Annotated in this window: 83 protein-coding genes and 1 pseudogene (1 of these 84 running past the window's edge); 40 read left to right on the top strand and 44 right to left on the bottom strand. The window is 67.0% G+C overall.

Annotated features, from left to right (window positions below; all coding sequences use genetic code 11):
- Nucleotides 1-362 (top strand): IS30 family transposase (locus tag EWE75_RS06785; protein ID WP_130155898.1); only part of this gene is annotated, 362 nt, incomplete at its 5' end.
- 30 nt (nucleotides 363-392) lie between these two features.
- Here the strand turns inward: EWE75_RS06785 and EWE75_RS06780 are convergent.
- From EWE75_RS06780 to EWE75_RS06760, 5 genes are all read right to left on the bottom strand, one after another.
- A complete protein-coding gene (locus EWE75_RS06780; protein ID WP_130155897.1) occupies nucleotides 393-2048 on the bottom strand; it encodes an ATP-binding protein in 1656 nt (551 codons plus the stop codon).
- Between the two features lie 74 nt (nucleotides 2049-2122).
- Complete coding sequence (locus EWE75_RS06775) at nucleotides 2123-2890, bottom strand: TIGR02186 family protein (protein ID WP_130155917.1); 768 nt, start codon at nucleotides 2888-2890, stop codon at nucleotides 2123-2125.
- A gap of 92 nt (nucleotides 2891-2982) precedes the next feature.
- Nucleotides 2983-3897 (bottom strand): sulfite exporter TauE/SafE family protein, encoded by a 915-nt coding sequence (locus EWE75_RS06770; protein ID WP_130155896.1) that lies wholly within the window; start codon nucleotides 3895-3897, stop codon nucleotides 2983-2985.
- 78 nt (nucleotides 3898-3975) lie between these two features.
- The gene (locus EWE75_RS25480) at nucleotides 3976-4998 is read right to left on the bottom strand and encodes a hypothetical protein (protein ID WP_231708248.1); all 1023 of its coding nucleotides are present in this window, start codon (nucleotides 4996-4998) and stop codon (nucleotides 3976-3978) included.
- Nucleotides 4995-6401 carry a glycosyl transferase family protein gene (locus EWE75_RS06760; RefSeq protein WP_130155895.1) on the bottom strand — a complete coding sequence of 469 codons (1407 nt, stop codon included), beginning with the start codon at nucleotides 6399-6401 and terminating at the stop codon, nucleotides 4995-4997. The genes EWE75_RS25480 and EWE75_RS06760 overlap by 4 nt, the downstream gene beginning before the upstream one ends.
- A gap of 139 nt (nucleotides 6402-6540) precedes the next feature.
- Here EWE75_RS06760 and EWE75_RS06755 point away from each other — a divergent pair, with 139 nt between their 5' ends.
- Both EWE75_RS06755 and pbpC read left to right on the top strand, forming a co-directional pair.
- Nucleotides 6541-12339 carry an alpha-2-macroglobulin family protein gene (locus EWE75_RS06755; RefSeq protein WP_206364702.1) on the top strand — a complete coding sequence of 1933 codons (5799 nt, stop codon included), beginning with the start codon at nucleotides 6541-6543 and terminating at the stop codon, nucleotides 12337-12339.
- 266 nt (nucleotides 12340-12605) lie between these two features.
- Nucleotides 12606-14702, top strand: coding sequence for a penicillin-binding protein 1C (gene pbpC, locus EWE75_RS06750; RefSeq protein ID WP_130155914.1), 2097 nt, complete (start codon nucleotides 12606-12608; stop codon nucleotides 14700-14702).
- A 144-nt stretch (nucleotides 14703-14846) separates the two neighbouring features.
- Here pbpC and EWE75_RS06745 read toward each other — a convergent pair whose 3' ends face one another.
- Together EWE75_RS06745 and EWE75_RS06740 are read right to left on the bottom strand one after the other, a co-directional pair.
- Nucleotides 14847-15353: an RcnB family protein gene (locus EWE75_RS06745; protein ID WP_130155894.1), complete on the bottom strand. Its 507-nt coding sequence runs from the start codon at nucleotides 15351-15353 to the stop codon at nucleotides 14847-14849.
- 130 nt (nucleotides 15354-15483) lie between these two features.
- Nucleotides 15484-15975 carry an outer membrane protein assembly factor BamE gene (locus tag EWE75_RS06740; RefSeq protein WP_130155893.1) on the bottom strand — a complete coding sequence of 164 codons (492 nt, stop codon included), beginning with the start codon at nucleotides 15973-15975 and terminating at the stop codon, nucleotides 15484-15486.
- 154 nt (nucleotides 15976-16129) lie between these two features.
- Between EWE75_RS06740 and EWE75_RS06735 the strand changes: the two genes are divergently transcribed.
- Both EWE75_RS06735 and EWE75_RS06730 read left to right on the top strand, forming a co-directional pair.
- Nucleotides 16130-16618: a ubiquinol-cytochrome C chaperone family protein gene (locus EWE75_RS06735; RefSeq protein WP_130155892.1), complete on the top strand. Its 489-nt coding sequence runs from the start codon at nucleotides 16130-16132 to the stop codon at nucleotides 16616-16618.
- On the top strand, nucleotides 16615-17160 hold the full coding sequence (locus EWE75_RS06730; protein WP_130155891.1) for a YceD family protein: 546 nt from the start codon (nucleotides 16615-16617) through the stop codon (nucleotides 17158-17160). Before EWE75_RS06735 ends, EWE75_RS06730 begins: the two co-directional genes overlap by 4 nt.
- 81 nt (nucleotides 17161-17241) lie before the next feature.
- On the opposite strand, the gene EWE75_RS06725 is transcribed toward EWE75_RS06730, so the two are convergent.
- The 9 genes from EWE75_RS06725 to EWE75_RS06690 form a co-directional block, all read right to left on the bottom strand.
- Nucleotides 17242-17781: a SixA phosphatase family protein gene (locus EWE75_RS06725; protein WP_130155890.1), complete on the bottom strand. Its 540-nt coding sequence runs from the start codon at nucleotides 17779-17781 to the stop codon at nucleotides 17242-17244.
- Nucleotides 17782-17795: 14 nt separating this feature from the next.
- Nucleotides 17796-20504 carry an ATP-dependent DNA helicase gene (locus EWE75_RS06720; RefSeq protein WP_130155889.1) on the bottom strand — a complete coding sequence of 903 codons (2709 nt, stop codon included), beginning with the start codon at nucleotides 20502-20504 and terminating at the stop codon, nucleotides 17796-17798.
- Nucleotides 20505-20597: 93 nt separating this feature from the next.
- A complete protein-coding gene (locus EWE75_RS06715; protein ID WP_130155888.1) occupies nucleotides 20598-20894 on the bottom strand; it encodes a glycine zipper 2TM domain-containing protein in 297 nt (98 codons plus the stop codon).
- 94 nt (nucleotides 20895-20988) lie between these two features.
- Entirely contained in the window at nucleotides 20989-21744 is a 756-nt protein-coding gene (locus EWE75_RS06710; protein WP_130155887.1) for a hypothetical protein, read from the bottom strand.
- Nucleotides 21741-21902, bottom strand: a complete 162-nt coding sequence (locus EWE75_RS24920) for a hypothetical protein (protein WP_165388278.1) — start codon at nucleotides 21900-21902, stop codon at nucleotides 21741-21743. The genes EWE75_RS06710 and EWE75_RS24920 overlap by 4 nt, the downstream gene beginning before the upstream one ends.
- Before the next feature lie 70 nt (nucleotides 21903-21972).
- Nucleotides 21973-22707, bottom strand: coding sequence for a class I SAM-dependent methyltransferase (locus EWE75_RS06705; RefSeq protein WP_130155886.1), 735 nt, complete (start codon nucleotides 22705-22707; stop codon nucleotides 21973-21975).
- A gap of 62 nt (nucleotides 22708-22769) precedes the next feature.
- A complete protein-coding gene (gene gyrB / locus EWE75_RS06700) occupies nucleotides 22770-25298 on the bottom strand; it encodes a DNA topoisomerase (ATP-hydrolyzing) subunit B (protein WP_130155885.1) in 2529 nt (842 codons plus the stop codon).
- Nucleotides 25299-25359: 61 nt separating this feature from the next.
- Nucleotides 25360-26022 (bottom strand): HAD family hydrolase, encoded by a 663-nt coding sequence (locus EWE75_RS06695; RefSeq protein ID WP_130155884.1) that lies wholly within the window; start codon nucleotides 26020-26022, stop codon nucleotides 25360-25362.
- Entirely contained in the window at nucleotides 26019-26687 is a 669-nt protein-coding gene (locus tag EWE75_RS06690) for a YggS family pyridoxal phosphate-dependent enzyme (protein ID WP_130155883.1), read from the bottom strand. Before EWE75_RS06690 ends, EWE75_RS06695 begins: the two co-directional genes overlap by 4 nt.
- Before the next feature lie 58 nt (nucleotides 26688-26745).
- On the opposite strand from EWE75_RS06690, the gene EWE75_RS06685 reads away from it, so the two are divergent.
- Nucleotides 26746-27279, top strand: coding sequence for a thiamine phosphate synthase (locus EWE75_RS06685; RefSeq protein WP_231708247.1), 534 nt, complete (start codon nucleotides 26746-26748; stop codon nucleotides 27277-27279).
- A 26-nt stretch (nucleotides 27280-27305) separates the two neighbouring features.
- Here EWE75_RS06685 and EWE75_RS06680 read toward each other — a convergent pair whose 3' ends face one another.
- Nucleotides 27306-28028: a hypothetical protein gene (locus EWE75_RS06680; protein WP_345789374.1), complete on the bottom strand. Its 723-nt coding sequence runs from the start codon at nucleotides 28026-28028 to the stop codon at nucleotides 27306-27308.
- A 223-nt stretch (nucleotides 28029-28251) separates the two neighbouring features.
- Between EWE75_RS06680 and EWE75_RS06675 the strand changes: the two genes are divergently transcribed.
- Genes EWE75_RS06675 through holA form a run of 4 tightly spaced genes read left to right on the top strand, consistent with a single transcriptional unit; the run spans nucleotide 28252 to nucleotide 32760 of the window.
- Complete coding sequence (locus EWE75_RS06675) at nucleotides 28252-28689, top strand: DUF3576 domain-containing protein (protein ID WP_130155881.1); 438 nt, start codon at nucleotides 28252-28254, stop codon at nucleotides 28687-28689.
- 35 nt (nucleotides 28690-28724) lie between these two features.
- Nucleotides 28725-31256, top strand: a complete 2532-nt coding sequence (gene leuS, locus EWE75_RS06670) for a leucine--tRNA ligase (protein ID WP_130155880.1) — start codon at nucleotides 28725-28727, stop codon at nucleotides 31254-31256.
- Complete coding sequence (gene lptE, locus EWE75_RS06665) at nucleotides 31253-31750, top strand: LPS assembly lipoprotein LptE (RefSeq protein ID WP_130155879.1); 498 nt, start codon at nucleotides 31253-31255, stop codon at nucleotides 31748-31750. The genes leuS and lptE overlap by 4 nt, the downstream gene beginning before the upstream one ends.
- On the top strand, nucleotides 31747-32760 hold the full coding sequence (gene holA / locus EWE75_RS06660) for a DNA polymerase III subunit delta (RefSeq protein WP_130155878.1): 1014 nt from the start codon (nucleotides 31747-31749) through the stop codon (nucleotides 32758-32760). Before lptE ends, holA begins: the two co-directional genes overlap by 4 nt.
- Nucleotides 32761-32763: 3 nt before the next feature.
- Here holA and EWE75_RS06655 read toward each other — a convergent pair whose 3' ends face one another.
- The 6 genes from EWE75_RS06655 to EWE75_RS06630 are packed head-to-tail and all read right to left on the bottom strand — an operon-like array spanning nucleotide 32764 to nucleotide 38480.
- Nucleotides 32764-33666 carry a ParB/RepB/Spo0J family partition protein gene (locus EWE75_RS06655; RefSeq protein ID WP_130155877.1) on the bottom strand — a complete coding sequence of 301 codons (903 nt, stop codon included), beginning with the start codon at nucleotides 33664-33666 and terminating at the stop codon, nucleotides 32764-32766.
- On the bottom strand, nucleotides 33663-34460 hold the full coding sequence (locus tag EWE75_RS06650; RefSeq protein WP_130155876.1) for a ParA family protein: 798 nt from the start codon (nucleotides 34458-34460) through the stop codon (nucleotides 33663-33665). The genes EWE75_RS06655 and EWE75_RS06650 overlap by 4 nt, the downstream gene beginning before the upstream one ends.
- Nucleotides 34448-35074 carry a 16S rRNA (guanine(527)-N(7))-methyltransferase RsmG gene (gene rsmG, locus EWE75_RS06645; protein ID WP_130155875.1) on the bottom strand — a complete coding sequence of 209 codons (627 nt, stop codon included), beginning with the start codon at nucleotides 35072-35074 and terminating at the stop codon, nucleotides 34448-34450. The genes EWE75_RS06650 and rsmG overlap by 13 nt, the downstream gene beginning before the upstream one ends.
- Nucleotides 35071-36912, bottom strand: a complete 1842-nt coding sequence (gene mnmG / locus EWE75_RS06640) for a tRNA uridine-5-carboxymethylaminomethyl(34) synthesis enzyme MnmG (RefSeq protein WP_130155874.1) — start codon at nucleotides 36910-36912, stop codon at nucleotides 35071-35073. Before mnmG ends, rsmG begins: the two co-directional genes overlap by 4 nt.
- 54 nt (nucleotides 36913-36966) lie before the next feature.
- Complete coding sequence (gene mnmE, locus EWE75_RS06635) at nucleotides 36967-38250, bottom strand: tRNA uridine-5-carboxymethylaminomethyl(34) synthesis GTPase MnmE (RefSeq protein ID WP_130155873.1); 1284 nt, start codon at nucleotides 38248-38250, stop codon at nucleotides 36967-36969.
- 2 nt (nucleotides 38251-38252) lie between these two features.
- Nucleotides 38253-38480 carry a DUF6489 family protein gene (locus EWE75_RS06630; RefSeq protein ID WP_130155872.1) on the bottom strand — a complete coding sequence of 76 codons (228 nt, stop codon included), beginning with the start codon at nucleotides 38478-38480 and terminating at the stop codon, nucleotides 38253-38255.
- 50 nt (nucleotides 38481-38530) lie between these two features.
- Between EWE75_RS06630 and EWE75_RS06625 the strand changes: the two genes are divergently transcribed.
- Nucleotides 38531-38998, top strand: coding sequence for a methylated-DNA--[protein]-cysteine S-methyltransferase (locus EWE75_RS06625; protein WP_130155871.1), 468 nt, complete (start codon nucleotides 38531-38533; stop codon nucleotides 38996-38998).
- Between the two features lie 98 nt (nucleotides 38999-39096).
- Here the strand turns inward: EWE75_RS06625 and rho are convergent, their stop codons facing one another.
- The 3 genes from rho to hemE all read right to left on the bottom strand — a co-directional run bounded on the left by rho (nucleotide 39097) and on the right by hemE (nucleotide 42018).
- Nucleotides 39097-40353, bottom strand: coding sequence for a transcription termination factor Rho (gene rho / locus EWE75_RS06620; RefSeq protein ID WP_130155870.1), 1257 nt, complete (start codon nucleotides 40351-40353; stop codon nucleotides 39097-39099).
- A 157-nt stretch (nucleotides 40354-40510) separates the two neighbouring features.
- On the bottom strand, nucleotides 40511-40963 hold the full coding sequence (locus tag EWE75_RS06615) for a CopD family protein (protein ID WP_130155869.1): 453 nt from the start codon (nucleotides 40961-40963) through the stop codon (nucleotides 40511-40513).
- Nucleotides 40960-42018, bottom strand: a complete 1059-nt coding sequence (hemE, locus tag EWE75_RS06610) for a uroporphyrinogen decarboxylase (protein ID WP_130155868.1) — start codon at nucleotides 42016-42018, stop codon at nucleotides 40960-40962. Before hemE ends, EWE75_RS06615 begins: the two co-directional genes overlap by 4 nt.
- A 286-nt stretch (nucleotides 42019-42304) precedes the next feature.
- Between hemE and EWE75_RS06605 the strand changes: the two genes are divergently transcribed.
- The 11 genes from EWE75_RS06605 to EWE75_RS06555 all read left to right on the top strand — a co-directional run bounded on the left by EWE75_RS06605 (nucleotide 42305) and on the right by EWE75_RS06555 (nucleotide 49133).
- Nucleotides 42305-43114 (top strand): pyruvate, water dikinase regulatory protein, encoded by an 810-nt coding sequence (locus tag EWE75_RS06605; protein ID WP_130155867.1) that lies wholly within the window; start codon nucleotides 42305-42307, stop codon nucleotides 43112-43114.
- On the top strand, nucleotides 43111-43707 hold the full coding sequence (locus EWE75_RS06600) for a Maf family protein (RefSeq protein WP_130155866.1): 597 nt from the start codon (nucleotides 43111-43113) through the stop codon (nucleotides 43705-43707). The genes EWE75_RS06605 and EWE75_RS06600 overlap by 4 nt, the downstream gene beginning before the upstream one ends.
- Nucleotides 43704-44513, top strand: coding sequence for a shikimate dehydrogenase family protein (locus tag EWE75_RS06595; protein ID WP_130155865.1), 810 nt, complete (start codon nucleotides 43704-43706; stop codon nucleotides 44511-44513). Before EWE75_RS06600 ends, EWE75_RS06595 begins: the two co-directional genes overlap by 4 nt.
- Complete coding sequence (gene coaE / locus EWE75_RS06590; RefSeq protein WP_130155864.1) at nucleotides 44510-45103, top strand: dephospho-CoA kinase; 594 nt, start codon at nucleotides 44510-44512, stop codon at nucleotides 45101-45103. Before EWE75_RS06595 ends, coaE begins: the two co-directional genes overlap by 4 nt.
- A gap of 7 nt (nucleotides 45104-45110) precedes the next feature.
- Nucleotides 45111-45803, top strand: a complete 693-nt coding sequence (gene dnaQ, locus EWE75_RS06585; protein ID WP_130155863.1) for a DNA polymerase III subunit epsilon — start codon at nucleotides 45111-45113, stop codon at nucleotides 45801-45803.
- A 55-nt stretch (nucleotides 45804-45858) separates the two neighbouring features.
- Nucleotides 45859-46464, top strand: a complete 606-nt coding sequence (gene hpf / locus EWE75_RS06580) for a ribosome hibernation-promoting factor, HPF/YfiA family (protein ID WP_130155862.1) — start codon at nucleotides 45859-45861, stop codon at nucleotides 46462-46464.
- Between the two features lie 71 nt (nucleotides 46465-46535).
- Nucleotides 46536-47003, top strand: a complete 468-nt coding sequence (locus tag EWE75_RS06575) for a PTS sugar transporter subunit IIA (RefSeq protein ID WP_130155861.1) — start codon at nucleotides 46536-46538, stop codon at nucleotides 47001-47003.
- Complete coding sequence (locus tag EWE75_RS06570) at nucleotides 46954-47457, top strand: PaaI family thioesterase (RefSeq protein ID WP_130155860.1); 504 nt, start codon at nucleotides 46954-46956, stop codon at nucleotides 47455-47457. The genes EWE75_RS06575 and EWE75_RS06570 overlap by 50 nt, the downstream gene beginning before the upstream one ends.
- The gene (locus EWE75_RS06565) at nucleotides 47454-47795 is read left to right on the top strand and encodes a DUF1491 family protein (RefSeq protein ID WP_130155859.1); all 342 of its coding nucleotides are present in this window, start codon (nucleotides 47454-47456) and stop codon (nucleotides 47793-47795) included. The genes EWE75_RS06570 and EWE75_RS06565 overlap by 4 nt, the downstream gene beginning before the upstream one ends.
- A gap of 299 nt (nucleotides 47796-48094) precedes the next feature.
- Nucleotides 48095-48589, top strand: coding sequence for a cell wall hydrolase (locus EWE75_RS06560; RefSeq protein ID WP_345789373.1), 495 nt, complete (start codon nucleotides 48095-48097; stop codon nucleotides 48587-48589).
- 58 nt (nucleotides 48590-48647) lie between these two features.
- On the top strand, nucleotides 48648-49133 hold the full coding sequence (locus tag EWE75_RS06555) for an MmcB family DNA repair protein (RefSeq protein WP_130155857.1): 486 nt from the start codon (nucleotides 48648-48650) through the stop codon (nucleotides 49131-49133).
- A gap of 9 nt (nucleotides 49134-49142) precedes the next feature.
- Here the strand turns inward: EWE75_RS06555 and EWE75_RS06550 are convergent, their stop codons facing one another.
- Nucleotides 49143-49751 (bottom strand): ankyrin repeat domain-containing protein, encoded by a 609-nt coding sequence (locus EWE75_RS06550; protein ID WP_130155856.1) that lies wholly within the window; start codon nucleotides 49749-49751, stop codon nucleotides 49143-49145.
- Between the two features lie 73 nt (nucleotides 49752-49824).
- On the opposite strand from EWE75_RS06550, the gene EWE75_RS06545 reads away from it, so the two are divergent.
- The 3 genes from EWE75_RS06545 to EWE75_RS06535 are packed head-to-tail and all read left to right on the top strand — an operon-like array spanning nucleotide 49825 to nucleotide 51535.
- Nucleotides 49825-50430: an SCO family protein gene (locus EWE75_RS06545; protein WP_130155855.1), complete on the top strand. Its 606-nt coding sequence runs from the start codon at nucleotides 49825-49827 to the stop codon at nucleotides 50428-50430.
- Entirely contained in the window at nucleotides 50427-50861 is a 435-nt protein-coding gene (locus EWE75_RS06540) for a YcgN family cysteine cluster protein (protein ID WP_130155854.1), read from the top strand. Before EWE75_RS06545 ends, EWE75_RS06540 begins: the two co-directional genes overlap by 4 nt.
- On the top strand, nucleotides 50858-51535 hold the full coding sequence (locus EWE75_RS06535) for a M48 family metallopeptidase (protein WP_130155853.1): 678 nt from the start codon (nucleotides 50858-50860) through the stop codon (nucleotides 51533-51535). The genes EWE75_RS06540 and EWE75_RS06535 overlap by 4 nt, the downstream gene beginning before the upstream one ends.
- On the opposite strand, the gene EWE75_RS06530 is transcribed toward EWE75_RS06535, so the two are convergent.
- Both EWE75_RS06530 and rpoZ read right to left on the bottom strand, forming a co-directional pair.
- A complete protein-coding gene (locus tag EWE75_RS06530; RefSeq protein ID WP_130155852.1) occupies nucleotides 51508-53694 on the bottom strand; it encodes a transglycosylase domain-containing protein in 2187 nt (728 codons plus the stop codon). The genes EWE75_RS06535 and EWE75_RS06530 overlap by 28 nt on opposite strands.
- A 145-nt stretch (nucleotides 53695-53839) precedes the next feature.
- Entirely contained in the window at nucleotides 53840-54184 is a 345-nt protein-coding gene (rpoZ, locus tag EWE75_RS06525) for a DNA-directed RNA polymerase subunit omega (protein ID WP_130155851.1), read from the bottom strand.
- A gap of 179 nt (nucleotides 54185-54363) precedes the next feature.
- Between rpoZ and EWE75_RS06520 the strand changes: the two genes are divergently transcribed.
- Complete coding sequence (locus EWE75_RS06520; RefSeq protein ID WP_130155912.1) at nucleotides 54364-55542, top strand: phospholipase D-like domain-containing protein; 1179 nt, start codon at nucleotides 54364-54366, stop codon at nucleotides 55540-55542.
- A 61-nt stretch (nucleotides 55543-55603) separates the two neighbouring features.
- Nucleotides 55604-56866, top strand: coding sequence for a Na+/H+ antiporter NhaA (nhaA, locus tag EWE75_RS06515; protein WP_206364700.1), 1263 nt, complete (start codon nucleotides 55604-55606; stop codon nucleotides 56864-56866).
- On the opposite strand, the gene EWE75_RS06510 is transcribed toward nhaA, so the two are convergent.
- Nucleotides 56767-57966 (bottom strand): MFS transporter, encoded by a 1200-nt coding sequence (locus EWE75_RS06510; protein ID WP_206364699.1) that lies wholly within the window; start codon nucleotides 57964-57966, stop codon nucleotides 56767-56769. The two genes, nhaA and EWE75_RS06510, sit on opposite strands and share 100 nt — an antisense overlap.
- A 118-nt stretch (nucleotides 57967-58084) precedes the next feature.
- Between EWE75_RS06510 and EWE75_RS06505 the strand changes: the two genes are divergently transcribed.
- Complete coding sequence (locus EWE75_RS06505; RefSeq protein ID WP_130155850.1) at nucleotides 58085-58981, top strand: DMT family transporter; 897 nt, start codon at nucleotides 58085-58087, stop codon at nucleotides 58979-58981.
- Between the two features lie 6 nt (nucleotides 58982-58987).
- On the opposite strand, the gene EWE75_RS06500 is transcribed toward EWE75_RS06505, so the two are convergent.
- The 7 genes from EWE75_RS06500 to EWE75_RS06470 all read right to left on the bottom strand — a co-directional run bounded on the left by EWE75_RS06500 (nucleotide 58988) and on the right by EWE75_RS06470 (nucleotide 65292).
- Nucleotides 58988-60028, bottom strand: coding sequence for a sensor histidine kinase (locus EWE75_RS06500; protein ID WP_130155849.1), 1041 nt, complete (start codon nucleotides 60026-60028; stop codon nucleotides 58988-58990).
- A complete protein-coding gene (locus tag EWE75_RS06495; RefSeq protein WP_130155848.1) occupies nucleotides 60028-60471 on the bottom strand; it encodes a response regulator in 444 nt (147 codons plus the stop codon). Before EWE75_RS06495 ends, EWE75_RS06500 begins: the two co-directional genes overlap by 1 nt.
- Nucleotides 60468-61928: a sensor histidine kinase gene (locus tag EWE75_RS06490; protein ID WP_345789372.1), complete on the bottom strand. Its 1461-nt coding sequence runs from the start codon at nucleotides 61926-61928 to the stop codon at nucleotides 60468-60470. The genes EWE75_RS06495 and EWE75_RS06490 overlap by 4 nt, the downstream gene beginning before the upstream one ends.
- 143 nt (nucleotides 61929-62071) lie before the next feature.
- Nucleotides 62072-62812: an exonuclease domain-containing protein gene (locus tag EWE75_RS06485; RefSeq protein ID WP_231708246.1), complete on the bottom strand. Its 741-nt coding sequence runs from the start codon at nucleotides 62810-62812 to the stop codon at nucleotides 62072-62074.
- Between the two features lie 64 nt (nucleotides 62813-62876).
- Nucleotides 62877-64247 carry a phosphoglucomutase/phosphomannomutase PgmG gene (gene pgmG / locus EWE75_RS06480; protein WP_130155845.1) on the bottom strand — a complete coding sequence of 457 codons (1371 nt, stop codon included), beginning with the start codon at nucleotides 64245-64247 and terminating at the stop codon, nucleotides 62877-62879.
- Complete coding sequence (locus EWE75_RS06475) at nucleotides 64244-64498, bottom strand: J domain-containing protein (RefSeq protein WP_130155844.1); 255 nt, start codon at nucleotides 64496-64498, stop codon at nucleotides 64244-64246. Before EWE75_RS06475 ends, pgmG begins: the two co-directional genes overlap by 4 nt.
- Nucleotides 64498-65292, bottom strand: a complete 795-nt coding sequence (locus EWE75_RS06470; protein WP_130155843.1) for a division plane positioning ATPase MipZ — start codon at nucleotides 65290-65292, stop codon at nucleotides 64498-64500. The genes EWE75_RS06475 and EWE75_RS06470 overlap by 1 nt, the downstream gene beginning before the upstream one ends.
- 79 nt (nucleotides 65293-65371) lie before the next feature.
- On the opposite strand from EWE75_RS06470, the gene panC reads away from it, so the two are divergent.
- Complete coding sequence (gene panC, locus EWE75_RS06465; RefSeq protein ID WP_130155842.1) at nucleotides 65372-66223, top strand: pantoate--beta-alanine ligase; 852 nt, start codon at nucleotides 65372-65374, stop codon at nucleotides 66221-66223.
- 91 nt (nucleotides 66224-66314) lie between these two features.
- Entirely contained in the window at nucleotides 66315-66611 is a 297-nt protein-coding gene (locus EWE75_RS06460; protein WP_130155841.1) for an SEL1-like repeat protein, read from the top strand.
- A 6-nt stretch (nucleotides 66612-66617) separates the two neighbouring features.
- On the opposite strand, the gene topA is transcribed toward EWE75_RS06460, so the two are convergent.
- Entirely contained in the window at nucleotides 66618-69194 is a 2577-nt protein-coding gene (gene topA, locus EWE75_RS06455) for a type I DNA topoisomerase (RefSeq protein ID WP_130155840.1), read from the bottom strand.
- Nucleotides 69195-69472: 278 nt separating this feature from the next.
- On the opposite strand from topA, the gene rpsD reads away from it, so the two are divergent.
- Nucleotides 69473-70087 (top strand): 30S ribosomal protein S4, encoded by a 615-nt coding sequence (rpsD, locus tag EWE75_RS06450; RefSeq protein ID WP_069204020.1) that lies wholly within the window; start codon nucleotides 69473-69475, stop codon nucleotides 70085-70087.
- A 235-nt stretch (nucleotides 70088-70322) separates the two neighbouring features.
- On the opposite strand, the gene EWE75_RS06445 is transcribed toward rpsD, so the two are convergent.
- A complete protein-coding gene (locus EWE75_RS06445; protein ID WP_427915774.1) occupies nucleotides 70323-71462 on the bottom strand; it encodes an aldose epimerase family protein in 1140 nt (379 codons plus the stop codon).
- Between the two features lie 83 nt (nucleotides 71463-71545).
- Complete coding sequence (locus EWE75_RS06440) at nucleotides 71546-72322, bottom strand: FadR/GntR family transcriptional regulator (RefSeq protein ID WP_130155838.1); 777 nt, start codon at nucleotides 72320-72322, stop codon at nucleotides 71546-71548.
- A 233-nt stretch (nucleotides 72323-72555) separates the two neighbouring features.
- Here EWE75_RS06440 and EWE75_RS06435 point away from each other — a divergent pair, with 233 nt between their 5' ends.
- The 7 genes and pseudogenes from EWE75_RS06435 to EWE75_RS06405 all read left to right on the top strand — a co-directional run bounded on the left by EWE75_RS06435 (nucleotide 72556) and on the right by EWE75_RS06405 (nucleotide 82256).
- Nucleotides 72556-73485: a Gfo/Idh/MocA family protein gene (locus EWE75_RS06435; protein ID WP_130155837.1), complete on the top strand. Its 930-nt coding sequence runs from the start codon at nucleotides 72556-72558 to the stop codon at nucleotides 73483-73485.
- Nucleotides 73486-73498: 13 nt separating this feature from the next.
- Complete coding sequence (locus EWE75_RS06430) at nucleotides 73499-75064, top strand: alpha-N-arabinofuranosidase (RefSeq protein WP_130155836.1); 1566 nt, start codon at nucleotides 73499-73501, stop codon at nucleotides 75062-75064.
- A gap of 91 nt (nucleotides 75065-75155) precedes the next feature.
- Nucleotides 75156-76184, top strand: a pseudogene (locus tag EWE75_RS06425) (glycoside hydrolase family 43 protein); the annotation flags it as partial.
- A gap of 5 nt (nucleotides 76185-76189) precedes the next feature.
- Nucleotides 76190-77533, top strand: a complete 1344-nt coding sequence (locus EWE75_RS06420) for a glycoside hydrolase family 27 protein (RefSeq protein ID WP_427915773.1) — start codon at nucleotides 76190-76192, stop codon at nucleotides 77531-77533.
- Nucleotides 77534-77537: 4 nt separating this feature from the next.
- Nucleotides 77538-79583 (top strand): MGH1-like glycoside hydrolase domain-containing protein, encoded by a 2046-nt coding sequence (locus EWE75_RS06415; RefSeq protein WP_231708245.1) that lies wholly within the window; start codon nucleotides 77538-77540, stop codon nucleotides 79581-79583.
- Between the two features lie 66 nt (nucleotides 79584-79649).
- Nucleotides 79650-81275 (top strand): M28 family metallopeptidase, encoded by a 1626-nt coding sequence (locus tag EWE75_RS06410; RefSeq protein ID WP_130155834.1) that lies wholly within the window; start codon nucleotides 79650-79652, stop codon nucleotides 81273-81275.
- Between the two features lie 9 nt (nucleotides 81276-81284).
- A complete protein-coding gene (locus EWE75_RS06405; RefSeq protein ID WP_130155833.1) occupies nucleotides 81285-82256 on the top strand; it encodes an agmatine deiminase family protein in 972 nt (323 codons plus the stop codon).
- 132 nt (nucleotides 82257-82388) lie between these two features.
- On the opposite strand, the gene EWE75_RS06400 is transcribed toward EWE75_RS06405, so the two are convergent.
- Both EWE75_RS06400 and EWE75_RS06395 read right to left on the bottom strand, forming a co-directional pair.
- Nucleotides 82389-83162, bottom strand: coding sequence for an OmpA family protein (locus EWE75_RS06400; protein ID WP_130155832.1), 774 nt, complete (start codon nucleotides 83160-83162; stop codon nucleotides 82389-82391).
- An 84-nt stretch (nucleotides 83163-83246) separates the two neighbouring features.
- Nucleotides 83247-84416 carry a DNA replication/repair protein RecF gene (locus tag EWE75_RS06395; RefSeq protein ID WP_130155831.1) on the bottom strand — a complete coding sequence of 390 codons (1170 nt, stop codon included), beginning with the start codon at nucleotides 84414-84416 and terminating at the stop codon, nucleotides 83247-83249.
- A gap of 99 nt (nucleotides 84417-84515) precedes the next feature.
- On the opposite strand from EWE75_RS06395, the gene EWE75_RS06390 reads away from it, so the two are divergent.
- Nucleotides 84516-85082 carry a carboxymuconolactone decarboxylase family protein gene (locus EWE75_RS06390; RefSeq protein ID WP_130155830.1) on the top strand — a complete coding sequence of 189 codons (567 nt, stop codon included), beginning with the start codon at nucleotides 84516-84518 and terminating at the stop codon, nucleotides 85080-85082.
- A 173-nt stretch (nucleotides 85083-85255) separates the two neighbouring features.
- Nucleotides 85256-86017, top strand: a complete 762-nt coding sequence (locus EWE75_RS06385) for a hypothetical protein (RefSeq protein WP_231708244.1) — start codon at nucleotides 85256-85258, stop codon at nucleotides 86015-86017.
- A gap of 7 nt (nucleotides 86018-86024) precedes the next feature.
- Here the strand turns inward: EWE75_RS06385 and EWE75_RS06380 are convergent, their stop codons facing one another.
- Together EWE75_RS06380 and mutS are read right to left on the bottom strand one after the other, a co-directional pair.
- Complete coding sequence (locus EWE75_RS06380) at nucleotides 86025-88778, bottom strand: [protein-PII] uridylyltransferase (RefSeq protein WP_130155829.1); 2754 nt, start codon at nucleotides 88776-88778, stop codon at nucleotides 86025-86027.
- 141 nt (nucleotides 88779-88919) lie between these two features.
- Nucleotides 88920-89446, bottom strand: the final stretch of a protein-coding gene (gene mutS, locus EWE75_RS06375; RefSeq protein ID WP_130155906.1) for a DNA mismatch repair protein MutS. The gene runs 2044 nt beyond the window's last position; only the last 527 of its 2571 coding nucleotides appear in the window; the start codon falls outside the window, past its right edge — the gene reads right to left on this strand; it ends in the stop codon at nucleotides 88920-88922.

The raw sequence follows: 89446 nt of genomic DNA, 5'->3' as shown, positions 1-89446 counted from the left end.
GCAAAGCCGAACTCACCGCACAGCGGATCGCATATCGGCTCCGTCTCATCCCCGACACCCTGCGAAAAACCATCAGCTTCGATAACGGCACCGAGTTCGCCGAGCATCACCAGCTCCACCAAAGCCTGGGGATCCAGACCTTTTTCTGCGATACCCACAGCCCTTGGCAAAAGGGCGGCGTTGAGAACACCATCGGTCGCCTCAGGCGCTTGCTTCCCCGCAAAACCAACCTCGACACCGTCAGCCACAGGAAACTGCGCGCCTATGCCGACCGTCTCAACAACACCCCGCGGAAATGCCTCGACTTCCTGACCCCCGCCGAGGCATTCTCGCAAATCTCAAACGGTGCACTTCAAACGTGAATCCACACCCCGGCCTTCGCCGGGGCGACGTTAGCGGCCCTGTGCGCGCCACCGCTTGATCGTGCGCGCGATGATCGCGTCTTCGTCGCCGGTTTCGGTCCACAGGTCGGAGAACAAAGGATCGTCCGACGCCGGGCGCTTCGCGTCCTCCAGATCGTCGAACGCCACGCGGATCGGGATCGCGACGCCCTCGCCGGTGATGATGCATTCGCGGTTGCGAAGCGCCGGGATCGCATCGAGGAAGCCGCGTGCGCCCTCTGGCATCGCGGCGCGCACGAACGCCTGGTCGCGATCGTTGTTGAGCCGCATCGCGATGATCGTGCCGCATTGTGACAGCACGCCTTCCGCCAGATCGGACGGGCGCTGGGCGATGAGGCCGAGCGAGACGCCGTATTTGCGGCCTTCCTTGGCGATCCGGCTGAGGATGCGGCCGACCGACGAGGCATCGGCGTTGCGTTCGTTGGGGATGTAGCGGTGCGCTTCTTCGCAGACGAGCAGGATCGGGCGCTGCGGCTCGTTGCGCGACCAGATCGCGAAATCGAACACCATCCGGCTCAGCACCGCCACCACCACCGACGTGATCTCGGACGGTACGCCGGACACGTCGATGATCGAGATCGGCTTGCCGCCGCCGGGCAGGCGGAAGATGCGCTCGATGAACCCGGCCATCGTGTCCGCGACCAATAGCCCCGAGAACATGAAGCCGTAGCGCGGATCGGCCTTGATCTCCTCGATCTTGGTCTTGAGGCGCATATACGGCGCGGTGTCGCCGGCGCGGTCGAGCTTGCCCATCTCCGCTTGAAGGAAGGTGATGAGGTCGCTGAGCAGATAGGGTATCGGCGCGTCTACGGTCAGCTTGGCGATCTCCTGCCCCAGCCGGCTCTTGCCGCGCGCGAGCAGCAGGCATTTGGCGAGGATGTCGGCATCCATCTGCCGCGACGATCCGGTCGAGGTGAGGAACACCTCGCAATGTTCCGCGAAGTTCATCAGCCAATAGGGCATCTGCAGGTTGGAAACGTCGAAGATCGCGCCGTTGGCGGTGAACGCGGCGGCATATTCGCCGTGCGGGTCGATCATCAGGATATGGCCCTGCGGCGCGAGATCGCAGATGCGGTGCAGGATCAGCGCGGCAGCGGTCGACTTGCCGGTGCCGGTGCTGCCCAGCAGCGCGAAATGCTTGCCGAGCAGCGCATCGACATAGAGCGCGGCGCGGATATCGCGGGTCGGATGGACGGTGCCGATCTCGATATGGGCGCGGGCCTCGGTCGCGTAGATCTGGCGCAGATCGGCGGTGGCGACCGGATAGACGTAGCAACCGGGCATCGGATAGCGCGTGACGCCACGGCGGAAGCGGGTGAGTACGCCGGTTTCCGGGGTTTCATCGCCTTCGCCGAGGAAGTCGATCATGGCGGCGATCCGCTCGCCATCGTCGGCCAGTTTGAGCGAGCGCACGTTGGCGATCAGCCAGATGCCGCCGACACGCAGCTTGATCTGGCTGCCGACCGAACCGGCGGCGGCGATGATCGGATCGTCACGCCCGCCGATCGCGGCGAGCCGGTCGGGATCGAACACGATCTGGCCGCCCGATCCGGCGATCTCGATGACCATGCCGATCGGCTCGTGCGGGGTGCCGGCGCGTGTCGTGGCAGCGGTGGCGAAGGCGTGGCCGCCCGGCATTTCGGTCATTCGCGGGTCGTCCCAAGTCGAGGACGATGTGCTTAACGGCTGAGTCGTAAAGATTGGGTTCGGGGCTTTCGCGTTTAGAACCGCCGCGCGATGAGGCCCGCGCCCCAGCCGAACGCGACCGACAGTACGACCGCGACCAGACCGTAGAGCACGGCGTTGCGCTCGGCCGAGCGCGCGACGAAGCGTTCGAAACCGGACTTGCGAATCTCGATGTCGCGTGTTGCCACCGCGAGGACGTGGCCGTCGCGGACCAGGAACGTCTCGGCGGTGAAGCGCCCGACCGGCACGCGCGCTGGGATCGTCACCACCGCGCGGTACAGCACGCCATCGGTGATCTCGACCGCGCCGGGCTTCTCGACATACAGGCCGGCGCGGCGTTTGAGATCGACGAGGCCATGCGCGAACCGATCCTGCCGGTCGTCGAGCGCGCTGGTGGCGGGCGAGAGTTGCAGGCTGTCGAGCCCGAGTTCGTAGATCGCACGGGTGCGCTCGTCGAGCAGGCTGGCGATCGGCCGGGACGAGGCGACCGCGTAGAAGCTCGGTGCCGAGCGATAGCGCAGCCGCGCGGCGTTGACCCAGATCAGCCCGCCGAGCTTCTCCTTCTCGCGCACCAGGATCGATTGCGTCGGCCCCTTCACCACCACGACGATGTCTGTCGGCTTGTCGTCATCGGGCAACCGCCCGCCGGGATAGAGGATCGCGCCGAACAGCAGCAGATCGGCGCCGGTGAAGCTGTAGACGATCTCGACATTGCGCTGCGAGACGTCGGGGACGAGCACCGGCTTGCTCTCCGCCGCGATCAGCAGTGGCGCGAGCAGGAGCGCCAGTCCCGCCTTCCCCAACACCGTTCGTCCCGAGCGAAGTCGAGGGACAAGCCCAAAGCGTGGCAGGGGGTGTCTCGACTTCGCTCGACACGAACGGGTTCGGGGGACATTCACGACGCTTCGACCGAATAGATTTCGGCGGGCCGCCAGCCCAGCCCGATCGCGATCCACACCGCGAGCGACAGCACGATGATCGCCAGCGCCAGCCGCAGATATTCGGGCTTGGCCTTCGCCGCGAAGCGCGCACCGACCTGCGCGCCCGCGACCGAGCCGAGCAGCAGCAGCGCCGCCAGCACGATATCGACCGCCTTGGTGGTGGTGGCATGGACCATCGTCGCCATCGCGGTGACGAACAACGTCTGGAACAGCGAGGTGCCGACCACGACCTGAGTCGTCATGCCGAGCAGATAGAGCATCGCCGGCACGAGGATGAAGCCGCCACCGACGCCGAGCAGGATCGTCAGGATGCCGATGAAGAACCCCAGCAGCAGCGGGGCGAGCGGCGAAATGTACAGCCCCGATCGGTAGAAGCGCGTGCGGAACGGCAGCGCCGCGACCAGCGGGTGATGCCGCCGCTTGCGCGCGCGTGGCGCCGCCGCACCGCGCGACACGCGGATCGCACCGATCGCCTCGCGCCCCATCATCGACCCGATAAAGCCGAGCAGCAGCACGTAGATAATCGCGATCACCGTATCGATCTGCCCGGTCGCCTGAAGCAGCCGGAAGACCTGCCCGCCGGCGAGACTGCCGAGCAGCCCGCCCGCGACCAGCACGCCGCCCATCTTGGTATCGACGCCGTCGCGGCGGAAATGCGCGAACACCCCCGACACGCTCGCCCCCGTAACCTGGCTGGCGGCGGAGGCGGCGGCGACGGTCGGCGGAATGCCATAGACGATCAGCAGCGGCGTGGTCAGGAACCCGCCGCCAACGCCCAACATGCCCGACAACAGCCCGACCCCGCCGCCAAGCAGCACGATCACCAGCGCGTTGACCGACAGATTGGCGATGGGCAGGTAGATGTCCATTGCCTCAAGGCGATAGCCGGTTGCGGGCGCGAGGCAAAGCGTGGGCGGAGCTTCGGGTGAAAAAGGCGGGAAAGCGCCTCAGAAATCCGCGCCCAGCGTCAGCGCCACCCCCGAACCCGGCCGCGCCGCGCCGGCGATGCGCTGGCGCCAGTCGAGCGAGACGCGCAGGCGCTGGCTGGCGATCGGCAGACTCGCGGTGAGCGACGGGCCGATGTCGAGCCGCTCGGCGCCGCGTTGCGCGCCGCCCCACAGGCCGGCGCCGAGGTCGATCGGGATCGCGCCGAGCGTGGCGACCGGGTGCGACAGGTGCGCCGCGCCATCGACGAAGCCTTCGGTGCGATCGCGGTGGATCGCACCAGCCTGCGCATAGCTTTCGAGACGGAAGCCAGCGCCGATTGGCAGCGCGCCGAAGCCGCCGACCAGTTCGATGGCGGGGCCACCCTTGCCGCCGTCGATTGCGATGCGCTGCTCGGCGACGATCCGCACCGGCAATCGCGTCGGCTGCCATTCGAGGCCGATCGCCGCTTCCCGCAAGCCCGACCCGAGCGGGCTGGTGACGCGCACCATCGCGGCGACGCGGTGCTTGCGATCGAGCAGATACGCCAGCCGTACCCCCGCCTGCGATCCGCCGAGTTGCCCGCCGAGCGGCGCGTTGGTGACGCCGCCGCCGTTCCGCGTGACCAGCCAAAAGCTGCCCGACAGCCGCGACGCATTGGCGGTGCCGGCCACCGCAGCGACCGGCACGAAGCGCGGCAGGCCCGCGCTGGGCGGTGGCGGCGCTTGCGGACCATCCGACGTACCAACCGGCGCGGCGAATGGCGGCGGTGGCTGACTCGGCTGCACCGCACCGCCATGCACCGCAACAGCGGGCGCAGCGCGCCACACCGACGCGAGCTGGATCGGCTCGCCCGGTGCCGGAACCGAATGCGGTAGGGCGGCGACCGCCCGTGTTGCAGCCGGCGCCTGCGCCACCGCAACGCCACCGCGCACCCGATCGGGCACCGCCTCGGCATGCGGCCACAGCATCACCGTGCGCAGGCCGATCCAGCCCGCGACCAGCACGACGATGAAGCGCAGCGGGCGGCCCCGCCCCGAGATCATGGCTCGATCGCCACGTCGTCAGGGAAGACATGCGCGGTCTTGTCCCAGCGTATGTGCGCGCCGCGCAACATCGCAGCGTAGCGCCAGAGCGCGCGCCGCACCGCGAGCAGCGCGATGAGATTGCCGACCAGCATGCGTGGCAGCGACCACAGCCCTTCGCGCCAGCCGTAATCGCGCGTCGTGAACGCCACGCGCGCGACGATCCGCCACAGCAGCACCGCCGCGTTGACGCGCAGCAACAGCGCGGTCGCGGGGCCGACGTGCGGGATCGGCGTGCCGGCCAGCCAGTGCGCGAGGTTCGACGCGCCCCAGCCGAGCAGCGCGACATATGCAACGCCCAGTACCAGCATCGCCAGCGGCGCGCGGCGATCACGCATCCGCATCCAATGTTCGGACCAATGCCGCACCCGTCCCCAGCCGAGCCGATCCCAGCCGGCGAGCGCGATTCCGATCATCCAGCGCGTCTTCTGCCGTACCGCCGTCTCGAGCGTCGCGGGGAAATAGGCGCGCACCGCGACCAGCGGCGTGCCGGCGCCCTCCCGGATGCGCGCGACCACGCCGGTGGCACCGCGCTGGCTCAGCATCAGGCCGAGTTCGTAATCCTCGGTCAGACTGCCCCCGTCGAACGGATCGCCGCCGCGCGCCACCGCGACCGCCGCCAGCGCGTCACAGGCGATCGCGCAGCCGACCCCGGCGAGCGGCAGCCCCGCACCGAGCGCCTGCCGCACGACGAGGTTCTTGGTATGCGCTTCGGAGAATTCGTCGGCATAATGGCCCGAAACCAGCCGCGCGCGCCGGTCGATCAGCGGCAGCACCGGCAGTTGCACGACCGCGTAGCGATCGAGCAGCGCGTCATAGATGCGCAATTCGTGGGCGTCGACGACATCCTCGGCATCGTGCAGCACGATCGCGGCGGCGCGTGGGCCGTCCGCCTCGTCGCGCTGCAACGCATGCCAGAGCGTGTTGAGGCAATCGGCCTTGGTGGTCGGCCCGGCGACGCCGCCGATCACCAGCCGAACGCGCGCGTCCTGCTCCGCTATGGCGGCGACCGCATCGATCGTCGCGCGGTCGTTCGGGTAGGCGCCGACGTAGATGCGATAGTCCGCCGCGCCGAACCGCGCGAGCGTGGTGCGCAGCATCGCGCCGATCACCGCCGCTTCGTCCCAGGCGGGCACGAACACCGCGAAACGGCGGGGGATGGCGCGTACCGGATATTCGGCGAGTGTACCGTCGCCGTCGCCGATGCTGGCCGGACTCAGCCGCCGCCGCGCCCACACCGTCAGGAACACGAGATCGACCGCGAGATCGTCGAGTCCGCCGATCAGGAACCCGATCGCGGCGAACAACATGGTTTCGCGCGCAGCCACGTCGAGCGCGACAAGGACGATGCCCCCAACCCCCAAACGCCTCACTCCCCCGAATCAGCGTTATCTATTCGTCGCTAGTGTTTCGCAGATGCAAAATGCAATCAAGCTATAATCAAGGCTTTACGCTCGCCGTGCCGCCGCCTAGCGTCCCCGCGCTCCTGGGGAGGACCGTGTAATGAAGTTCGCAGGCCGTATCGCGCTGTTGATGGTGGCGCTCGCTCCGGTCGCCGCGCTTGGCGATGCCTCTCCGCAAGTCGTGCTCGCGACGCCGGGCATCGGCGACGGCGCGATCGAGCGTTTCACCACCCGATTCAGCCAGCCGATGGTCGCGCTGGGCGATCCGCGCGCGGCCTCGCCCTATGACGTGACGTGCGCGGTCGGCGGCACCGGCCGCTGGGTCGATCCCCAGACCTATGTCTATGAATTCGCCAACGGCCTGCCCGGCGGCACGACCTGTTCGTTCACGATCCACGACAAGCTCAAGAGCGTGTCGGGCTATGAAGTGACCGGCCAGCGCGTGTTCAAGGTCGATGCCGGCGGTCCGGTCGCGCGCGCGGTGCTGCCGGCGCAATATGACGGCGAGATCGAGGAGGACCAGACCTTCCTCGTCGCCGCCAACCTGCCTGCCACGCCCGCCTCGATCGCCGCCAACGCCTATTGCGCGGTCGATGGCATCGGCGAGAAGATTCCGGTCGATGTGCTGCCCGCCGATCTGCCCGGCAAATTGCTCGGCGAGATGGGGACGAGCAACTGGAACGTGCGCAGCTTCCTCGACAATGGCGGGCTGCCGGCAGCGGTGCCCGCGAGCGCGGCCGATCGCCAGAAAGCCTATGCCGGCGTGACCGCGCTGAAATGCCGGCGCCCGCTGCCGCCGGGCCGCGACATGGCGCTGGTGTGGGGTGCCAACATCGCGAGCGCGGGCGGCAAGACCGCCGGTGCGGACCAGCGCTTCGACTATACGGTGCGCAAACCCTTCAGCGCGCGGTTCGAATGCAGCCGGGTCAATGCACAGGCGGGCTGTTCGCCGGTCGAGAAGGCCTATGTGCGCTTCACCGCGCCGATCGCGATGTCGGCGGCGCAGCAAATCCGCATCACCACCGCCGATGGCAAGGCGATCTCGCCCAAGTTCGACAAGGACGACGCCAAGAAGGCGACGATCAGCGACATCACCTTCGCGGCCCCCCTGCCCGCCGCGACCACCGCCAAGGTGACGCTCCCCGCCGGCCTCAAGGACGAGAGCGGCCGCGTGCTGTCGAATGCCGAGCGCTTCCCGCTCGACGTGAAGTTCGACGAGGCGCCGCCGCTCATCAAGTTCGCAGCCCCGTTCGGTATTCTCGAAGCCCAGCAGGGTGGCGTGTTGCCCGTCACCGTACGCAACGTCGAGCCGGCGTTGCAGGGGCAGAGCATGGCGATGCCCGGCCAGAGCTTGCGCGTCTCGGGTTCGGACGGCGAAGTCGCACAATGGCTGCGCACCGTCGCCAAGGCGGACGACGAGAAGAGCCATGTCGTCAAGCGCGGCGGCAAGGACGTGCGGATCAACGACACCGGATCGGCGCCCATCCTCGGCGCAGGCCAGGGCAAGGCGCTTTCGCTCGGCCTGCCCGGCAAGGGCAAGGATTTCGAGGTGTTCGGGATTCCGCTCGGCAAGCCCGGCTTCTACGTGGTCGAACTCGCCAGCCCGGTGCTGGGGCAGGCTTTGCTCGGGCGCAACGCACCGCGCTATGTCGCGTCGGCCGCGCTCGTCACCAATCTGGCGGTGCATTTCAAATGGGGCCGCGAGCGCAGCCTTGCCTGGGTGACTCAACTCGACACCGGCAAACCCGCCGCCAATGCCGAGGTGCGCGTTACCGATAGCTGCACCGGCGCTTTGCTCGCACGCGGGGTCACCGACAAAGCAGGCGGGCTGTACGTGCCCAAGGGCCTGCCCGAACCGGAAACCTATGCGAGCTGCGAGGAAAGCAGCAGCGCGCACGCGCTGATGGTGTCGGCACGGCTCGGCGACGATTTCAGCTTCACCCTCACCGATTGGGGCGAGGGCATCCGCCCGTATAACTTCGACTTGCCCTATGGCTATTCGGCGGCGGGCGACCTGCTCCATACCGTGTTCGACCGCGCGCTCGTCCGCCAGGGCGAGACGATCCACATGAAGCACATCCTGCGCCAGCAGATCGGCACGGGCTTCGGCCTTGCCCCGGCGACGTCAGGTACGCTCAAGCTGTCGCATCGCGGATCGGACACGGTGTTCGAACTGCCCGTGACGATCGACGCCAATGGCATCGGCGAATCGGAATGGACCGCGCCGCAGGGCGCACCGATGGGCGATTACGACATCAGCATCGAAGCGGGCGGCAAGACGCTCTCCTCGGGCCAGTCGTTCAAGGTCGACGAATACAAATTGCCGACGATGCGCGCGACCGTCACCGGCCCGAAGGACGCACAGGTCCGCCCCAAGACTTTGCCGCTCGATCTGTTCGTCGGCTATCTCTCGGGCGGCGGCGCGCCCAACCTGCCGGTCGATCTGCGCATCGGCTATTTCGGCCGCACCGCGACGCCCGAGGGGTACGAGAACTACACCTTCGGCGGCGCGAACGTGACCGAAGGCACCAAGCCGCTCGACGGCGACGGCGAGGAAGAGAAGACCCCGCTGCCGCCGACGCAGACCTTGCCCGCCAAGCTCGGCGGCGACGGCACCACCAAGACGACGGTCGAGGTGCCGCAAAGCCTCGACGCAGCCACCGACATGCTCGTCGAGATGGATTATCAGGACGCCAATGGCGAGGTGCTGACCGCCTCCAAACGCGTCCCGATCTTCCCGAGCGCGGTGCAGCTCGGCATCAAGACCGACGGCTGGCTGATGAAGCAGGACGATCTGCGCCTGCGCTTCGTCGCGCTGACCACCGAGGGCAAGCCGATCGCCAACCAGAAGGTCTCGGTCGCGCTCTATTCGCGGAAAATCCTGACCGCGCGGCGGCGCCTGATCGGCGGATTCTACGCTTACGACAACCAGATGACGACGACCAAGCTGTCGGCGGATTGCACCGCGACCACCGACGCGCAAGGGTTGGCACAGTGCAAGATCGACCCCGGCACCTCGGGCGAAATCTATGCCGTCGCCACCACAGCCGACGCCAACGGCAATGTCGCACGCGCCACCGCGTCGGTATGGCTGGCGGGTGACGAGGATTGGTGGTTCGGCGGCGACAATGGTGACCGCATGGACGTGGTCCCCGAGAAGCTCAGCTACAAAGCGGGCGAAACCGGCCGCTTCCAGGTCCGCATGCCGTTCCGCAGCGCGACCGCGCTCGTCACGGTCGAACGCGAGGGTGTGCTGTCGAGCTTCGTCACACAGCTTTCGGGCAAGGACCCGGTCGTCGAGGTGCCGATGCCGGGGGCTTACGCGCCCGACGTGTTCGTCTCGGTGATGGTGGTGCGCGGCCGAGTCGAGAGCGGCTTCTGGAGCTGGCTGCACGGCATCGCCCGCTCGCTCGGCCTCGAATCCGGCCCGCCCGAGGGGCAGGAACCGACCGCTTTGGTCGATCTCGCCAAGCCAAGCTACCGGCTCGGCATCGCCAAGGTGAAGGTCGGCTGGGAGGCGCACACGCTTGGCGTCGCGGTCAAGGCCGATCGCCAGCGCTATGCCGCGCGCGATGTCGCTCAAGTCGACGTGTCGGTGAAGACGCCAGACGGCAAGCCGGCGCGCGAGGCCGATGTCGCCTTTGCCGCAGTCGATGAGGCGCTGCTCCAGCTCGCCCCCAACGAAAGCTGGGACGTGCTGACCGCGATGATGGGCGAACGCCCGCTCTCGGTGCTGACCTCGACCGCGCAGACGCAGGTGGTCGGCAAGCGCCATTACGGCAAGAAAGCGGTCGAGGCGGGCGGCGGCGGCGGTGCCGATTCGTCAGGGCTCAACCGCGAGAATTTCCAGCCGGTGCTGCTGTGGAAGGGGCATGTCGCGCTCGACGGCAATGGCCATGCGCGGATCGCCGTGCCGATGTCGGATGCGCTGTCGTCGTTCAAGCTGGTCGCGATCGCGACGCAGGGCGCGCAGCTTTACGGCACCGGATCGACCGCTGTCCGCACCGCGCAGGATCTGTCGATCTACGCGGCGATGCCGCCGCTGGTGCGCTCTGGCGATTATTACGCGGCGGGCTTCACGCTCAGGAACGGCTCGGACAAGCCGATGACCGTCACCGCGAGCGTGGATCTCACCCCGCGCGTCGCGCAGGGTAAACCGTTGACGGTCGAGATTCCGGCGGGCGGCGCAGTCCCGATCGCCTGGAACCTGACCGCGCCCGAGAATGTCGCCAACCTGCGCTGGCACGTCACCGCCAAGAGCGCGGACGGCAAGGCCGGCGACCAGCTCACCGTCAATCAGGATGTCGTGCCGGCGTTCCCGGTCGAGGTGTGGGCGGCGACGCTCGCGCACGTCGGCGATGCCACCACGATCCCGATCGCGCCGCCCACCGGCGCACTCGCCGGGCGCGGCACGGTCGACATCCGGCTCGACGACAGCCTCGCACCGCCGCTTGCCGGCGTGCGCGCGTTCATGGCGGCCTATCCGTACACCTGCTTCGAACAGCGGCTGTCGCGCGCGGTCGCACTCGGCGATGCCAGCGCGTGGACATCGCTCGCGAGCGATATCCCGACCTATCAGGCGAGCGACGGGCTGCTGCGCTACTGGCCGTCCGACACGCTCAACGGATCGGAAGCGCTCACCGCTTATGTGCTGTCGATGACCTCGGAAGCCGGCCTGCCGATCCCCGATGCGCCGCGCACGCGGATGATCGAAGGGCTGAAGGCGGTGCTCGACGGGCGCGTGCGCCACGAAACCTATGGTGATCCCCGCCCGCAAAAGATCGCAGCGTTCGCGGCGCTCGCCCGCGCCGGCGCGGCGACTCCGGCGATGCTCGGCCAGATCGCGATGACGCCCAAGGAAATGCCGAGCGCCAGCCTCGCCGACTATCTGATCGCGCTCGATCACGTCCCCGGCCTCGCCAACGCTGCCGCGCTCAAGGCCAATGCCGAGGCCGAGTTGCGCACGCGGCTGGTGTATGAAGGCACGCGGCTCGATCTGTCCGACAAGGGCAACAGCCTGTGGTGGCTGATGTCCTCGACCGACGAAGCCTCGATCAAGTCGGTGATCGCCACGCTCGGCCGGCCCGGCTGGCAGGACGAAGCGGCGAAGATGATGGTCGGCGTCGCGCTGCGCCAGCTCCACGGCCATTGGGACACCACGACCGCCAACGCCTGGGGCACGATCGCCGCGCGCAAGTTCGGCGCGCTGTATCCGGCGAGCGCGATCTCCGGCGCGACCACGCTGACGCTCGGCGCCAAGACACTCAGCAAAAGCTGGCCGCTCGCCACCGACCAGCGGCTCGCCAGCTTCGCGCTGCCGACGTCGCAAACGCCGCTGGTGCTGCGTCAGGCCGGCGGCGCCGGGCCGTGGGCGAGCGTCTCGGTGTCGGCGGCGGTGCCGCTCAAGCAGCCGCTGTTCGCGGGCTATCGGATGGTGCGCTCGGTCGAGGTGGTGCAACGCCGCACGCCGGGCAAGCTGACGCGCGGCGACGTGCTGAAGATCACCATCGGCGTCGAGGCGAGTGCGGAGCGCAATTGGGTGGTCATCAACGATCCGATCCCGGCGGGCGCGACGATCATCGGCGATCTCGGCGGGCAATCGCAGATGCTGGCCGACAAGGGGCAAGCCGGCGACGGCACGCGCTTCAACATCCGCGATGCCGATGGCAAATTGTGGGATGTGCAGGCGGGGGTTTCGGCGGCCTATGTCGAGCGCCGCAACGATAGCTGGCGGGCCTATTTCGACTGGGTGCCGCGCGGGAAATTCGCCGCGTCGTATCTGATCCGCCTGAACGGCGCGGGTCGCTTCCAACTCCCGCCGAGCCGGGTCGAGGCGATGTATTCCCCCGCAATCCGCGCGCAGGTGCCGCTCGCGCCGATGGTGGTGGAGCAGCGGTGATGTCAGCGGTTCTTCCAACCCGTTCGCCCTGAGCCTGTCGAAGGGCGTGCCCCAAACGCTTCAATCCGGGGCGCGTGCTTCGACACGCTCAGCACGAACGGGTTGGGGCGCGCCTCTTTTTCCCCTTCCCCGACGAAAGCCGGGGTCCAGTTACGGACCGTCGCGTGATTGACCGCAGCGCCCTGTTACAGCGGCTTTCCCAACTGGAGTCCGGCCTGCGTCGCCGAGGTGACGTGCTGTGGAAAACCCTGTGGACAAAGGGTGGCATAACCGTCGCCGCGCTGGGTCTGGCGGTGCTGGCCTTTGCCGCGATCGATTATGCCACCTTCCCCCCGCCGCTCCCCGCTTACGGCCAAGTGCGCGGCGCATGGCACCCATCGGAAGCCTGGCTCTACGATCGCAACGGCACGCTGATCGATTCGGCGCGAGTCGATTTCAAAGCGCGCCGCCTCGCCTGGACGCCACTTGCCCATGTCGCGCCGGTCGCACGCGACACGATCGTCGCCGCCGAGGATCAGCGCTTCTACGGCCACGGCGGCGTCGATTGGCTCGCGCTGCTCGGCATCGCGCGCGACAAGGCGAGCGGCGAGCGCGGGCGGGGCGGATCGACGCTGTCGATGCAGCTCGCCGGCTTCCTCGCGCCCGATCTCGCCGCGCCGGGGCGGCGGCATGTCTGGGACAAGCTCCGCCAGATGCGCGCGGCATGGGCGATCGAACGTGGCTGGAGCAAGGACCAGATCTTAGAGGCTTATCTGAACCTCGCCGGGTTTCGCGGCGAGGCGCAGGGGATCGGCGCCGCCGCGCTCGGGCTGTTCGGCAAGACCCCGGACGCGCTCGCCCGCGACGATGCGCTGCTACTCGCCGCGTTGCTGCCCGAACCGCAGGCGGGCGCGACCATCATCGCGCGCCGCGCCTGCGCGATGGCCCGCGAGCGCGATTGCAGCCGGTTCGAGGGCGAGGCGGTGGCGATGCTCGGCCCGGCGCGCAGCCTCGCGCTCGACCCCGGCCTCGCGCCGCACCTGTCCGACCGGCTGCTCACCAAGCCCGGCCTGCGCATCACGACCACGCTCGACGCGCGCATCCAGCGGATCGCGATCCAGGCGTTGCGGCGTCAGCTTCAGGGCCTCGGCGGCGCGCGGGCGCGGGACGGCGCGGTGGTGGTGCTCGACAATGCCAGCGGCGACGTGCTCGCCTATGTCGGCGGGATCGGCGGCGCCTCGACCGCGCCTTCGGTCGATGGCGCCAACGCCTATCGGCAGGCGGGATCGACGCTCAAGCCGTTCCTCTACGCCGAAGCGATCGAGAAGGGCTATCTCACCCCTGCCTCGATTCTCGACGATTCGCCGGTGCAGCTCGATACCGCCTCCGGCCTCTACGTGCCGCAAAATTACGATCGCGGCTTCAAGGGCCCGGTGTCGGCGCGCTCGGCGCTGGCGGGGTCGCTCAACGTGCCGGCGGTGCGGACGCTGCTGCTGGTCGGCGTCGACGCGTTTCGGGACCGGCTGTGGGACAGCGGCTATCGCGGGCTGGTCGAGGACGGTGACTATTACGGCTTCTCCCTCGCACTCGGCTCGGCGGAGGTGACATTGCTCGAACAGGCGAACGCCTACCGCAGCCTGTCGCAAGCCGGACGCTGGTCGCCCGCGCGGCTGACCAAGGATGATCCACGCGAAACGCCGCGCGCGATCACCAGCCCGCAAGCGGCGTGGATCGTCGCCGACATGATCGCCGACCCCAACGCGCGCGCCGCTACGTTCGGGCTCGATTCGGCGCTGCGGCTGCCGTTCTGGGCGGCGGTGAAGACCGGCACGTCGAAGGCGATGCGCGACAATTGGTGCATCGGCTTCACCCGCCGCTACACGGTGGCGGTGTGGGTCGGCAATCTCGAGGGCGATTCAATGCGCGCGGTCTCGGGCGTTAGCGGCGCCGCGCCGGTGTGGCGCGACGTGATGCTCGCGCTGAATGACCAACACGATAGCGGCCCGCCGCCCCGCCCGACCGGAATCGAGCGGGCCAACGTCCGCTTCGCCAGCAATGTGGAGCAGCCGCGCGCGGAATATTTCCTCGCCGGCACCGCTCAACCGCTGATCACCTTCGCGCCGGATGCCGCGCGCCGGCCACGCATCACCAATCCGGTGTCGGGTGCGGTCTATGCGATCGATCCCGACATCCCGCCTGATCGCCAGCGGCTGGCGGTGACGGTCTCGGGGTCTGCGGCGATGCACCGGCTGCTGCTCGACCGCCGCGACCTCGGTTCGGCGACAGCGCAACCGCAGATTCTGGCGCCGCCGGGGCAACACCGGCTTCGGCTCGTCGATGTTGCGGGTCGGGTCGTCGATCAGGTGCGGTTTACGGTGCGTTGAGGCGAAAAAGCCGTGAACCATTTCGGGTGGGCGGCGTTCAACACCACAGTCCCTTTCCCCCCTTTCGGGACTAGTGCCTAGTAGCTTTGACCCGGCACCGGCCGCGCACCTCCCCCACCCTGTGCGCGGCCGACCGGGGCGAGCTTACCGGTAGAAGCCGCGAATCACGTCGACGACATAGCCGCGCCGCATATCGACCAGCACCACGTCGTTATAATGCCGCACCCAGCTCTGGCCGATGCGCGCCGGCGGCAAGTGATAGCGCCACGGATCGACGACGACGTAGCGCGTGCCGTAATAATTCGGCGCTATCCGCACGCCCGGACGGAAGGCGGTGTAGCGGAACGGTGCGCGCCAATCGCCGGCGGCATAGAGCCGCGCATTGCGATCCCGCCAGCCACGCCAGTCGTCGCGCCCGAAGCGGCGGTTGCGATCGGCGACATCCTCGCGATATTCCTGCCGCGCTTCGCGCAGATCGCGGTGTTCGGCGCGAATACGGTGCGGATCGCCGCTGCGATAGGCGCGATCGAGGTCGCGGCGCTGTTCCCGGATCTCGCGGCGGTCGTGCCGGATTTCGCCGGCCGACTGCGCCTGTGCCGCCACCGGCAGCACGGTGGCCGCCATAAGCGCGGTGATGATGAATGAGCGCATGATGCTGTTCCTTTCTGACCTGCCGATCGCTGGCTTGCGCCGCGATCGCCCGATCGTCCTGGACCTGTCACGCTGAACGGAGTGAGAATGCCGCCTTCATCAACCAGCAAGGCGCCGCGTCACGGAGCGATCAGGGCGTGTTGCGACCGCCACCCTGCTGGCCGCCGCCACCGCCGCCCATCGCGCCGACCGTGCCGATATTGCCGAACAGTTCCGAGAAGAAGCTGCTCTTGCGCCCGAGCGTCGGCGTGGTTTTCTTCATCGGCGAGATCGAGGCGGTCTGCTCGATGCCGGTCCGGTGGATGCCGGTGACGGTGCCCTTGCCGTCGAAGCTGATCCGCAGCGTGGTCTGCGATTTCACATGCGGGTTGTTGTACGCGAAGTTGCGCGCGTCGCGCGAGATGTAATACCAGTCACCCTGGTTGAACTGGCTGGTCAACGTCGGCTTGCCCAGCACCTGCAACACCGATTGGCGCGTATCGACCCCGGGCTGCACCGAATTGACGAGATCGGCATCGACCACATAGCCCTGATGCGAGCGCAGCGGCGTGCAACCGCCGGCGGCGATACCGGCGAGGATCAGGGCAGGCCCCAGAAGCGAACGGGCCGAAAACAACGTCATCACAATCTCCCCGGCACCCGGCCATGTCACAAGGCCGCCGCCCACGCGAAAACCGCGCATTGCATCGTACCGCGATCGCCTCAATATGCCGAGCTTGATGGCCAAACAAGGGCCGCCCTTTCGGGAGTCGATGCGCTTGAGTTGGATCGGTCGAATGCTGGGCACGCGCGATACCGAAGCGCTGCCGCTCTACACCGCGATCGTCGCGCGCGGGCGCGAACCGCATTGGTATCTGGAAGGCGGCGTGCCCGACACGATCGACGGCCGCTTCGACATGATCGCGGGCGTCCTCACCTTCGTGCTGCTGCGGCTGGAGGGCGACCCCGACGGCGCCGAGACGGTAGCGCGGGTGACCGAGCGGTTCGTCGACGATATGGACGGGCAGCTTCGCCAGATCGGCATCGGCGACATCATCGTCGGCAAGCATATCGGCAAGATGATGAGCATGCTCGGCGGGCGGATCGGCGCCTATCGCGACGCGCTGGCGGCGGGAAGCCTCGATGCGGCGCTGGTCCGCAACCTGTATCGCGGCGAAGCGCCGCCCGAACCCGCCTTGCACCATGTCGCGGCGCGGCTGTACGCGTTGCGCGATGCCCTCGCCGAGGCGCCCACCGCCGCGATCATCGCCGGAGACCTGCCATGACTGCCCCCGAATTCTCCCGCCCCGAGCGGATCGACACGATCGGCGCGGGCGAGCGTAGCGTGACGATCGCCGCCGACGCCATCGAGCGCGTCGCACTCGCCGCGCGCTTCGGGCTGCTGTCGATCGACCGGCTGGAGGCGACGCTGTCGGTGCGGCGCGAGGCGGCGGGGATCGTCGTGCGCGGGCGAGTCGGGGCCGATGTCGTGCAGGCCTGTACCGTCACCGACGAGCCGATCCCGGTAACGATCGACGAACCCGTGGCGTTGCGGTTCGTCGAAAGCGGGGATGCCGGTGCGGACGCAGGCGGGGATGGGGAAATCGAACTCGACGAACACGCGCTCGACACGATTCCCTATGAGGGCGGCGCGATCGATCTCGGCGAGGCGGCGGCGGAGACGATGGCGCTCGCGCTCGATCCGTTCCCGCGCAGCGCCAACGCCGCCGCCGCGCTGCGCGCGGCGGGCGTGCTCAGCGAGGATGAGGTGAAACCGCTAGGCGGGCTGGCCGGGCTTGGCGACCTGTTGAAGAACAAGCCTTCTTGACCCCGTTCGTCCCGAGCGAAGTCGAGGGATGGGTTTCGCGCACAGGTGTCTCGACTTCGCTCGACACGAACGGTCGGGAAATCAATCCTGATCCGGCCCCAGCGTTGGATCAAGATCGCGTGGCCGCACGAAACGTTCCAGCACCGCCGCCCCCGCGTCCACGCTCGGCCAGCCACTAACGTCGAACGCCATCCGTGCCACGCTCGCGGTCGGGTATTTCCGCTCGACCGCGTCGCGCAGGCCGTCGGCGGCTTCAGGCACCAGCATCAGCACCAGATCCTCAAGGCCGGGATTGTGCCCGACCAGCAGCACGTCGCCGGTGATGTCCGGCAGTTCCCGCACGACATCGAGCAGCGTCTCGGCAGAGGCGAGGTACAGCCGCCGGTCCCATGCCGTGTTGAGCGCCTTGCCGTAGCCGCGCTCGATCTCGTCGAGGGTTTCCATCACACGCACGGCGGGCGAGGCGACGACATGGTCGAACGACAGGCCCAGCGAACGCAAATGCCGGCCCATCATCGCTGCGGCGCGCTTGCCCTTGCCGTTGAGCGGCCGGTCGAAATCGCGCGCGACCGGATCGTCCCAGCCCGATTTGGCGTGGCGGAGGAGGGTAAGCGATTTCAAAATGGCCGTCTCCGTCAGGCGTCGATCACCTCTTGCCCCGATTCGATGACGGAAGGAAGACGCCGCGCGCGCTCGATCGCTTCGTCCAGCGTCACGCGGGCGACCGGCACGCCGGGCGGGAACGCGGACAGCAGCCGCGACGGCATTGCTGACGAGAGCAATACGAACATGCCGCGATCATCGGCGCGACGAATCAGCCGACCGAACGCCTGCGCCAGCCGCGCGCGCACGATGCGGTCGTCATAAGCCGAGCCGCCATTGGCGAGCCGCCGCGCGGCGTGCAGCACGCTCGGCTTGGGCCACGGCACGCCCTCCATCGCCACCAGCCGCAGCGAGCGGCCCGGCACGTCGACCCCGTCGCGCAACGCATCGGTGCCGAGCAACGAGGCGGAAAGATCGTCGCGGAAGATGTCGACCAACGTGCCGGTGTCGATCGGGTCGACATGCTGCGCGTAGAGCGGCAGCCCTTCGCGCGCGAGCCGGTCGGCGATGCGGGCGTGGACCGCGCGCAGCCGCCGAATCGCGGTGAACAGCCCGAGCATGCCGCCGCCGCTCGCCAGCGCGAGCCGCGCATAGGCGTTGGCGAGCGCGCCGAGATCGCCGCGCTTCACATCGGTGACGATCAGCACCTCGGCGTGATTGGCATAATCGAACGGGCTGGCCGCCGAGAAGCGCGCGCCGGGACGGATGAGATGCTGCGCGCCGCTGCGCGCCTCGGCGACGGTCCAGCCCTCGTCGGGATCGGCACCGCCGCCGCGCAGCGTCGCCGAGGTGACGAGCGCGCCGTGGGCCGGACGCAGCACGATCTCGGCAAAGGGTTTGCTCGGGTCGAGCCAATGGCGCAGCAGGCCGATGTCGTAATCGCGGCCCTCGATCCGGTTGACGATCAGCCAGTCGACGAACTGCTCCGCCGCAGGCCCGCCGACGCGCGCGAGCAACGCCAGCCATGATGCCACCGTCTCGGCGCGCCAGGCGAGCGAGGCGATCGCACCTTCGATCCGCGCGCGCGCGGGCGCGTCCATCCAGTCGGGCGCATCGGCCAGCACTGCCTCCAGCCGCCGCCCGAGCGCGACGAGGGGCCGAACCAAGGCGTCAAGCGCGTGCGCCGCCTGCCCCGCCGCCTCGACCAAGGCCGCATCGGGTTCGACCAGTTCGGTTTCAAGGCCATAGCCGGCATCGCCGTCCGTCTCGGCGCGCGCATAGGTGAGGCCGCGCACGGCGGCGAGCAGATGCTCGATCGGCCCGAACGGCGCGCCCTCCGCCAGCCGTTGCAGCCAACCATCGGCGGCGAGCGCCCCTGCCGCCTTGACCGCATCGGCGATGGCGAGCGCACCCGCCTCGTCGTAGCTCGCCACGTCGGAGAGCCGCGCCGCCAGCCCCCGCCGCCGCCCGCGCCCGCCCGATTCGGGGCCGAGCAGCCAGCGCCTGAGTTCGATCGTCTCCTGACCCGTCAGCGCGGTCGAGAACATCATGTCGGCGGCGTCGAACAGGTGATGGCCTTCGTCGAACACGTAGCGCGTCGGTCGCGTGGTCAGTTCGCGGCCGCGCACCGCGTTGACCATCACCAGAGCATGGTTGGCGATGACGATATCGGCCTCGACGCTGGCGCGCGCGGCGCGTTCGATGAAGCATTTTCGGTAGTGCGGGCAGCCGGCGTAGACGCACTCGCCGCGCCGGTCGGTCAGCGCGGTGTGGCCGGCGCGGCGGAACAGCGTCGTGAGCCAGCCGGGCAGATCCCCGCCGACCATGTCGCCATCGGCGCTATACGCCGCCCAGCGCGCGACGAGTTGCGCCAGCACCGCCGCGCGCCCGGCGAACCCGCCTTGCAGCGCATCCTCAAGGTTGAGCAGGCATAGATAATTCTCGCGGCCCTTGCGCGTGACGACCTTGAGCCGACGTACCGCCGGATCGGGGAACAGCCGCGCGGTTTCCTGCGCGAGCTGGCGTTGCAGCGCCTTGGTATAGGTCGAGACCCACACCGCGCCGCCGGCCTTCTCCGCCCACAGCGAGGCGGGGGCGAGATAGCCCAATGTCTTGCCGATCCCCGTCCCCGCCTCGGCGAGGACGAGATTGGGGGCGTCGCGGACCATGCGCGGCGCGAACGCCTCGGTCGCGGCTTGTGCGAAGGCGCGCTGGCCGGGGCGTTCCTCCGCGCCGGACCCGGTCAGGCTCGCCAGCCGCGTGGCGGTCTCCTCGGCGCCGAGGCTGATCGTGCGCGGCGCCGGGCGGGGTGCGCCTTCCGACCATTCGGGCAATTTGGTGAACAGCCAGCGTTCGGCAACGGTCGGCCGGTGCAGCCGCGCACCGACGATCGGCGCCCAGGGCCAGCGCAACCGGCCGAGATTCTGCGCTGCCGTCCACGCGCCCTCGCGCTCGGGCCAGTCGCCATCGGCGACGTCGAGCAGCGCCGAGACGGCCCGCCGCAGGAACGCGGCGACTTCCGCGTCGCTGGCGGGCGCGGCGATTCCGGCGGCCCGAGCGAGGCCCTTTGGCGTCGGCACCATGAAGCGCGCGGGAAACAGCAAGGCGAACAGCTCGAGCACATCGAGCCCCGACAGTTCGGCATAGCCGAGCCGCTGCGCCACCAGCGGCGCGTTGAGCAGGATGACCGGGGTATCGGCGGCGATGCGGATCGCCTCGCCACGCCCGATCGGCCGGGTGCCGTCGGCATCGGCCAACCAGATGCCGCCGTGACTGGCGTGAAGGGCGGGATGCGGCAGCACGCTACCCGAAATAGCGGCTGGGAACAGATTGGCAACTCGTTCGGCTGGGTGTTCAGGGGGCCGCCACGCGATCGTGGCGGCCCCGAACGCACATCAGCAGCCGTTGCGGCGGTTCTGCGCGGCGTCATGCTTCTTGTCGAGGTGACGCCCGAGCAACGCGCCGCCAACACCGCCGGCAACAGTGCCGAGCGTGCCGCCACCAAGCGCGTTACCGGCGAGCGCCCCGCCAGCGCCGCCAGCGATCGTGCCGGTGGTGCCGCTGCTGCGCTTGCAATCCTGACGGTAGGTGCGGCTGTGGTGCTTGCGGTCGCTGCGGTGATGGCCACGCTGCGCCACGGCTGGCGCGGTCGCGACGATGGCGAGCATGGCGAACCCGATGATGTTTTTCATGGTAACACTCCCGATATGTAGCCCGTCCACGGACGGTCGCGTACAGAACGCTTGGGAGCGGATTTGTTCAGCACGGGCCGCCGGATCGATTCCGTCAGGCCTGGGATTCCGCGTCGGCTGGCGTTTCGAGATCTTCGAACACCTCCAGCGCGACGTTTACGAAATGCTTCGCTTCAAGCTGGATCAGGGGAATCGGGGCATGATCCGAATCGATCCGCTCGACGCGCGCGCTGGTGATGCGGACGAGGAAGCGGTCACAACTGCTGAGCACCAGCATCGCGATGGCCTTGTTGTCGTCGAGCGCGATGTTCTCGACGATGCCCTCATAGGCGACGTTCGCGCCCTCATGTTCGAGCGTGGTGACGACATAGGCGATGATGAAGCTGTTCGATGGCCGTGCGAGATCGACCCAGCGCTTGAGCCACCCGAAGGTCGCGGCCTCGCGCATATTGCGCACGATCTTCCGGCCGCTGGCTGCATATGCCCCGGCGCCGACGATCAGCGCGGGCGTGAGCAGCGATACGAACCAGCACAGGAACGCCCAGTCCGACGGCACACCCGCCGAGCGCCCGTTGGTAAGGATGACCCGGTAGACATTGGGGTCGAAGCTCAACCCAATGCAGTGTTCGGTGAGCCGGCACGCGCTCGCTTGCAGCGCGAACAGGCCGGAGAGAATGATGTGCCCGGCCAGTGCGCCGAACACGATGACGAGCAGCGAAAACGTTGACCCGGGCTTTTCGGGCGCCTGCGAGATCAGATCGGATCGCTCACCGGCGCGCAGGCCAGCCCATACCGCCAGGCCCGGCGCGAGCAGGAGCAGCGCCAGGAACAGCGTGTAGCTGAAACTCACTTCGTTTCAGTCACGCCCTGATCGCCGCGCGTGGACACACGTCGGACGACATATTTGCCGTCCTTGAAGCTCGACGATTCCTTGGCCGCCTGCCAACTGCCGAAGCGGCTGTGAACCGTGTTGGCGGTCTTGATCGACTGGCTGGTGTTGACGCGCATACTGACCTCCGATCCGACAATAGGTACGCGCGCGCCGGCTTGCAATCGGCGCGGCGCGCGTGGCCTCCGGTCAGCGCCGCCGGAATTTATAGACGAACTGGTCGGTATGACCACGGATCGCGGGATCGAACACCTTGAGCGTGTGATCGTCGGCCGGGTTAGCGAGCGCCTTGGATTCGCCGACGAAGACGAAGCCGGCGTTGACGACCTGCCGCTTGACGATCGCGGGATCGATCCGGTGCAGCGTCTCGGTATCGGCGAGGCCCGAGCCGGCGGGTGCGGCATGGTCGATCACGACATAGGTGCCGCCGGGCTTGAGCGCCTTGAACACCGCCGCGTTGAATGCGCTCAGCGCCGCCTCGCCGCCACCCTTGTTGGCGATGTCGTGATAATTCTCGACCGTCCAGACGAGATCGACCGGCTTCGCCACGGTGATGATCGCGGGATCGACCGCCGCCGTCACATTGGCGAGGCCGCGTGCCTGCAGCGCCGCGACGCTCTTGGCGCCATAGGCCCCAGCGGCATTGGGCCACAGCGCGTAGACATGGCCCTGCGGCCCGACGATGCCGGTGAAGATGCGCGTCCAATAGCCGCCGCCCGGCAGCAGATCGACGACCTGTTGCCCCGCCTTGACGCCAGCGAACGCGAGCACCTCGGCAGGCTTGCGGCGTGCGTCGTCGACCTGCTGGTCGGCACGCGCGGGATCGGCGAGCGCCTTCTGGATCGCGGGCGTTACCGCCGGTGCGGCGAGGATCGCGCCCGGAACGACGAGCGCGGCGACGGCGGCGATAGCAAGGTAACGCATCGGATGATCCTCTCGTGGATTTCGCCCGCACTCTACTGCCGCCGTGCGACTCCGCAATGACCTCAAACGTCGAGATTGGCGACGTTGAGCGCATTCTCCTGAATGAACTCGCGGCGCGGCTCGACGACATCGCCCATCAACCGCGTGAAAATCTCGTCGGCGACATCGACCTGCTCGACCTCGACGCGCAGCATCGAGCGATTCTGCGGGTCAAGCGTGGTTTCCCACAATTGCTCCGGGTTCATCTCGCCGAGACCCTTGTAGCGCTGGATCGACAAGCCCTTGCGGCCCGCCGCAAGGATCGCTTCGAGCAGTTGCGAGGGCCGGGCGACCATCGACTCACCCTTGCCGATCGCGATCGGCGCGGCTTCTGCGTCAGGGTCCGCATCGGTTTCGGGCGCCGGCTCGGCCTCGGCAGCGGCGACCGCAGCGCGTGACGGAACGAGCCGCGCGGTGCGGGCGTAATCTTCCGCGTGTTCGCTCGCCAGAGCGTGCAGCTTGCGCGCTTCGGCCGAGACGAGGAATGCCGCCTCGAGGATGTGATGGTCGGTCACGCCGCGCCACCACCGCTTGAAGTGAATGCCGCCTTCCTCGCTGACTTCGGCCGACCAGCGCGCCTCGGGATCACCGGCATCGAGCGCCGCGACGACATCCTCGACCCGCGCCGCCCGCGTAGGGACATCGAGCGAGGGTTCGAGCGCGCCGACCAACGCCAGCGCCTCGACGATGGTCGCATCATAACGGCGCGGCACGTAGCGCATCAGCGTCCGCATCCGCCGAGCATGATCGACCAGGCTGCGCAGATCGGCGCCCGAGCGCGTACCGCCGGCGGCACCTTCCAGCACGGTCGAAGCGACACCGTTCTCGACGAGATATTCGTCGAGCGCGGGATCGTCCTTGAGATACACTTCCGATCGCCCGCGCGTCGCTTTGTAGAGCGGCGGCTGCGCGATGTAGAGATGCCCGGCATCGATGATCTTCGACATGTGCCGGTAGAAGAACGTCAGCAGCAGCGTGCGGATATGGGCGCCGTCGACGTCGGCGTCGGTCATGATGACGATCTTGTGATAGCGCAGCTTGTCGAGGTTGAACTCGTCGAGGATGCCGGTGCCCATCGCCTGGATGAGCGTGCCAATCTCGCGGCTCGAAATCATCCGGTCGAAGCGCGCGCGCTCGACGTTGAGAATCTTGCCGCGCAACGGGAGGATCGCCTGGAAGTGGCGATCACGGCCCTGCTTGGCCGAACCGCCCGCCGAATCGCCCTCGACGAGGAACAGTTCGGACTTGGCGGGATCACGCTCCTGGCAGTCGGCGAGCTTGCCGGGCAGCGAGGCGATATCCATCACGCCCTTGCGCCGGGTCAGCTCACGCGCCTTCTTGGCGGCTTCGCGCGCGGCGGCGGCGTCGATGATCTTGGCGACGATCGCCTTGCCGTGCGCGGGATTCTCTTCGAGCCACTCGACGAGCTTGTCGGCCATCAGCGATTCGAGCGGCTGGCGCACTTCGGACGAGACCAATTTGTCCTTGGTCTGCGACGAGAATTTGGGATCGGGCAGCTTGACCGAGACGATCGCGGTGAGCCCTTCGCGCATATCGTCGCCGGTGAGCGTCACCTTCTCCTTCTTCAACAGGCCCGACTTCTCGGCATAATTGTTGAGCGTGCGCGTCAGCGCGGCGCGGAACGCGGCGAGATGGGTGCCGCCATCGCGCTGCGGGATGTTGTTGGTGAAGGCGAGGACGTTCTCGTAATAGCTGTCGTTCCACTCGAGCGCGACGTCGATCGTCACATCGTCGCGGGTGCCCGAGATCGCCACCGGATCGGGCATCAGCGGCTGCTTGTTGCGATCGAGATACTTCACGAACGCGGCGATGCCGCCCTCGTAGAACAGCTCGACCGTCTTGACGTCCTCATGCCGCGCATCGTTGAGGAACAGCCGCACGCCGGAGTTGAGAAAGGCGAGTTCGCGGTAGCGGTGTTCGAGCTTGTCGAAGTCGAAATCGGTGATCTTGAAGGTGGCGGGCGACGGGAAGAAGGTGACCTTGGTGCCCTTCTTGCCATGCGCGTCCCCAACCACCTTCAGCGGCGCGACCGCGTCGCCGAACGCGAAGCGCATGTAGTGTTCCTGCCCGTCGCGCCAGATCGTCAGATCGAGCCATTCGGACAAAGCGTTGACCACCGACACGCCGACGCCGTGCAGACCGCCCGAGACCTTATAGGCGTTGTCGTCCGAGGTGTTCTCGAACTTCCCGCCGGCGTGGAGCTGAGTCATGATGACCTCAGCCGCCGAGACGCCTTCCTCGGTATGGATGCCGGTCGGGATGCCGCGACCGTTGTCCTCGACCGAGACCGAGCCGTCGGCGTTGAGCGTGATGTCGATCCGGTCGCAATGCCCGGCGAGCGCCTCGTCGATCGCGTTGTCGGACACTTCGAACACCATATGGTGCAGGCCGGAGCCATCGTCGGTGTCGCCGATATACATGCCGGGGCGCTTGCGAACGGCGTCGAGGCCCTTGAGCACCTTGATCGAATCGGCGCCATATTCGTTGGGATTGGATGGCTGGCCGGAAGCTGCGGGAGTGGGTGTCGTCATAGCGAGCATATAGGGATTCGCGCCCGCAAACGGAAGCGAAATGGCGATTCGTTGGCAGCGGTCAGCCGAGAAGGTGGGCGACCTCGGCAAAGTCGGATGCGAGTGCCTGCACGCCGAGCGCGCGCAACCGGTCTGCGTGGTCGGGCGAACAGTGGCTACCGCCGCAGAAACCGATCACGAACGCGCCCGACGCGACCGCCCCGGTCGCACCGACGATCGAATCCTCGAGGATGGCGGCGCGGGTGATGTCGATCCCGATCGCCTCGGCGGCATGAAGGTAGAGATCGGGGGCGGGCTTGCCGCGCGTGACATGCTCCTTGCCCGAATAAAGGTGATCGCCGAACACGTCGCGCAGGCCGATATGGTCGAGATGGCGCGCGATCCACGCGGTCGAACTCGACGAGGCGATCGCCTTGGGAAGATCGTCCGGCAGCGAACGGACGAAGGCAACCGCGCCGGCGACCGCATCGATGCCCGCCGCCATCACGCGCGCATCCTCGATGCGGCGCGCGGCGTGGAAATCCTCGCCGAGTGGCTGGCCGATGTGGCTTTCGATCGCGTCGATGAAGCTGCGGCCCGACAGCCCCATGAAGCGCGCCATCGCCTCCTCGCGCGAAACCGGATGGCCGATCCCGTTGAGATAGTCGGCGAGATGCGCGTTGCCGAGCGCCTCGCTCTCGATCAGCACGCCATCAAAATCGAAGATCAGCCCCGCGAATGTCATGCGCGCGCGCCGAACAGCGCGCTGCCGACGCGGACATGCGTCGCGCCGAGCGTGACGGCAGTTTCGAAATCCGCCGACATGCCCATGCTCAGCCCGGTGATATCGTGATCGCGCGCGAGCTTGGCGAGCAGCGCGAAATAGGGCGCCGGTTCGACCTCGGCAGGCGGCACCGCCATCAACCCCGCAACCGGCAGATCGGCCGCGCGCGCCGCAGCGAGCAACGCGGGCAGATCGGCGACCGCGCAGCCACCCTTTTGCGGCTCGTCGCCGATGTTGACCTGGAGGAAGCAATCGGGCCGTTTGCCCTGCCGGTCCATCGCCTTGGCGAGCGCGGTGATGAGCGACGCGCGATCGACCGAATGGATCGCATCGAACAACGCGACCGCGTCCTCGGCCTTGTTCGACTGGAGCTGGCCGACGAGGTGAAGCGTCACGTCGGGCCAGCGCGTGCGCAACTCCGGCCATTTCGCCTCCGCCTCCTGCACGCGATTCTCGCCGAACACGCGCTGGCCGGCGGCGAGCAAAGGTTCGATCGCGTCGGCAGGGTGCGTCTTGGAGACCGCGATCAGCGTGACCTCGGCAGGTTCGCGGCGCGCGAGGCGCGCGCTGTGGTCGATCGCCGCGTGGATGGCGGCAAGGGCTTGGGCGGGATCGTCGGAAGGCATCGACGGCGCTATAGGCTGCGAAATGCCGCCCCGCCACCCAGTCCCGACGCTCTGGCTGATGACCGATGAACGGCTCGGCGATGGCTTATGGGAAGCGGTCGCGCGCCTGCCGCGCGGCGGGGGAATCGTGTTCCGCCACTATGCCACGCCGCTGCCCGAGCGCCGCGCGCTTTTCGCCCGGCTGGCGCGGATCGCGCGACGGCGCGGGTTGGTGCTGCTGCGCGCCGGCGGCGTGCGGTTGGCGCGGCACGAAAGCGGCGTGCATAATGGCCGCGCGCAGAATCTCGCGACCCGGTCCGCGCAGAATCTCGCGACCCGGTCCGCGCAGAATCTCGCGACCCGGTCCGCGCACAATCGGCGCGAGGCGGTGGCTGCCCGGCGTGCAGGCGCGGCGGCGATCTTCGTCTCACCCGTTTTCACGACACGCTCGCACCCCGGCGCGCCGACGCTCGGGCCGCTACGGGCTGCCGCGATCGGGCGTGGACTCGGCGTGCCCGTGATCGCGCTTGGCGGCATGGACGCACGCCGGTTCAAACGGCTGCGCGCACTCGGCTTTCACGGCTGGGCCGCGATCGATGCGTGGACTTTCTAGCGAGGAGAGCTTCGGAACAGCGCCGCTCAGAAGCGGAAGGCGGTGCCGATATAGACAGCTTGGCTGTCATGCCGATCGACTGTGAGATCGGACAGCCGATCGCTACGCTCGGTCTTGTAGCGCATGCCAGCGGTGACATCGAGATTGCGGGTCAGCCGGTATGAACCGCCGACATCGACCGAATAGACCGGCGCTTCCTCGATCAGCTTCGGTCCGCCCGGCAAGGCACGATCCGTACCAGCCTTTACTTGACCACTGAAACGCTTGCCCGAATAGCTCACGCCGACATCCGCCGTTTCGCGGCTGCCCGGCATGCCGGCGAGATCGACCTTGGCCATGTCACCCGACAAAGCGAACCGCCGCCAGCCGACCGCGACGCCGAGATTATACGCGATCGGCGCCAACGCCACGGTGTTGACTGCGCCATCGCCAGCACGATCCGCCGTCACCGCGCCGCGCACCGAGCGCGCCTGTACAGCGACCGTTACCGCACGACTGCCGCCGCGGCGCGAATCAGCAGGGGTGAAACGGAAGCCCGAAGGATCGAGACCGCCCCGCGCGAAGATCGCTGCCAGCCGGGGATCAGCCGAGGCTGGGGTGAACCCGCCAATGCCGTGGAACGCGGGGATCGCGCTGCGCGCGACACGCGCCTTGGCATCATCCGATGCACCGATTGCGGGTGCCGCGACGAGACCGGCGGCGACAAGCACCCCCAACCCAATCCCGGACAGCAGCCGAATCGAAATCACCGGAAAAATCCCCGTCGTCCCTGCAAGCGCGGCCCCACGCCACGCTGTTCTTATCAGTTATAACGCGCCTATCACGATTCCAGTCCGGCCTGCCACTATCTTGACTCAATTTATCCGCCATGTGGCAGCGGGGACACAGCAGGAAGCCGGCGCGCGGCTTGCGGCTGGCCCGGCATAATCTATAGAGACACTCTCCTTCATGACCACGCTCAGGAAACCGCCCATGTCCCGCCCGTTGCGCACCGCGATCGTGGTCTCGCTGCTTCTGTCGTCCGCCGCGTGCGCCCATAAGGGTAGCCATCCCAAATCGGCTGCGCTCGCACCCTCCAAGATCACGACGATCGGCGTCAACGCCTATCTGTGGCGCGCGACGCTCGACACGTTGAGCTTCATGCCGCTGGTCCAGACCGATTCCAACGGCGGCGTGATCGTCACCGACTGGTACGTCAATCCAGCCGCGCCGACCGAGCGGATGAAGGTGACGGTGACGATCCTCGATCAGGACCTGCGCGCCGATGGCCTACGCGTCGCGGCGCTGCGCGAGGTCAACCAGAACGGGCAATGGGTCGATTCGCCAGTGCAGGCGGCGACCGTGCAGAAGCTCGAAGACATCATCCTCACCCGCGCGCGCGATCTGCGCCGCGCCGCCATGGTGAACTAAGCGCGCGAGTTTCCGCGCAGGAGTAAAAACGCACAATGTCTCGCTTCAACAGCCTGAAGTCGGATGCGGCATGGCAGGCGGTGTGGGACGAGCGCCGCACCTTCGCTGCCAACGATGCGACGGCGAAGCCGCGCACCTATGTTCTTGAGATGTTCCCCTACCCGTCGGGGAAGATTCACATGGGGCACGTCCGCAACTACACGATGGGCGACGTGCTGGCGCGGTTCCGCCGGATGACCGGGCATGAGGTGCTGCACCCGATGGGGTGGGACGCGTTCGGCATGCCCGCCGAGAATGCGGCGATGGAAAAGCACGTCCATCCCGGCGGCTGGACGCGCGAGAACATCGCGACGATGAAGGCGCAGTTGAAGCGGCTCGGCTTCGCGCTCGATTGGACGCGCGAATTCGCCACCTGCGACCCTGAATATTATGGTCAGGAACAGGCGCTGTTCCTCGACCTGTTCTCGCACGGCCTTGTTTACCGCAAGGAATCGTCGGTCAATTGGGACCCGGTCGACATGACCGTGCTCGCCAACGAACAGGTGATCGACGGGCGCGGCTGGCGTTCGGGCGCCCTGGTCGAGCGGCGCAAGCTGAGCCAGTGGTTCCTCAAGATCACCGATTTCGCGGACGAACTGCTCGAAGGTCTCGATGGCCTTGAACACTGGCCCGACAAGGTCAAGCTGATGCAGGAAAACTGGATCGGCAAAAGCCAGGGGCTACGTTTCACGTGGAACACTAGCGACGACGAGCAGGTTGAGGTGTTCACCACCCGCCCCGACACGATCTTCGGCGCGAGCTTCGTCGCCGTCGCCGCCGATCATCCGATCGCGCAGAAGCTTGCGGTCGGAAACCCCGATGTCACAGCGTTCATCGAGCGCTGCAAGCAAGGTGGCACCACTGCCGCCGAGCTGGAGACGCAGGAGAAGCTCGGGCTGTTCACCGGGCTGACCGCGACGCATCCCTTCGATCCGGCATGGCAGGTGCCCGTCTACATCGCCAATTTCGTGCTGATGGAATACGGCACTGGCGCGGTGTTCGGCGTGCCCGCGCATGACCAGCGCGATCTCGACTTCGCGCGCAAATACGATCTGCCCGTGCGTCGCGTCGTATCGGACGGTGAGACCACCGATCCCGTCTTCGCCGGCAACGAAGCCTATACCGGCCCCGGCACTTTGGTGAACTCGCAGTTCCTCGACGGCATGGATATCGAGGACGCCAAGCGCGCCGTCATCGAGCGCGCCGAGCAAGGCGGCTGGGGCACAGGCTCGACCGTGTTCCGCCTGCGCGACTGGGGCGTTAGCCGCCAGCGTTATTGGGGTACGCCAATCCCGATCATCCACTGCGACGCCTGCGGCGCGGTGCCGGTGCCACGCGAGCAATTGCCGGTGGTGCTGCCCGAGGATGTCAGTTTCGACATTCCCGGCAATCCGCTCGATCGTCATCCTAACTGGAAGCACGTCCCCTGCCCTGCCTGCGGTGGCGAGGCGCGGCGCGAGACCGATACGCTCGATACGTTCGTTGATTCGTCCTGGTACTTCATCCGCTTCGCCAGCCAGCCGGGCGACAAACCGTTCGACCGCGTGGCGGCCGAGCAATGGCTGCCGGTCGCGCAATATATCGGCGGGGTCGAGCATGCGATCCTCCACCTGCTGTACGCGCGCTTCTGGACACGCGCGCTCAAGCACATCGGCATGCTCGACATCGCCGAGCCATTCGCCGGGCTGTTCACGCAAGGCATGGTCACGCACGCAAGCTACTACCAGCGCCCGCACGAGCATGAGCGGCCAATCTATTTCGAACCCTCGGCGATCTCGCGCCGCGCCGATGGCACCGCCTTCGTCACCGACACCGGCGAGGACGTGATCGTCGGTCGTGTCGAGAAGATGTCGAAATCGAAGAAGAACACCGTCGATCCGACCGAGATCGTCGATCAATATGGCGCCGACGCGGTGCGCTGGTTCGTCCTCTCGGATTCGCCGCCCGAGCGCGATCTCGAATGGAGCGAAGCGGGTATCGAAGGCTCATGGCGTTTTGTGCAGCGCGTGTGGCGGTTGTTCGATGGCCTCGCCGACGCAGCAGACGCTACCGGCAGCGACACCCCGCTCGACCGCAAGCTACATCAGACGATTGCAGGCATCGCCGCCGACATCGAAGCGCTCGCCTTCAACAAGGCGGTCGCCAAGCTGTACGAACTGGTCAACGCGATCGAGCGCGCCGCGCCATCCACCTCACGCAACGCGGCAGTCCGCGCGCTGATGCGGCTGGTCGCGCCGATGGCACCGCATCTGGCGGAGGAAGCCTGGGCGGTCGATGGCGGCGAAGGGCTGATCGCCGACGCGGCCTGGCCCGAGGTCGATCCGGCGCTGCTGGTCGAGGACGAAGTGACGATCGCCGTGCAGGTCAACGGCAAGCTGCGCGACACGTTGATCGTCGCCAAGGGCGCCGACAAGGCCGCGTTGGAGGCAATGGCGCGCGGATCGGACAAGGTGATCGCCTTCCTGGACGGCAAGGAACCCAAGAAGGTCATCGTCGTTCCCGATCGCCTCGTGAACCTCGTCGCATGAAGCGGCTTGGCATCCTCCTGCTCGCTTTGGCCCTGCCCGGCTGCGGGCTGCACCCGCTCTATTCAGGGGGCAGCAATGGCGCGGTCGCGACGATGCTGACTCGCGTCGAGGTCGCACCGATCGATGGCAAGGCGGGCTGGCTGATGGGCAATGCCCTGCGCGACAAGCTCGCCGCGCAGCGCGAGGCGCCGCTGTACCGGCTTGAGGTGCGGCTCGACGACAAGATCATCGGCCTCGGCGTGCGCAGTGACGACAGCGTCACACGCGAACGCCGCACCCTGCGCGCGCGCTATCAACTTGTCGAACTGGCCCACGGCACGGTGGTGCTTGATGCAGCCGCTGGATCGGATGCCGGTATCGACGTGGTCAGCTCCGACTATGCGACGATCGCCGCCGAGAATACCGCGCTCGAAAACCTGTCGGAGATCGTCGCCGACCAGATCGTCTCGCGCGTCGCGCTCTATGCCGAACACGCGCCTGCATCCGAGCCGTGAAGGCCAACGCCAACCAGATCCGCATCGCGATCGACGCGGCCAGCCCTGATGTCCGTTTGTACCTGTTTCATGGCCCCGACGAATCGGGCGCACGCGAACTGGCGGCGCGAGTCGGCCGTGCGCTTGGCCCGGACGCCGAGCGGATCGACCTCGAACCCGCGCAACTGCGCAGCAATCCCGGCCTGCTCGCCGACGAAGCTGCGGCGCTGTCGCTGTTCGGGGGCGCACGGCATATTCGCGTATCCGGCGCGGGCGAGGAATCGCTCGAAGCGCTGACGTTGCTGCTCGACGCCGATCGCACCGGCAACCCGGTGGTCGTGATCGCGCCGTCGCTCAAGGCGACTGCCAAGGTCGTCAAACTCGCGCTCGGCCACCCGCGCGCGATGTGCCTCGCCTGCTATTTGCCCGAGGGCGGCGATGCTGACCGGCTCGCGACCGCGATCGCGCGCGAACAGGGCTTGCGCACCACCGGCGGCACGGCGGCACGGCTCGCTGCCGCCAGCGGCGGAGACCGGGCGGTGATGACTCGCGAGCTGGAGAAACTAGCGCTCTATCTCGACGCTGCGCCTGAGCGACCGCGTGAACTCGATGACGCCGCGCTCGATGCGGTCGGTGCCGATCTCGGCGATAGCGAGATGTCGCGCGCGATCGACGCGGCGCTCGATGGCAGCCCTGATATCCTTGCCGACGAGCTTGCTCAACTCGCCGAAGCCAGCGTTTCCCCGATCCCGGTATTGCGCCAACTTACACGACGGCTGATCGCGCTCGCCGACATGCAAGCCGAACTCGACGCCGGCGCCGACCCCAAGGCGGTGATCGAACGCGTGTTCTTTCGCGAGCGCGCCAGCACCTCGCGCGCGCTGCGGCTGTGGGATTTGAACCGAATCAACGACGCGATTAAACGCATCCGTCAGGCCGAGCGCGCGATCATGGCGCCACAGAACCCCGGCAATGTCGTCGCCGACGCCGCCATCATCGTGCTGGCACGTATGGCGGCGCGCCAGCGCTAAGCGTCAGATTCGCTCGCCGCTCAAGCGCTGGCAAAGCATGTCGAGCTGGTCGAGCGTCGAGAAGCCGAGTGTCAGCGCCCCGCCCTTCGCCCCGTAAGCGATCCGCACCGACAGCCCGAGCAGATCGGCGAGCTGGTGTTCGAGCGCGCTCAGGTCCGCGTCCTTCTCACCACTGCCATGCCCGCGCACCCGCGCGGTCTCCGGCTTGACGGTGCGGGCAAGCTTCTCGGTCTCGCGAACAGACAGACCCTTGGCGACGACCTGATCCGCCAGCGTTTCGACATCGGGCGCACCGATCAGCGCACGCGCGTGCCCCATGCTGATCGCACCTTCGACGACACGGTCCTGCACTGGCTTGGGCAAATCGAGCAGCCGCAACAGATTCGAGATGTGGCTGCGCGACTTATGAACGATCTTGCCGAGTGCTTCCTGCGTATGGCCGAAGTCGCTGAGCAGCCGCTGATAGGCTTCCGCCTCTTCGATCGCGTTGAGATCTTGCCGCTGGATGTTCTCAATCAGCGCGACTTCAAGCGTCTCGGTATCGCTGAAATCCCGGACGATCACCGGCACTTCATGCAGCCGCGCGCGCTGGGCGGCACGCCAGCGGCGCTCCCCGGCAACGATCTGGTAGCCGGTGCCGTGCGGCCGCACCACGATCGGCTGGATCACGCCACGCGCGGCGATCGACTCCGCGAGCTCGTCCAGCGCTTCCTCGCGGAAGTGACGGCGCGGCTGACCTGGATGCGGCGTGATCGACCCGACTGGAAGAAACCGTACGCCCTGGGAGACCGGCTCGTTGCCACCCACCGGCTGCTCACGCGCGATATCGCCCATCAAGGCGCCGAGACCGCGTCCTAGTCCCGAACGGCCTTTTGGGCGTGCAATCGGAGTCGTGGCATCACTCATGCGGCAACCTTGGTGGTGCGTTCCGGCGACGTATCGGGCAGGCGCGTAATCAGCTCGCGGGCGAGCGCGATATAGGCTTCCGAGCCAGAACAGCGGAAATCATAGATCAACGCCGGCAACCCGTGACTGGGGGCTTCCGACAGCCGAACGTTGCGCGGAATCACCGTCTCGAACACCACGCGGCCGAGCACGGCGCGGACGTCGGCGGAGACCTGTTCGGTCAGCCGGTTGCGGCGATCGTACATCGTCAGCGCTACGCCGATGATCGACAGGCCGGGATTGAACCGCTCACGAATCCGCTCGACGGTGTTGAGCAACTGGCTTAGCCCCTCCAGCGCGAAAAATTCGCATTGTAGGGGCACCAGTAAGGAGTTCGACGCAACCATCGCGTTGAGCGTCAGCAGCCCGAGCGACGGCGGACAATCGATCAGCACGACGTCCCAATGCTGGTCCGAGCGTTGGATCGCACGGCTGAGCCGGTGCGTGCGCTCTTCATATTCGACCAGTTCGATTTCCGCACCCGACAGATCGACCGTCGCCGGCACGATATCGAGGCCGGGTACGCACGTACCGATCACGGCGCTCGCCAGCGGCATCTCGCCGAGCAGCACGTCGTAGATCGAGCGCTCGCGATCGTTGCGGCCGACGCCGAGACCCGTCGAGGCGTTGCCCTGCGGATCGATGTCGATCAACAGCACGCGCAGCCCCGTGGCGGCGAGCGCCGTGCCGAGATTGATCGCGGTCGTGGTCTTCCCGACCCCGCCCTTCTGGTTGGCGACCGTTATGACTTGCATCGACGTGCCACTCCCCGCGCTACCACGATCAGCGATTCCTTATTCGTGAGGCTATGTTCCACGTGAAACGCACCATGCCATGCACGCTTGGCGATTGCCACCTCATCCCGCGCCGACTGCCCTTTTGGGAGGAGCCATAGCGCGTCTTTCGACGCCAAGTTCGCCGCGCCAGCAAACAACAGATCCAGCGGAGCGACAGCACGGGCGGATATCACGGCTACTGCGGCAACGTCCAAAGCTTCGACTTTTCCGGCGAAGACCGTAACACGTTCGCTTACGCCCAGTGCGTCAGCCGCTGCTTCCAGAAACGCGACGCGGCGCTTGCGGGGTTCGGCCAGCGTCACTGTGCGCTCGGTCAGCGCCGCCACCACCAAACCCGGAAATCCCGCACCGCTGCCGATATCGAGCCAGGCGCCACCAGCAGAGTCGGCCATCGGAATGAGTTGGGCCGAATCGACGACATGCCGTGACCAGATTTCCGCGATGGTCGACCGCGCGATCAGATTCTGCTGCTCCGACTCCGCGACAACGAGATCAACGAATCGCTCCATTCGCGCCATACCATCGGCGCCAAACCGAACGGCGATCCAGTCGCGGGCTTCGTCCTCGGTCATGCCGCGCGCCGCCGGGCATGCAACAGGATCGCGGCGAGCGCTGCCGGTGTGATCCCGCGCAAACGGCCTGCCTGCCCTAATGTCGTTGGCCGTGCCGTACTCAGTCGCTCGACCATTTCGGCGGACAGGCCCGGGATCGCGGCAAAGTCGAGATCGGCCGCCAGCGCGATAGCATCGTTGCCACGCACCATCGCGATCTCTGCCTCCTGCCGGAGCAGATACGGCGCATAGCGGACGTCCTCGACGATCTCCGCGAGCAAGGCCGGGTCGGCCTCTCTCGCCAAATCAGGAGCGACCTGCGCAACCGTGACCCCCGCAAGCCGCAGCCACTCTGAGCCGGGCCGGCGATGTGGCCCCGGTGCGATCGGCGCACTGCGGGCGATCAGGTCGGCGGGAGAAAGCGGTTGCTCAAGCACCGCTTCGATCTCCGCTCGCGCTTTGCCGCGCTGCGCAAGACGCTCGCGGCGGACCTCGCCAAGACACCCCGCAGCCTCCGCGATTGGCCCGAGCCGCGTCTCGGCATTGTCGGCACGCAAGCGCAACCGGTACTCCGCGCGCGCCGTCAGCATCCGATATGGCTCGGTGACGCCTTGCAGCACGAGATCGTCGATCATCACGCCAAGGTAGCTGCTCGCGCGATCAAGGATCACCGGCGCGATACCCAGCGCATGTGCCGCCGCGTTGAGACCAGCGATCAGCCCCTGCCCCGCCGCTTCTTCATAGCCGGTCGTACCGTTGATCTGTCCGCAGCAAAACAGACCCGGGATCGCGCGGAGTTCGAGCGTCGCATTGAGCGCGCGCGGATCGATATGGTCGTATTCGACTGCGTAACCCGGCGTCAGGATGCGCGTACGCTCCAGGCCTGGGATCGAGGCGACCAGGGCTTCCTGGACATCGACCGGCAACGAGGTCGAAATGCCATTGGGGTAAACGACGTGATCGTCCAGTCCCTCCGGTTCGAGGAAAATCTGGTGGCCGTCGCGGTCGCCGAAGCGATGGATCTTGTCTTCGATCGACGGACAATAGCGCGGTCCCATCCCGGCGATCGCGCCACCGAACAGCGGTGATCGGTCGAGGCCGGCGCGAATGATCGCGTGCGTTGCCTCGGTGGTGCGGGTGATCGCGCAATGCACCTGCGGCAACGTGCGCGCAGATGTCAGCGGCGACATCGTCCAGGGATCGGTGTCGCTCGGCTGCTCATCGAGCCGCGTCCAGTCAATCGTGCGGCCATCGAGCCGGGGCGGCGTGCCGGTCTTCAACCGCGCCATCGGCAAGCCTGCGCTGCGAAGCTGCTCCGCGAGGACGCTTGCCGCCGCCTCACCGACCCGACCACCAACCTCGCGTTCCTCGCCGCGGAAAATGCGCCCGCCCAGGAACGTACCGGTTGCCAGCACCACGGAGCGCGCGCTGAACTCGCGGCCATCCGCCAACGTGATTCCCGTGACGCGACCCGCCGTCATGTTGAGCGCCGCAGCCTCGCCGACGACATTTGTAAGGTTCGCTTGCTGCGCCAACATCGCCTGGATCGCGGCAGCGTAGCGACGGCGATCGGCCTGCACACGCGGCCCCTGCACAGCCAGCCCCTTGCTGCGGTTGAGCATGCGGTAGTGGATGCCGGCCGCATCGGTAGCACGCGCGATCAGGCCGTCAAAGGCATCGACCTCACGGACGAGATGCCCCTTGCCGAGACCACCGATCGCCGGGTTGCACGACATCGCACCAATCTTGGTGGGATCGAAGCTCACCAACGCTGTCCGGGCGCCGCGCCGCGCGGCCGCAGCCGCAGCCTCGGTGCCGGCGTGGCCGCCGCCGATCACGATGACATCGAACTGGTTCATGTGTTTCCGCTATGCTCGCTGAGACGCCAAGTCAAAGCGTTCCACGTGGAACACTCACTTGCCGATGCAGAACCGCCCGAACAATGCGTCGAGTACGGCCTCGACATTGGCGCGTCCGGTAATGCTATCGAATACGGCGCGCGCGCTTCTGATCGCCTCCGCGCGGAGGAGAATGTCAGGTTCAGCAGATCCGATCCGCAAGATCGCCTCCGCACTGGCCAGAAGCGCGCGTTGGCGCGCGTTGATCGCCATTTCGTCCGGCGCCGATCCGAACGCATTAGCCCGCGCTTCCAGCCGGGACCACAAGGGTTCAATCCCCTCGCCGCTTGCTGCGGAGATGGCAAGCTCGGGACCAGGCGGTAAGGACGTTCGGCCCGGCACGTCGCACCGCGCATGCACCCAAAATGCACCTGCATAGGCGGGTGGCGAGTCGTCCAGCCACAGCAGGATATCGCTCGCGGTGATCGCATCGATCGCGCGACCGATACCGATCTGCTCGATCTCGTCGGCCCCCTCATCGCGCAAGCCAGCAGTGTCCGTGAAGACATAGGCGATTCCCGATCGCATCACCGGCACTTCGATCCGGTCGCGAGTCGTGCCAGCCGTGGGCGAGACGATCGCCACGTCACGCCCGGCCAGCCGATTGATAAGCGTCGACTTGCCGCTGTTGGGCGGTCCTGCAATCACCACGCGCACGCCGTCGCGAAGCCGCTCGACTGACGGAGCGGCGACGAGCGTGCCGATCTCGTTCGCCAGAGCCGCCAGCGCGGCGCCCGACTGCGCGGTGACGGCCTCGGGTACGTCGTCTTCGTCAGAGAAATCGAGCGCCGCTTCGATCCCGGCAGCGACATCGACGAGGCGGTCGTTCCACCGCTCGATCTGCTGGCGGAGTCCCCCTTCCGACAGGCGCAACGCGGCACGGCGCTGATGCTCGGTCTCCGCCGCAAGCAGATCGCCCAGCCCTTCTGCCTCGGTCAAATCGATACGGCCATGTTCAAGCGCGCGGCGCGTGAACTCGCCAGCCTCGGCTGGTCGCAGCCCGTCGATCGCGCCGAGCGCGGCTTCGAGCGCGCGTTGCGTGGCGCGGCCACCGTGAACGTGTAGTTCGACGATATCTTCGCCGGTCGCACTGTTCGGGCCAGGAAACACCAGCACCAGCCCGCGATCGAGCAGCATGCCGCTGGCCGGATCACGCAGCGCACGCAGGCCGGCGACGCGCGGCTCGGGCAACGTCCCGCACAGCGACCGCGCCGCCGCAAACGCCCCTGCCCCGCTGAGCCGCAGGATCGAAATCGCCGCCGGCGCCGCACCGCTCGAAACGGCGAAGATCGTGTCCACGGCTATTTCGACGTCGAGGTCTCGAACATCTTGCGCCAGAAACTCATGCCGGCATCGCCGACGGGTGCCCAGCTCCGCATCATGTTCTCGACCACTTCGCTCGAAACATTGCCGTCCATCGAGTTGGTCAGCATCTCGATATATTTTTCATGCACCGGCGTGAAATCGGGCAGGCCCATCACGCGACGCGCCTCTTCCGGGGTGCATTCGACCTCGACATTGATCTTCATCGGGCGTTCCTCCGCTTGAGCGCCGGAATTGAACGCTCCATAGTCCGTACATGTATGCGCGTGACTTTGCCCTGATCGCAACGCCCATCGGCATGGTGCGGCTGCGTGGTGATAAGGAACGGCTCGATGCCATCACGATCGAACCGGATGTGCAGCCCGAGGTTGCCGGTGCGGGTGCGCTGGCCGAGGGTGCCGCACAGATCTCCGCCTATTTCGCGCGTCGGCTGATGGTGTTCGATCTGCCGTTGCGGCCCTTGGCCAGCCCGCGCGGCATGGCGATGCGCGACGCGATGGTTGCGATCGGCTTTGGCCAGACGCGCAGTTACGGGGCGCTGGCGCGGTCGATCGGGTCTGGCGCGCGGGCGATCGGTCAGGCGTGCGCGCGCAATTCGCTGCCGATCGTGGTGCCATGCCACCGCGTGACCAATGCCGATGGGTCGCTTGGGGCGTATTCCGCAGGCGATGGGCCGGTGACCAAGCGATGGTTGCTCGATCATGAGCAGGGGCGGCTTATTTAGCAGCGTCGCGGGCAAAGCCCGCGTCGTCGGTCGGGACTGAAGTCCCGCCGGCCGAGCCGATGCGAGTCCCGCGCCAGCTTGGCGCGGGCCGCATCCGGCTATTGATTCATGCTGTCGAAAAAATCTTCGTTGGTCTTCGAATTCTTCATCTTGTCGAGCAGGAATTCCATCGAATCGATCGTGCCCATCTGCATGAGGATGCGGCGCAGCACCCACATCTTGGACAGCTTGCTCTGATCGACCAGCAGCTCTTCCTTGCGCGTGCCGGACTTGCCGACGTCGAGCGCCGGGAAGATACGCTTGTCGGCAACCTTGCGATCGAGCACGATTTCCGAGTTACCCGTGCCCTTGAATTCTTCAAAGATCACTTCATCCATGCGGCTGCCGGTGTCGATCAGCGCGGTCGCGATGATCGAGAGCGAACCGCCCTCCTCGATGTTACGCGCCGCACCGAAGAAGCGCTTCGGCCGCTGGAGCGCATTGGCGTCGACACCGCCGGTCAGCACCTTGCCCGACGACGGCACGACGGTGTTGTAGGCACGACCGAGGCGGGTGATCGAATCGAGCAGGATCACCACGTCCTTCTTGTGCTCGACGAGGCGCTTGGCCTTCTCGATCACCATCTCGGCGACCTGGACGTGGCGCGTTGCCGGCTCGTCGAAGGTCGAGGAAACGACCTCACCCTTCACCGAACGCTGCATGTCGGTGACTTCCTCGGGCCGCTCGTCGATCAGCAGCACGATCAGGAACACCTCGGGGTGATTGTCGGTGATCGCCTTGGCGATGTTCTGGAGCATCACCGTCTTGCCGACGCGGGGCGGCGCCACGATCAGCGTGCGCTGGCCCTTGCCCTGCGGCGAGATGATGTCGATGACGCGCGCCGACTTGTCCTTCATCGTCGGGTCGGACGGATCGAGCGTGAGCTTCTGCTCAGGATATAGCGGCGTAAGGTTGTCGAAATTGACGCGATGACGCACCGCATCGGGATCGTCGAAATTGACCGAGATGAGCTTGGTCAGCGCGAAATAGCGTTCGCCGTCCTTGGGCCCGCGGATCTCGGCTTCGACCGTGTCGCCGGTGCGCAGGCCGAACTTCCGCACCTGGTTGGGCGAAATGTAGATGTCGTCCGGCCCGGCGAGATAATTCGCCTCGGGGCTGCGCAGGAAGCCGAACCCGTCGGGCAGCACCTCGATCGTGCCCAGTCCCATGATCTGGTCGCCATTCTCGGCCTGCACCTTGAGGATCGCGAACATCAGATCCTGCTTGCGCAGCGTCGAGGCGCTCTCGATGCCGAGCGCTTCCGCCATCTCGACAAGTTCGGCGGGCTTTTTGTTTTTGAGGTCTTTGAGATGCATTGAGGGCGTCCGAAGCAAGATGTGCTGGGAAAGTGAGCGTCAGTCAGCGAAGGATACGCGACGAGGCTGGAGACAGGATGCCACACGACCGACGCCAGGACGGCGCCGCATGGTAACATTGATGGGACAGCTAGGTCCGGCTGGCGCGCAAGTCAAGTCAGAAGGGGCGCACGATCACCAGAATGACGATCAGCGTCACCAGCACCGCCGGCACTTCGTTGACCATCCGCAGCGTGCGCCCGCTGAGAGTCGCGCGGCCCTTGGCGAGCTTTCTGGCATAGCCGACCGCCCAGCCGTGATAGCCGCTCAGGACCACCACCAGCGCGAGCTTGGCATGCAGCCACGCCAACCCCGGCACACCGCTGAACAGGCCCGCGTTGGCCGCCAGCAGCAGCCCGAACAGCCATACCAGGATCATCGACGGCGTCAGGATGATCGAACGGATCTTGCCCTCGCGATCGGTCCAGCGCGCCGCCTCCTCGGGGTTGCCGAGCGCTTCCTGATGATAGACCAGATAGCGCGGCAGCATAAACAGGCCCGCCATCCAGAACACCACGAAGATGACATGCGCCGCCTTGACCCAGAGATAGGCGTTACCGAGGAAATTCATCGCGCTCTCCGCACCAGCGCCAGCAGGCGCTCGACGTTTTCGATGGGCGTGTCCTGCAGGATGCCATGCCCGAGGTTGAAGATATGGGGACGATCCGCGAACGCCTCAAGCACGTTTGCCACCGCGCCTTCCAGCGCCGCGCCGCCCGCGATCAACGCGAGCGGATCGAGATTGCCCTGCACCGGCAGATCGACCGGCAGGTTCGCCGCCGCCCAGCGCGGATCGACCGTCTCGTCGAGGCCGAGCGCATTGACCCCGGTTTCGCGCGCATAGGCTGGCAGCTTGCCGCCTGCGCCCTTGGGGAAGCCGATCACCGGGACGTTCGGGTGGCGCGCATGCAGCGCCGCGACGATCGCAGCATTGGGCGCGATCACCCAGCGTTCGAACTGCGCGGGGCTGAGCGAGCCTGCCCAACTGTCGAACAATTGCACCGCCTCAACCCCCGCTTCGATCTGGCGCGAGAGATAGTCGATCGTCGTCACCACGATCGCATCGATGATCTCGGCGAAGCGCAGCGGATCGGCATAAGCGAAACGGCGTGTCTCGCTCTGGTCGCGGCTGCCGTGCCCGGCGACCATATAGGTGGCGACCGTCCACGGGCTGCCCGCGAAGCCAAGGAACGTCGTCTCGGGCGGCAGCGCGGCGGCGACGTTGCGCACCGTGGCATAGACCGGATCGAGGAACGCCGGATTGGGCGTCAGCGCCGCCAGGGCATGATCGAGCAAGGGTGGCGCCAACGCAGGCCCCTCCCCCGCCCCGAAGCTGAGCGACTGGCCGAGTGCTGCCGGCACCATCAGGATATCGGAAAACAGGATCGCGCCATCAAAACCGAAGCGGCGGATCGGCTGCAACGTCACCTCCGCCGCCGCTTGCGGATCCGTCGCGAGCGCGAGGAAACCGCCCTTCTCCGCTCGCAGCGCGCGATACTCGGGCAGATAGCGCCCGGCTTGGCGCATCAGCCATACCGGGGCGACCGGCTGCTTGGTCCCCCGAAGCGTCGCCAGTAGCGGTTTCACCGGGTCATCTCGATCGAAAGCACGGCGTACCTCTACCATAAGTAAGAATCTAAAAGGATGTTGAAGCTGTTGGCGCGTGGAAGCCGGGGCTTATGCCGTCGTCCCCGAAATGCCAACAGCTTGACGGACCAGACTCCGCCCAACGCCTCGGATTCGATTCCGTCGTACACGCTTTCCACAGGCTGTTGATAGAATCCGCGGTTGTGTGTTGAGCTGTGGGAAAGTCGCGGGTTTTCCACCGTTCGATCGGCCTTTGCTGGGTCGCGAAGTTCCGCTAGCGACAATCCCGATGTTATCCACACCTTTGTCCCGTTGAGGCTGGCCGATGCGGCTCCACCTCCATCTCCTTTCGGATTCGACCGGCGAGACGCTGGAGAACATCGCCAAGGCCGCGCTCGCGCAATATGACGATGTCGAGACGATCCGGCACTTCTGGCCGATGGTGCGGACCGAGGGGCATCTCGAACGCATCCTGCAGGAAATTTCGCAAAATCCGGGGCTGGTGCTGTTCACATTGGTCAACAGCGAGACGCGCCGCAATCTCGAGATGCGATGCCGGGCGCTCGGCCTGCCAGCGGTTGCGCCGCTCGATGGGGTGACGGGCGCGCTCTCCAGCCTGCTCGGCCAGCAGGCCAAGGCGCGGCCCGGCCGCCAGCATATGCTCGACGCGGCCTATTTCGCGCGGGTGGACGCGATCCAGTTCACCATCGCGCATGACGACGGCCTCGGCTCGGAGGATTGGGAAGAGGCCGATATCGTGCTCGCCGGCGTGTCGCGGTCGTCGAAGACACCGACCTCGATCTATCTCGCCAATCGCGGTTACAAGACCGCCAACATCCCCGTCGTGGTGGAAAGCCCGCCGCCGCGGGTGCTGTTTTCGCTGAAGCGGCCCTTGGTGGTCGGGCTGACGACCAGCGCGGACCGGCTGATCCAGGTCCGTCGCAACCGCCTGCTCTCGCTCAATCAGGCGCCCGAGACGGACTATGTCGATCATGAAGCCGTCTCGCGCGAGGTCGCCTGGGCGCGTCGGATGTTCGCTGACAATGGCTGGCCCGTGATCGACGTGACGCGCCGCTCGATCGAGGAGACCGCAGCGGCGATCATCGCGCTCGTCGCCGAACGAGGCGAGCCATGAGGCTGATCCTCGCCTCGCAAAGCGCGTCGCGCCGGGCGATGCTGTCGGCGGCAATGGTGCCGTTCGAGGCGGTTGCGGCCGGTGTCGACGAGGAAAGCGCCAAGGCCGCGTTGCGCGCGGAGGGCCTGCCCGCGCGCGATCTCGCCGATGCGCTCGCCGAGTTGAAGGCGCTGCGTGTGTCGCAGCGTAACCCGCAAGCGCTGGTGCTCGGTTCGGATTCGATCGTCGAGCTGGACGACGGCACGATGCTCGACAAGCCGGTGTCGCGCGAGAATGCCGCCGAGCATCTCCGCCGCCTGTCGGGGAAGCGCCACGATCTCGTCAGCGCGGCGGTGATCGCGGAAGGCGGCCGCCCGGTATGGCGCGTCGTGGATCGCGCCAAGATGCACGTCCGCACTCTGTCGGATGCGTTCATCGAGCGCTATCTCGATGCCGAATGGCCGGCGATCTCGGGCTGCGTCGGCTGCTACCGGATCGAGGGGCCGGGCGCGCAATTGTTTTCGCGGATCGAGGGGAGTCAGTTCACCGTGCTCGGGCTGCCGCTGCTTCAAGTGCTCGACTATTTGCGCGTGCGGGGGGTGATGACGGCATGACGGTCTATGCGGAAGTGATCGGTGATCCGATCGCGCATTCCAAATCGCCGCTGATCCACGGCTTCTGGATCGAAGCGCTGGGTCTCGACGCCCGCTACGAACGTCGCCACGTCTCGCCTGACGATCTCGCCGGCTATTTCGCCGAGCGCAAAGCCGACACCGATTGGCGTGGCTGCAACATCACGATCCCCCACAAACAGGCCGCGCTCGACCATGTCGGTGATCCCGGCGGCGTGCGGGAGTCGATCGGTGCGATCAACACCGTGTTGCGCCAGCCCGACGGCGCGATGATCGGCACCAACACCGATGCCGCCGGCTTCTATGCGCCGATCGCCGACCGCGATCTGGCGGGCAAGCCGGTGGTGGTGGTTGGGGCTGGCGGCGCCGCGCGCGCGGTGCTGTTCGCGCTGGCGCGTGCCGGGGTCGGGCCGGTGACGTTGCTCAACCGCAATGTGTTGAAAGCGGCGGCGTTGCTGTCGTCGTTCGGCCTCAAGGGCAAGGCGTTGCCGTTGGGCAGCGCGATTCCGCCCGCCGCGCTGGTCGTCAACACCAGCGCGCTCGGCATGGTCGATCATCCCGAACTGGCGATCGATCTGTCGCCGCTGCCCGAAGACGCGATCGTCTATGATCTCGTCTACGCGCCGGTCGAAACCGAATTGCTCGCCCAGGCCGATGCGCGCGGGCTGGAGACGGTCGATGGCCTCGAAATGCTGGTCGGCCAGGCGGCGGTCGCGTTCGAGCTGTTCTTCGGCATAGCCCCGCCACGCGACCGCGACGAGGACTTGCGCGCGCTGTTGCTGGCATGATCACGCTGGGCCTGACCGGCTCGATCGGCATGGGCAAATCGACCGTCGCGGCGATGTTCGCGCGCAGCGGCGTGCCGGTGTTCGATGCCGACGCGGCGGTTCACCGCTTGCAAGGCCCGGCCGGTCGGTTGGTCGCGGCGATCGAAGCCGCCTTCCCTGGCACGACCGGGCCGGAGGGCGTCGATCGCGGGCTGCTCGGCAAGGCGGTGCTCGGCGATACGCCCGCGCTCAGGCGGCTGGAGGCGATCGTCCACCCCGCCGTCGCCGAAGAGCGCGCCGCGTTCCTGCGCGACCATGCCGATGCGCCGATCGTGCTGCTCGACATACCGTTGCTGTTCGAAACCGGCGGCGAACACGGTGTCGACCGCATCGCGGTGGTCGATGCGCCGCCCGCCGTGCAGCGTGCCCGTGTGCTGGCGCGATCCGGTATGGCGGCGGAGAAGTTCGAGGCGATTCTCGCGCGCCAGATGCGCAATGCCGAGAAGGTCGCACGCGCCGATTTCGTAATTCCGACCGGCGGCAGCCTCACCGAAACCGAAGTCGCCGTGGCCGAGGTGATCGCTTGCTTGAGCGCGCGCAAAGGCGGATAACATCGCGATGCGCGAGATCGTGTTCGACACCGAAACCACCGGATTCAGCTTCGCCGACGGCGACCGTCTCGTCGAGATCGGCTGTGTGGAAATGTTCAACCGCGTCGAAACCGGCCGTTCGTTCCACGCCTATTTCCATCCCGAACGCACGATGCCGGCCGAGGCGCAACGCGTCCACGGGTTGAGCGACGCCTTCCTCGCCGACAAACCGCTGTTCGCGCACGGCGTCGATGCCCTGCTCGAATTTCTCGGCGATGCGCCACTCGTCGCGCACAATGCCACGTTCGACTTCGGTTTCCTCAACGGCGAGCTTGGCCGATGCGGGCGCCCGCCGATCGGCATGCACCGGATGGTCGATACGATCGTGATCGCGCGCACGCGCCATCCCGGTGCCAAGCACAGCCTCGATGCGCTGTGTTCGCGCTATGGCATCGACCGCAGCGCACGCACGTTTCACGGCGCTTTGCTCGACGCGCAATTGCTCGCGCAGGTCTATGTCGAGCTGACCGGCGGGCGCCAGATCGGCCTCGGGCTGGTGAGCGAGACGCGCATCGAAGACCGTCCGATCCTCGTCAACGCGGCACCTGCGGTCGTCCGCCCGGCGCGCGTCTTTGCGGCGAGCGAGGCGGAACTTGCGCGCCACGCAGCCTTTCTAAGCTCCGTCTCCAACCCGTTATGGGGATCGGAGGCAATTGGTTGACGGTAGCGGACGGAGGGTTCAGCCTGTCCGGCCGCGTTGAAAAAGGAGAATGCGCATGGATATCCGAGTCTCCGGCCATCAGGTCGCGACCGGCGAGGCGATCAAGGTCCATGTCGATGAACGTCTGCAGGCGATCGCCACGAAATACTTCGCGCGTGCCATTTCCGCGCAAGTGACTTTTGGCCGTGGCCCGCACGAGGCGTTTACCTGCGACATCGTCGCGCACGTTATGCAAGGGCTGGTGCTCAAGGCCAACAACAGCGGCATGGAAGCCCACGTCGCGTTCGATGGCGCCGCCGACAAGATCGAGAAGCAGCTCCGCCGCTACATGCGACGTCTCAAGGATCGCAGCGCGGTGCCCGCCGGCGGCGCGACGATCGCTGATGACGGCACGGTCACCGACAATGCCGGCTACACCGTGTTCCAGGATCAGGCCGAAGACGAGGACGTCGAGGGCGATTTCCCGCCGATCGTCGCCGAGACCCGCGTTGACGTGCCCGACGCCACCGTATCGGATGCGGTGATGATGCTCGATCTGCGCAACACCACCGCGCTCTTGTTCCGCAACGTCGGCTCGGGCGCCTATAATATGGTCTATCGCCGCGGCGATGGCACGATCGGCTGGGTCGAGCCGCACCGGGCTACCGACGGGGCCGCCTGACGCTTCCGCCGGCGCGCAATTCGGTCTATGCGCGCCGGCGGAGAGGCGCCGGTGAACGGCCGAGGAATGACATGACCGAGTTTAGTGATCTGCTCTTGCCCGGCGCGGTGGTGGCGAACCTCGCCGCGAGCGCCAGGAAACCGCTGTTTCAGCAGATCGGCGCGATTGCGGCCTCAGCCTATGGTCTCGACGCCGGCGGTGTCGCGAATGCGCTCGTCGCACGCGAGAAGCTCGGCAGTACCGGCTTCGGTGGTGGCGTCGCCACGCCGCACGGGCGGATCGAGGGGCTGGCGCATGTCGTCGGCGTGTTCGCGCGGTTGGCCCAACCGATCGACTTCAAGGCGGTCGATGATTTGCCGGTCGATATCGTCTTCACCTTGCTGTCGCCGCCTGATGCCGGCGCCGCGCACCTCAAGGCGCTGGCATTGGTGTCGCGGAGCCTGCGCGACCGCGCCTTCGTGGCGAAACTGCGCGGCGCGGGGTCGCCCGATGCGCTCTACGCCTTGTTCAGCACCGGCGAGGCGCGTGACGCCGCCTGAATCCCCTGCCGCCGGAGAGGCCGCGCATTTCCGTGCGCTGGAAAATCTCTATGCGGCGGCACCGATCAACCGGCTGTTCGAATCGCGGCTTGAAATCCCCGAGCCGGGGATCGCGCGTATCCACTTCGACATCGACGAGCGCTATTTCCACGCCGGCGGCGCGGCGCATGGCACCAGCTATTTCAAGATGCTCGACGATGCGGCTTTCTATGCGGCCAACAGCCTCGTCTCGGATCGCTTCCTGCTGACGACCGCGTTCAACCTGTTGCTCACCAAACCGCTGCGCGGCGGCCCGGTGATCGCCGAGGGCCGCTGGATCAGCGGACACCGCCGCGTGTTCGTCGCCGAAGCGCGGCTGATCGACGAATCGGGCGAAGAGGCCGCGCGCGGCACCGGCACGTTCATGCGCTCGCGCATCGCATTGGCGGGTCTGCCCGGATACCGGGACGCGTGAGCGATCGGCTGCCGACCAACCTGATCGTGTCGGCTTTGCTGCGGCGCGTCAACGATGCCGGCGGCATGGCGATGGTATTGGCCAAAGGCGATCCGCAGGCTGGGTCTATTCTTTTGATTCTGAACGACAAAGGACGGTTCACCGGCATGGTCGAGCCGGGTCGGGATCTTGATGGTCGCGCTGTGTTGGTGCCCGCCGGCCCCGGCGATACGTCCGCGCCCGACGAGGCCACGGGCTATTGGCAGCGGCGCAAAGCGCGCGACCCGGATATGTGGGTGATCGATCTCGACATCCCGTTTGCGCAACGATTGGCCGCAGAAACGATCCTGCAACATTGACGATCGGGCCTGTTGCCCGGATAGGGCCGACAACAGTTTTGGCGTTGTGTCAGCACGGGTGCGATCCGGGTTGATTACGCAGTCGGGGGATGTCCGGGGGGATTGGCTCGTTTGAGGCGGTCTTTTGCGCGCACCACCGCATATTTGTCGGTTTAATGTCGCTTCTTCAACGTGCCGCAACCATCGCGGCGATCTTTGCCAGCATCACCGGACTTGCCGGTGCCAGCACACCTGGCTTCGCTCTTCAAATCAATCAGCCTATCAACGCGCAGCCAGCCTCGATGGTTCCGGCAGTTGCAGTGATCCAGACTTCCCCTGACGCAACGACACCTGCGGTCGATCCTGCCGATCCCGCTCCGTCCGCGCCAAAATCCACCCCGTCTTATGCTTCGCTTGCCGACGCCGTCGCGGCCCAGTCCGACGATGATGCGAGCAGCGACGAGCTTCAGTGCCTTGCCGGCGCGATCTATTATGAATCGAAGGGCGAACCGCTGAGCGGCCAGCTCGCCGTCGCCGAAGTCGTCATCAACCGCAGCAAGTCGGGGCGTTTCCCCGGTTCGATCTGCTCGGTCGTCACCCAGCCCGGCCAGTTCTCGTTCGTGCGCGGTGGCCGCGTTCCCGAGATCAACGAGAACCACAACTACCGCGTTGCCGTCGCGGTCGCCCGCGTCGCGCTTGCCGATGCCTGGGACAGCCCCGCTTCCAAGGCGCTGTTTTTCCACGCACGCCGCGTCAACGCGAACTTCAATCGCACGCAGGTCGCGTCGATCGGAAACCACATCTTCTACCGCTGAGACGGCGAACTGGCCTATGCCGGTTTGACGTGTTCGTGAAATGTTCTAGGATCGGGAGATGCTTGCCGCTCCCGATCTCGTCACCGTCCGCGATTCGCTGTGCGCCGCCGAGGTGGCGCGCGGCACCGTGCGGATGCTGCTCCGCCACGATCTCGTCGCGATCGGCGAAGTCCCGCTCGATGGCGGCCGCCGCGCCGACCTGATGGCGCTCGACGCGCGCGGGAATGTCGTGATCGTCGAGATCAAGGTGTCGCGCGCCGATCTGCTCGGCGATTCGAAATGGACCGATTACCTCGGCTGCTGCGATCGCTATTATTGGGCGGTGCCGGTCGGCTTCGACGCATCACCGCTGGGTGGCGCGGCGTTCCTGCCCGAGCGGACCGGCATCATCGTCGCCGATCGCTATGATGCGGTCATCACCCGCGAGGCGCATACCGATCCGCTGCCGGCAGCGACGCGAAAGCGCATCACATTGGCCTTTGCACGCCGCGCGGCGCGACGGTTGACGGCAGCGCTTGATCCTGAGGCGGACGGCGCGTTCTAGCGGCTGCGTTTACAGTCGCGGACCCGACACGGCGAGCTTCGCCTTCTTCGGCGTCTCGTCGATCAGCTTGGCGATGGCGGGCGAGCGCGTATCCTGGTGCGCGTAGTCGCGTGCCGACATGCCCGCGATCACGTCGCTCTGGTCGGGATCGGCCCCTTCCGCGAGCAAGGTTCGTACCGTGCCCATGTCGCGATGCTGGACGGCGCGGATCAGCGGAGTCTCGCCGCTATTGTTCGCGAGATTGACGTTCGCGCCGGCCTTCTTGAGAATTTCGAGAATGTCGGTGCGGCCGTTGCCCGCCGCGATCAGCATCGCGGTTTCGCCCTTGTTGTCGCGCAGGTTGGTATCGGCCTGGTTGGCGATCAGATAGTTGAGATAGGGAATGTCGCCGCGCTTGGTGACGATGTGGATTGCGCCCTCACCCGTGTTGAAATCGCGCGTATCGACGATCCTCGACCCGGGCTTCGACAATGTCGCGATGACTTCGTCATTCTTCGAATCGCGGATCGCCTGGAGGAATTTGTAGCCGGCGGACTGGCCGAGCTGCGCCGTGGCGGGTGCCGCCGGAAGCGCGAGCGCCGCGACGAGGAGCGAGAGTCCGGCGATACGTGCGTTCATGGATGGATTCGACCTCTTGCCTGCATGGTCAGACTTGCGCCTTTGCCGCTATCAGATCAATGCTGCGCGCACCATGAATGAGATTGTCCGCGCTCGCGTTGCGCTGCTGGCCGCCCTGCTGGTCGCGGCGGCCCCGGTTGCCTGCTCCAAACCCGCCGATACCGCGCCCGCGCCGCTGGCCGGAGCGAAGATCGGCGGGCCTTTCCGGCTGACCGATCAGGACGGCAGGACCGTCACCGATGCGAGCTTCGCCGGCAAATACCGGGTGATGTATTTCGGCTATACCTTCTGCCCGGACGTCTGCCCCACCGACATGCAGACGCTTGGTGCGGGCCTGCGCGCGTTCGAAGCCAAGGATGCGGCGCGCGGCGCGAAGGTGGTGCCGGTGTTCGTCACGGTCGATCCCGAGCGCGACACGCCCGCCGTGCTCAAGCCGTTCGTGGCTGCGTTTCATCCGCGGATGATTGGCTTGACGGGAACGCCGCAAGCCATCGCCGCTACCGCCAAGGACTATGCGATCTTCTACGAGAAACAGCCGCCCGCGCCCGGCGGCGGCTATATGGTGCAGCACTCGCGTGTCGCGTATCTGATGGACCCGCAGGGCAAGCCGCTCGTGCTGATCCCGGTCGACAAGACGCCCGATGACGTCGCCGCCGAACTCGGAAGGTGGGTGCGATGAGCGCGCGGTTCTGGGAAGACACCCCCCTCGAAAAGCTCGATCGCGGGCAATGGGAAGCCTTGTGCGATGGCTGCGGCAAATGCTGCCTGCACAAGCTTGAGGATGAAGAGACCGGCGAAATGTTCCCGACCAACGTGTCGTGCCGCCTGCTCGATCGCGCCACCGCGCAATGTTCGGACTATCGCCACCGCCATGCCTATGTCAGCGAATGCGTCCGGCTCAACCGCGACAATGTCCACACGATCGACTGGTTGCCCTCGACCTGCGCGTACGGGCTGCGCGCGGCGGGCAAGCCGCTGCCGGGCTGGCATTATCTCGTCTGCGGGGATCGCGACGCGGTTCACCGTGCCGGGGAGTCGGTGCGCGGCTGGACGATCTCCGAGGATGATGCCGGCGATTTCGAGAACCACCTGATCGATCGGGAGCTGTGAGCGAACCGCTCGAAGTCGTCCGCCACCCGCGCGCGCGGCGCGCGCGGCTGTCGGTCGATCCGGCGAGCGGGCGGGTGCGGTTGACGTTGCCGCCGCGTGCGCCGGTCAAGGCGGCGCTACAATGGGCGGCGACGCAGCAGGCGTGGATCGACGCGCAGCGCGCGCGCCTGCCGGTGCCACGCCCCTTCGTGTCCGGCGCGGTGGTGCCGCTGGGCGGCGAGCCGGTGACGGTGGATTGGGACGTCGCGCGCCCGCGCAAAATCGAACGTGTCGGCGACCGATTGGTCTGCGGCGGGCCGGCGGAGGGTCTGTCGCGGCGCATTGAGCTGTGGCTACGACGCGAAGCGCTTCGCATGCTGTCGCTCGAAACCGCAGACTGCGCGGCGCGCGCCGGCGTGTCGGTCAGCGCGGTGACGGTCGGCGATCCGCGTGGGCGCTGGGGCAGTTGCGCGTCGAGCGGCGCGATCCGCTATAGCTGGCGGCTGATCCTCGCGCCCGCGTTCGTGCGCCGCTCGACGGTCGCGCACGAGGTCGCGCACCGGGTTCATATGAATCACAGCCCGGCGTTCCACGCGCTCGCCGCGACCCTGGACGAGCGCGATCCCGCCGAGTCGCGCGCGTGGCTGCGCACGCATGGCGCCAGCCTTCACTGGTTCGGGCGCGAGTCCGAATAGCGGTCCGGCTGCGGCCGCACCGGCGGCGGTGCGGCAGTCGGACGATCCCCGCGCGACCGGTTCTGCGCCGGCGTATCGCGACCGAGGACATGATCCATCCATTGCTGGTCGAGCTTCTCGGGCTTGGCTTGCGGATCACCGTCGGGCGCGACGATGCCGTCATCGATCGGGTTGCCGTCGGGATCGACGCGCTGGCGATCGTTCTGGCGCGGCTGCGCGCCCCCGCTCTGCGCAGGGTTGCCATCGTCATCGACGAACACGCCATTGTCCGGCCCGCCGAAATAGCTTTCCTCGTCCGGTTCGATCGACATGTCGGGCAAGGTGACCTGAGTTTCGAACTGCTCGACCGGACGATTGGCCACCGCGACCGCCATGAAATCATGGAAGGCGCGTGCTGGTGCGGTGCCGCCGTGCAGCCCGGCGATCGGCTTGGCATCGTCGCGGCCCATCCACACGCCGGTGGTCAGGCCGGATGAGAAGCCGAGGAACCAGCCGTCCTTGCTCGACGTGGTCGTGCCGGTCTTGCCCGCAACTGGACGGCCGATCTGCGCGGCCTTGCCGGTGCCGGTGTTGACCGTGGTCTGGAGCAGATCGGTCATCTCGGCGGCGACATAGGGCGCGACGAGGACGTGGCTGGTGTCGATCTGCTGCGTGTAGATCGTCTCGCCGCCTGCGGTCACCTTGGTGATGCCATAAGGCGTCACCGCGACGCCCTTGTTGCCGACGCTGGCGAATGCGCGCGTCATATCGAGCAGGCGCACTTCCGAACTGCCGAGCACCATCGAGGGATGCGTGTTGACCGGCGTGGTGATGCCGAAGCGCCGCGCCATGTCGGCGACGGTGCTGAAGCCGACCTGCTGGCCGAGCTTCGCCGCGACCGTGTTGATCGAATAGGCGAAGGCGGTGCGCAGCGTCGTTTGGCCGATGTTGTGCCGCGCGTCGTTGCGCGGGCTCCAGCCGTCGATCGTGATCGGCTCATCGACGACCGAATCGTCGGGCTTGTGCCCGGCCTCGAGCGCGGCGAGATACACGAACAGCTTGAACGCCGAACCCGGCTGGCGGACCGCCTGAGTCGCGCGGTTGTAGATCGACGAGACGTAATCCTTGCCGCCGACCATCGCGCGGACAGCGCCGTCGCGGTCGATCGCGACCAGCGCACCCTGCGCCCCGCCCGGCGCGTTCTTGCGCACCGCCGCGTCGGCGGCGCGCTGCATGCCGAGATCGAGCGTCGTCCACACTTCGAGCGGGCGGCTCGGCTCGTCGATCAGCGTGGCGAGCTGTGGCAGCGCCCAATCGGTGAAGTAGCGCACGCTGTTCTGTTTGGGCTCCGGCGCGAACGTCACGTTCTGTATGTCGGCGTCGGCGGCCTGCTGCGGCGTGATCGCCCCGGTCTCCTGCATCAGCGAGAGCACGACGCCGGCACGGTCTTTGGCGGCGGCTTCGTCGGCGGTCGGCGAATAGACCGACGGCGCCTTGACCAGCCCGGCGATGATCGCGGCTTCGGCCAGCGTCAGATGATCGGCGCCGTGGCCGAAGAATTTGCGGCTCGCCGCGTCGATGCCATAGGCACCACCGCCGAAATAGACCTTGTTGAGATACAGTTCGAGGATCTCGTCCTTGCTGAACTTGCGCTCCAGCGCGAGCGCGAGGAAGCCTTCGCGCATCTTGCGGCCGAGATCATATTTGTTCGACAGGAAGATCGTGCGGGCGACCTGCTGGGTGATCGTCGACGCGCCTTGCTGGCGCCGCCCGGTGCCGCGATTGGCGATGCCGAGCTTGATCGCGCGCGCCATCCCGATCGGATCGACGCCGATATGCGAGCGGAAGCGGCGATCCTCGACCGAGATCATCGCCTCGCGCATCACCGCCGGAATCTGGTCGTAGCTCAGCCAGTCGCCGTAACTCGGCCCGAGCGACACGATCACGGTGCCGTCGGCGGCATGGACGCGGATCATCTGGCCGTTGGGCGAGGATTTGAGCTGCTCGTAACTCGGCAGTTGCGCGCGCGTCACGTAGACGGTGATCGCCAGCGCAGCGAGGGCCAGCGCCGCGATGCCGAACCCGATGCGGATCAGCAGGACGAGGCGACGACGCCAGAGCGGCTTGTCGGACACCCGCGCACTTTGCGCGCGGGAACGGGCTTTGGAAGATCTGGCCATGCGATGCCCCAAGCGAATACGCGCTTAACCGGGGCCGAACAAGCTGGTGTTCGGAGGTTACGAGGTGAAAGGCTTCGGGCGTGCGACACGAAAAAGGGCGACCGCGCGAACGGCCGCCCTTTTTCGAATGGGAGGATGTATCGGCTCAGCCGTCGTAGTCGGCGCCGAGATTCTGGTTGCGCGGCGGCGCGGCGGCGGTGAGGCGCAGCGCCTCGGCCGATGCGGCGAGCGAACCGACCTCATCGGGCGCGTCCTCGTCATCGACCCGGACCTTCTGGAGACCCGAGACGACCGATTCTTCGAGATGATCGGGACGGACGGTTTCCTCGGCGATCTCGCGAAGTGCGACGACCGGGTTCTTGTCGCGATCGCGATCGACGGTCAGATCGGCGCCGCCAGAAATCTGCCGTGCGCGCTGCGCGGCGAGCAACACCAGATCGAACCGGTTCGGAATCTTGTCGACGCAATCTTCGACGGTGACGCGCGCCATGAATGGCTTCCTTCGTGGATAATGCTGAAAGGATAAGCCCGGCGCTGTAGGCCCGCCACGCTGCGGAGTCAAGAAAATGCCCGGCGCGCCGGGAAACCGTAGCGCCACGTCGGCGTTGAGCGCGGGTGAAACCTGACACTTTGCTTGCGTCCGCGCGGATGGATGGTCACGAGGCGGTGATGGACCGTCCCGCCGAGCAGCCCGTCTTCACCGTCGATGGCAACCGGTTGCGGATGCTCGTCAACGGGCCGGAGCGGCTCGAAACGCTCGTCGCGCTGATCGATGGCGCGCAGGCGACGCTCCGCATGCTCTATTACATCTATGTCGATGATCGCGCCGGTGAGGCCGTCCGCGCCGCGCTGATCCGCGCCGCGACGCGCGGCGTGCGCGTCTCGCTGATCGTCGATGGTCTCGGCAGCGAACATGCCGAGCAGCATCATTTCTTCGATCCGATGCGCGACGCCGGTGTGACCGTGTGTCGGTTCGTGCCGCGTTGGGGGCGGCGCTATCTGCTGCGTAACCATCAGAAGCTTGCGCTTGCCGATGGCGAACAGGCGGACATCGCGCGCGCGATCATCGGCGGGTTCAACGTCGAGGACGGCTATTTCGGCACCCCCGCCGAGCAGGCGTGGCGCGATCTCGGTCTGTTGATCGAGGGCGATGCCGCGCACCGCATTACCGGCTATTTCGATTCGCTGTCGCGCTGGGCGAAGCAGCCCAAGCCGCCGCTGCGCTCGCTGCGCCGCGCGCTCAAGACCTGGAGCGAGCCGCAGGGCACGGTGCGCTGGCTGTTCGGCGGGCCGACGCGGCGGCTGTCGCCCTGGGCGCGCGCGGTCAAGCACGACATCGAGAACGCCAGCGAGATCGGGCTGATCGCCGCCTATTTCGCGCCGAGTCCCGGTATGCTCAAGCGGCTCGACCGGGCGGGCATGCGCGGACGGGTGCGGATCGTGCTGGCGTCGAAGAACGATCATGGCGCGGCGATCTGGGCGTCGCGCTTCACCTATGCCGGGCTGCTGCGCAAGCGCGTCGAAATCTACGAATACCAGCCGACCAAATTGCACACCAAGCTCTTCGTGATCGACGACGTGGTCTATATCGGCTCGGCCAATTACGATGTGCGCAGCCTGTTCCTCAATCTCGAGATGATGCTGCGGATCGAGGATGTCGGATTCGCCGCGCACGTCCGGGCGTATTTCGATGGCGAGGTTGCCGATTCGGAAGCGATCACGCCCGAACTGTATGCCTCGCGCAGCGGCCTGTGGACTCGGACCAAGCAGGCGGCGGCGTTCTTCGTGATGACCGTGCTCGACTATAACGTCACGCGCCGGCTCAATTTCGGCCCGGAGCGGCGATAGCGCGCCGGTGCGGCGAACCGGTTTCGGTTTCGGCCCCGCCGTCGATCGGTTAGGTTCGGGCATGGTAAAGTCGATCACGAAGAAGGCGCGATCCGCACTGCGCGATTTCCTGCGGACCGAGGCGGCGGGCGGCATCGTGCTGATGGCGGCGGCGGCGCTCGCGCTGGTGATCGCGAATTCCCCGCTCGGCGAGGGGTATTTCCATCTGCTCCATCTGCGCACCGGCCCGGTGCTGGCGCCCGCGATCGGGCCGATGACGGTGCATCTGTGGATCAACGATGCGCTGATGGCGCTGTTCTTCCTCTACGTCGGGCTGGAGATCAAACGCGAACTGATCGACGGGCAATTGTGCAGCCCGGCGCGCCGCCGGCTGCCGGTGATCGCGGCGGCGGCGGGGATGGTGGTGCCCGCGTTGGTGTTCCTCGCCGTGACGCGCGGCGATGCGGCGCTCCGCCCCGGCTGGGCGATCCCGGCGGCGACCGACATCGCCTTCGCGATCGGCGTGATGGCCTTGCTCGGCAAGCGCGTGCCGCCGTCGCTCAAGCTGTTCCTGACGACGGTCGCGATCGTCGATGACATGGGCGCGGTGGCGATCATCGCCGTCGCCTATACGCAGGGGATCGACTGGGTCGCGCTGGCGGGTGCGGCGGGCATGCTGCTGGTGATGGCCGCGCTCAACCGGCATGGGGTCAAGCGCCTCGCGCCGTATCTGATCGCTTTCGTGGCGGTGTGGTGGCTGGTGCTGCTGTCGGGCGTTCACGCGACCGTGGCGGGGGTGCTGGCGGCCGCGTTGATCCCGATCACGCGCTCGCCGGGCGCGCCCGACGCGCAGGATTCGCCACTTCACCGGCTCGAACATGCGCTGTCGCCGTGGGTTGCGTTCGGGATCGTTCCGCTGTTCGCCTTCGCCAACGCCGGCATCGCGCTGGGCGGGCTGCCAGCGGATGTGTTGCGCGCGCCGCTGGTGATCGCCGTCACGCTCGGGCTGTTCCTCGGCAAGCAGGCCGGCATTCTCGGCGGGGTCGCGCTCGCCCGCCGGTTCGGCTTCGCCGATCGGCCCAAGGGCGCGAGCTGGCGGCAGCTTTACGGTGTCGCGCTGCTCGCCGGGATCGGCTTCACGATGAGCCTGTTCATCGGTGGCCTCGCCTTTCCGGGCGCCGAGGCGTTGCAGGACGAGGTGAAGGTCGGTGTGCTGCTCGGCTCGCTGCTGTCGGCGGTGGCAGGTTACGCGGTCCTGCGATCGTCGAGCACCGCCACGCCGAGCACGGCCAGGCCGCCGGCTGCGAGCAACGCGCCGACCCAGCCGGTCGAGGTCCAGCCGTAGCCCGCCGCAATCGCGATGCCGCCGAGCAACGGGCCGAGCGCATTGGCGGTATTGAACGCCGAATGGTTGAGCGCGGCGGCGAGCGCCTGCGCCTTGCCGGCCACGTCCATCAGCCGCGTCTGCAACACCGTGCCGAGCGCGCCGGTAAAGCCGATCGCGAACACATCGAGGCAGATCGACCAGAAATGCAACGCGGCGAGCGGATACAGCGCGAGGCTCACCACGCTGCCAACCAGCAACGCCGCCCCGGTCGGCATCAGCGCCTTGTCGGCGAAGCGCGGCGCGACGATGTTGCCCAATGTCAGGCCGACGCCGAAGATCGCCAGCACGACCGGCAGCATCGCCGCCGAAACGCGGGTGACGTCGAACAGGGTCGAGGCCAGATAGGTGTACACGCAGAACATGCCGCCGAAGCCGATCGCGCCGATGCCGAGCGTCAGCCACACGCGCTTGTTGGCGAGCGCGGAGAGTTCGGTGAGCGGACTCACCCCCGGCTCCGGTTTGTCGCGCGGCGCGAACAGCGCGACGAGCAGCACCGTCAGTAGCGCGAGTACCGCGACCACGCCGAACCCCCAGCGCCAGCCCACCGCCTGCCCCAGCCAATTGGCGAGCGGCACGCCGAGGATCGTCGCGACGGTCAGCCCGAGCATCACCCGCCCGACCGCCTGCGACCGCTGGTTGGTCGGCACCAGTGATGCCGCGACCAAAGCGGCGATGCCGAAATAGGCGCCGTGCGGCAGCCCGCTCAGGAAGCGGAACAGCAGCATCCAGTGATAGGTCGGCGCGAGCGCGCTCAGCCCGTTGAACAGCGCGAACGCGGTCATCAACAAAATCAGCAAGGTGCGCCGCGACAGTTTCGCCGCCGCCACCGCCAGCAGTGGCGCCCCGACCACGACACCGAGCGCATAGGCGCTGATGACATGGCCAGCGGTCGGCTCGTCGATGCCGAGGCCTTTGGCGAAATAGGGCACCAGGCTCATCGTGGCGAATTCGGTGGTGCCGATCGCGAACCCGCCCATCGCCAGTGCGAAATGGACCAGCGCGACAGGCGCGGCGGGGCGATCGGTGGTGACCGGGGCGAACTGGGCAGGGGCGTTCATGGCGTTGAGGTGGCTATGCTGCGCTGCAGCGTCAACCGCGCGCGGCGCAAGCGTTACACCCGATCACGCAATCGCCGCTCGGCGACAGTGGCATCGGCGCCGATCCTGTGCGACGGGGATGAGGATGCTGCCCTTCCTGTTTCTCGCCCTCGCCGGCATCTTCTGGGGGCTCGGCTTTCCGCTCGGCAAGATCGCAATGCACGAGATGGCGCCGGCGCATATGGTGCTGCTGCGCTTCGCCGTCGCCGCATTGGTCTCATTGCCGTTCGCGCTCGCATCGCGTGAGGCACGCGCGCTGTTCCGCTCCGCGCCCGTCGTCATCGCGGGCATCTGCTACGGTGTCGCGTTCGTGGTTCAGTTCGAGGGGTTGGCGCACGTCACGGTCACGCTCGCCGCGCTGCTGGTCGGGGCGATGCCGGCGCTGATCGCGGTCACGGCCTTTGTCCTGCGCGAGCGGGTGAGCCGGGCGTCGTGGATCGGCGTGATCGCCGCGACCGCCGGCGCCGCGCTGATCGCCGGCAAACCCGACGGATCGGGCACGCCGCTCGGCATCGCTTTGTCGTTGATCGCCCTGCTGATCTTCCTCGGCTGGCTGCTCGCGCTCCGCCGCGCGCCAAAGACCGCGAGCGCGATGGCGGTGCCGGCCGTCACCGTCGTCATCGCCGCGATTACGGTGTTGCCGGTCGCGCTGCTGATGCATGGCGCGCCGCCGCTGCACATGTCGTCGGTGGCGTGGGCCGGGATCGTCGGGCAGGGGCTGCTCTCGACCTTTCTCGCGACGGTGGCGTGGAACGTCGGCGCAACGCGGGTCGGCAGCGCGGCGGCGGGGGTGTTCATCAACATCGAGCCGCTGGTCGGCTCGGTCCTCGGCATCGGCTTCTTCGGCGATCCGGCGGGCGCCACGATCCTCATCGGCGGTGCGATGATCATCGCCGGCAGCATCGTCACCGTGCTCGGTGAGCGCCCCGCCAACGACCGGCTGGCGGACGCGGCACACGGGCTCTCGACCGACTGATCGAAGCTAACCTAACGCGGCCCGCAGCGTCGCGCGCACGCCGCTGTGCCCGACGTCATATTCCACGATCGTATGCAGGCTCTGCGCCATTGCGCGGATCAATTTGGTGCCGACGCCGGTGCCGCGCGCGGGCGCGGCGACGTCCATGCCGATGCCATCATCCTCGACGGCGAGCTGAAACCGGTCGCCATCGATCTGCGACAGCGCGATCCGCACTTCGCCGGCCTTGAGCGGATAGGCATATTTGCACGCATTGCTGACCAGTTCGGTGACGATCACGCCGAGCGACACCGCGCGGTCGGTCGCCAGCCGGATCGGTTCGGCGGACAGGCTGAGCGTGCGCGGCTCGACGTCGCTCGACCAGGTCTCACCGAGTTCGTCGACCAGCGCGCGCAGATATTCGCGCATATCGACCTGCTCGACATCGTTGGTGGTGTAGAGCCGGCGATGCACCTGCGCGATCGCGGTGATGCGGCGCTGCGTATCCTCCAGCGCGGCGCGCGCGCTTTCGTCGGCGAGCGCGGTCGATTGCATCCGCACCATCGCCGAGACGATCTGCAGGCTGTTGGCGACGCGGTGATTGACCTCGCGCAGCAGCGCTTCGAGCCGCGCGTTGCTGGCACGCAGCATCTGCTCGGCGGCGTGCTTGTCGCGCTCCAGCTTGGCGCGTTCGAGCACCTGCGCGAAGGCTGAGGCGAGCAGATCGAAGAAATCGGCGCCGACCGACTTCACCACATAGTCCGCTGCGCCGGCTTTGAGCGCGGCGACCGCGATGCGACCCTCCTCGGAGCCGGTGACGTACACCACCGGCGGCGCATCGGGCAGCGCGGTCAGATGCGCGAGCGTCTCCAGCCCATCCATGCCGGGCATGTAATGATCGACGGCTATTAGATCGAACCGTTGCGCCTTCGCCAGCGCCACGCCCTCGGCACCGCCTTCCGCCACCGTGACGACGAATCCGTGCCGCGCGAGCGAGCGCGAGGCGAGCCGGCGCAGACCGGCATCGTCGTCGATGTAGAGCACATAGGTAGGCGGCGTGTCGGTCATCAGTCGCCTTCGATCTCCGGCACCTGGATTACCGACAGGAACAGGCCGAGCTGGCGGATCGCCTGCGCGAAGCTCTCATAATTCACCGGCTTGGTGATATAGACGTTGCAGCCGAGATCGTAGCAGCGCTGGATCTCGACCTTGTCGTCGGTGGTGGTGAGCACCACCACCGGCGTGCGCTTGAGCGCAGGTGTGCTCTTGATCTTGGCGAGGATGTCGGTCCCGCTCATGTCGGGCAGGTTGAGATCGAGCAGCACCAGCGCCGGGCCGTTGCGCGCCGGGCCATCGGCATGGTTGAACAGATAGTCGAGCGCGCTCGTGCCGTCGGTGAAATGGGTGATGCCGTTGAGGATGCCCGCGCGACGGATGTTCTTCTCGATCAGGCGCGCATGGCCCTCATCGTCCTCGATCATCACGATGCTGACGGAACGGTGGTCGTTCATGCGGGATCTCGCTCGGTTCGAGTGGTCAGGGCTTCGACATAGGCGACGGGCAGGTTGATGCGGAAGGTCGAGCCGCGGCCCAACTCCGATGCCACGTCGATAGTCCCGCCAAGCCGGTACGCCAAGGCGCGAACATGCGCGAGGCCGATCCCCTCGCCGGGCTGGTCCTGCTGCCCGGAGCGCCGGAACAGGTCGAAAATGCGGGTGTGATCGGCCGGCGCGATGCCGCGGCCATTGTCTTCGATCTCGAAGATCGCGCGCGCGCCCTCGCGACGGCTGCGCACGATGATCCGGCCAGGGCGCTTGGGATCGAGATACTTGACTGCGTTCTCGATCAGGTTGGAGAAAATCTGTTCGAGCGCGAGCCGGTCGCTGGTGATCGGCACCATCGGCTCCGCGATCTCCAGCACCGCGCCGCGATCGTCGAGCAGATGCTGCAAACTCGCGCGGATCGTCGCCGCCAGCGCGGCCGTGTCGAGCGGCTCGGGCGTAATCACGCGGCGGCCCTGGCGTGACAGTTTGAGGATCGCGTTGATGAGCCGGTCCATCTTCTGCGTCGAGGTGCGGATGAAGCCGATCGCCTCGGGCAGATCCTCGCGCGCCGCCAGTCGCACGTCTTCGGTCAGGATCTCGGGCGCGTCCTGCTCGGCGCGGTCGATCAGCGCGGAAATCGTCACCGTTGCCGCTTCCAGCTCTGCCGTGAAGCCCATCACGTTGACCAGCGGCGAGCGCAGATCGTGGCTGACGATATAGGCGAAGCGCTGCACCTCCTCGTTGGCGCGAGTCAGTTCGGTGGTCCGCTCGGCGACGAGATCCTCCAGCGAATCGGCGAAATCGCGCAGCGTGTCGCGCGATTCAGCAAGGTCGCGCGTGTAGCGTTGCACCGTCGTGATCGAGAGCAGCGCGACGATGACGAGCAGCACGCCCGCACCCGCAAGCAGGCCGTAAAAGGCGCTCACCGTGTTGCGCTGTTCGGTGTCACGCATGGCGAGCAGGCGCGATTCCTCTTCGCTCATCGCTGCCAGCACCCGGCGGATATGGTACATGCGCCGCGCGCCTTTTTCATGCACGAAGCTGTCGAGCGCGGTGGCGCGAGCGCCTTGCGCGACCTGCGCATTGGTTTGCGCGCGTTGCGCCAGGAGCGCGCGCAGATAGGGGCGCAACGCCGCAAGATTCTGGCGCTGCGCGGGATTGTCGGCGGTGAGGCGCGCGATCCGCGCGATTTCAGGCCCGGTCTGGCCTGCCGCCACGGCGTAATTATGCCGGTAATCGGGGTCGCCGGTCAGCAGATAGCCGCGCCGGGCCGTCTCACCCTGTTCGATCAGCGTCTGCGTGTGGGCAATCGCGAGTTTGACCGTGTAGGTATGGTTGACCATGTCGGTATGCGCCTGATTGCGCATCGTCGTCGATACCGCGCCGATCCCGGCGGCGAGCAGCGCGGCGAAACCGATACCCATACAGGCAATCAGCAGGCGACCGATCGCACCTTCGCTTTCGCCGAATACTCGTATCGCCCGCCGGATCATCGTGCTGGGTGGTAGAGGGCGGCAGCGTAAAACGCCAGCCGCCGGACCTTGATGTGGATCAACATATCAAGCACTTACAGCAGCCGGTCCTGCAACGTCTGGCGTCCGACGAAGCCGCCGCCCTGCCGCCGTGCCAGTTCGGTCTCGGCAGTGAAGCGCACGTCGATATCGCGATCGCCGAGGAACTTGGTCAGCGAATCGTCCTCGATCTCATGCCATTCCTTGCCGCGATCGGGGCCGAAGCGCACGCGTGGCAGCAGGCCGGGCAGGCGCGACCATTCGAGCAGTTGCTCGACGCCGACCAGATTGATCATGTCGCGCAGGTGGAACGCGGTCACATAGGCATCGGGGAAGGCGCGGTGCGCGGGCAGGCCGCGTTCGTGTTCGATGCCCTCCGGCTTGCGCCAGTAACGCAGCACCTGGTTCGAGAAGCTCGGCGCGTCGGGCCAGAGCCGCATCGCGCATTTCCAGGTGCAGATCCATTCGGCGCTGCGGGTGAGCGCGGGGGTGCAGAATTGCTGCTCGAAATCGGCGCGGTGCGCGGCGAGCGCGAGCCGGCGCGGCCACGGATCGAGCGCCTGGCGCGCGACATCGTGCCACATCGGCGCATCTGCGACCTGCTCGTCGAGGATATGGTGGATCGCCTGCGTGATCGGCGGCATCGACCGGCCGGGATTGACCAGCCGCGCGCCGCCCTCGCCGACCAGCTCCCAGCGGCCATCCGGGCCTTGCGCGACATCCTGCCAGCCGATCTCGCAGACGCCGTGCGCGGGCGGGGCAGGGCCGGTCGTTTCCAGATCGACGACGCGGATCATGGGTGGGGGCGGGGGTGGGGGCATGCCGCCTAGGTGGCGGCTCGGGCGCGGAAAAGCCAGACCCCTAGCGCGGTCGCGCGATTCCGCTCGCGGCGAGCTGCGTGTCGATCTGGGCGAGCAGCCGGTCGAGACCGGCCTGATCGCGCGCCTCGGCCCGCGCGACCAGCGCGCTTTGCGTGTTCGATGCGCGCAGCAGCCACCAGCCGTCCGCCGTATCGACACGCGCGCCGTCGATGCGGTTTACCGTCGCGCCTTCGGTGGTTAGGCGGGCGAGCACTTCCTCGACCACGGCGAACTTGCGCGCGTCATCGACGGGAAAGCGCAGTTCCGGGGTGTTGACCATCGCCGGCATCGCATCGCGCAATTCGGCGAGAGTGTGGTCGCCGCGGTGGACCGCGTCGATCAGCCGCACGGCGGCGAAATGCGCGTCATCGACGCCGTAGAAATCGTGACCGAAGAAGACATGGCCGGTCATTTCGCCGGCGAGCGGCGCGCCGGTTTCAGCAAGCTTGGCCTTCATGTGGCTGTGCCCGGTCTTCCACATCAGCGGCACGCCGCCGAGCGCGCGGATGCGGTCGAACAGCGCGCCGCTCATCTTGACGTCGCCGATGATGGTCGCGCCGGGCAGGTCGTGCAGCACCGGCTCGGCCAGCACCGCGAGGATCTGATCGCCCGCCAGCACGCGGCCCTGAGCGTCGATCGCGCCGATCCGGTCGCCGTCGCCATCGAAGGCGAAGCCGAAATCGAGCCGTTCGCGCACCACCAACGCCGTGAGATCAGCGAGGTTCTCCGCTTCGGACGGATCGGGATGATGGTTGGGGAAGGTGCCATCGACTGCCGTGAACAGCAGGTGATGCTCGCCCGGCAGGCGCTTTACCAGCCGCTCGATCACCGGGCCGGACGCGCCGTTGCCGGTATCCCAGCCGATCCGATACGCGCCGCCGGTGTAGCCCACCATCAGCCGATCGACATAGGCGTCGAGCACATCGGCGTCGGTTACCGTGCCCGCGCCCTCGCTCCAGTCGCCTGCCTCCGCCAAGGCCGCGAGCTGCTGAAGCTCGGCGCCGAAGAACGGCGCGTGCTGCAACACGAATTTGAAGCCGTTTTGATCGGCCGGATTGTGGCTGCCGGTGATCTGGATGCCGCCATCCACGCCGAGATGCGCTTCGGCATAATAGAGCATCGGCGTCGGGCCGAGGCCGATCCGCACGACATCGACCCCGCTCGCGGTCAGCCCCGCGACCAGCGCCGCCTCCAGCGCGGGCGAGGACAGCCGCCCGTCATAGCCGACCGCGATGCGTGCGCCGCCCGCCCGGCGCACGCACGTCGCGAAGCCGCGTCCGATCGCAAAAGCGTCGCTGTCGTGCAGCGTCGCCCCGACCACCCCGCGCACATCATATTCGCGCAGGATCATCGGATCGAAAGCGTGCGTCACCGCTTGAGCAGCAGGTCGCGCGCCGCGTTGATCCGCCGCGCCAGCTCAGGCGAGCCGCCGTCGCGGTCGGGATGAACGGCGGACACGAGGCGACGGTGCGCGGCGCGGATCGTGTCGGCATCCGCCGAGGCGCTCACCCCGAGGATCGCGCGCGCCTCCTGCTCGTCGATCGGCGGTTTCGTCGCCGGACGACGCAGGAAAAAATACCATCCGGCCGTGAGCAAGGCGGCCAGGAGCAGGAACTTCGCCATCAGGCGAACTGCGGCACGGCGGGATCGGGCAGCGACAGAGCGTTCATCATCTCGCGCAACTCCTGCCGCGCGGCGACATGGCTGAGGCCCATCTCGCCGAACTCGCCCGAATCGAGCATCGTCAGCCCCTTGGGGAACAGCTCACGGTAGATCACGCGTTCGCCGAGGCCGGGAATGATGCGGAAGCCGACGCGCTTGGAAAGCTGGTCGAGCGCCTCCGATACACGGCGCATGTTGCGCGCCTCGATATGCTGGACGCGGTTGCGCAACACCACCCAGTCGATCGTCGCGCCGTCGGTGCGGGCACGCACCTTGCGCGCCTCCCAGATCAGTTCGGCGTAGAAGCTCGGCCGAGTCACCTTGTAGGTATCGGGATCGACCTGACCGATCAGATCGAAATCGACGAAACTGTCGTTCATCGGCGTCACCAGCGTGTCGGCGCGCTGCGCCGCCAGTCGCGCGAACGGATCGTCGCGGCCCGGCGTGTCGATGACGAGGAAGTCGCTATCCTCGGACAGCGATGCGAACAGCTCCTCGAACCTGGCGTCGGTTTTGCCGTCATGCGTGGCGTGGCGCGGCGTGACGAGCTCGCGCCCGGTGCGCTTCGCCGTCACCGCGCGATTGTCGAGATAGCGACCCACCGTGCGTTGCCGGTGGTCGAGATCGAACGCGGCGACGCGACCGCCCTTCATCGCCAGAGCGATGGCGACATGGACGGCTGTGGTCGATTTTCCCGTGCCGCCCTTTTCGTTGGCGAACACGATGATGTGCGGCTTTTTCCCGTCACCCGGCAATGTCTCAAATTCCTCTTATTGCCCGTTCGGGCTACCGCCCATAGAAGGCCCAGCCATTCTTACCGGAGGCTAGACGCCCGTGCAAACCATCCGTCAGATCGCCACGCTGCGCGAAGCCATCGCCGCCTTCCGCGCCGCCGGGGAGTCGGTCGCGCTGGTGCCGACGATGGGCGCGCTTCACGCCGGCCATATCGCGCTGATCGAGGCGGCGAAGCGGCCGGGGCGGCGGATCGTCGCGTCGATCTTCGTCAATCCCCGCCAGTTCGGTGCGGGCGAAGACCTCACGCGCTATCCCCGTCGTGAGGCCACCGATTCGCAGATGCTCACCCGGGCGGGCTGCGACGTGCTGTGGGCACCCGCTGTCGAGGAGATGTATCCGCAGGGTTTCGCCACCAACATCTCGGTCTCCGGGGTGAGCGACGGCCTCGACGGTGCGGCGCGGCCGGGCCATTTCGATGGTGTCGCGACCGTCGTCAGCAAGCTGTTCAACCAGGTCCGTCCCGATGTCGCACTGTTCGGCGAGAAGGATTTCCAGCAGCTCGCGGTGATCCGCCGCCTCGTCGCCGATCTCGATTTCGGCATCGAGATCATCGGCGTGCCCACCCAGCGCGAGGATGACGGTCTAGCGCTGTCGTCGCGCAACATCTACCTCGACGAGGCCGAGCGTGCCCGCGCGGTCGCGTTGCCACGCGCGCTCGGGGTCGCGGCGCGCGAGATCGGGCGGGGTGGCGAAGTCGCCACCGCGATGGCGGGCGCACACGACATGCTGAGCGCGGCGGGTTTCGTGATCGACTATGTCGCGCTGGTCGATGCCGAGACGCTCACCGAACATCCCGAATCCGGCCGGCCGCTCCGGCTGCTCGCCGCCGCTCGGCTCGGCGCCACCCGCCTGATCGACAATGTCGCGGTGGAGATGCAGGTGAGCGCCTGACCGCTGCGATTCATGCTTAATCGCCCTTAACCCTTTTTTCAGGGATGCCGCGCGATACTGGCCCCCAGAACCAAAAGAGGGGTGAAGGACGATGGGCAGCAGCCTGAAGAGTGCGCAATTCTTCCTCGATAGTCGCATCGCGGATGCCGCCAGCGGCGATGCGACCGCGCTGTACGAACTCGGCATGGTCTATTCGAGTGGCACCGCCGGCATCGGCGTCGATCTGGTCGAAGCGCACAAATGGTTCAACCTCGCCGCGATCGCCGGCAATGAAGCGGCGATGGCATGCCGCAGCGAGATCGCCCGGGACATGAGCGCGCGCGAGATCGCGGTCGCGCAAAGGGCCGCGCGGGCGTGGCTGACGACGAGCGCCCGCCACGCCGCCTGAGCGGCGTCAGGCTTTCTTCGCGGCCTTGGGCGCTGCCTTCTTGGCCGGTGCCTTGGTGGCGGTTTTCGCGGCCGCCGGCTTCTTGGCGGCAGCCTTCTTGGCCGGCGCCTTCTTCTTGGGCTTGGCCGGCGCGGCGGCGGCGCGCGCGTCGATCAGTTGCGCGGCTTCCTCAAGCGTCAGCGCGTCCTTCTCGATCGACTTGGGCAAGGTCGCATTGGTCTCGCCATCAGTGACATAGGCGCCGTAGCGGCCTTCCATCAGCTTGATCTCGGCCTCGGTGCGCGGATGCTTGCCGAGCACCTTCAACGGCTCGCGCGCCGCGCCACGCTGCGGACGCCCGCCGCCCGCTGCCGCCTCGGCGAGCTTGACCACCGCCGCGTTCATGCCCGTCTCGAACACCTCCGCCGTCGAGGTCAGCCGCGCATATTTGCCGTCATGGACCAGATACGGTCCATAACGCCCGATCGCCGCATTGATCGGCTGACCCGTCTCGGGATGCGTGCCGATCGTGCGCGGCAGCGAGAGCAGCTTGAGCGCCCATTCGAGATCGAGCTCGGGCACGTCCTTGGGTATCGACGCGCGCTTCGCTTCCTTGCCGTCGCCAAGCTGGATGTACGGCCCGAACCGCCCGGATTTGCGTTCGACCGGCAGGCCGGTTTCGGGATCGTTGCCGAGAATTTCGTTCTCGAGCGCGGCGCCATCCTCGGCCGCACCACCCTGGCCGAAGCGGCGGGTGTATTTGCACTCGGGGTAGTTCGAGCACGCCACGAACGCGCCGAACTTGCCACCGCGCAGCGCGAGCTGCCCCGCGCCGCAGCTCGGGCACAGCCGGGGGTCGCCACCGTCGGCGCGTTCCGGGAACAGATAGGGCGCCAGGAACTTGTCGAGCTCCGCGGTCACTTCGGACGGCTTCTGCTCCATCACCTCGGTCGTGCGCGGCTTGAAGTCCTTCCAGAACGCTTCGAGCACCGCCTGCCACTGCGCGCGTCCGCCGGAAACCTCGTCGAGTTCGTCTTCCAGGCCAGCGGTGAAATCATAGCCGACATAGCGTTCGAAGAAGCGTTCGAGGAACGCCGTTACCAGCCGCCCGCTCTCCTCGGCGAAGAAGCGGTTCTTCTCGGTGCGGACGTAAGACCGATCCTTGAGCGTTTTGATGATCGACGCATAGGTCGAAGGCCGGCCGATGCCCAACTCTTCGAGGCGCTTGACGAGGCTGGCTTCGGAGAAGCGCGGCGGCGGCTGGGTGAAATGCTGCTCGGCATCGACCGCTTTCTTGGCGGGGGCGTCGCCCTCGCGCATGCGCGGCAGGCGGCGGGCGTCTTCGTCCTGGCTGTCGTCGGTGCCTTCCTCGTACAGCGCGAGATAGCCGGGGAACAGCACGACCTGCCCGGTCGCGCGCAAGGCGGTGCGGCCGGTGCCCTCGGCCAGTTCGACGGTGGTGCGCTCAAGCCGCGCCGACGCCATCTGGCTGGCGAGCGCGCGCTTCCAGATCAGATCGTACAGCCGGCCATGATCGCCCGCGCCGGCGCGGTCCTTGCCGAAATCGGTCGGGCGGATCGCCTCGTGCGCTTCCTGCGCGTTCTTCGCCTTGGTCGTATAGACGCGCGGCTTGTCGGGGACGTAGCCGGCGTCATAGCGGTTGGCGATGGCGAGCCGTGCGGCGGAGATGGCGCTGCCGTCCATCTGCACGCCGTCGGTCCGCATATAGGTGATCGCGCCATCTTCGTAGAGGCTCTGCGCGATCCGCATCGTGTGATCCGCCGAGAAGCCGAGCTTGCGCGCGGCTTCCTGCTGCAACGTCGAGGTGGTGAACGGCGGCGGCGGGTTGCGCGTGGCGGGCTTGGTCTCGACCGACTGGACGGTGAAATGGCCCTGCTCGACATCCGCCTTGGCTTTGAGCGCCGTACCCTCGTCGCCGATCGACAGGCGATCGATCTTGTCACCGTTCCAGCGGGTGAGGCGCGCGACGAACGGCGTGCCGTCCTGCTCCATCTGCGCGGTGACCGACCAATATTCCTGCGCCCGGAACGCCTCGATCTCGCGCTCGCGCTCGACGATCAGGCGGAGCGCGACCGATTGCACGCGGCCCGCCGACTTCGCGCCGGGCAGCTTGCGCCACAGCACCGGTGACAGCGTGAAGCCGACCAGATAGTCGAGCGCGCGCCGCGCCCGGTACGCGTCGATCAGATCGGTATCGAGCTCGCGCGGATGCTTCATCGCCTCGGTGACGGTCGCCTTGGTGATGGCGTTGAACGTCACGCGCTGGACATCCTTGGGGAGCGCCTTGCGGGCGCGCAGCACCTCCTGAACGTGCCACGAAATCGCCTCGCCCTCGCGATCGGGATCGGTCGCGAGGATCAGACGGTCGGCGTGCTTGGCCTCGTCGGTGATTGCCTTGAGTTGGCGCGCCTTGTCGGCGTAGTTTTCCCACTCCATCGCGAACCCGTCGTCGGGATCGACCGAGCCATCCTTGGGGGGCAGGTCGCGGACATGGCCGTAGCTTGCCAGCACCCGGTAATCGGAGCCGAGGTATTTCTCGATGGTTTTCGCCTTGGCGGGCGATTCGACGATGACGAGCTGCATGGCGTTGGGTCACATCCTTACGTGTACGCGCGAGGGTGGAAGGGGCGGCGGGGTGGCGTCAAGAGCGGCGCTCCCTTAGCGGTTGCAACCGGCTGCGTCTTCGGATCGATTGGCTTGACTCTTCCGCCCCCCGCCGCTAACCGCCCGCCTTCGCAATTGGCCCCGCACCCCGGTGAAGCGGCGGCCCCGGTATCATGCCGGAGCGATTACCGGGATCTGATCGGCAGCGTCCCTGCGGCGACGCCGGTCTCGTCATTGGCATTTGCAAGGAAAAGAATATGTCGAAGCGCTCCAGCGCCAAGCACAAGATCGATCGCCGCATGGGCGAGAACATCTGGGGTCGTCCCAAGTCGCCTGTCAACAAGCGCGAATACGGCCCCGGTCAGCACGGTCAGCGCCGCAAGGGCAAGGTTTCGGACTTCGGTCTGCAGCTTCGCGCCAAGCAGAAGCTCAAGGGCTATTACGGCGACGTGACCGAGAAGCAGTTCCGCGCCTGCTACACCGAAGCCGCGCGCATGAAGGGCGATACCAGCCAGAACCTGATCGGCCTGCTCGAGCAGCGCCTCGACATGATCGTCTATCGCGCCAAGTTCGCGCCGACCGTGTTCGCCGCACGCCAGCTCGTTTCGCACGGCCACGTTCGCGTCAACGGCGTGAAGTGCAACATCGCCTCGCGTCGCGTCTTCGCCGGCGAAGAGATCACGCTGGGTTCGAAGGCGCAGGAAATGGCGCTGGTGATGGAAGCGCAGGCTTTGTCCGAGCGTGACATCCCCGATTACGTCGCCCCCGACGGCGCCGCCAAGGTCACCTTCACGCGCGTTCCGACGCTCGACGAAGTGCCCTATCCGGTGAAGATGGAACCGAACCTGGTGGTCGAGTTCTACAGCCGCTGAGGCGAGGATTTAGCGAAGCTAAATCCAAGCGAACATCAGCGGCTCGGCCGGCGGCGCCAAAGCGCCGACCGACGACGTGGGCTTGCCCACGGCGCCAGCGAGAAACAGAAAAGGGCGGCCCGCAATGGCCGCCCTTTTTTCATGCCTTCACCTCTCCATCCGTCGCAGGCGCAAAAAAAGGCCCGCTCACCTCAAGGGTCAGCGGGCCGGTTTCACCTGGAACGCGGAGCCGCGATCAGCGCGGAGCGACCGACAGTTTGAAGATCATCTCGCTATGATACGGCTTGCCCGGATCGACCCGCGCCGAGACGAAATCGGGATGGTTGGGTGAGTCCGGGAATTTCTGCGGTTCGAGCGACACCGAATCGCCCATCCGGTAGACGTGGCCACCCTTGCCGACGAACGTGCCGTCGAGGAAGTTTGCAGTATAGAATTGCACGCCCGGCTCGGTGCTCAGCACCTCGAGGACACGGCCCGAGGCTGGGTCTTCCAGCCGCGCGGCGAGTTGCGGTGTCGCGGTCAGACCCTTGTCGAGCGCGAAATTGTGATCGTAGCCCTGGCCGAAGCGGATCTGTTCGTCACGGCCGTCGCGAATGCCGTCGGCGATCACGCGCGGTTTGCGGAAATCGAACACGGTGCCGGCGACCGGGCGGCGCTCGCCGGTCGGGATCAGGTGGGCATCGACCGGGGTATAGCTCTGCGCGGGAATCACCAGCGTGTGGAAGGTCGCGCCCGCCGATGCGCCTTCGCCGGCGAGATTGAAGAAGCTGTGGTTGGTGATGTTGACCACGGTCGGCTTGGTGGTCTTCGCGTCATAGCTGATCTTGAGCGCGCCGGCTTCGTCGAGCGCATACGTAACCGTCACGTCAAGCGCACCGGGATAGCCGGCATCGCCATCGGGGCTCGAATAGGCGAGCACGACCGAGGCGACCGGACCGGACTTCACCGAGACGATCTTCCAGAGCTGTTTGTCGAAGCCCTTGCCGCCGCCGTGCAGCGAATTGACCTTGTCGTTGAGCGGCAATTGATAGGTCTTGCCGTCGAGCGTGAAGCGGCCGCCGGCGATGCGGTTGGCATAGCGGCCGATGGTGGCGCCGAAATAATTGGGATGGCTCTGGTACGTCGCCGCATCGTCATAGCCGAGCGCGACATCGGCGAGCTTGCCGTCGCGATCCGGGGTGATCAGCGACTGGAGCGTCGCGCCATAGTTGAGGATGCGTGCCGAAACGCCGTGACCGTTCGAGAGCGTGATCGCCTCGACCGTCGACCCGTCGCTGAGCTTGCCGGCGGCTTCGCGCTTGGCGTCCGCCGCGATCGCCGCATAGGGCGTAAGAGCGGTAGCGGCGGCCAGTGCCGCCACGCCGACGCGCATCATCTTCAGCATCCTCTGAGTTCCTTCATAGAGCGCCTGGGCAATGCGGCGCCGTTTGCATGCGGCTTATAGTCGGACCAAAATTGTCAGGGCAAGGCTTTGATCGTGGCGCCGGGCTTGCCCATTGCGCTGGCGGTGTCCTCAAGCGCGAGATCGACCAGCACGCGCATCGCCGCGCTGGCCGCGACGGCGTCCCCCGCCGCGATCGCCTCATAGACGCGGGCATGATCGGGGATCGGGTTGCGCGGCAGCGCGCGTGCGCGCTGTTTGTACTGGGTCGTCCAACTCACCGCCGCGCCGATGCTCGCCGCCAGCACCATCATCGCGTCGTTGCGGGTCGCGCGCAGGATCGCGTCGTGGAAATCGCGGTCGGCGATGCGGCCGGCTTCGGTGGCAAGCGAATGGCGACGCATTCGCGCGAGAGAATCCTTGAGGATGCGCAGGTCGTCACGATCCCGCCGCTCGGCCGCGAAGCCAGCGGCGGCGGGTTCGACCACCGCGCGCAGTTCGAAAAGATTGCGCACGAATTGCTCATCGGGTTCACCCGCGAACGCCCAGGTCAGCACGTCGGGGTCGAGCAGGTTCCAGCGCGCGCGCGGCAACACGCGCGTTCCGGCCTTGGGTCGACTTTCGACCAGCCCCTTGGCGGCAAGCGCGCGGATCGCCTCGCGATACGCCCCGCGCGACACATCGAGCGCTTCGGAGAAATCCACTTCGCTCGACAGGATATCGCCAGGCGCGTAGGTGCCCGACACGATCGCGACGCCGATTTTGTGCGCGATCGAGCCATGCAGCCGCCGCCCGGTGCCCCGAGGCGCCCGCTCCAGTGCCGTGCCATCGACCTCTTCGCCCTGTTCGGTCATCCTCGTCTCCTTGCGCAGCCGTAACAGCCGTTTCGGCTTTGCAAAACGAAAGATTGCGTTTCGCGAGGCTCGCAAATAAGTAGGAGTAATTGGGACGCCGTCGCGAACGGGCCTGAAAAGGCATGTCGTTTGCTCGCGACGAGACAGAGAGGATGGATCGCATGGCCCTGCGCCGGTTGCAGCACTGTACCCGGTCAAGCACGCGCTCGGCCACCGTCAAGGCGTCCTGATCGATGGACCCGATCCGTATCGGCATCGTCGGCATGGGCAAGATTGCGCGCGATCAGCATCTGCCCGCAATTCGCGGCGATGCGGCGTTCAGCCTCGCCGCGACGGTCAGCCCGGTGGCGGATCAGGGCGTCGCCGGCGTGCCGCATCTGCCGAGCCTCGACGCTTTGCTGGCGCACGGTCCGGCGGTCGACGCGGTCGCGCTCTGCACCCCACCGCAGGTCCGCTACGATCTCGCCGCGCAGGCGCTGGCGCGCGGCATCCACGTCTTTCTCGAAAAGCCGCCCGGAGCGACGCTCGCCGAAGTCGATGCGCTGGAAGCGCACGCCGCCAAAACCGGCGCGTCGCTGTTCGCCGCATGGCACTCGCGCTTCGCCGCCGGGGTCGCGCCGGCGCGGGCGTGGCTGGCCGAGCGGCAGATCGAGCGCGTCTCGATCGTGTGGCGCGAGGATGTCCGCGTCTGGCATCCCGGGCAAGCGTGGATCTGGGAGCCGGGCGGGCTTGGCGTGTTCGATCCCGGCATCAACGCTTTGTCGATCGCGACGCATATCCTGCCGCGCCCGTTCTTCCTGCGCGCGGGTACGCTCGCCATCCCCGCCAACCGCGCCGCGCCGATCGCCGCCGATCTCAGTTTCCGCGATACCGCCGGCACGGAAATCCACATGGATCTCGACTGGCGGCAGACCGGCGCGCAAAGCTGGGACATCATCGTCGAAACCGACGCGGGCACTTGTAAGCTGTCGCGTGGCGGCGCGGTGCTGACGCTGCCGAGCGGCGCCGAGCACAACGAAGACCGCGAATATCCAGGGCTGTACGCACGCTTCGCCACGCTGATCCACAGCGGGCGCAGCGATGTCGATACCAGCCCGCTCAAGCTGGTCGCCGACGCGTTCTTGCGTGCGCGGCGCGATACGGTCGAACCATTCAACGATTGACGGGAGGACGAGGATGAAAAGACTTTTACGCACGCTGCTGGGCGGCATCGCGCTCGCTGGGGCGGCGACCGGGAGTGTCGCACAGCAAGCCGCACCCGCGCCTGATACGGCGACGGTGACGCTGCACGGCGAAAAGCCCGGCCCGGTCTATGATCGCCGCATCTTCACCCAGTTCGCCGAGCATCTCGGCAACGGCATCTATGGCGGCCTGTGGGTCGGCAAGAACTCCAAGATCCCCAATACGCGCGGTTTCCGCAACGACGTGGTCGGCGCGCTCAAGGAGCTCGGCGTGCCGATGGTGCGCTGGCCCGGCGGCTGTTTCGCCGACGAATATCATTGGCGGGAAGGCATCGGCGCGCAGGCTAAGCGCCCGGTCAAGATCAACACGCATTGGGGCGGCGTGACCGAGCCCAATGAGGTCGGCACGCACGAGTTCATGGATCTGATGGATCAGATGGGTTCCGAGGCGTACATCTCGGGCAACGTCGGCAACGGCACCCCGCGCGAGATGGCGGAGTGGGTCGAATATATGACCGCCCCCGCCGGCAGCCTCGCCGATGAGCGCGCGAAGAACGGCCACAAGGCGCCGTGGAAGGTGCCCTATTTCGGCATCGGCAACGAGCTGTGGGGCTGCGGCGGTAACATGAGCGCCGCCTATGCCGCCGATGAGACCAAGCGCTACGCCACCTTCGTCGTAGCACCCGAAGGCACCAAGATCCTCAAGGTCGCGTCGGGCGCCAATGGCGACGACTATAAATGGACCGAAACGATGATGCGCGATGCCGCCGGTCAGATCGACGGCGTGTCGCTGCATTATTATACGATGTCGGGCGGCTGGCCGCCGAGCGCGTCTGCGACCGAGTTCGACGAGGCCGGCTGGGCGCACACGCTGTCCGATGCCGAGCGCATGGAGGAGCTCGTCGCCAAGCACAGCGCGATGATGGACAAGTTCGATCCGCAGAAGAAGCTGTTCCTCGCGGTCGACGAATGGGGCACCTGGTACTCGCCTGAGAAGGGCACCAACCCAGGCTTCCTGCGTCAGCAGAACACGCTGCGCGACGCGCTGGTTGCTTCGGTCCATCTCGACATCTTCGCCAAGCACGCCGATCGCGTCCGCGTGACGGCGATCGCGCAGATGGTCAACGTGCTGCAGGCGATGATCCTCACCGACGGCGCCAGGATGGTGAAGACGCCGACCTACTACGTCTATGAGATGTACAAGCCGTACATGGACGCGACCGTGTTGCCGATCGACGTCAAATCGCCGTGGTACAACAAGGACCAGTGGACGATGCCGGGCGTGTCCGCCTCGGCGGTGCGCGACAAGGCCGGCAAGGTCCATGTCGCGCTGTCGAACCTCGATCCGAACAAGCCGGTCACGGTCAGCGTCGCGCTCGGCGGCGTGAGCGCGAGCACTGTGTCGGGCCGAATCCTGACGGCCGCGACGATGAACGCGCACAATGATTTCACCACGCCGAATGCCATCGCCCCCGCCGCCTTCACCGGCGCGCGGATCGACGGCACGATGCTGACGGTGGCGCTGCCGGCCAAGTCGGTGGTGATGCTCGACCTGCAATAAGCACGAAGACGCACTTCGGCATGCCGACGTTGGCGCTCGCGAAGGTCGCGGGTGTCCAACGCCGGCAGTGGCCGCAAGCAGAGGATTGAACATGATGGACCTGACCCGTCGCGGTTTCGTCGGTGGCGCCGCCGCGCTTGCCGCCACGCCAGCGCTGGCGCGCACCGCACCCAAAGCGGCGATCACCAACCCGCTGGTCAGGAACCGCGCCGACGCGCAGGTTTTCCGCCATACCGACGGCAGTTACTACATGACCGGATCGGTGCCCGAATATGACCGGCTCGTGCTGCGCCGTTCGAAAACGCTCGCCGGCCTCGCCACCGCAGCGGAGCGCGTATTGTGGCGGCATGAGAAGACCGGGCCGATGTCCGGCTTCCTCTGGGCGCCCGAACTGCATCTGATCGACGGGCGCTGGACGATGTATTTCGCCGCCGGCCCGAGTGGTGGTGGCGAGGACGTGTTCCGCATCCGCACTTATGCGGTGGTGTGCGACGGGCCGGACCCGATGACGGGCGCCTGGAAGGTGCTTGGTCAACTCCAGACCGAATGGGACAGTTTCAACCTCGATTCCACCTCGTTCGTCCACAAGGGCCAGCGCTATCTGGCCTGGGCGCAGCGCGAGCCGGGGATCGACACCAACAGCAACCTCTACCTCGCGCCTTTGAAGACGCCGCTGACGCTCGCCGCCAAGCAGGTGCGGCTGTCGGTGCCGACGCTCGATTGGGAAGTGCGCGGCTATAAGGTCAACGAGGCGCCGGCGGTGCTGGCGCGCAACGGTCGCCTGTTCATGACCTATTCGGCGAGCGCGACCGATGCGCGCTATTGCCTGGGCATGCTGACCTGCCGCGACGATGCCGACATCATGGATGCGGCCAACTGGTCGAAATCGCCGCAGCCGGTGTTCAAATCGTCGCCCGCGCACAAGGTCTATGGGCCGGGCCACAACAGCTTCACCACCGACGAACGCGGCCGCGACATGCTGGTCTATCACGCGCGCGATTACGCCGAGATCAAGGGCGATCCTTTGTTCGATCCCAACCGCCACACCCGCGTCCAGCCGATCCGCTATGCACCCGACGGCACACCCGATTTCGGCGAGCCGGTCGCCAACGGCGTGCTGCGCGCGTGAGCGGCATCGATCGTCGCACTTTGCTCGCCGTCGGCGCGGCGGCGGCGGTTCTGCCTGACGTCGCCGGCGCGGCGCAGCGTGGCACACGCTCGCTCGCGCCGACGCCGCCGATGGGATGGAATAGCTGGAACAGCTTCGCCACCACCATCACCGAAGCCCAGGCGATCGAGACCGCCGGCATCATGGCGGCGAAGCTGCTGCCCGCCGGCTACGACATCTTCACCGTCGATATCCAATGGTATGATCCCGACGCGAAGAGCTACGACTATAACGCCAAGCCGGTGCCGGTGATGGACGGTAACGGTCGATTGCTGCCCGCACCCAACCGTTTCCCGTCGAGCGCGTCCGGTGCGGGTTTCGCGCCGCTCGCCGCCAAGGTCCACGCGCTTGGGCTGCGTTTCGGCATCCATGTCATGCGCGGCATTCCGCGCCTCGCGGTCGAGCGCAACCTGCCGGTGCCGGGGACATCCTACCACGCGCGCGACATCGCCGACGTGACGAGCGTCTGCTCGTGGAACCCCGACATGTACGGCGTCGATATGCGCAAGCCCGGCGCGCAGGCCTATTATGACAGCGTGTTCGCGCAATATGCGCGCTGGGGCGTCGATTTCGTCAAGGTCGACGACATGAGCCGCCCGTATGACGCGCACGCACCCGAAATCGAGGCGGTCGCGCTGGCGATCAAGCGGTCCGGGCGGCCGATGATCCTCAGCCTGTCGCCCGGCGAGACGCCGGTGATCCGCGCCGATCACGTCCGCCGCCATGCCGAGATGTGGCGCATCGCCGACGATTTCTGGGACGAATGGCCGCAGCTCGCCGCGCAATTCACCCGCTTCGAGAATTGGAGTCCCTACATCGGCGGCGGACGCTGGCCTGATGGCGACATGCTGCCGCTCGGTCGGCTCGCGCTGGGCGCGCGCGATTCGCGTTTCACGCCCGACGAGCAAAGGACGCTGATGACCTTGTGGTCGATCGTGCGCTCGCCGCTCATCATGGGTGGCGACCTGCGCCATCTCGACGCCGCCACGCTGGCGCTGCTGACCAACCCGGAGGTGATCGCGGTCAACCAGGCGAGTTCGGACAACCGCCCGCATATCCTTGAAGACGGCACCCGGCTGTGGAGCGCGACCGCACCCGGCGGCGGGCAATATGTCGCGTTGTTCAACACCTCGGCCAAACCGCGCCGTGTCGCGCTGCCGCTCGACCGGATCGGGCTGCGCGGGACGGTCAGGGTGCGCGACCTGTGGGCGCGCACGGCGCTTGCCGACATGTGGGACGCGGTCGCGCAAGACCTGCCGCCGCACGGCGCGAGCCTGTTGCGCGTTGTTCAGCGGCGTTGAGAGGATGACCGGCAGGCTTGCATCCATCCGACGGGCACTGCGCGCGGCTCTGCTGTGCGCGATGCCCGTCTGCCTCGCCGCCGCACCCGCGCCAGTCGCGTCGCAGCTCGATCGCGACGCGATCCTCACCCAGCATTACGGCAACGACGCCGATTGGTATCGCGACCGCATTCCGCTGTTCGACAGCTCGGATGCGACGCTCGACGCGGTGTATTATTATCGCTGGCAGGTGTTCCGCGCGCACCAGCGCGATCTCGGCGCCAAGGGGTATATCTCGACCGAGTTCCTCAACGATGTGAGCTGGCAGCGCGAGCCCTATGCCAGCCTCAACGACGCCACCGCCTTCCACATCGCCGAGGGTCGCTGGCTCCGCGACCGCCGCTTCGCCGACGATTACATCAACTTCCTCTATCTCGACGGCGGCAACGACCGGCATTTCAGCGAGAGCATCGCCGATGCGGTGTGGGGCCGCTACCTCGTCGATCACGACCGCGACGCCGCCGTGCGGTTGTTGCCGGCGATGCGGCTGATCTACGGATTATGGGACGACCGCTTCGATTTCACCAAGGGGCTGTACTGGATCGAGCCGCTGCTCGACGCGACCGAATATACCGTCTCGTCGATCGACGCCTCGGGCGGTAAGGACGGGTTTCGCGGCGGTGACGCGTTCCGCCCGTCGATCAACAGCTTCCAATATGCCAATGCGATGGCGATCAGCCGCCTGTCCGCGCTTGCGGGTGATCCCGCGACGGCGGCGAACTATGCTGCCCGCGCCGGGCAGTTGCGCGGTCGCGTGCTCGATGCGCTGTGGAGCGACAAGTTCGGCCACTTCATCGACCGCTACAAGGTTAGCAACGACCATGTGACATATTGGAACCAGATCCGCGCGCGCGAGCTGGTCGGCTATCTGCCCTGGACGTTCGGGCTGATCGGCGCCGACGCGAAGTTCGACCGGGCGTGGACGCATATCCTCTCGGCGAACGAACTCGGCGGCCCGGCGGGCTTGCGCACCACCGAGCCGAGCTATCAATATTACATGCGGCAATATCGCTACGATGCGGCGACGGGCCTGCGCGAATGCCAGTGGAACGGACCCGTCTGGCCGTTTCAGACGACTCAGGTGCTGACCGGCCTCGCCAACCGCCTCCACGACGGCCCCGACGGCGTGATCGGGCGCGGCGATTATCTGCGATTGCTGCGCCAATATGCGCGGATGCACTATCAGGGCGACACGCTGGATCTGGAGGAGGATTACGATCCCGCCACCGGCAAGCCGATCGTCGGCCTACCGCGCAGCCACCATTATTTCCACAGCGGCTTCGACGATCTGGTCATCTCCGGCCTCGCCGGCATCACCCCGCAACCCGACGACAGCGTCGTGGTCGATCCGCTGCTGCCCGCGAAGGACCGCGCCAGGGACCGGCTGCGCTGGTTCGCGGTGCAGGACGTGCCCTATCACGGCCGGTCGTTGTCGGTGGTCTATGACGAGGACGGGCGGCACTATCGCGGCGGCGCGGGGTTGCGCGTCTATGTCGATGGCGTGCTGGCGGCGTCGCGGGCGACGCTCGGCAGGCTGGTCGTGCCGGTCGCAGCCAAGGCCAATCCGGCGATCAAACGCCCGCTCGCCCAATCGATCAGCCTCGTCCGCACCGAATATCCCAAGCCGAGCGCGTCGAGCGGCATCGATCCCGAGCGGCTGCATCAGGGCATCGACGGGCGCGTGTGGTTCATGCCCGAACTGCCCAACGGCTGGGAGTCGACCGGCACCACGCAGGACGAATGGTTCGCGGTCGATTTCGGCAAGCCGGTCACGCTCACCCGCGCGGAAGTGTCGTTCTTCGCTGGCGGTGTCTTCGCGATGCCCGACCGCTACCGGATCGAATATCGTGTAGACGGCGCCTGGCGACCGCTGGAAACGAACGGCGCGGCACCCCGCGCCAACGCCACCAATGTGCTAAGCTGGCAACCGATCCGCACCGATGCGATCCGCCTCGCGATCCGCAAGCTGGCGGGCCAGCAAGTCCGCCTCGCCGAGATGAAACTGTTCTAATATCGGGTTGTTGCGCGTCACGCGGCGCGCTGCCAAGACGGGCGTATCATCTTCAGGGGAGATAGTATGCGCGCCCTTCTGCTCGGCCTGACGTTTCTTGCCGCCCCTGCACTCGCGCAGGCACCCGCCATTTCGGTGCAGACGCTCAAGCAGGTCACGCAGACACTCTCCTCCGATGCGTTCGAGGGGCGCAAGCCCGCGAGTCCCGCCGAGGACAAGACCACCGCTTATATCGTCGAGCGCTTCAAGGCGGCGGGGCTCAAGCCCGGTGTCGATGGCGGCTGGTTCCAGAACGTGCCGCTGGTCGATATGACCGCGACCAACGTCGCGCCGATGACCATCACCGGCGGCAAGACCCCGCTCATCCTCGCCTATCGCAGCGACATGGTGGTCAAGACCTTCCGTGTCACACCGCATATCGCGGTGAAGGACAGCGAGGTCGTCTTCGTCGGCTACGGTATCACCGCGCCCGAGCGCGGCTGGAACGACTATGCCGGCGTGAACGTCAAGGGCAAGACCGTCATCATCCTCGTCAACGATCCCGACTGGCAGAGCGCGGAGCGCACGGGTTTGTTCGAAGGCAAGGCGATGACCTATTACGGCCGCTGGACCTACAAATACGAAGAGGCCGCGCGGCAGGGCGCCGCCGCCGCGATCATCGTCCATGATACCGAGCCGGCGGCCTATGGCTGGGGCGTCGTCCAGTCGAGCAACACCGGCCCGCAGCTCGAACTCGACGAGAAGGGCGATCACATGAGCGAAAGCGCGGCGGTCGGCTGGGTTCAGCTCGACAAGGCCAAGGCGCTGTTCGCGAGCGCGGGCAAGGATTTTACCGCGCTCACCGAAGCCGCCAAGCACAAGGGCTTCCGCGCGGTGCCGCTCGGGCTGAAGGCGTCGGTGTCGTTCGACAATACGATCCGGCGGCAGGCATCCAAGAACGTCGTCGGCATCCTGCCCGGCACGTCCTCGCCCAATGATTACGTCCTCTACAGCGCGCATTGGGATCATCTCGGTCACTGCGACGCGGTGAAGGGCGACGGCATCTGCAACGGCGCGCTCGACAATGCCAGCGGCGTCGCCGGTCTGGTCGCGCTCGCCGAGGCGCAGGCCAAGGCCGGGCCGACCAAGCGCTCGATCGTGTTCCTGTCGGTGACGGCCGAGGAAGCCGGGCTGCTCGGCTCGCGGTATTACGCTGAGCATCCGGTCTACCCGCTGTCGCACACGGTCGGCGGGGTCAACATGGACGTGCTCAACGTGAAGGGCCGCACGCACGACTTCGAGATCACCGGCGCGGGCAAGTCCGAGCTCGAGGACATGATGAAGACCTTGGTCGAGGCGCAGGGCAGGGTGGTCAAGCCCGAACCCAACCCCGAACGCGGCAGCTATTTCCGTTCGGACCATTTCAGCTTCGCCAAATTGGGCGTGCCGATGTTTGACGGCGGCGCGGGCGAGGATCTGGTCGTCGGTGGCGAGGCCGCAGGCCATGCCGCGACGCTCGACTATATCGCCAACCGCTACCACAAGCCGCAGGACGAATATGATCCCAAGTGGGATTGGTCGGGCGCGGTCGAGGATCTCACCCTATATTACCGGCTGGGCCGCGAACTCGCCGATGGCGACGCCTGGCCCAATTGGTACAAGACCGCCGAATTCCGCGCGATTCGCGACAAGCAGCGCGCGGCCGCGCAATAGGAACCTTGCATGACCATGATCGTCCCTCCCGCCGAATGGGCACCGCATAAGGCTGTCTGGATCGGTTTCCCGAGCCATCCCGAACTGTGGGAGGACGATCTCGAACCGGCGCGTGAGGAAGTCGCCGCGTTCGGCCGTGCGGTCCATGTCGGCGGCAAGGGCGAGCGCGTGATCCTCGTCGCCGCCGATGACGCCGCGGCGCAGGCCGCGGAGCAGATGGCGGGGGACTATGCCGAAGTCGTGGTCCAGCCGTTCGGCGACATCTGGCTGCGCGACACCGGGCCGATCCTGCTCGGCGACGGCAGCGCGCGGTCGTTCCGGTTTAACGGCTGGGGCGGCAAATACGATCTGCCCGGCGACGACGATGTCGGGCTGCGGCTGGCGGCCACGATCGAGGCGCCGGTCGAGCGGTGCGAATGGGTGCTCGAAGGCGGCGCGATCGACGGCGACGGCACCGGGCGGTTGGTCACCACCGAACAATGTTTGCTCAACCCCAATCGCAACCCCGATCTGAGCAAGGACGAGATCGCGGCGCGGTTGCGCGACGATCTCGGTTTCAGCGAGATCCTGTGGCTGGGCGACGGCCTGCTCAACGATCATACCGATGGCCATGTCGACAACCTCGCGCGCTTCGTCGCGCCGGGCGTGGTGGCGATTCCCGAGCCGACCGAGAACGATCCGAACGCGGCGGTCTACAGCCAAGCCGCCGATGCGGCGGTTGCGGCGGGACTGAAGGTGTCGCGGATTCCCTCGCCCGGCGAAGTGCTGCGCGACGACGAGATCGTCCCGGCGAGCTATATGAACTTCTACATCGGCAACGCCGCCGTCGTCGTGCCGCTCTACGGCGCACCCAACGACGACGCGGCGGTCGCGGCGGTGCAGGCGCTGTTCCCGGATCGCGAGGCGGTGGGGTTGCGCGCCGATGCGATCCTGACCGGCGGCGGCAGCTTCCACTGCATCAGCCAGCAGATTCCGGCCTGACCCCTTCCGTCACCCCAGCGCACGCTGGGGTCTCTCGGTGAGACGCGAAACGCTCGCCCAGCCACCGGGAGACTCCAGCTTGCGCTGGAGTGACGATTGGGGAGGCAGGCGCTCACTCCACCCCTGGGTCCTTCACCGCGCGAACGTATCCGCGCGCTGCCCCAGCAGCGTCACCTCGACACGGCGGTTGAGCCGCATGCCCGCCGCCGTCGTGTTGCTCGCCACCGGATCGGCCTTGCCGTGGCCGGCGACGCGGAAGCGCGCCTCGGTCACGCCGAGATCGTCGAAGGCGGTACGGACGCTGTCGGCGCGGCGTTCGGACAAAGCCTTGTTGTGGGCATCGGTGCCGCGTGCATCGGTGTAGCCGTCGATTGATACGCGCACGCCGGGATTGTCCTGGAGATAGCCCGCCAGCGCGCGGAGCTTGTCGATCGCGCCGGGGCGCAGTTCGGCCGAATCGGTGCGGAACAGCACGTCTTCCTGCAACGTCATGCGCGCACCCTGCGGGGTCTGGCGGAAATGATAGTCGCGCATCGCGGCGCGGTCCCAGCGGCCGGGGCCGCCAGCGCGCGGACCCTCGCCGTCGCGGAGCCGGCCGTGGCGATCCCAGTCGAAGCGCGCGCGATCGTTACCCGCCACGTCGGCGAAGGCACGGTTGGCGGCATCGGCCTCGCGCCGGTTGATGAAGCCGTCGCGGTTGAAATCGAAATTGCGCATCACGAACGCGCGACCGCGCGGCGTCGCGCGCAGCTCGGGAAACAGGATCGGCACGCCCGGCCCGGCGAGCCGGTAAGGCCGGTCGCCCGCACCCCAGTCCCAGCGACCTTGCGCATTGGCCGGAACGGTCGCGAGCAACGCGCTCGCGGCGGTCGCGGCGGCGAGGATCATCCGGTTGGTGGTCTTCATGATAAACTCCCTATGACCCCCGCCATAAGGATGCTTTGCCGCGCCACGCTTGAACGCGCGGTGAGCCGCGCCGAAAGCTGAGGTTCAGCGAGCCAGCGGCAGCGCGACGTGCGAGGCTTCGCCGTGCAGTTCGGCGAACAGCGCCGCTTCGGTGCCGGTCATCCACACCTGCCCCTTGCCAGCCAGCGCCGCGAACAACGCGGCGCGCCGGCGCGGATCGAGGTGTGCGGCGACCTCGTCGAGCAGCAGTATCGGATGCCGCCCGGTGCGTTCCGCGACCAGCCCGGCATGCGCGAGCACGATGCCGAGGAGCAGCGCCTTTTGCTCGCCGGTCGAACACAAGGCGGCCGGTTGTGCCTTACCGAGATGGCTGACCGCGAGATCGGTGCGGTGCGGGCCGATCAGCGTCCGCCCCGCTGCCATGTCGCGCCGCCGCCCGGCGGCGAGATCGGCGGCGAGTGTGTCGCCCGCGCCGGTCCACCCCTCCAGCATCAGCCCGGCGCGCGCGAACGGCCCGTCGGGTTGCTCGGCCAGCCGCAGCCCCAGCGCCGCCACGGTATCGCGGCGCGCGGTGTCGATCGCGGCGCCATGCTCGGCCATCTGCGCCTCCAATGCGGCGATCCAGTCGAGATCGAGCGCCGCGCCTTCCGCCGCTTCGCCGAGCAGCCGGTTGCGTGCGCGCATCGCCGCATCATAGCGGTTGCTGTGAACGGCATGGCCGGGTGCGAGCGCCAGCGTCAGCCGGTCGAGGAAGCGGCGGCGTTCGGAGGCCGGCTCGACGAACAGGCGGTCCATTGCCGGGGTTAGCCACAGCACCGTCAGCCATTCCGCGAGCGCGGTCGCGGCGGTGCCGGCGCCTTGAATCCGCACGATCCGCCGCTCGGGTGCGGTGGCGAGCGTGCCGGTGGCGATCTGCACCTCCCCTCCCATTTCTGGGAGGGGTCGGGGGAGGGCCTGTCCTTCGGACGCTGCGTTTGCGGACAGGCCCTCCCCTAGCCCCTCCCGCAAGCGGGAGGGGGATTCTATCGTCTCCAGCACCGCCGCCACGCCGAATCCGCCCTTGCCGCCTTGTCGCGCCATCTCGCCCAGCGGCGCCGCGCGTAGTCCGCGCCCCGGCGCGAGCAGCGACACCGCTTCGATGACATTGGTCTTGCCCGCGCCGTTTTCCCCGGTCAGCACGACGAAGCCAGCGCCCGGCGTGAGCGTCAGATCGGCATGGTTGCGGAAATCGGTAAGGACGAGGCGCGACAGCATTCTGCGCGCCTTAGCGGTTTTCGCGACCATGACGCCAGTTTCACGCAAACGCCGCGTCGAAGCCGCTATAGCGCGAGTCGCCCCACGAGGAGACCATCCATGCGCCTGCCGTTGATCGCCCCCGCCGACCTGACCGATGCGCAGAAGCCGCTTTATGAGGACATGAAAGCCGGCATCGCCACCAACTTCAACGACTTCAAGGTCCTCGCCGACAATGGCGCGCTGATGGGGCCGTGGAACCCGTGGCTGCACGAGCCGGTGATCGGCAAGGCGGTGTGGGATCTCACCAAGGCGATGTCGATGCAGGCGACCTTGCCCGATGCGCCACGCCAGATCGCGATCCTGGTGACGGGCGCGCATTTCGACGCGGCGTATGAGATTTACGCGCACATCGCCATCGCCGAGCGCGAGAAGATGAGCGCGGCGCGCCTCTCGGCGTTGTGCGCCAACATTAAGCCTACCGATCTCGATCCACCGGAGAGCGTCGCGTACGATGTCGCCTTCGCGCTGGTGAACGGCGGCGTGCTGCCCGAGCCGTGCTACGCCCTGGCGGTCGAGACGTTCGGCCAGCACGGCGCCAACGAACTGATCTATCTGGTCGGGCTGTATGCCCTCGTGTCGATGACGCTCAACGGCTTCAACGTGCCGGTGCCGGAACGCGACTGATCGCCGCAATTTCGACATGACGCGAACGTCATTTCGCCGTGGCCTCGCGTCCATGTACAGCGGCATATGCGTTGCGGCGCACAATCCGGCCTCCTATGGCTCGGTGACCCGTCGCGGTGGCGGGCACCGGGTCAGGGTGCGTGTCGAAACGGGGCGTTGGGTCTTTTACGCGAATGGCGGCAAGCGATTACGATTATTGGCGATGGCACGATCCGTCGTTCCGGCGGCGCGCGATCGCGTTCGGGCTGGCGCTGGGGCTCGAACTGCTCATCGCGCTGCTGCTGTTCCTGTGGAGCGCGCAGCATCCCGCGCCGCCGCAGCCCAAGCCCAACGAACTCCGCGTGTTCGTGCCCTCGGAACTCCCCGATCCCGCCAAGAAAGCCGCCGCCAAGGGGGAGAAATCGCCCGTCCAGCATGCCGCCAAGGCGACCGCGCCGAAAATCACCAAGCCCAAGCCCGAAATCACGCCGCCCCCGCCGCCCGTACCCGTGCCCCCGAAGCTCATCACGCTGAGCCAGGACGATTACGCCGCGACCGACATCTCCAAGCTGCCGACCCACGGCAGCGACAGCGGTGACGACAAGCCCGGCGGCGGCAACAATGGCGGCGCGGCTTATGGCCCCGGCGAAGGACCGGGCGGGCAGCGGCTGTACAACGCCGAATGGTATCGCGAGCCGACCGATGCTGAACTGGGCGGCTATATGGGCAAGATCGAGAACCCCGAATGGGCCGATATCGCGTGCCAGACGATCGCGAACTATCACGTCGACAATTGCCGCTCGCTCGGTGAATCGCCGGTCGGGTCAGGTATCGCGCGCGCGATGCGGCTTGCCGCGTGGCAGTTCCTGGTTCGCCCGCCGCGCGTCGGCGGCAAGCCGATGGTCGGCGCGTGGGTGAAGATCCACATCTACTTCACCCACCGCAAGGCGGAGTGACGCGCGCTCAGGCGGCGGTGCGCAATTTCTCCCCGCTCGCGGCGACGAGCAACCGGCGTTCGATGCCGCGCAGCCGCGTCGCGTTCGAGATCTTTTCGCCCGTCAGGTCGGTCAGATAGAACGTATCGACCGCGCGCTCGCCGTAGGTGGCGACATGCGCCGAGTGGATCGTCACCTTCGAATCGAACAGCGCATGCGCGAGTTGGTGGAGCAGCGCCGGGCGGTCGCGCGCGTTGACCTCGATCACGGTGAAGCGGTTCGACGCCTTGTTCTCGATCAGCACGTTGGGCGCGATTGAAAACGCTGTCGCGCGCGGCCGCGACAGCGGCTTGGCGAGGAGCTTGTCGACCAGCCGCCCACGCGCGGCGAGCGCGTCCTCGATTCCCATGCGCAGCCGCTTGAGCTGCATCTCGTCCTCGAACGGCCCGCCCATCGGGTCCTGCACGACGAAATTGTCGAGCGCCATGCCGTCGCGCGTGGTGTGGATGCGCGCATCGATGATGTTGCCGCCGGCCAGGCTGATTGCGCCGGCGATGCGGTAGAACAATCCGGGATGATCGGCGGCATAGACCGAGACGAGCGTTGCGCCGCGCTCGGGATCGGGGCGCGTATCGATCGAGAGTTGCGCCGCGCCGGCCTGATCGACCAGGTGCGCGTTCTGGATGAGCACCTCGTCGGGCTCCGCCACCCAATAGGGATCTGGCATGCGCCTGAGCAGGGCGGCGAACTTGGCTTCGTCCCAGCCGAGCGCCACGCGCAGGCTGGCCTGCTTGGCGGCGATCCGCTCCTCGCGGCCCTTCTGCTTGTGCCCGAGCCGCAGCACCTCTTCCGCCGATTCGTACAGATCGGCGAGCAACTGACGTTTCCAGCTATTCCACACGCCCGGCCCGACCGCGCGGATATCGACGATGGTGAGCAGCAGCAGCAGCCGCAGCCGCTCGGGGCTTTGCACCATCTCGGCGAAATCGAGGATCGTCTTGAAGTCCGACAGGTCGCGCTTGAACGCGGTTGCCGACATCAGCAGGTGATAGCGCACCAGCCACGCGACCGTCTCGGTCTCGGCGTCGCTCAAGCCCAGCCGCGGGCACAACCGATGCGCGACTTCGGCGCCGAGGATCGAATGGTCGCCGCCGCGCCCCTTGGCGATATCGTGAAACAGCACCGCGACGTAGAGCGCGCGCCGCGACACGATCTGGTCAAACACCACGGTCGCGAGCGGATGGTCGTCGGTGAGCGCGCGCTTCTCGATCGCCGACAGCAGCCCGATCGCGCGGATGGTATGCTCGTCGACGGTGTAGTGATGGTACATGTCGAACTGCATCTGCGCGACGACGCGGCCGAAATCGGGAATGAAGCGGCCGAACACGCCCGCTTCGTTCATCCAGCGCAGCACCGTTTCGGGGTCGCGCGGCGACGTCAGCACGTCGAGGAACAAGGCGTTGGCGCGGGCGTCCTGGCGGATATCGTCGGCGAGCTTGGCGTCGCGCGCGGCGGCGCGCATCGTCAGCGGGTGGATTTCCAGCGCGTGCTGGTCGGCGAGCGCGAACACCTCGACCAACCGCACCGGATCGGCCCGGAAGAAATCGTCATCGGGGATCGCCAGCCGGCCGCGTTCGATCACGAAGCCGTGCAGCTTGCGCGGTGCCCGGCCGCGCCCGAGCATCGGCAGCCCGAAGCGCCGCCCCCGCGCCGCGAACTTCTCGTCGAGATGCGCGAGGAATACGCCGGTCAGGTCGCCGACGCGCTTCGCCTGCAGGAAGTAATAATGCATGAACCGCTCGACCTTGGACTTGCCGGTGCGGTCGGCGAAGCGCATCCGCTGCGCGATCTCGGACTGCATGTCGAAGGTGAGCCGATCCTCGGCGCGCTTGGCGATGCTGTGCAAATGGCAGCGCACCGCCCAGAGGAAATTCTCGGCGCGATTGAACTGGCGATATTCGGCGCGGCTGAGCAGCCCGGCCTCGACCAGTTCGCCCGGCTCGGACACGTTGTAGGCGTATTTGCCGATCCAGAACAGCGTATGCAGGTCGCGCAGGCCCCCCTTCGCTTCCTTCACGTTGGGTTCGACCGCGTAGCGCGTGTCGCCCATCCGTTTGTGGCGCGCGTTGCGCTCGGCGAGCTTCTCGGCGATGAAGCTGCGCACCGTATCGGCCTGCACCTCGACCTTGAAGCGGCGCGCAGCCTCATCATACAGCGGCTGATCGCCCCAGACGTAACGCGCCTCCAGCAAGGCGGTGCGGATCGTCACGTCGCTCTTCGCCTGGCGCACCATCTCGTCGAGCGAACGGCTCGAATGGCCGACTTTCAGACCGAGATCCCACAAAGCATAGAGCATCGATTCGATAACTTGCTCGGCCCAGGCGGTCTGCTTCCAGGGCGTGAGGAAGCCGATATCGACATCCGAATAGGGCGCCATCTCGCCACGCCCATAGCCGCCGACCGCGATGATGGTCAGCCGCTCGGCGGCAGTCGGGTTGTGGACCGGATAGAGCCGCTGCGTGGTGAAATCGTAGAGCAGGCGAATCAACTGATCGACCAGAAACGCCTGCGCGGCGGCGATCTCCAGTCCGCGCGAGGGATGCTCGATCAACCGCCGCCCGATCTCGACTCGCCCGGCATCGAGCGCGGTTTTCAGGAGCGCGGTGCCGGCGGCGCGAAGCGGGATCGGGTCGGTGCCCTCGAGCGCGGCGAGCGCATCCGCGACAGACCGGCGATCGATGATTGCGCGGCGTTGGGTGAGGGAGTCGAAACGGGCTGGCATTGTGGAGAGATAGGGGATGATCGCGCGCGCGTCATGCCCTCACGTCGTCACCCCAGCGCAAGCTGGGGTCTCTCGGTGAGACTCGCATCATCCGCCCAGCCTGCAGAAGACCCCAGCTTGCGCTGGGGTGACGGAGTGTGGCTACATCAAACCCTTCAGCCGGTACAATTGCTCCAGCGCCTCGCGCGGCGTCAGCGCATCGGCATCGATCGCCGCGAGCGCCTCGCGCACCGGATCGGCGGGCGGCACCTCTTCCTCGCGTGCGGCGGCGAACAGCGGCAGGTCGTCGAGCCCCGCCGCGATGCCGCCGGTCTTGGCGCGGCCCGCTTCCAGCTTGGCCAGCACCGCCTTGGCGCGCGCCAGCGTCGCGGGCGACATCCCCGCCAGTCGCGCGACGGCAAGGCCATAGCTGCGATCGGCCGGCCCTTCGCTGACCTCATGGAGCAGCACCAGATCGCCCTTCCACTCGCGTGCGCGAACGTGGTGGAGGCTGAGTGCCTCGCAGCGTTCGGCCAGCCGGGTCAGTTCATGGTAATGCGTCGCGAACAGGCAGCGGCAGCGATTGTCCTCGTGGATCGCCTCGACCACCGCCCAGGCGATGGCGAGGCCATCATAGGTCGAGGTGCCGCGCCCGACTTCATCGAGAATCACGAAGCTGCGCGGCGTCG

The sequence above is a fragment of the Sphingomonas populi genome, assembly GCF_004208535.1.
Lineage (GTDB): Bacteria > Pseudomonadota > Alphaproteobacteria > Sphingomonadales > Sphingomonadaceae > Sphingomonas > Sphingomonas populi.
Note: the sequence above shows the minus strand (reverse complement) of the source record. Positions and strands in the feature narration are given on the sequence as shown.

Coding starts and splice junctions, on each gene's coding strand:
- EWE75_RS06780 (WP_130155897.1), bottom strand. CDS start 2,048: ATGACCGAAATGCCGGGCGGCCACGCCTTCGCCACCGCTGCCACGACA.
- EWE75_RS06770 (WP_130155896.1), bottom strand. CDS start 3,897: ATGGACATCTACCTGCCCATCGCCAATCTGTCGGTCAACGCGCTGGTG.
- EWE75_RS25480 (WP_231708248.1), bottom strand. CDS start 4,998: ATGATCTCGGGGCGGGGCCGCCCGCTGCGCTTCATCGTCGTGCTGGTC.
- EWE75_RS06755 (WP_206364702.1), top strand. CDS start 6,541: ATGAAGTTCGCAGGCCGTATCGCGCTGTTGATGGTGGCGCTCGCTCCG.
- EWE75_RS06745 (WP_130155894.1), bottom strand. CDS start 15,353: ATGCGCTCATTCATCATCACCGCGCTTATGGCGGCCACCGTGCTGCCG.
- EWE75_RS06740 (WP_130155893.1), bottom strand. CDS start 15,975: ATGACGTTGTTTTCGGCCCGTTCGCTTCTGGGGCCTGCCCTGATCCTC.
- EWE75_RS06735 (WP_130155892.1), top strand. CDS start 16,130: ATGCTGGGCACGCGCGATACCGAAGCGCTGCCGCTCTACACCGCGATC.
- EWE75_RS06730 (WP_130155891.1), top strand. CDS start 16,615: ATGACTGCCCCCGAATTCTCCCGCCCCGAGCGGATCGACACGATCGGC.
- EWE75_RS06715 (WP_130155888.1), bottom strand. CDS start 20,894: ATGAAAAACATCATCGGGTTCGCCATGCTCGCCATCGTCGCGACCGCG.
- EWE75_RS24920 (WP_165388278.1), bottom strand. CDS start 21,902: ATGCGCGTCAACACCAGCCAGTCGATCAAGACCGCCAACACGGTTCAC.
- EWE75_RS06705 (WP_130155886.1), bottom strand. CDS start 22,707: ATGCGTTACCTTGCTATCGCCGCCGTCGCCGCGCTCGTCGTTCCGGGC.
- gyrB (WP_130155885.1), bottom strand. CDS start 25,298: ATGACGACACCCACTCCCGCAGCTTCCGGCCAGCCATCCAATCCCAAC.
- EWE75_RS06695 (WP_130155884.1), bottom strand. CDS start 26,022: ATGACATTCGCGGGGCTGATCTTCGATTTTGATGGCGTGCTGATCGAG.
- EWE75_RS06690 (WP_130155883.1), bottom strand. CDS start 26,687: ATGCCTTCCGACGATCCCGCCCAAGCCCTTGCCGCCATCCACGCGGCG.
- EWE75_RS06685 (WP_231708247.1), top strand. CDS start 26,746: ATGACCGATGAACGGCTCGGCGATGGCTTATGGGAAGCGGTCGCGCGC.
- EWE75_RS06675 (WP_130155881.1), top strand. CDS start 28,252: ATGTCCCGCCCGTTGCGCACCGCGATCGTGGTCTCGCTGCTTCTGTCG.
- leuS (WP_130155880.1), top strand. CDS start 28,725: ATGTCTCGCTTCAACAGCCTGAAGTCGGATGCGGCATGGCAGGCGGTG.
- lptE (WP_130155879.1), top strand. CDS start 31,253: ATGAAGCGGCTTGGCATCCTCCTGCTCGCTTTGGCCCTGCCCGGCTGC.
- EWE75_RS06655 (WP_130155877.1), bottom strand. CDS start 33,666: ATGAGTGATGCCACGACTCCGATTGCACGCCCAAAAGGCCGTTCGGGA.
- EWE75_RS06650 (WP_130155876.1), bottom strand. CDS start 34,460: ATGCAAGTCATAACGGTCGCCAACCAGAAGGGCGGGGTCGGGAAGACC.
- rsmG (WP_130155875.1), bottom strand. CDS start 35,074: ATGACCGAGGACGAAGCCCGCGACTGGATCGCCGTTCGGTTTGGCGCC.
- mnmG (WP_130155874.1), bottom strand. CDS start 36,912: ATGAACCAGTTCGATGTCATCGTGATCGGCGGCGGCCACGCCGGCACC.
- EWE75_RS06630 (WP_130155872.1), bottom strand. CDS start 38,480: ATGAAGATCAATGTCGAGGTCGAATGCACCCCGGAAGAGGCGCGTCGC.
- EWE75_RS06625 (WP_130155871.1), top strand. CDS start 38,531: ATGTATGCGCGTGACTTTGCCCTGATCGCAACGCCCATCGGCATGGTG.
- rho (WP_130155870.1), bottom strand. CDS start 40,353: ATGCATCTCAAAGACCTCAAAAACAAAAAGCCCGCCGAACTTGTCGAG.
- EWE75_RS06615 (WP_130155869.1), bottom strand. CDS start 40,963: ATGAATTTCCTCGGTAACGCCTATCTCTGGGTCAAGGCGGCGCATGTC.
- hemE (WP_130155868.1), bottom strand. CDS start 42,018: ATGGTAGAGGTACGCCGTGCTTTCGATCGAGATGACCCGGTGAAACCG.
- EWE75_RS06605 (WP_130155867.1), top strand. CDS start 42,305: ATGCGGCTCCACCTCCATCTCCTTTCGGATTCGACCGGCGAGACGCTG.
- EWE75_RS06600 (WP_130155866.1), top strand. CDS start 43,111: ATGAGGCTGATCCTCGCCTCGCAAAGCGCGTCGCGCCGGGCGATGCTG.
- EWE75_RS06595 (WP_130155865.1), top strand. CDS start 43,704: ATGACGGTCTATGCGGAAGTGATCGGTGATCCGATCGCGCATTCCAAA.
- coaE (WP_130155864.1), top strand. CDS start 44,510: ATGATCACGCTGGGCCTGACCGGCTCGATCGGCATGGGCAAATCGACC.
- dnaQ (WP_130155863.1), top strand. CDS start 45,111: ATGCGCGAGATCGTGTTCGACACCGAAACCACCGGATTCAGCTTCGCC.
- hpf (WP_130155862.1), top strand. CDS start 45,859: ATGGATATCCGAGTCTCCGGCCATCAGGTCGCGACCGGCGAGGCGATC.
- EWE75_RS06575 (WP_130155861.1), top strand. CDS start 46,536: ATGACCGAGTTTAGTGATCTGCTCTTGCCCGGCGCGGTGGTGGCGAAC.
- EWE75_RS06570 (WP_130155860.1), top strand. CDS start 46,954: ATGCGCTCTACGCCTTGTTCAGCACCGGCGAGGCGCGTGACGCCGCCT.
- EWE75_RS06555 (WP_130155857.1), top strand. CDS start 48,648: ATGCTTGCCGCTCCCGATCTCGTCACCGTCCGCGATTCGCTGTGCGCC.
- EWE75_RS06550 (WP_130155856.1), bottom strand. CDS start 49,751: ATGAACGCACGTATCGCCGGACTCTCGCTCCTCGTCGCGGCGCTCGCG.
- EWE75_RS06545 (WP_130155855.1), top strand. CDS start 49,825: ATGAATGAGATTGTCCGCGCTCGCGTTGCGCTGCTGGCCGCCCTGCTG.
- EWE75_RS06540 (WP_130155854.1), top strand. CDS start 50,427: ATGAGCGCGCGGTTCTGGGAAGACACCCCCCTCGAAAAGCTCGATCGC.
- EWE75_RS06530 (WP_130155852.1), bottom strand. CDS start 53,694: ATGGCCAGATCTTCCAAAGCCCGTTCCCGCGCGCAAAGTGCGCGGGTG.
- rpoZ (WP_130155851.1), bottom strand. CDS start 54,184: ATGGCGCGCGTCACCGTCGAAGATTGCGTCGACAAGATTCCGAACCGG.
- EWE75_RS06520 (WP_130155912.1), top strand. CDS start 54,364: ATGGACCGTCCCGCCGAGCAGCCCGTCTTCACCGTCGATGGCAACCGG.
- nhaA (WP_206364700.1), top strand. CDS start 55,604: ATGGTAAAGTCGATCACGAAGAAGGCGCGATCCGCACTGCGCGATTTC.
- EWE75_RS06510 (WP_206364699.1), bottom strand. CDS start 57,966: ATGAACGCCCCTGCCCAGTTCGCCCCGGTCACCACCGATCGCCCCGCC.
- EWE75_RS06505 (WP_130155850.1), top strand. CDS start 58,085: ATGAGGATGCTGCCCTTCCTGTTTCTCGCCCTCGCCGGCATCTTCTGG.
- EWE75_RS06500 (WP_130155849.1), bottom strand. CDS start 60,028: ATGACCGACACGCCGCCTACCTATGTGCTCTACATCGACGACGATGCC.
- EWE75_RS06495 (WP_130155848.1), bottom strand. CDS start 60,471: ATGAACGACCACCGTTCCGTCAGCATCGTGATGATCGAGGACGATGAG.
- EWE75_RS06490 (WP_345789372.1), bottom strand. CDS start 61,928: ATGGGTATCGGTTTCGCCGCGCTGCTCGCCGCCGGGATCGGCGCGGTA.
- EWE75_RS06485 (WP_231708246.1), bottom strand. CDS start 62,812: ATGATCCGCGTCGTCGATCTGGAAACGACCGGCCCTGCCCCGCCCGCG.
- EWE75_RS06475 (WP_130155844.1), bottom strand. CDS start 64,498: ATGGCGAAGTTCCTGCTCCTGGCCGCCTTGCTCACGGCCGGATGGTAT.
- EWE75_RS06460 (WP_130155841.1), top strand. CDS start 66,315: ATGGGCAGCAGCCTGAAGAGTGCGCAATTCTTCCTCGATAGTCGCATC.
- topA (WP_130155840.1), bottom strand. CDS start 69,194: ATGCAGCTCGTCATCGTCGAATCGCCCGCCAAGGCGAAAACCATCGAG.
- rpsD (WP_069204020.1), top strand. CDS start 69,473: ATGTCGAAGCGCTCCAGCGCCAAGCACAAGATCGATCGCCGCATGGGC.
- EWE75_RS06445 (WP_427915774.1), bottom strand. CDS start 71,462: ATGATGCGCGTCGGCGTGGCGGCACTGGCCGCCGCTACCGCTCTTACG.
- EWE75_RS06440 (WP_130155838.1), bottom strand. CDS start 72,322: ATGACCGAACAGGGCGAAGAGGTCGATGGCACGGCACTGGAGCGGGCG.
- EWE75_RS06435 (WP_130155837.1), top strand. CDS start 72,556: ATGGACCCGATCCGTATCGGCATCGTCGGCATGGGCAAGATTGCGCGC.
- EWE75_RS06430 (WP_130155836.1), top strand. CDS start 73,499: ATGAAAAGACTTTTACGCACGCTGCTGGGCGGCATCGCGCTCGCTGGG.
- EWE75_RS06415 (WP_231708245.1), top strand. CDS start 77,538: ATGACCGGCAGGCTTGCATCCATCCGACGGGCACTGCGCGCGGCTCTG.
- EWE75_RS06410 (WP_130155834.1), top strand. CDS start 79,650: ATGCGCGCCCTTCTGCTCGGCCTGACGTTTCTTGCCGCCCCTGCACTC.
- EWE75_RS06405 (WP_130155833.1), top strand. CDS start 81,285: ATGACCATGATCGTCCCTCCCGCCGAATGGGCACCGCATAAGGCTGTC.
- EWE75_RS06400 (WP_130155832.1), bottom strand. CDS start 83,162: ATGAAGACCACCAACCGGATGATCCTCGCCGCCGCGACCGCCGCGAGC.
- EWE75_RS06395 (WP_130155831.1), bottom strand. CDS start 84,416: ATGCTGTCGCGCCTCGTCCTTACCGATTTCCGCAACCATGCCGATCTG.
- EWE75_RS06390 (WP_130155830.1), top strand. CDS start 84,516: ATGCGCCTGCCGTTGATCGCCCCCGCCGACCTGACCGATGCGCAGAAG.
- EWE75_RS06385 (WP_231708244.1), top strand. CDS start 85,256: ATGGCGGCAAGCGATTACGATTATTGGCGATGGCACGATCCGTCGTTC.
- EWE75_RS06380 (WP_130155829.1), bottom strand. CDS start 88,778: ATGCCAGCCCGTTTCGACTCCCTCACCCAACGCCGCGCAATCATCGAT.